Annotated in this window: 91 protein-coding genes, 1 tRNA gene and 1 riboswitch (1 of these 93 running past the window's edge); of the genes, 71 read left to right on the top strand and 21 right to left on the bottom strand. The window is 61.6% G+C overall.

Annotated elements, in window-relative coordinates:
* A protein-coding gene (pgmB, locus tag DVJ77_RS16710; protein WP_225428051.1) for a beta-phosphoglucomutase crosses the window boundary here: on the bottom strand, nt 1-1,416 show its start. 1,737 nt of this gene lie to the left of the window's left edge; the window shows 1,416 of its 3,153 coding nt (coding positions 1-1,416); its start codon is at nt 1,414-1,416; the stop codon falls past the left edge of the window.
* A 308-nt stretch (nt 1,417-1,724) separates the two neighbouring features.
* On the opposite strand from pgmB, the gene DVJ77_RS16705 reads away from it, so the two are divergent.
* The gene (locus DVJ77_RS16705; protein ID WP_114846649.1) at nt 1,725-2,684 is read left to right on the top strand and encodes a LacI family DNA-binding transcriptional regulator; all 960 of its coding nucleotides are present in this window, start codon (nt 1,725-1,727) and stop codon (nt 2,682-2,684) included.
* 166 nt (nt 2,685-2,850) lie between these two features.
* Here DVJ77_RS16705 and DVJ77_RS16700 read toward each other — a convergent pair whose 3' ends face one another.
* Entirely contained in the window at nt 2,851-4,479 is a 1,629-nt protein-coding gene (locus DVJ77_RS16700; protein ID WP_225428050.1) for a sensor histidine kinase, read from the bottom strand.
* Nucleotides 4,480-5,107: 628 nt separating this feature from the next.
* Between DVJ77_RS16700 and sucC the strand changes: the two genes are divergently transcribed.
* From sucC to DVJ77_RS16665, 7 genes are all read left to right on the top strand, one after another.
* Nucleotides 5,108-6,271, top strand: a complete 1,164-nt coding sequence (gene sucC / locus DVJ77_RS16695; protein WP_114846648.1) for an ADP-forming succinate--CoA ligase subunit beta — start codon at nt 5,108-5,110, stop codon at nt 6,269-6,271.
* An 11-nt stretch (nt 6,272-6,282) separates the two neighbouring features.
* Nucleotides 6,283-7,155 (top strand): succinate--CoA ligase subunit alpha, encoded by an 873-nt coding sequence (gene sucD / locus DVJ77_RS16690; RefSeq protein WP_114846647.1) that lies wholly within the window; start codon nt 6,283-6,285, stop codon nt 7,153-7,155.
* Nucleotides 7,156-7,670: 515 nt separating this feature from the next.
* A complete protein-coding gene (locus DVJ77_RS16685; RefSeq protein WP_114846646.1) occupies nt 7,671-8,195 on the top strand; it encodes a Csu type fimbrial protein in 525 nt (174 codons plus the stop codon).
* Between the two features lie 14 nt (nt 8,196-8,209).
* Nucleotides 8,210-8,929 carry a fimbrial biogenesis chaperone gene (locus DVJ77_RS16680; RefSeq protein WP_114846645.1) on the top strand — a complete coding sequence of 240 codons (720 nt, stop codon included), beginning with the start codon at nt 8,210-8,212 and terminating at the stop codon, nt 8,927-8,929.
* 11 nt (nt 8,930-8,940) lie between these two features.
* Entirely contained in the window at nt 8,941-11,334 is a 2,394-nt protein-coding gene (locus tag DVJ77_RS16675; RefSeq protein ID WP_114846644.1) for a fimbria/pilus outer membrane usher protein, read from the top strand.
* A 24-nt stretch (nt 11,335-11,358) separates the two neighbouring features.
* Nucleotides 11,359-12,321, top strand: a complete 963-nt coding sequence (locus DVJ77_RS16670) for a Csu type fimbrial protein (protein WP_114846643.1) — start codon at nt 11,359-11,361, stop codon at nt 12,319-12,321.
* A gap of 89 nt (nt 12,322-12,410) precedes the next feature.
* Nucleotides 12,411-14,039, top strand: a complete 1,629-nt coding sequence (locus DVJ77_RS16665) for an NAD+ synthase (protein ID WP_114846642.1) — start codon at nt 12,411-12,413, stop codon at nt 14,037-14,039.
* A gap of 74 nt (nt 14,040-14,113) precedes the next feature.
* Here the strand turns inward: DVJ77_RS16665 and DVJ77_RS16660 are convergent, their stop codons facing one another.
* On the bottom strand, nt 14,114-14,953 hold the full coding sequence (locus tag DVJ77_RS16660; RefSeq protein ID WP_114846641.1) for an outer membrane protein assembly factor BamD: 840 nt from the start codon (nt 14,951-14,953) through the stop codon (nt 14,114-14,116).
* Between the two features lie 70 nt (nt 14,954-15,023).
* Between DVJ77_RS16660 and rluD the strand changes: the two genes are divergently transcribed.
* The 3 genes from rluD (at nt 15,024) to clpB (ending at nt 19,887) form a co-directional block, all read left to right on the top strand.
* Complete coding sequence (gene rluD / locus DVJ77_RS16655) at nt 15,024-15,998, top strand: 23S rRNA pseudouridine(1911/1915/1917) synthase RluD (protein ID WP_114846640.1); 975 nt, start codon at nt 15,024-15,026, stop codon at nt 15,996-15,998.
* Nucleotides 15,999-16,241: 243 nt separating this feature from the next.
* Nucleotides 16,242-16,985, top strand: coding sequence for a peptidoglycan editing factor PgeF (gene pgeF / locus DVJ77_RS16650; protein WP_114846639.1), 744 nt, complete (start codon nt 16,242-16,244; stop codon nt 16,983-16,985).
* Between the two features lie 319 nt (nt 16,986-17,304).
* The gene (clpB, locus tag DVJ77_RS16640; RefSeq protein WP_114846637.1) at nt 17,305-19,887 is read left to right on the top strand and encodes an ATP-dependent chaperone ClpB; all 2,583 of its coding nucleotides are present in this window, start codon (nt 17,305-17,307) and stop codon (nt 19,885-19,887) included.
* Between the two features lie 615 nt (nt 19,888-20,502).
* Here clpB and DVJ77_RS16635 read toward each other — a convergent pair.
* A complete protein-coding gene (locus DVJ77_RS16635) occupies nt 20,503-22,953 on the bottom strand; it encodes a TonB-dependent receptor plug domain-containing protein (protein ID WP_114846636.1) in 2,451 nt (816 codons plus the stop codon).
* 122 nt (nt 22,954-23,075) lie between these two features.
* A riboswitch (cobalamin riboswitch) is annotated at nt 23,076-23,299 on the top strand.
* A 114-nt stretch (nt 23,300-23,413) separates the two neighbouring features.
* Here DVJ77_RS16635 and btuB point away from each other — a divergent pair.
* The 11 genes from btuB to DVJ77_RS16580 all read left to right on the top strand — a co-directional run bounded on the left by btuB (nt 23,414) and on the right by DVJ77_RS16580 (nt 34,503).
* On the top strand, nt 23,414-25,288 hold the full coding sequence (gene btuB / locus DVJ77_RS16630; RefSeq protein WP_380039688.1) for a TonB-dependent vitamin B12 receptor: 1,875 nt from the start codon (nt 23,414-23,416) through the stop codon (nt 25,286-25,288).
* 49 nt (nt 25,289-25,337) lie between these two features.
* Complete coding sequence (locus DVJ77_RS16625) at nt 25,338-25,916, top strand: hypothetical protein (RefSeq protein WP_114846634.1); 579 nt, start codon at nt 25,338-25,340, stop codon at nt 25,914-25,916.
* Nucleotides 25,917-25,933: 17 nt separating this feature from the next.
* Nucleotides 25,934-26,533, top strand: a complete 600-nt coding sequence (cobO, locus tag DVJ77_RS16620; protein ID WP_114846740.1) for a cob(I)yrinic acid a,c-diamide adenosyltransferase — start codon at nt 25,934-25,936, stop codon at nt 26,531-26,533.
* Nucleotides 26,530-27,849, top strand: a complete 1,320-nt coding sequence (locus DVJ77_RS21475; protein WP_225428049.1) for a cobyrinic acid a,c-diamide synthase CobB — start codon at nt 26,530-26,532, stop codon at nt 27,847-27,849. The genes cobO and DVJ77_RS21475 overlap by 4 nt, the downstream gene beginning before the upstream one ends.
* Before the next feature lie 14 nt (nt 27,850-27,863).
* Complete coding sequence (cbiB, locus tag DVJ77_RS16610; RefSeq protein WP_225428057.1) at nt 27,864-28,766, top strand: adenosylcobinamide-phosphate synthase CbiB; 903 nt, start codon at nt 27,864-27,866, stop codon at nt 28,764-28,766.
* Nucleotides 28,759-29,757 carry a threonine-phosphate decarboxylase CobD gene (cobD, locus tag DVJ77_RS16605; RefSeq protein ID WP_114846632.1) on the top strand — a complete coding sequence of 333 codons (999 nt, stop codon included), beginning with the start codon at nt 28,759-28,761 and terminating at the stop codon, nt 29,755-29,757. Before cbiB ends, cobD begins: the two co-directional genes overlap by 8 nt.
* On the top strand, nt 29,754-31,259 hold the full coding sequence (locus tag DVJ77_RS16600; protein WP_114846631.1) for a cobyric acid synthase: 1,506 nt from the start codon (nt 29,754-29,756) through the stop codon (nt 31,257-31,259). Before cobD ends, DVJ77_RS16600 begins: the two co-directional genes overlap by 4 nt.
* A gap of 367 nt (nt 31,260-31,626) precedes the next feature.
* The gene (gene cobU, locus DVJ77_RS16595; protein WP_114846630.1) at nt 31,627-32,145 is read left to right on the top strand and encodes a bifunctional adenosylcobinamide kinase/adenosylcobinamide-phosphate guanylyltransferase; all 519 of its coding nucleotides are present in this window, start codon (nt 31,627-31,629) and stop codon (nt 32,143-32,145) included.
* On the top strand, nt 32,145-33,191 hold the full coding sequence (gene cobT / locus DVJ77_RS16590; RefSeq protein WP_114846629.1) for a nicotinate-nucleotide--dimethylbenzimidazole phosphoribosyltransferase: 1,047 nt from the start codon (nt 32,145-32,147) through the stop codon (nt 33,189-33,191). Before cobU ends, cobT begins: the two co-directional genes overlap by 1 nt.
* Nucleotides 33,188-33,778: a histidine phosphatase family protein gene (locus DVJ77_RS16585; protein WP_114846628.1), complete on the top strand. Its 591-nt coding sequence runs from the start codon at nt 33,188-33,190 to the stop codon at nt 33,776-33,778. The genes cobT and DVJ77_RS16585 overlap by 4 nt, the downstream gene beginning before the upstream one ends.
* Nucleotides 33,775-34,503 carry an adenosylcobinamide-GDP ribazoletransferase gene (locus DVJ77_RS16580; RefSeq protein ID WP_114846739.1) on the top strand — a complete coding sequence of 243 codons (729 nt, stop codon included), beginning with the start codon at nt 33,775-33,777 and terminating at the stop codon, nt 34,501-34,503. Before DVJ77_RS16585 ends, DVJ77_RS16580 begins: the two co-directional genes overlap by 4 nt.
* A 169-nt stretch (nt 34,504-34,672) precedes the next feature.
* Here the strand turns inward: DVJ77_RS16580 and DVJ77_RS16575 are convergent, their stop codons facing one another.
* Nucleotides 34,673-37,123 (bottom strand): TonB-dependent receptor plug domain-containing protein, encoded by a 2,451-nt coding sequence (locus DVJ77_RS16575; protein ID WP_114846627.1) that lies wholly within the window; start codon nt 37,121-37,123, stop codon nt 34,673-34,675.
* Between the two features lie 277 nt (nt 37,124-37,400).
* On the opposite strand from DVJ77_RS16575, the gene DVJ77_RS16570 reads away from it, so the two are divergent.
* The 21 genes from DVJ77_RS16570 (at nt 37,401) to DVJ77_RS16470 (ending at nt 55,362) form a co-directional block, all read left to right on the top strand.
* Entirely contained in the window at nt 37,401-37,706 is a 306-nt protein-coding gene (locus DVJ77_RS16570) for an FmdB family zinc ribbon protein (RefSeq protein ID WP_114846626.1), read from the top strand.
* Between the two features lie 188 nt (nt 37,707-37,894).
* Nucleotides 37,895-38,452 carry a DUF3011 domain-containing protein gene (locus DVJ77_RS16565; RefSeq protein WP_225428056.1) on the top strand — a complete coding sequence of 186 codons (558 nt, stop codon included), beginning with the start codon at nt 37,895-37,897 and terminating at the stop codon, nt 38,450-38,452.
* A gap of 125 nt (nt 38,453-38,577) precedes the next feature.
* Nucleotides 38,578-40,350: an aspartate--tRNA ligase gene (gene aspS / locus DVJ77_RS16560; RefSeq protein WP_114846624.1), complete on the top strand. Its 1,773-nt coding sequence runs from the start codon at nt 38,578-38,580 to the stop codon at nt 40,348-40,350.
* 139 nt (nt 40,351-40,489) lie between these two features.
* Nucleotides 40,490-41,149, top strand: a complete 660-nt coding sequence (locus tag DVJ77_RS16555) for an alpha/beta fold hydrolase (protein ID WP_114846623.1) — start codon at nt 40,490-40,492, stop codon at nt 41,147-41,149.
* 233 nt (nt 41,150-41,382) lie between these two features.
* Nucleotides 41,383-42,105 (top strand): YebC/PmpR family DNA-binding transcriptional regulator, encoded by a 723-nt coding sequence (locus DVJ77_RS16550; RefSeq protein ID WP_114846622.1) that lies wholly within the window; start codon nt 41,383-41,385, stop codon nt 42,103-42,105.
* 160 nt (nt 42,106-42,265) lie between these two features.
* Nucleotides 42,266-42,796 carry a crossover junction endodeoxyribonuclease RuvC gene (ruvC, locus tag DVJ77_RS16545; protein WP_114846738.1) on the top strand — a complete coding sequence of 177 codons (531 nt, stop codon included), beginning with the start codon at nt 42,266-42,268 and terminating at the stop codon, nt 42,794-42,796.
* Complete coding sequence (ruvA, locus tag DVJ77_RS16540; protein WP_114846621.1) at nt 42,793-43,392, top strand: Holliday junction branch migration protein RuvA; 600 nt, start codon at nt 42,793-42,795, stop codon at nt 43,390-43,392. Before ruvC ends, ruvA begins: the two co-directional genes overlap by 4 nt.
* A 27-nt stretch (nt 43,393-43,419) precedes the next feature.
* Nucleotides 43,420-45,297: a potassium transporter Kup gene (locus tag DVJ77_RS16535; protein WP_114846620.1), complete on the top strand. Its 1,878-nt coding sequence runs from the start codon at nt 43,420-43,422 to the stop codon at nt 45,295-45,297.
* A 233-nt stretch (nt 45,298-45,530) separates the two neighbouring features.
* Complete coding sequence (gene ruvB / locus DVJ77_RS16530) at nt 45,531-46,580, top strand: Holliday junction branch migration DNA helicase RuvB (protein ID WP_114846619.1); 1,050 nt, start codon at nt 45,531-45,533, stop codon at nt 46,578-46,580.
* Nucleotides 46,573-47,001: a tol-pal system-associated acyl-CoA thioesterase gene (ybgC, locus tag DVJ77_RS16525; RefSeq protein ID WP_114846618.1), complete on the top strand. Its 429-nt coding sequence runs from the start codon at nt 46,573-46,575 to the stop codon at nt 46,999-47,001. Before ruvB ends, ybgC begins: the two co-directional genes overlap by 8 nt.
* Before the next feature lie 46 nt (nt 47,002-47,047).
* The gene (tolQ, locus tag DVJ77_RS16520) at nt 47,048-47,737 is read left to right on the top strand and encodes a protein TolQ (protein WP_114846617.1); all 690 of its coding nucleotides are present in this window, start codon (nt 47,048-47,050) and stop codon (nt 47,735-47,737) included.
* An 8-nt stretch (nt 47,738-47,745) separates the two neighbouring features.
* The gene (gene tolR, locus DVJ77_RS16515) at nt 47,746-48,207 is read left to right on the top strand and encodes a protein TolR (RefSeq protein ID WP_191983714.1); all 462 of its coding nucleotides are present in this window, start codon (nt 47,746-47,748) and stop codon (nt 48,205-48,207) included.
* Nucleotides 48,194-49,144: a cell envelope integrity protein TolA gene (gene tolA / locus DVJ77_RS16510; RefSeq protein WP_114846616.1), complete on the top strand. Its 951-nt coding sequence runs from the start codon at nt 48,194-48,196 to the stop codon at nt 49,142-49,144. Before tolR ends, tolA begins: the two co-directional genes overlap by 14 nt.
* The gene (gene tolB, locus DVJ77_RS16505) at nt 49,141-50,466 is read left to right on the top strand and encodes a Tol-Pal system beta propeller repeat protein TolB (RefSeq protein WP_191983713.1); all 1,326 of its coding nucleotides are present in this window, start codon (nt 49,141-49,143) and stop codon (nt 50,464-50,466) included. Before tolA ends, tolB begins: the two co-directional genes overlap by 4 nt.
* Before the next feature lie 247 nt (nt 50,467-50,713).
* Nucleotides 50,714-51,223 (top strand): peptidoglycan-associated lipoprotein Pal, encoded by a 510-nt coding sequence (gene pal, locus DVJ77_RS16500; protein ID WP_114846614.1) that lies wholly within the window; start codon nt 50,714-50,716, stop codon nt 51,221-51,223.
* Nucleotides 51,223-52,083: a tol-pal system protein YbgF gene (gene ybgF, locus DVJ77_RS16495; protein WP_191983712.1), complete on the top strand. Its 861-nt coding sequence runs from the start codon at nt 51,223-51,225 to the stop codon at nt 52,081-52,083. Before pal ends, ybgF begins: the two co-directional genes overlap by 1 nt.
* A gap of 55 nt (nt 52,084-52,138) precedes the next feature.
* Entirely contained in the window at nt 52,139-52,798 is a 660-nt protein-coding gene (gene queE, locus DVJ77_RS16490; protein WP_225428055.1) for a 7-carboxy-7-deazaguanine synthase QueE, read from the top strand.
* 105 nt (nt 52,799-52,903) lie between these two features.
* Entirely contained in the window at nt 52,904-53,599 is a 696-nt protein-coding gene (gene queC, locus DVJ77_RS16485) for a 7-cyano-7-deazaguanine synthase QueC (RefSeq protein ID WP_114846611.1), read from the top strand.
* A gap of 90 nt (nt 53,600-53,689) precedes the next feature.
* Nucleotides 53,690-53,765, top strand: a tRNA-Lys gene (locus tag DVJ77_RS16480).
* A 429-nt stretch (nt 53,766-54,194) separates the two neighbouring features.
* Nucleotides 54,195-54,890, top strand: a complete 696-nt coding sequence (locus tag DVJ77_RS16475; protein ID WP_114846610.1) for a hypothetical protein — start codon at nt 54,195-54,197, stop codon at nt 54,888-54,890.
* Between the two features lie 178 nt (nt 54,891-55,068).
* Nucleotides 55,069-55,362 (top strand): hypothetical protein, encoded by a 294-nt coding sequence (locus DVJ77_RS16470; RefSeq protein ID WP_114846609.1) that lies wholly within the window; start codon nt 55,069-55,071, stop codon nt 55,360-55,362.
* 533 nt (nt 55,363-55,895) lie between these two features.
* Here DVJ77_RS16470 and DVJ77_RS16465 read toward each other — a convergent pair.
* From DVJ77_RS16465 to DVJ77_RS16450, 4 genes are all read right to left on the bottom strand, one after another.
* Entirely contained in the window at nt 55,896-56,909 is a 1,014-nt protein-coding gene (locus DVJ77_RS16465) for a YncE family protein (RefSeq protein WP_225428048.1), read from the bottom strand.
* 150 nt (nt 56,910-57,059) lie between these two features.
* Complete coding sequence (locus DVJ77_RS16460) at nt 57,060-57,779, bottom strand: TVP38/TMEM64 family protein (protein WP_114846608.1); 720 nt, start codon at nt 57,777-57,779, stop codon at nt 57,060-57,062.
* Nucleotides 57,776-58,333, bottom strand: coding sequence for a nucleoside deaminase (locus tag DVJ77_RS16455; protein ID WP_114846735.1), 558 nt, complete (start codon nt 58,331-58,333; stop codon nt 57,776-57,778). Before DVJ77_RS16455 ends, DVJ77_RS16460 begins: the two co-directional genes overlap by 4 nt.
* A 5-nt stretch (nt 58,334-58,338) precedes the next feature.
* Nucleotides 58,339-60,129 (bottom strand): glutamine--tRNA ligase/YqeY domain fusion protein, encoded by a 1,791-nt coding sequence (locus DVJ77_RS16450; protein WP_114846734.1) that lies wholly within the window; start codon nt 60,127-60,129, stop codon nt 58,339-58,341.
* A gap of 200 nt (nt 60,130-60,329) precedes the next feature.
* Here DVJ77_RS16450 and DVJ77_RS16445 point away from each other — a divergent pair, with 200 nt between their 5' ends.
* The 3 genes from DVJ77_RS16445 (at nt 60,330) to msrA (ending at nt 61,967) form a co-directional block, all read left to right on the top strand.
* Nucleotides 60,330-60,608, top strand: a complete 279-nt coding sequence (locus tag DVJ77_RS16445; protein ID WP_114846733.1) for a putative signal transducing protein — start codon at nt 60,330-60,332, stop codon at nt 60,606-60,608.
* A 94-nt stretch (nt 60,609-60,702) separates the two neighbouring features.
* A complete protein-coding gene (locus DVJ77_RS16440) occupies nt 60,703-61,221 on the top strand; it encodes an adenine phosphoribosyltransferase (protein WP_114846607.1) in 519 nt (172 codons plus the stop codon).
* Nucleotides 61,222-61,313: 92 nt separating this feature from the next.
* A complete protein-coding gene (msrA, locus tag DVJ77_RS16435; protein ID WP_114846606.1) occupies nt 61,314-61,967 on the top strand; it encodes a peptide-methionine (S)-S-oxide reductase MsrA in 654 nt (217 codons plus the stop codon).
* A 1-nt stretch (nt 61,968) separates the two neighbouring features.
* Here msrA and DVJ77_RS16430 read toward each other — a convergent pair whose 3' ends face one another.
* Complete coding sequence (locus DVJ77_RS16430) at nt 61,969-62,568, bottom strand: hypothetical protein (RefSeq protein ID WP_114846605.1); 600 nt, start codon at nt 62,566-62,568, stop codon at nt 61,969-61,971.
* Between the two features lie 49 nt (nt 62,569-62,617).
* Nucleotides 62,618-63,571, bottom strand: coding sequence for a DNA-binding transcriptional regulator OxyR (gene oxyR, locus DVJ77_RS16425; RefSeq protein ID WP_114846604.1), 954 nt, complete (start codon nt 63,569-63,571; stop codon nt 62,618-62,620).
* 195 nt (nt 63,572-63,766) lie between these two features.
* On the opposite strand from oxyR, the gene DVJ77_RS16420 reads away from it, so the two are divergent.
* Both DVJ77_RS16420 and ahpD read left to right on the top strand, forming a co-directional pair.
* Nucleotides 63,767-64,312, top strand: coding sequence for a peroxiredoxin (locus DVJ77_RS16420; protein WP_114846603.1), 546 nt, complete (start codon nt 63,767-63,769; stop codon nt 64,310-64,312).
* Between the two features lie 145 nt (nt 64,313-64,457).
* The gene (gene ahpD / locus DVJ77_RS16415) at nt 64,458-64,997 is read left to right on the top strand and encodes an alkylhydroperoxidase, AhpD family (RefSeq protein WP_114846602.1); all 540 of its coding nucleotides are present in this window, start codon (nt 64,458-64,460) and stop codon (nt 64,995-64,997) included.
* Nucleotides 64,998-65,097: 100 nt separating this feature from the next.
* Here ahpD and DVJ77_RS16410 read toward each other — a convergent pair whose 3' ends face one another.
* Both DVJ77_RS16410 and DVJ77_RS21185 read right to left on the bottom strand, forming a co-directional pair.
* Nucleotides 65,098-66,984 (bottom strand): S8 family peptidase, encoded by a 1,887-nt coding sequence (locus tag DVJ77_RS16410; protein ID WP_114846601.1) that lies wholly within the window; start codon nt 66,982-66,984, stop codon nt 65,098-65,100.
* 102 nt (nt 66,985-67,086) lie between these two features.
* Nucleotides 67,087-70,167, bottom strand: a complete 3,081-nt coding sequence (locus DVJ77_RS21185) for an ESPR-type extended signal peptide-containing protein (protein WP_162791531.1) — start codon at nt 70,165-70,167, stop codon at nt 67,087-67,089.
* Nucleotides 70,168-70,485: 318 nt separating this feature from the next.
* Between DVJ77_RS21185 and DVJ77_RS16370 the strand changes: the two genes are divergently transcribed.
* Nucleotides 70,486-71,853 (top strand): sensor histidine kinase, encoded by a 1,368-nt coding sequence (locus DVJ77_RS16370; protein WP_114846600.1) that lies wholly within the window; start codon nt 70,486-70,488, stop codon nt 71,851-71,853.
* Here DVJ77_RS16370 and DVJ77_RS16365 read toward each other — a convergent pair.
* The gene (locus DVJ77_RS16365; protein ID WP_114846599.1) at nt 71,848-72,615 is read right to left on the bottom strand and encodes a response regulator transcription factor; all 768 of its coding nucleotides are present in this window, start codon (nt 72,613-72,615) and stop codon (nt 71,848-71,850) included. The genes DVJ77_RS16370 and DVJ77_RS16365 overlap by 6 nt on opposite strands.
* Before the next feature lie 182 nt (nt 72,616-72,797).
* Between DVJ77_RS16365 and fabV the strand changes: the two genes are divergently transcribed.
* The 5 genes from fabV (at nt 72,798) to DVJ77_RS16340 (ending at nt 84,791) form a co-directional block, all read left to right on the top strand.
* Nucleotides 72,798-74,003, top strand: coding sequence for an enoyl-ACP reductase FabV (gene fabV, locus DVJ77_RS16360; RefSeq protein WP_114846732.1), 1,206 nt, complete (start codon nt 72,798-72,800; stop codon nt 74,001-74,003).
* A 193-nt stretch (nt 74,004-74,196) separates the two neighbouring features.
* Nucleotides 74,197-76,878: a M1 family metallopeptidase gene (locus DVJ77_RS16355; protein WP_114846598.1), complete on the top strand. Its 2,682-nt coding sequence runs from the start codon at nt 74,197-74,199 to the stop codon at nt 76,876-76,878.
* A gap of 163 nt (nt 76,879-77,041) precedes the next feature.
* Nucleotides 77,042-81,226 (top strand): hypothetical protein, encoded by a 4,185-nt coding sequence (locus tag DVJ77_RS16350; RefSeq protein ID WP_114846597.1) that lies wholly within the window; start codon nt 77,042-77,044, stop codon nt 81,224-81,226.
* Nucleotides 81,219-82,040 (top strand): peptide chain release factor N(5)-glutamine methyltransferase, encoded by an 822-nt coding sequence (prmC, locus tag DVJ77_RS16345; RefSeq protein ID WP_114846596.1) that lies wholly within the window; start codon nt 81,219-81,221, stop codon nt 82,038-82,040. Before DVJ77_RS16350 ends, prmC begins: the two co-directional genes overlap by 8 nt.
* A gap of 420 nt (nt 82,041-82,460) precedes the next feature.
* A complete protein-coding gene (locus DVJ77_RS16340) occupies nt 82,461-84,791 on the top strand; it encodes a glycosyl hydrolase family 18 protein (RefSeq protein ID WP_191983711.1) in 2,331 nt (776 codons plus the stop codon).
* 50 nt (nt 84,792-84,841) lie between these two features.
* Here the strand turns inward: DVJ77_RS16340 and dxs are convergent, their stop codons facing one another.
* Both dxs and DVJ77_RS16330 read right to left on the bottom strand, forming a co-directional pair.
* Nucleotides 84,842-86,731: a 1-deoxy-D-xylulose-5-phosphate synthase gene (gene dxs / locus DVJ77_RS16335; RefSeq protein ID WP_114846595.1), complete on the bottom strand. Its 1,890-nt coding sequence runs from the start codon at nt 86,729-86,731 to the stop codon at nt 84,842-84,844.
* Nucleotides 86,732-86,795: 64 nt separating this feature from the next.
* The gene (locus DVJ77_RS16330; protein ID WP_114846594.1) at nt 86,796-87,416 is read right to left on the bottom strand and encodes an HNH endonuclease; all 621 of its coding nucleotides are present in this window, start codon (nt 87,414-87,416) and stop codon (nt 86,796-86,798) included.
* Between the two features lie 589 nt (nt 87,417-88,005).
* On the opposite strand from DVJ77_RS16330, the gene DVJ77_RS16325 reads away from it, so the two are divergent.
* The 6 genes from DVJ77_RS16325 to DVJ77_RS16300 all read left to right on the top strand — a co-directional run bounded on the left by DVJ77_RS16325 (nt 88,006) and on the right by DVJ77_RS16300 (nt 95,892).
* Nucleotides 88,006-88,722, top strand: coding sequence for a hypothetical protein (locus DVJ77_RS16325; RefSeq protein WP_162791530.1), 717 nt, complete (start codon nt 88,006-88,008; stop codon nt 88,720-88,722).
* Between the two features lie 293 nt (nt 88,723-89,015).
* The gene (locus DVJ77_RS16320; protein ID WP_114846592.1) at nt 89,016-89,783 is read left to right on the top strand and encodes a SapC family protein; all 768 of its coding nucleotides are present in this window, start codon (nt 89,016-89,018) and stop codon (nt 89,781-89,783) included.
* Nucleotides 89,784-89,897: 114 nt separating this feature from the next.
* A complete protein-coding gene (locus tag DVJ77_RS16315) occupies nt 89,898-90,305 on the top strand; it encodes a hypothetical protein (RefSeq protein WP_114846591.1) in 408 nt (135 codons plus the stop codon).
* Between the two features lie 67 nt (nt 90,306-90,372).
* On the top strand, nt 90,373-91,833 hold the full coding sequence (locus DVJ77_RS16310) for a TolC family protein (RefSeq protein WP_162791529.1): 1,461 nt from the start codon (nt 90,373-90,375) through the stop codon (nt 91,831-91,833).
* Nucleotides 91,833-92,777 carry an efflux RND transporter periplasmic adaptor subunit gene (locus tag DVJ77_RS16305; protein WP_114846589.1) on the top strand — a complete coding sequence of 315 codons (945 nt, stop codon included), beginning with the start codon at nt 91,833-91,835 and terminating at the stop codon, nt 92,775-92,777. Before DVJ77_RS16310 ends, DVJ77_RS16305 begins: the two co-directional genes overlap by 1 nt.
* 4 nt (nt 92,778-92,781) lie before the next feature.
* Complete coding sequence (locus DVJ77_RS16300) at nt 92,782-95,892, top strand: efflux RND transporter permease subunit (RefSeq protein WP_114846588.1); 3,111 nt, start codon at nt 92,782-92,784, stop codon at nt 95,890-95,892.
* Nucleotides 95,893-96,297: 405 nt separating this feature from the next.
* Here DVJ77_RS16300 and DVJ77_RS16295 read toward each other — a convergent pair whose 3' ends face one another.
* The 3 genes from DVJ77_RS16295 to DVJ77_RS16285 form a co-directional block, all read right to left on the bottom strand.
* Nucleotides 96,298-96,771, bottom strand: coding sequence for a GNAT family N-acetyltransferase (locus DVJ77_RS16295; RefSeq protein ID WP_114846587.1), 474 nt, complete (start codon nt 96,769-96,771; stop codon nt 96,298-96,300).
* 252 nt (nt 96,772-97,023) lie between these two features.
* Entirely contained in the window at nt 97,024-98,799 is a 1,776-nt protein-coding gene (locus DVJ77_RS16290; protein ID WP_114846586.1) for an acyl-CoA dehydrogenase C-terminal domain-containing protein, read from the bottom strand.
* Nucleotides 98,800-98,843: 44 nt separating this feature from the next.
* Nucleotides 98,844-99,326, bottom strand: coding sequence for a hypothetical protein (locus tag DVJ77_RS16285; RefSeq protein WP_114846585.1), 483 nt, complete (start codon nt 99,324-99,326; stop codon nt 98,844-98,846).
* 337 nt (nt 99,327-99,663) lie between these two features.
* Here DVJ77_RS16285 and DVJ77_RS16280 point away from each other — a divergent pair, with 337 nt between their 5' ends.
* The 8 genes from DVJ77_RS16280 (at nt 99,664) to DVJ77_RS16245 (ending at nt 107,405) form a co-directional block, all read left to right on the top strand.
* Nucleotides 99,664-100,134 carry an SET domain-containing protein gene (locus DVJ77_RS16280; RefSeq protein ID WP_114846584.1) on the top strand — a complete coding sequence of 157 codons (471 nt, stop codon included), beginning with the start codon at nt 99,664-99,666 and terminating at the stop codon, nt 100,132-100,134.
* A gap of 95 nt (nt 100,135-100,229) precedes the next feature.
* Nucleotides 100,230-100,730, top strand: a complete 501-nt coding sequence (locus DVJ77_RS16275; RefSeq protein WP_114846583.1) for an RDD family protein — start codon at nt 100,230-100,232, stop codon at nt 100,728-100,730.
* A 15-nt stretch (nt 100,731-100,745) separates the two neighbouring features.
* Nucleotides 100,746-101,426, top strand: a complete 681-nt coding sequence (locus tag DVJ77_RS16270; protein WP_114846582.1) for an RDD family protein — start codon at nt 100,746-100,748, stop codon at nt 101,424-101,426.
* Nucleotides 101,423-102,409: a stage II sporulation protein M gene (locus DVJ77_RS16265; RefSeq protein WP_114846581.1), complete on the top strand. Its 987-nt coding sequence runs from the start codon at nt 101,423-101,425 to the stop codon at nt 102,407-102,409. Before DVJ77_RS16270 ends, DVJ77_RS16265 begins: the two co-directional genes overlap by 4 nt.
* Entirely contained in the window at nt 102,399-103,910 is a 1,512-nt protein-coding gene (locus DVJ77_RS16260) for a DUF4129 domain-containing protein (protein ID WP_114846580.1), read from the top strand. Before DVJ77_RS16265 ends, DVJ77_RS16260 begins: the two co-directional genes overlap by 11 nt.
* A complete protein-coding gene (locus DVJ77_RS16255) occupies nt 103,907-105,088 on the top strand; it encodes a DUF4350 domain-containing protein (RefSeq protein ID WP_114846579.1) in 1,182 nt (393 codons plus the stop codon). The genes DVJ77_RS16260 and DVJ77_RS16255 overlap by 4 nt, the downstream gene beginning before the upstream one ends.
* A 26-nt stretch (nt 105,089-105,114) precedes the next feature.
* Nucleotides 105,115-106,098, top strand: a complete 984-nt coding sequence (locus DVJ77_RS16250; RefSeq protein WP_114846730.1) for an AAA family ATPase — start codon at nt 105,115-105,117, stop codon at nt 106,096-106,098.
* A complete protein-coding gene (locus tag DVJ77_RS16245; protein ID WP_114846729.1) occupies nt 106,098-107,405 on the top strand; it encodes a DUF58 domain-containing protein in 1,308 nt (435 codons plus the stop codon). Before DVJ77_RS16250 ends, DVJ77_RS16245 begins: the two co-directional genes overlap by 1 nt.
* Nucleotides 107,406-107,599: 194 nt before the next feature.
* Here DVJ77_RS16245 and DVJ77_RS16240 read toward each other — a convergent pair whose 3' ends face one another.
* Both DVJ77_RS16240 and fusA read right to left on the bottom strand, forming a co-directional pair.
* Nucleotides 107,600-108,106: a GreA/GreB family elongation factor gene (locus tag DVJ77_RS16240; RefSeq protein WP_114846578.1), complete on the bottom strand. Its 507-nt coding sequence runs from the start codon at nt 108,104-108,106 to the stop codon at nt 107,600-107,602.
* A 332-nt stretch (nt 108,107-108,438) separates the two neighbouring features.
* Nucleotides 108,439-110,478, bottom strand: coding sequence for an elongation factor G (gene fusA, locus DVJ77_RS16235; protein ID WP_114846728.1), 2,040 nt, complete (start codon nt 110,476-110,478; stop codon nt 108,439-108,441).
* A 374-nt stretch (nt 110,479-110,852) separates the two neighbouring features.
* On the opposite strand from fusA, the gene DVJ77_RS16230 reads away from it, so the two are divergent.
* The 3 genes from DVJ77_RS16230 to DVJ77_RS16220 all read left to right on the top strand — a co-directional run bounded on the left by DVJ77_RS16230 (nt 110,853) and on the right by DVJ77_RS16220 (nt 114,763).
* Nucleotides 110,853-111,746, top strand: a complete 894-nt coding sequence (locus tag DVJ77_RS16230; RefSeq protein WP_225428047.1) for a hypothetical protein — start codon at nt 110,853-110,855, stop codon at nt 111,744-111,746.
* 438 nt (nt 111,747-112,184) lie between these two features.
* The gene (locus DVJ77_RS16225) at nt 112,185-114,194 is read left to right on the top strand and encodes a hypothetical protein (protein ID WP_225428046.1); all 2,010 of its coding nucleotides are present in this window, start codon (nt 112,185-112,187) and stop codon (nt 114,192-114,194) included.
* Nucleotides 114,195-114,223: 29 nt separating this feature from the next.
* Nucleotides 114,224-114,763 carry a DUF1697 domain-containing protein gene (locus tag DVJ77_RS16220; RefSeq protein WP_162791528.1) on the top strand — a complete coding sequence of 180 codons (540 nt, stop codon included), beginning with the start codon at nt 114,224-114,226 and terminating at the stop codon, nt 114,761-114,763.
* The last annotated feature ends 580 nt before the right edge of the window (nt 114,764-115,343 follow it).

Here is a 115,343-nt window from a genome sequence, read left to right as displayed (position 1 = left end):
CCAGGCGACGGCAGCGTTGATGTGGTACTGCGCCGAGCCACCGGGGAAGTAGGCCGAGCACTCGTCGCCGCTGATCGTGCGCCAGGCGTATAGCGCGCCGCGTGGATGGTTCAACTCGCGCGCGTGCCGGCGCGAGCGATCCAGCGTGCGGTAGCGGTAGAGCAACATGCCGTGCGCCAGCTCGGGCGCTAGATTGACCAGGGCCGGCAGCATAAAAGCTTCGGCGTCCCAGAAATAATGGCCTTCGTAGCCCTCGCCGGTGAGCCCCTTGGCGGCGGCGCTGCTGTGGCCGTCGCGGCCGCTCGATTGGAAAACGTGAAAGAGATTGAAGCGCAACGCTTGCTCGATCTGCGGATCGCCGTCGATAGCCAGATCGGTGTCCTGCCATAGCTTGGCCAGGATCTCGGTCTGGCGGTCGAGCAGGGTGGCGTAACCATGTTGAGCCGCGCGCAACAGGCTGGCCTCGGCGCGCGCCAGCAAGGCGCCATCGCTATCGGTTCCGTCTGGTTGGGTCCAGGCGTAGGCAACGTATTTTTCCAGCGCAATCGTCTGGCCCGGCGCCAGGGTGCCGGCATAGGTCTGGGTGACGCCATGGGCGCTGAGATGGGCCTGGCGAAAGCTCAGCTCCGAGCCCGGCCAGGCATGGGCCTGCGCGCAGGCCAGGCGAATGCCGCTATGGGTGGTTTGTTGCTGCAGCCAGGCTTGAGCTTCATCGGCGCGGGCGTTGCCGGTGTTCAAGCCGCCGTCCAGGCGTGCGCCGATGCGTGGGTCCAGCCCTTGCTCGGCGGCGGCGCGGGTCGTGCTGATAGAGGATTCGAAGCTGATCGGCCCGTGGTAATCGATGGAGCGCACTTGATAGCGGATGGCGAGCAGGCCCGGATCGGCCAGGCTAACGATGCGCTCGGCCTCGATCTCCAGAGTCGCGCCGGTTGGCGAGCGCCAACGCAGGCGGCGGCAATAACGGCCGTTGCGTAGATCTAATGCACGCTCGAAATCCAGCCAGTGCCCTTCGCCGAGTCGCACTGGCGTATTGCCCAGGCGTAGCTGGATACGGGTGGCGTCGGCCACTGGGATGCGTGTATCGGTATGACTGGCAAAGCCGGGGAAGCGCTCGTGGTACTCGATCGGCGTGCGCTCCCAGGCGGCGGCGAGAAAGCTGGCCTGGGTGGGGCTGTCGCCCTCTTCCAGTCCGCCGCGCACGCCGAGTGCGCCGTTGGCCAGCGCGAACAGGCTCTCGTCCTGCGCAAAGCCGGCCGGGTCGATGCCATGGCGGGTCAGTAGCCAGGGGTCGATCGGCTTGCCGTCATGGGGTGCCGATGCGTTGACTGACTCTGATTCGTGATGATCCAACATGCGCTCCCGGCGATCCAAGGTGGTTTCGGCGGCGAGCTTGGCAGCAAATGATATCGGTATCAAGATATCGATATCATTTGCTGCGACGCAGTAATAGCATGGCTTGGCAGAGCGGCTTGGAGCGAAAGCGAGGTGCTATTGCCGGCTGAGTCAGGGCGGCGGCAAGCGCTGCCTCGATGGGTAAGCAGGGGGCTGGCGCGTTTCTGGTTGGACGCATCGCACTCAAATCGACACACTGCGCGCCATGGCGGCGGATCAGTTCGCCGTGTCGCAGCATCTTGAAAATAGTCCGGGGCCAGCTCTTGAGTCGCAGTCAGAAATCGCAGCCAGCCAAGCGAAGTGCGCGTGATGCGTCATCGGCGAGCCTGACCATGGCCGATCTGGCGGATCTCGCTGGGGTCTCGAAAATCACCGTGTCGCGGGCGCTCAGCGATAGCCCGCTGGTCAATCAAGCCACCCGCGAGCGGCTACAGGCGCTCGCACGCGAACACGGTTACAAGCTCAATCTCAACGCGCGCAACCTGCGCCTGCGCCATAGCTATACGGTGGCGGTCATCGTGGAGATGAAGCCGAGCAACGACCGCACCATGCTCGACCCGTACCCGTTGACCCTGCTGGGTGGCATCTCGCAGGAGCTGACCGCTGCCGGTTATAGCGTGTTATTGACTACGCGGCAGGGTGCTACCGCGGCGGCGGTGCAGGCCGCCGACGGCATGATTCTGTTGGGTCAAGGTGTGCATCAGGATGCGGTGCGTCGTTTCGACAAGCTGGGTTTGCCGATGGTGGTGTGGGGCGCTCATGGCGATCATGACCACCATGTAGTGGTCGGCAGCGATAACCGCGCCGGCGGCCAGATCGTCGCCGAGCATTTCACGGGGCAGGGGCGACGCAATCCGGTTTTTATCGGCAACCCCGGCCATCCCGAGATCTATGAGCGCTTGCATGGTTTCGTCGATGCGCTGGCACTACATGGGATCAAGCCGCTGCTGATTCGCCGCGACGAATTTACCCTGGCCTCGGGCATGGATGCGATCGATGCGTTGGCCGCACGTAAAGTCCCTTTCGACGCAGTGTTCGCCTGTAGCGATTTGCTGGCGATGGGGGCGATTCGCGCGCTGAACGCGCTGGGCCGCAAAGTGCCGGATGACGTCGCTGTGGTCGGTTACGACGACATGCCGCTGGCGGCGAGTTTCCTGCCGCCGCTGAGTTCGGTGCGACAAGATTGGCAGGCCGGCGGTACCCAGTTGGCGCGCAAGGTGTTGGCGCTGATTAAGGGCGAGGAAGTGGAGTCTGAGGTGTTGCCGGTGGAGCTGATAGTGCGGGGGACGTGAGTTAAGAGCGGGGAACGGGGAATGGGGAACATGCAGACTGATGGGTGCTTGCAGCGCCGCGTTCTTTTTTGATTTTTCTTTGTTTTTTCTCTTGCTTTTTTGCTCCTGCTTCTTAGGCCGTTCCCCGTTCCCCGTTCCCCGTTCCCCGTTCCCTAGTCCCCGCTCCCTAGTCCCCGTCATCCATCCCCTTGCTGCGATGCGCTGGCGTCAACATCAATCGAAAGCAACTGCCGCCACCGGCTACGCGGACATATTCCAGCGAGCCCTGGTTTGCCTCGCTCATCTGCCGGGCCAGATATAGGCCTAGTCCGGTGCCGTATTCATGGGTGGTGTAGAACGGTTCGAAGATTTGTGCCGCGACCTTGGGGGCGATGCCTGGGCCGCGGTCGATCACCTCGATGATTGGCACGCCGTGTTCGCCATGCCGCGCCACCACCATGACACGCGCGGGTTCGCCGGGCAGGCGGCCGTAACGCAGTGCGTTTTGCACCAGGTTCCATAGCACTTGTTGTAGTTGCTGCGGGTCGGCCACGGCGGCCACGGGTTGCTCGCCGGCAATCACTCGCAGCGAATCCACGCCGAGGTCGTTGCCTTGGCGGTACTCCTCCGCAAAGCTGTGTGCCCAGCGGCCAAGGTCCAGCGTTTCGGGGCGTGATCGTTCGCGCCGCGACAACTGCAAAATGTTTTCGATGATGTCGTTGAGGCGAATGCAGTGGTTGTTGATGATCTCGACCATGCGCTGGTCGGTCAGGCCGAGGTCGCTCGACTCGGCCAGCAGTTGCGCCGAGTAGCGGATCGCCGCCAGCGGGTTGCGGATTTCATGCGCAATCGAGGCCGATAGCCGGCCCAGCGAGCTAAGTGTCAGCTCTTCGGCGCGACGCGACAGCAGCGAGGTGTCATCGAGAAAAATCAGTACGTGCGAGTCATCGTTGGGCGCCAGGCGGGCGAAGCGCGGCACGACTTCGGGCACGCCGTCGGCAAGCTGGGTGGCGGTTTCGTTCAACTTGCCTGAGGTGATCCAGTGATACAGCCGGCGCGAGAGTTCCGGGGCGAGTTGGCCGAGGTCGCGCTGATCGGCGGAGGGGTTGCCCAGCAGCATCCAGGCCGATTCGTTGATCTGATGGATGCGATTGGCGTCGTCGACCAGCAACACCCCGGTCTTCATGCGGCGAATAATCAGTTCGTTGACTTGCGACAGATTGGCCAGGTCGATGCTGCGTTGTTCGGCCAGTGCCTCGGTGGCGCGCAATTGCCGATTCAATACATAGCAGAGCAGGGTGCTGGCGAAATAAGCCAGGCCAAACAGGCCCGACTCCAACAGCTCGCGATCCATATCCGTCTTCGGCAACTCAAGGGCCGAGTGACCGAGCATGCCCAGGGTGGCGAGTGCGGCAAAAAACAGCGACAGCCGTAGCGGCAGGATCAGCGCGCCGGCACTCAGGCTCACCACCAGCATCATCGAGATGCCGATGCGTGCGTCGTGTATGGCCGTTACCGCCAGCACTGCCGTGATGATGTCCACCACCAGGGTGGCCGACACGATCAGTTTGCTTCGCGAGGCGACGCGGCGAGTCAAGATCAGGGTAAGTGCCGCAAACACCAGGTAAGCCACGGCCAGCGCATGGGCGAGGCCGATATTGCTGAGCCTGGGCCACTCCTGCGTCGGGCTGAAGGCCAGTGCGGAGTAGATCAGCGCCTGTACCAGCCGAAAGTAGTTGAGAAAAAACAGCTCATGGCGCACCGGCTCAGTGGCGGGTTGGGCACTGGTAAAGGAGGGGGGCGCGGCTATAGGCACCTGGCTTGGGACTCGGCTGGCTGAAAGGGCGAGAGTATTAGGAACGGGGAACGGGGAATAGGGAATGGGGAATGGGGAACGTGCAGGCTGATGGGGCCTTGCGGCGCTGCGTTCTTTTTTTGATCTTTCGTTGGTTTGAAGGCGGGGAATGGGGAGCGGGGAACGGGGAGCATGAAGTTTGAGGGGATGTTGTGGCGCCGCGTTCTTTTTTGATTTTTCTTTGTTTTTGCTCTTGCTTTTTCGCTTTTGCTTTTTAGGCTTTTCCCCGTTCCCCGTTCCCCGTTCCCCGTTCCCCGTTCCCCGTTCCCCGTTCCCCGTTCCCCGTTCCCCGTTCCCCGTTCCCCGTTCCCCCCAATCCCGCTCTAAGCATCGCGCTCAAAGTGAGTCGCCCCCTGGCTGAACGCGGCGTTTTTGTTCCCCGTTCCCTGTTCCCCGTTCCCCAGCCCTTTCAATCAGCCCCCGCTTCCGCGAAAATGCCTGGCCGTACTACGCGGTTTTAGTCGTGCTGGACCATGACTGACACGGTGTACTGCCTGCCGGCAGCGCGCTAAACCGCCGTCCGTTCCCCCGCCCACGCCGCTTGCATCCGCGTGCGGCCGACACGTTTCCCCGTTCGCTGAGGTATCGAATGAATTTCCACGAGTACCAGGCCAAAGAGCTGTTCGCGCAGTACGGTATTGCCGTGCCGCCGGGCAAAGTAGCCAACTCTCCCGACGCCGCCGTCGATGTCGCCAAGCATTTGGGCGGTTCGCAATGGATGGTCAAGGCACAGATCCACGCAGGTGGCCGCGGTAAGGCCGGCGGCGTCAAGTTCTGCCGTAGCCTCGATGATGTCCGTGCTGCCGCCAAAGGCATGCTCGGCACCAATATGGAGACCTACCAGTCTGCCGGCCGTGCCTTGCCGGTGAATCTGGTGCTGGTCACCGATGCCACCAACATCGCCAAAGAGCTGTACTTGTCGATCCTGGTGGACCGCGACACCAAGGCCATCTCGTTCATCGCCTCCAAGCACGGCGGCGTGGACATCGAGCAGGTCGCCAAGGACACCCCGGAAGACATCCACACCGTGGTGATCGACTTCGTTGAAGGCCTGCAGCCGTACCAGTGCCGTCAGCTCGGTTTCGCGATGGATCTGAACACCAAGCAGGTCGGTCAACTGACCAAGATCATGCTGGGCCTGTACAAGCTCTTCAACGAGCAGGATCTGGCCCTGGTCGAGCTGAACCCGCTGGCCATTCTCGAAGACGGCAACCTCGCCGCCCTCGACGGCAAGGTCAACTCCGACGACAACGCTGAATTCCGTCACCCGAACCTGGCCGTCATGCGCGACCTGAGCCAGGAAGACGCCGCCGAAGCCGCTGCCGTCACACACAACCTCAACTACGTGACGATGGACGGCACCATCGGCTGCATGGTCAACGGCGCGGGTCTGGCCATGGCCACCATGGACGTAATCAAGCTGGCGGGCGGCGAGCCGGCCAACTTCCTCGACGTTGGCGGCGGTGCCACCAAAGAGCGCGTCACCGAGGCGTTCAAGCTGATTCTCTCCTCCGACAAGGTCAAGGCCATCCTGGTCAATATCTTCGGCGGCATCGTGCGTTGCGACCTGATCGCCGAAGGCATCATCGCGGCCGTGAAGGAAGTGGGTCTGAAAATCCCCGTAGTGGTGCGCCTGCAGGGCACCAATGTCGAGAAGGGCCGCGAACTGCTGGCCAACTCCGGCCTGGCGATTACGCCGGCTGATGATCTCAACGACGCGGCGTACAAAGCCGTGGCTGCGGCCAAGGCCTGAGGAGCAATCGAATGAGCGTTTTGGTCAATAAGAACACCAAGGTGATCGTGCAGGGCTTTACCGGCCAGCAGGGCACCTTCCACGCCGAACAGGCACTCGACTACGGCACCAAGGTCGTCGGCGGCGTGACTCCGGGCAAAGGCGGCAGCGAGCACATCGGCTTGCCGGTCTTCAACAGCGTGAGCGAAGCCGTTGACGAGACGGGCGCCGATGCGTCGGTCATCTTCGTGCCGCCGCCGTTCGCGGCCGACTCGATCCTCGAAGCGATCGATGCGGGTATTCGTGTAATCGTGGCGATCACCGAAGGCATCCCGGTGCTCGACATGCTGCGCGTGAAAAACGTGTTGCAGCAGCATCCTGAAATCGTGCTGATCGGTCCGAACTGCCCCGGCATCATCACTCCGGGCGAGTGCAAGATCGGCATCATGCCGGGTCACATTCACAAGCCGGGCAAGGTCGGCATCGTGTCGCGTTCGGGCACCCTGACTTATGAAGCTGTGTTCCAGACCACCAACGAAGGTCTGGGCCAGTCCACCTGCATCGGTATCGGTGGCGATCCGATCAACGGACTGAGCTTCATCGACTGCCTCAAGCTGTTCCAGGACGATCCGCAGACCGAAGGCATCATCATGGTCGGCGAAATCGGCGGCAGCGCCGAGGAAGACGCGGCCGAGTTCATTGCCGAATACGTCAAAAAGCCGGTGGTCTCGTTCATCGCCGGCGCTTCGGCGCCTCCGGGCAAGCGCATGGGTCATGCCGGCGCGATCATCTCCGGTGGCAAGGGCACGGCAGCCGCCAAGTTCGCCGCGCTGGAGAAGGCTGGCGTCACCACGGTGAAGTCGCCTGCCGATCTGGGCAAGACCCTCGCCAAGTTGATGAAGTAAGCCGTACCAGAGTTAGCGATCGCAATAGATCGAATTGAAGGGGTCGCGTTTTCGCGGCCCCTTTTTTTGCGGCTTTCGTTCTGGGTGCGCCTCGTGATGCGTTGAGCGCCAATTTTCAGATAGCCGAAAATTGGCGTCATCGACATGCATCTGATCTACGGGGTTTTGCGGCCTCGCGTCGAATGATCGCCGGGCGGCTTATTTTTATCTCGGTGTCGCTAACTGTCGCCGATGGCTGCTGCGTCCCTGCATGAAATGACGCGCCAATTAGTTGTCAATGAAAAATGTTATTGAGTCGTGAAGATGGTCGCTTATACATTAGTACCAAGGTCAATTAATGCGGCTTAATGAGCATATTCGATAACTCATTCGGATAACCGTTAAGGGCAGTGCTTGACATGGTTGGTACATGCGAGAAAGATCTGTAGCGCGTGACTCTTTAAATTGAGTGGGCGCATTAAAAGCAATAATCGGAACGTAAAGAGAACGTATCCGCAGGCTACGGGGGACCGCTAATGACGCGTAAGCTGATTTGCTCCGCTCTTGTCTTGACGCTGTGCACTGGATCGCTTCTTTCGCCGGCTTACGCCGCCGTTTATTCCAATGGCACCGCCACCGCGACGTTTCTTGTATCGCTGACCTTGCAGGCTAACTGCGGGATTACCGCCAATCCGCTGAATTTCGGAACGACAGGCGTGTTGACCGCCGCGGTCAACCAGTCAAGTACGTTGTCGATCACCTGCAGCAATACCACGCCCTATAACATCGGTCTCGATGCGGGCACGGTGGCCGGGTCGACCGTCGCCGCTCGTTTGATGGCGGGTACGACCGCCGGCAATACCGGTACCACGGTGGCGTTTGAGCTGTATCAGGACTCGGGACACCTGACACTGTTCGGCAATACCCAGGGCACCAATACCGAGGCCGGCACGGGCAACGGTTCGGCGCAGACGGTTACGGTTTATGGCCAGGTGCCGACGCAAACCACGCCCAAGCCGGACACTTACGATACGACGGTTACCGCAACGGTGTATTTCTGAATCGGCGGCTGCCGATGCGACGCACGCTGTTCCTGGGATGGCTCATTACGGCATGCGCAACGGCGCATGCCGCTTCGTTGCAGATTTCCCAGGTCATGATCGAGTTGCGCGCGAACGAAAATGCTTACGGCATTACCTTGCGTAATCCCGGTGAGCAGCCGCTGTATGGGCAGGTGCGGGTGTTTCGCTGGGATCAATCCGTCGACGATGATGCGCTGACACCCACGCAAGATCTGATGGCGAGTCCGCCGATTCTGCAAATTGCGGCGCAAGGCGAGCAGCAGGTGCGCTTGATTCGCCGGGATGCTCAGCCGGTCACGGCGGAGCAAAGCTACCGGATTCTGATCGACGAAATTCCACCGCCGGAGACCGCCGCCATCAACGGCGTCAATATTCGATTGCGTTATTCGGTGCCGGTTTTCGTCGAACCGCCCGGCGCGCCGGGCCAGCCGATACTGTCATGGCAGGTGTTGCGTGATGATCGTGGCTGGCTGCTGCGCGTAAGCAATACCGGTAGCCGGCGCGGTCAGATCGGCACGGTGCAATTGACTACCGCGGCTGGCAAGACCTACACCGTCGGCAAAGGCTTGCTCGGCTATGCACTGCCGGGTCGTACGCGGCAATGGAAGGTCGATGTGGACGAAGGCGCTGATATGCGCGGCACGCTGAAACTTCGCGCTTACGTCAATGCGCTCCCGCTGGAGGCGCTAGTAAGCATCGATCCGCGGCTTTAGCCGCGCATCCCATGCTGCTCATCGCGCGCCAGCGATCGCATGCTCTTGGCACGGCGATCGTCGCGTGGTGCTTTGGATTAACACGCTGGCCGTACTTGGCCGGTGTTGCGCTGCTGACCTTATTGGCGTGGCCGTGCGTACATGCCGCCACGCCGACGTCGTTTGAAGCGATGGCCCGGCAGCCGTACGAGGTCTATCTCGAAGTCTCTCTCAATGGAGTGCGCATCGCGTTGATTTCCCGTTTCCGCATCTTGAGAGGCAGTCTTTACGCGACGGGGCGCGATCTGAATGCGATCGGCCTGGCGACCGATAAACTAGGTATTGCCGATGCCGCCGAAGTTTCGCTGGATGATATGGCCGGCTTGCGTTATCACTACGACGACGCGCATCAAGTGGTTGAGATCAACGTGCCTGACGGCATGCGTAAACCCTACACGTTCGATACGCGCCAGCTATCGAAAGTACCCACGGCGGCCTCGGGGCGCGGGCTGGTTCTCAACTACGATGCGTTCGCCCAAAGCGACTCAGGCGAGCGGCTGGCGATCTGGAGCGAGCAGCGTTATTTCGACCCGGCAGGTGTTTTCAGCAACACTGGCATAGCCTACTTTTACCGTCATGACGATCGGTATCTGCGCTTTGACACGTCATGGAGCAGCTCCGATCCCGGCACGCTGCGCACGATGCAGTTCGGCGACACGATTTCGTCGTCGCTGGCGTGGTCGCGTTCGATCCGCTTGGCCGGTTTTCAGTGGCGCAGCAATTTCGCGTTGCGCCCCGACTTGATTACCTTTCCAGTGCCGATGTTATCCGGCTCCGCTGTGGTGCCCTCGTCGGTCGATCTTTACATCAACAACGTGCGGCAATTCAGTACCGACGTGCCTAGTGGACCGTTCGTGTTCAACAGTGTGCCGGGCATCAATGGTGCCGGTCAGGCCACCTTGATTACTCGCGATGCGCTCGGGCGTTCTGTCGCGACCTCATTGCCGCTGTATATCGATACGCGATTGCTGGCGAGCGGCCTTTCCAGTTATTCGTTCGAGGCGGGGTTTCTGCGCCGTAATTATGGCGCGGCATCGTTCGACTACGACTCGAGGCCCGCCGGCAGCGGATCGATGCGGTACGGCGTCAACGATGCGCTGACAGTCGAGGGGCACGCCGAAGCAACCCATGGCCTTATCAATGCCGGTGGCGGTGCGCTGCTGCGAGTAGGCGCGGTAGGGGTGCTCAATGGTTCGGTCGCGGCCAGCGGCGGCCGGCTGACGGGTACTCAGGTCAGCCTTGGCTATCAGATGATCCATGCGCGTTTCTCGGTCGATGCGCAGACCACGCGCGCCTTTGGCCATTACGGCGATCTGGCGGCGCGCGATGGTGCGCCGGTACCCACGGCGATCGATCGGCTGACCGTGACCTTGCCCTTTTTCAGCAACCAGAACCTTGCATTGAGCTATATCGGTTTCAAGCTCAGGGGGAGCCAGGCGTCGCGCATCGGCTCGATGTCCTACGCGGTGAGTTTCGGCAACCTGCTGTCGTTGAACCTCAGCGCCTTTCAGGATTTCAAAAAACATGACTCGCGCGGCATCTTTCTAGGGGTGAATATCGGGCTGGGCGACAACACCTCGATCAATACGACGGTGGGCCGGCAGAACGGTCAGTCGTACTACAACGCCAATGCCATTCGGCCGCCGGACTATGGCGGCGGCTGGGGCTGGGGTTTGCAAGCTGGGCATGCCGCCAACGTGAACTATCGTCAGGCGCAACTGCAATATCTGGGCGATGCCGGTCAGCTTATCGGCGTTGTGCAGGACCTCGACGGGCACACGACGGCATCGCTCGATGCGCAGGGTTCGCTGGTGTGGATGGATGGCAGCGTGCAGCCGGCGCGACATATCTACGATGGCTTTGCCCTGGTGTCGACGGACGGCGTGGCGGGCATTCCGGTGCTCGATGAAAACCGCGTCATCGGCAAGACCGGCAGCGGCGGTCATTTGCTGGTGCCCGATCTCAATGCCTATCAAGACAATCGAGTGGCGATCGACAGCATGAATCTGCCGGCCGACATGCATATCGGCACCACCACGCTTGAACTGGTCCCGCAGGCGCAATCGGGCGTGCTTGCTCGATTCCCGATTAGCCGTGAGGTAGCTGCCTCGGTGATTGTGCACGATGCCGCCGGCAAGCCGATGGCGCCTGGCACACGCGTGCATCACCTGGAAAGCGGTACAGATACGGTGACCGGTTACGACGGCCTGGTTTTCATCAGCGGCCTGCAAGCCGTGAATCATCTACAGATCGATGGCGAGGCAGGGCATTGCGAGCTGAGTTTCACCTATCAAGCGCCGGGCGATCACAGTATGCCGACCATCGGGCCTGTGACTTGTGGTGCATCAGCGGGGCATTCGCCATGAAGCGTCCACCGTGAAACGTCCACCATGAAACGTCTAGCGTACGGTTTGCTGCTGTGCTTCGCGCTGTTGCTTGGCGTCGGGCGCGCTCATGCGCAAAGCTGCTCGGCGGTGGCGACCAGTATTAATTTCGGCACGGTGAGCCCGATCGCGCTCAGCGCCGTTGCCGCCACCAGCACGGTCACGGTGACTTGTACCTGGCCCTTGGTAAGCCTGACGCCGTCGGCCTTGGTTTGCCTCAATCTGGGTACCACCAGTCCGCGCAGCATGGTCAACGGCGCCAATAGCATGCAATACGACCTGTATCAGGACGCCGCGCATTCGTTGCTATGGGGTTCGACCGCCAACGGCACGACGCCGATATCGCTGACCTTGGCCAAGCCGCTGGTGGGGACGACGGTGAACCAGGTCGTGACGTTTTACGGATTGATTGCCGCCAATCAGCCCACGGTGCCGTCCGTCGCCAACGGCAATACGGTTTATAGCCAGAATTTCAGCGGTGCGCTGACCGCGCTCAATGACGTGTTCTATCTACTCGGCTCGCCAACCTGCGCCTCGCTCAGCACGCCGGCCTCGACCTTTACGTTCACCGCCTCGGCCACTGTGACGAACAACTGCACCATCAGTACCACCAATGTCGCTTTCGGCAGCACCGGGATACTGAGTGGCACGCTGACCGCCACGGGATCGATTTCCGCGCGCTGTACCAACAACGATGCGTTTGAGATTTCATTGAACGGCGGCAACAGCGGCAATGTGGCGGCACGCTCCATGCCGCGGCAAGGCGGCGGTGGCGCGATCAACTATCAGCTTTATACCGACGCGCCCCGCAGTATTGTGTGGGGCGATGGCACCGCCGGCACCAGCATGGTGACCGGCACCGGCTCGGGAAATATTCAAACCATCAACGTGTACGGGGCCGTGCCGGCGCAGGCCACGCCGATGCCGGGCAACTACAGCGACACGATCACGGCCACCATCGCTTTTTAAGAGCCGGTTCAAGATCGCCGGGCCACCCTCTTGTCTGCGGCCCGATGCACTACCATTGAGCACTGATCGACCCGACACAAGAACGCACGATGGCTGTCCTACGTTTGGCGCTGGCTCAATACGATTTTCCGGTCGGCGCTGTCGCCGCTAACGCAAGCAAGGTTCGTCAATTGACCGCGCAGGCACGCGCCGGCGGTGCGGCGCTGGTGGCGTTTCCCGAGCTGACCTTGAGCGGCTATCCGCCGGAAGACTTATTGCTGCGGCCGAGCTTTCTCGCCGCCTGCGATAGCGAACTGAAGGCGCTTGCCGCCGATACCCATGGCGTCGTCGCCCTGGTCGGTCATCCGCACAGCGAGGGCGAGGTCTACAACGCCGCCAGCCTGCTGCGGGATGGCCGCATTGAGCTGACCGCGCATAAGCAGGCGCTGCCCAATTACGGCGTATTCGACGACAAGCGCTATTTCCGCCCCGGCCATGCCAGCGCGGTCACTGTGATCGACGGCATCTGCGTCGGTTTGTTGATTTGCGAAGACATCTGGCAGGCCGAGCCGGCCGCTGCGGCCGCGGCAGCGGGTGCGGAATGGCTTATGGTCATCAACGCCTCGCCCTGGGACGACGCCAAACAGGCCGGGCGCGAGGCCGCGCTGAAGCTGCGCGCGCAGGAAACCGGCTGTGCCATCGCCTATCTCAACCTGGTCGGCGGTCAAGATGAGGTGGTCTACGACGGCGGTACGCTGCTGGTCAACGGCGACGGCAGCATCGCCGCCCGCGCGCCCACTTTCACCGATACGCTGCTATGGGCCAGTTTCGATTCGGCCAACCGGACCTGGCAGGCTGAAAACTGGCCGGAGATGAGCGCCGCACCGGCCGAAGCAACGCTTTATGCCGCACTGGTGCGAGGCATTCGCGACTATATCGATAAGAACGGTTTCGGCGGCGTGCTGCTGGGTCTGTCGGGCGGCATCGATTCGGCGCTGACCCTGGCGCTGGCCGTCGATGCCCTCGGCCCCGATCGGGTCACGGCGGTGATGATGCCGTCGCGCTATACCTCGCAGTTGTCGTTGGATGGCGCGCGCGAACAGGCCGAACACCTTGGCGTGGATTACCACGTCATCTCGATCGAGCAGACCTACCAGTCGTTTATCGATGCGCTCACCCCGGCTTTTGCCGGCAAGCCGGCCGATACCAGCGAAGAAAATCTGCAGTCGCGTACCCGTGGCGTGATGCTGATGGCGCTGAGCAATAAGCATGGCCGCCTGCTGTTGGCCACGGGCAACAAGAGTGAGATGGCGGTGGGCTATGCCACGCTGTACGGCGACATGTGCGGTGCCTATGCCCCGCTGAAGGATGTCTACAAGACGGTGGTGTACAAGCTCTCGCTCTGGCGCAATGAGGCCGGGCAGGGCGATGCCGGCTGGGTGATTCCGCCTGCGGTGATCGAACGGCCGCCCTCGGCGGAGCTGCGCGATAACCAGACCGATCAGGATTCATTGCCGCCTTACGATGAGCTCGATGCGATTCTTGCCCGTTTTATCGAGGGCGAACAGTCGCAGGCCGAGATTGTCGCGCAAGGTTTTCAGGCCGATACCGTGCGGCGGGTGGTGCGACTGGTCTTGCTGAACGAATTCAAGCGTCGTCAATCCGCCCCCGGCCCGCGTGTGACCACCCGCGCCTTTGGTCGGGAAAGGCGTTACCCGATCACTTCGGGCTGGCGATAAGCCAAAGCAAAAGGCCGGCGATCACTCGCCGGCCTTTGTGTCTCAGTTAACTCGACGCTCCGTGGAGCTGGCGCTTAATGATGTCCCGAGAACGGGATCATCTTGCGCAGCGTGGACGGATGGTGCGGCCATTTGGCGTCGGTCAGGTAGGGGTGGTTCGGGTAGTTCAGCGCCAGCACCTTGATGGTCTGGTCGGCCAAGGCCTTCTGATCCAGCGCCAGGTAGCTGCGGGCCAGGATAGCCAGGGCGTCGCCGCTCTGCGGGGCCTGCTGATAATGCTCGATGACGTACTGTGCGCGGTTTGCCGAGGCCACATAGGCCTTGTTGCGCAGATAGAACTCGGCGACGTTGATTTCGAACTGGGCCAACAGGTTACGCAGGTAAATCATGCGCTGGCGGGCATCGGCGGCGTAGGCGCTGTCGGGGTAGCGGCGGGTCAGCTCGGAGAAATCGTCGAAGGCCTGCAAATTGAAGCCCTGGTCGCGGCGGGTCTGGGCCTCGTTACGCTGTACGAAACGCTCGATGACGCCGCCGGTACGATCGAAATTAATCAGACCGCGCAAGTAATAGGCATAATCAGCGTGTTTGTGGGCCGGAAAGGTCTTGATGAAGCGGTTGACCGTCGAGTAGGCGTCATCCGGCTGATTGTCTTTGTACTGCGAATAGGCCAGATCAAGCTGGGCCTGTTCGTTGTAGTCACCAGAGGGGAAACGTGCGATCAAGCGCTGGTAGGCCTTGGTCGCGGCCGCATAGTCGGCGTTTTCCAATGAGTCGTGCGCGTTGTTGTAGAGCTTGTCTACCGGCATCGTGTCGACGGTATCGCCCTTGTGGCGGAACATCGAGCAAGCGTTCAGCGACACGGCGATTGCGAGCACAATGAGCACTTTGAGAATCGACAGCTTGGTTACGCGCATGAGAAAGGGTTCAGATGTTTGATCGAAAAGGGATGATAGCCGATAGCGCCGAAACTCGGGATTCGGCCCGATGACCACCATTCGTCATGAGGCCGAAGTACCCCTCTCGGCTGCAGGTCGGCGTTTCGACCAGGCTTTGGCCGAGATGTTCCCCGATTATTCACGTTCGCGCCTTACCGCCTGGGTGAAGGCCGGGGCGGTGACCTTGGACGGCGCCCCGGCAACGCCCCGGCACTTGCTGCGCGGTGGCGAGCAGGTGCGGCTGGAGGTCGAGCTGGAGCTTGAGGTTGAGCTGGCCCCCGAGGCGATCGAGCTCGATATCGTGCATGAAGACGACTACGTGCTGGTGCTGAACAAGCCAGCCGGACTGGTCGTGCACCCAGGCGCCGGCAATGCCGCGGGTACTTTGCTGAACGCCTTGCTGCATCACGACCCCAAGCTGGCCGAGCTGCCGCGCGGCGGCATCGTGCACCGGCTGGACAAAGACACCTCCGGCCTGATGGTGGTAGCCAAGACGCTGGCGGCACATACGGCCCTGGTCGACATGCTGTCGCGTCACGATGTCGAGCGCCAATATGAGGCGGTAGTGCTGGGCACCATGGTCGCCGGTGGCACGGTGGACGCGGCGATTGGCCGGCACATGGGCGATCGCCTGCGCCAGGCCGTGCGCGACGAGGAGGACGGCAAGCACGCGGTGACCCATTACCGGCTGCGCGAGCGCTTTCGTGGGCATAGCCTGCTTCAATGCAGCCTGGAGACCGGCCGCACCCACCAGATTCGTGTCCATCTGGCGCATATCGGCCATCCCCTGGTCGGCGATCCGCTTTACGGCGGTGGCTTGAAGCTGCCCAAAGGCGCCACGCCGGAGCTGATCGCCGCTTTGCGTGGTTTTCGTCGACAGGCCCTGCATGCCGAGCGACTGGCGTTCGAGCATCCGGTCAGTCATGAGCCCTTGGTCTTCACGGCCGAGCGCCCCGCCGACCAACTGGCGCTGATCGAGGCGCTGCGGGCCGATCTGGCGATGCATGGCGTGGATCACTATTAATTAGGGGCCGCCGGCACCCCTCCCCAACCCTCCCTGCGACCGAAGGGAGTCCCTTTTCCGGGACAAGCAGGGGAGGGAGCTGACTGAGGCGAGCTTTTGCTTTACTCCCCCCCGCGCGCAGGGGGAGGTTGGGAGAGGGTGCGTTCTTGCTAAGGTAGTCAACGGAGCGTGACGGAATAGAACCGCAAGCTTGCACTGCCACGCTATGCCTGCACCCCATCCCCACTCCCTGTATCAGCTCCTATGACCGACGCCTGGCTGTTCCCCGATTGGCCCGCTCCGCGACAGGTTCGTGCGGCGGTAAGTACGCGCATGGGGCCGGGAGTGTCGGCGGCGCCGTTTGAACGCTTCAATCTTGGCCTGCGCAGCGGTGATATCGCCGATGTCGTAGCTGCCAACCGTGGCGCCTTGCAACAAGCTTTGGCGTTGCCGGCCGCACCGCGTTGGCTGCATCAGGTGCACGGCACCATGGTGGCCGAGCTGGGGCCATTGCCCAGTGCGGATGAACCGCAAGCCGATGCCGCGGTATCGCATTTGCCCGGTACGGTGCTGTCCATTCTCACCGCTGATTGCTTGCCGGTGTTTTTCTGCACCGATGACGGTCGTGAGATCGGTGTCGCCCATGCCGGCTGGCGTGGCTTGGCCGCCGGCGTGCTGGAGGCGACCATCGAGCAAATGCAAACGCCGGCGTCGCGTTTGCTGGCTTGGCTGGGGCCGTGCATAGGGGCAGCCTCCTACGAGGTGGGCGAAGAGGTGCGCAACGCCTTCGTCAATCACGATGCCGAGGCTGCCGGTTGTTTCGAGCCCACGCGCGCCAAACATTGGCGTTGCGATCTGGCGACCCTGGCCAAACGCCGCCTCAGCGCCGTAGGCGTCAAGCATATCTATGGCGGCGGTTTCGATACCTTCACTGATCCCCGCTTCTATTCCTATCGCCGCGAAGGGGCTCGCAGCGGTCGGTTTGCCAGTTTGATCTGGTTGGAGTGAGTTGAGAGCGGGGAATGGGGGATGGGGAACGGGGAACATGAAGTTTGGAGGGATATGGCAGATCCGCGTTCTTTTTGACTTTGTCTTTGTTTTTCTCTTGCTTTTTCGCTTCTGCTTTTTAGGCTTTTCCCCGTTCCCCGTTCCCCGTTCCCCGTTCCCCGTTCCCCGTTCCCCGTTCCCCGTTCCCCGTTCCCCGTTCCCCGTTCCCCGTTCCCCGTTCCCCGTTCCCCGTTCCCAAGCTTGAATCCCTGGCCCACGTCCGCATCTCTCTGCCCAGTGGCGGCAGGCTCGCCAACCCCCTTCAAGCGGAGATATGCCCATGCGGATGGACAAACTCACGTCGCGTTTTCAGCAGGCACTGAGCGACGCGCAATCGTTGGCCGTAGGCCGCGACCACAACATGCTCGAACCGGCGCACGTGATGGCTGCGCTGCTCGATCAGCAAGGCGGCTCGACCGCGCCGTTGCTGACTCAGGCGCAAGTCAATGTGCCGACCTTGCGTCAACGTATCGCCGAACAGCTTGAGCGTCTGCCCAAGGTGAGTGGGCAGGAAGGCAACATCCACGTCGGCAATGAGCTGACCCGCTTACTCAACCTTACCGACAAGCTGGCGCAGCAGCGCGGCGATCAATTCATCGCCAGCGAATTATTCGTGCTTGCCGCGCTGGAAGAAAAAGGCGAACTGGGTAGCGCGCTGAAGGCTGCCGGTGCGACCAGGCCGAATGTCGAAGCGGCTATCGACAAATTGCGCGGCGGCGAAAAAGTGCAAAGCGAGAATGCCGAAGAACAACGCCAGGCGCTGGAAAAATACTGCGTTGATCTCACCTCGCGTGCCGAGAGCGGCAAGCTCGATCCGGTGATCGGTCGCGACGAAGAAATTCGCCGCACCATCCAGGTACTGCAGCGGCGAACCAAGAACAACCCGGTGCTGATCGGCGAACCGGGCGTGGGCAAGACCGCCATCGTCGAGGGCCTGGCCCAGCGCATTATCAAAGGCGAAGTGCCCGAGGGGTTGCGTGATCGCCGCGTGCTTGCATTGGACATGGGCGCCTTGATCGCCGGCGCGAAATTCCGCGGCGAGTTTGAAGAGCGTCTGAAGGCGGTGCTCAACGATCTCTCCAAGCAGGAAGGTCGGGTGATTCTTTTTATCGACGAACTGCACACTATGGTGGGCGCCGGCAAAGCCGATGGCGCGATGGATGCCGGCAATATGCTCAAGCCGGCGCTGGCGCGCGGCGAACTGCACTGCATCGGCGCCACCACCCTGGACGAGTACCGCAAATACATCGAGAAAGATGCCGCGTTGGAGCGCCGCTTTCAGAAAGTATTTGTCGGTGAACCCAGTGTCGAAGACACCATCGCGATCCTGCGTGGCTTGAAAGAGCGCTACGCCGTGCATCACGGCGTGGAGATTACCGACCCGGCCATCGTTGCTGCCGCCACGCTTTCCAATCGCTACATCACCGATCGTCAGTTGCCCGATAAAGCCATCGACTTGATGGACGAAGCTGCCTCGCGCATCCGCATGGAAATCGACTCCAAGCCGGAGGAACTCGATCGCCTGGAGCGCCGCCTGATTCAACTGAAGATTCAGCGCGAGATGCTGAAAAAAGAAACCGACGAGGCTTCGAAGCGGCGCCTTGCCGATCTTGAGGCTGACATCGAAAAACTCGAACGCGAGTTCTCCGATCTGAATGAAATCTGGAAGTCCGAAAAGGCCGCGCTGCAAGGCACGACCAAGGTAAAAGAGCAGATCGAGCAGGCGCGCGTCGAACTCGAAGCGGCACAGCGCAAGCAGGACTACGCCAAGATGAGTGAAATCCAGTACGGCAGGCTGCCGGAGCTGGAGAAGCAATTGGCCGCCGCGCAAGCGGCCGAGCAGAAAGATTTCACCTTGCTGCAAGACAAGGTAACCGACGAAGAAATCGCCGAAGTGGTCTCGCGCTGGACCGGTATCCCGGTGAGCAAGATGCTCGAAGGCGAGCGCGAAAAACTGCTGCATATGGAAGACGTATTGCGTCATCGTGTTGTGGGGCAGGACGAAGCCGTGCGTGCCGTCTCCGATGCCATTCGCCGCGCACGTGCCGGGCTTTCTGATCCGCATCGCCCTTACGGTTCATTCCTGTTTCTCGGCCCTACCGGCGTGGGCAAGACCGAGCTGTGCAAGGCCCTGGCCGAATTTCTGTTCGACACGCAAGACTCGATGGTACGCATCGACATGAGCGAGTTTATGGAGAAGCACTCCGTGAGTCGCTTGATCGGCGCGCCGCCCGGTTACGTGGGTTATGAAGAAGGCGGTTATCTCACCGAGGCCGTGCGCCGCCGTCCCTATAGTGTGATCTTGCTTGACGAAGTAGAGAAAGCCCACCCGGATGTATTCAACATCCTGCTGCAAGTTTTGGACGATGGCCGTCTTACCGATGGTCAGGGTCGTACCGTCGATTTCCGCAATACCGTCATCGTCATGACCTCCAACCTGGGCTCGCAGTTGATCCAGGAGCAGGCAGGCGACAGCGAGGCGGACTACATGCAGATGAAGGCTTCCGTGCTTGGTGTGGTGCAGGCGCATTTCCGTCCCGAGTTCATCAATCGCCTCGATGAATTGGTGGTGTTCCGTCCGTTGGGCAAAGCGCAGATCCGCGCCATTGCGAAATTCCAGTTGGCTTACCTGGAGAAACGTTTGGGCGAGCGCCAGTTGCAGTTGGCCGTTAGTGACGCTGCGCTGGATCTACTCAGCAATGTCGGCTTCGACCCGGTCTACGGCGCGCGACCATTGAAGCGGGCCATCCAGCAGCAACTGGAAAATCCGCTCGCCAAGGAGTTGCTGGAAGGCAAATTCCTGCCCGGCGATACCGTGGCAGTGGATCTCAGTGGCGGGCATCTGGTGTTTCAGAAAGCGTAAAGTCTGCGTAGGTTGGGCTGAACAAAGTGATGCCCAACGTTGCGTAATGTTGGGGTTCGCGGTGACACCCAACGTGGCGCAACGTTGGGGTTCGCTTGCGCTCACCCCAACCTACGCACGGCAAGACCGTAACGTTCGGTTTCGGCCCTGCGTAGACATTGTACGGACGCCGGTCGTAGCGCTTTCAGAGCAACACTAGATCTCTCACGACCGTGGCTATGGATCTTGGCTCCGTAGGTTGGGCTGAACAAAGTGATGCCCAACGTTGCGTAATGGCGGGGTTCGCGGCGACACCCAACGTGGCGCAACGTTGGGGTTCGCTTGCGCTCACCCCAACCTACGCACGGCAAGACCGTAACGTTCGGTTTCGGCCCTGCGTAGACATTGTACGGACGCCGGTCGTAGCGCTTTCAGAGCAACACTAGATCTCTCACGACCGTGGCTATGGATCTTGGCTCCGTAGGTTGGGCTGAACGAAGTGATGCCCAACGTTGCGTAATGTCGGGGTTCGCGGTGACGCCCAACGTGGCGCAACGTTGGGGTTCGCTTGCGCTCACCCCAACCTACGCACCATGAAAAAAACCACCCGGCGCTAGGCCGGGTGGTTTTATTTACTCACCAGTGATAGCTCACCTTCGCGTACCAATAGCGGCCGTTGAAACCGAACGGCGACAGCGGCGAGTAGGGGATTTCGCCGTTGTAGTAGTCGTAGGCGTTGTTCGGGGTGACGCGGGTGGGGTACTGGTTGGTGATGTTGTCGCCGCCCACGGTAAACGACCAATCTTGCAGCTTGTAGCTGAGCGACATATCCAACAGCCAGCGGGCGGAGAAATGCTGGTCGCCGGCCGGCGTATCGCCGAGGCGTTCGATCGCGCCGTAGCGGGTCAGATTGGTGTGCAGGTCGAAACCGCGATAAAGCCAGTCGCCGCCGATGATGTATTTGGTGCGCGGGGTGGCCGCGGTGAGGATGCCCTGACTGGCACGGCCGAACAGTTGGATGCCCGGCACGTGGTCGGTCAACTGGTGCGGCGGTGCGATAACGTTGAGCACCTTGGTGTGGTTGTAGTTGGCGCCGAGGTTGAGGCGCAGGTTGCCGTAGTCGCCCAAGTCCATCCGGTAGTTGGTGACCAGGTCGGCACCGCGCGTGCGGGTGGTGGCGGCATTGGCGAAATACTGCGCCGCGCTGACCTGGCTGTTGGGCACGACCGAGTTGAAATAGGCAAACAGCGCCGGGTTGTCGATCAGGTCGATCTGGTCGGAGTAGAGGATCTGGTGCCAGATGCGGATCTGGTAGAGATCGAGTACGGCGTTGAAATCATTGGTCGGCTGCCACACCGCGCCGATGCTGTAGTTGCTCGATTTCTCCGGTTTAAGCTGCTTGGCGCCCAAGGCGATGGCTTCGGGTGAGGCGGTGCGGTAAGTGCCTACCTGCACTAGCTGCTGGTTCTGGATGATCGACACCACCGACTCGTAGTTCTGCTGTGCCAGCGATGGCGCGCGAAAGCCGTTGGACGCGGTGCCGCGCAAGGCAAAGGTATCGGTGAACTGGTAGCGCGCAGACAGCTTGCCGGAGCGGGTGGAGCCGGCGTCGCTATAGTTTTCGTAGCGACCGGCCAGGCCCACGGAAAGTTTGCTGCTGAGGTCGGTTTCCAGATCGAGGTAGGCCGCTTTGCTGTTGCGGCTGAAGTTGCCGCTGACCTGCGGGGTCAGGCCCGGATACACCTGTGAGCCGGTGGGGAAGGCGCCGGCCGGGTCGCCGTAATAAGAACTCGGGTCGCCGGGATAGATGTTGTAGCCGTCGCGGCGATATTCCGCGCCGAAGGCGACGTTGAGCGCATTGGGCAGCCAGCCCTCGACCTCTTTGCTGACGTCGAGATTAAACACACCCTGGGTGGTGCGGAACTTGCCGACATGAAACTGCGTGGGCGTGTAGCCGAGGGTGTTGTACAGCGCGACATTCAGGCTGTTGCGGACGTCGAAGTTGAGACGATTGACGCCGTAGTTGCCCGACACATCCCAATGCCAGCCGCCATCGCTGATGCCCTTGACGCCGAGCACGGCGGCGACATCGTTGGTGGCGTTGACGATATGCGGCAGGTAGCCGTTCGGATAGATCGCCGGCACGTTGCGGCCGGAGCCGGCGGTACGGTAATAACCATTGGAGTCGACGTTGCGCCGGCTCATATTGATATAGCCGTATAAATCCACTTTCGGCGCCAGCACGAAACTGAAATTGGTCAGCGCCTGCAAGGTTTTCACGCCTGGGTCGCCGTAGCGCTGGTACTCCACGCCGCCATTGCTGGCCGGGTCTTGCAGGCCGTATTCGGCGCGATTGGTTTTCATCGCGCTCTGGTAATTCAGCGCCACGCGCCACCAGCCAAGGTCGCCGTCCTTGCCCAGCGGCACGCCGAGCGAGGCTTCCAAGCCGTTTTGCGCGCCGTCGCCTTTGTCCATGACGCCGCCGCTGGCGGTGACCTGGCCGCCGCTGCCACCGTGCTTGAGCACGATATTGATGACGCCGGCGATGGCATCGGAGCCGTACTGTGCGGCGGCGCCGTCGCGCAGCACTTCGATATGATCGATGGCGGCGATCGGAATCGAATTGAGATCCACCGGTGCCGAGCCACGGCCGACCGAGGGGTTGTAGTTGACCAGGGAGCTGGTGTGATAGCGCTTGCCGTCCACCAGCACCAGGACATGGTCGGGGGACAGCCCGCGCAGTGTCGCCGGGCGCAGCGCGTCGTTACCGTCGTTGATCGCCGGCCGCGGAAAATCCAGCGAAGGCAGCAAACGGCCCAGCGCGCTGGCGATGTCGGTATTACCGCTGGATTGCAGGTCGGCCGGGCTCAGTACATCGATCGGTGACAGTGACTCGGCCACCGTACGGTTGCTGGCACGGGTACCGGTAACCACCACCGACTGCAGTTGCTTGGCGTTGCTGGTCGATGGCGGCTGCTCGGTGGGCGCCGTCTGGGCCAGGCCGCTTGCGGCGGCGAACAGCGCAGAACCTCCGAATAACGACAGGCACCAGACAGGCACAGTACGGCCCTGGTATCGCTTGCTCATCAAGTTTTCTCCCCAATCCCGATAGCCGAAATACGCGTGTTTCGCGTTATCACCCCGTGACTTCCCCGCTGCCAAGCTATTGAAACCCGGCGGCAGCGTCAACGAAAGATCGCGGTGCTGCTAAGATTCGCGCAGCCTGAGGTGACTGCCGGCGTTGTGTCGGCGGTTGAAACGGGAATCCGGTGCGCCATGCATGCATGGCAATTCCGGAGCTGCCCCCGCAACGGTAGGCGAGCAGACGATCAGCATGAAGCCACTGTGCACCGCGTGCATGGGAAGGCGCTGACCGGGGAGGCCACGGCCTTCGCTCGCAAGCCCGGAGACCGGCCTTGAGGCTTAACCAGACAGGCGGCGGGCCATGTCATGGGGCTGTGTGCATGGCACACCGGCGCCACGTCTCCTTCCGCTTGTCCCGATATCACGACACCGCGCGGGGCTGGCGCGGCGAAGGAGCGTTGCAGTGCATTCTCATGTTTTGTTGGTCCGCCGATCCGCGTTGGCGGTGGCTTTGTTGTCCGTGTTTGCCCCTGCGTTTGCCGCAGACGCGGCGAACGACCTCACCAGCGTCGTCGTTACGGCCACCCGTACCGAGCAGACCCAGTCGAGCACGCTGGCGGCGATCACGGTGATCGACCGTAGCGATATCGAACGCTTACAGCCGTCGTCGGTGCAGGATCTGCTGCGCGGTACGCCGGGTATGTCGATCGCCAATAACGGCGGTCCGGGCAAGCCGACGTCGCTGTTTCTGCGCGGCAGCGAAGCCGATCATGTGCTGGTGCTGGTCGACGGCATCAAGATCGGTTCGGCCACGCTTGGCCTTCCGGCGATCCAGGACATTCCGGTAGAACAGATCGAGCGCATCGAGATCGTGCGCGGACCGTTTTCCAGCCTCTACGGTTCGGAGGCCATCGGTGGCGTGATCCAGATCTTTACTCGCCGCCCGGCAGGGGCCTTCGTGCCGAATTTCAGCTTTGGCGTCGGCAGCTACGACACCTTGCGCGGTTCGGCCGGTGTGGCCGGGCGTACGGCGCAAGCCTGGTATTCGCTAGAGGCTTCGCACGACCAGACCCAGGGCATTAATGCCTGCCGTGGTAAGCCGTTTCCCAATGGTGGTGGCTGCTACACCTATGAGCCCGATCGCGATGGCTACCGCAATAACTCGTTGTCGTTGCAGGGCGGCTATCGTTTCAGCGATGCCTGGGACGCCGATGCGCGAGTGTTTCGCACCGAGGCGCACAACAAATACGACGGCACCAGCAGCAACAGCTCCGACTCGGTGTCGCAGGTGGCAGGCACGCGCGTACATTACAAGCCGTCCAAGGCGCTGACCTTCACCCTGAGCCTGGCCCAGAGCGTGGATCTGAGCGACAACTATCTCAATAACGTCTACACCAGCACCTTCAATACACGCCGCAACCTTGGTTCGTTGCAGGCCGACATCGGTGCGGGTGGCGGCTTGTACAGCCTTGGTTTCGACGTGCAGGGCGACAAGGTGCAAAGCAACACCACGTATGTGGTCGATCACCGCGTCAATCGTGGTTGGTTCGGTCAATGGCAGCAGACTTTTGGCAGCCAGTCGCTACAGGCGAGCGTACGCCGCGACGACAATAGCCAGTTCGGTGGCAAGAACACCGGCAGCCTGTTGTGGGGCTGGGATTTCACTCAAGAGCTGCGACTGACGGCCAGCTACGGCACCGCATTCAAGGCGCCGACGTTCAACGAGCTTTATTACCCTTACTACGGCAAATCGACCTTGCGGCCGGAAAGCTCGCGCAGTTTCGAACTCGGGCTGCGCGGCACGCATAGCTGGGGCGGTTGGTCGCTGAATGCGTTCCAGAACAAGATCAACGACCTCATTGCGTACGACAACACGCCCAACCCGCCGCTGTATCCGTATGGGTCGGCGAACAATATCGAGCGGGCACGCATTCGTGGCGTCGAGGCTACGGCGCATACGACAGTCGCCGAATGGAATGTGAGCGGCACGGCAACCTGGCTTGATCCGCGTAACGAAACCAACGGCAGTTATCACAGCAACTGGTTGCCGCGCCGGGCGAAGCAAAGCGGGCGTATCGATGCCGACCGGCAGATGGGCGATCTGAGTTTTGGCGGCAGCATCTATGTCGCCGGCGATCGTTATGACGATCTCGCCAATAACTACCGGCTTGGCGGCTATGCGCTTACCGATCTGCGTGTCACTTACGCCATGCACAAAGACTGGCGCCTGCAATTGAGCGCCAACAACGTGTTCAACAAGCACTACGAAACCGCGGCTTATTACAACCAGCCCGGACGCAACTACATGCTTACTTTGCGTTATCAGCCCGCACAGTAAGTATTGATGTGTACACCGTCACGAGTCATTCCATCATGAGATCAGCGCGATGAAACCATTGTCCCGTCCCAGTGCCATTGCAGTGTTTGTCGCGCTGCTTGTATGGATGCTCGCCACTCGGTTCAAGCATTTTGGCGATGTGCTGCATTTGCCGGATGCCTCGATGGCGGTGTTTTTTCTGGGTGGCCTGTATTTGCGTCGCCATCTGCTGTTCGGTGTATTCATGGCGCTTGCGGTGGTGCTGGACTGGGTGTCGATCAGCTATGCCGGAGTCAGCGATTTTTGCGTCACGGTGGCTTATAGCTTTTTGCTGCCGGCCTATGCGGTGCTGTGGTATGCCGGTCGGCAATACGCTGCGCACCTGCAGGGTAGCGCCGGCTCGCTGATCGGCGCATTCGGCGTGGCCTTGCTTGCGGCCACCTTGTCGTTCGCGATTTCCAACGGGGCGTTTTACTGGTTCGGTGGCCGCTATGCCGCACCGCATGTCAGCGAGTACGTCGCGCGGCTGTGGCAGTGGGGGCCGTTGTTCGTACGTACTACGCTGAGCTATATCGGCGCGGCGCTCGTGCTGCACAAGTTGCTTGGTTGGCTGATGCAGTCGCACACACATCAAGGAGTACAGGCATGAACGATCAGCGCGAACCCATGACAGCCGAAGAGCGCCACCGCGAGCGCATGCAGCGAAAGAAGGAGCTGGTCGATCGCAAGATCGCCCGCGCCACCATCGAGCGCGGTGTGCTGGTGGTCAATACCGGCAATGGCAAGGGCAAGAGTTCGTCCGGCTTCGGCATGTTGGCGCGCTCCTTGGGGCACGGTTTTCGCTGTGGCGTAGTGCAGTTCATCAAGGGCAGTTTCTCGACCGGCGAAGAGGCCTTTTTTCGCCGCTTCGATGACGAGCTGGCCTATCACGTGATGGGCGAGGGCTTTACTTGGGAGACGCAGGACAAGGCTCGCGATATTGCCGCGGCGCAGGCGGCATGGCAGGTCGCCGCCGGTATGCTGGCCGATCCCGAATACGACTTTGTACTGCTCGACGAGTTGAATATCGCGCTGGTGCAGCAGTATGTGCAGCTTGAGCAAGTGCTGACGGCGCTAGCGGCACGACCGCCGAACCAGCATGTAGTCATCACCGGCCGTGGCGCACCCGATGGGCTGATCGACGTGGCCGATACGGTGACCGAGATGCGCGTGGTCAAGCACGCGTTTCAGGCCGGCATCAAAGCGCAGAAAGGCATCGAATTGTGACGCTCGATGCGCTGGCGCCTGATTCTTCAGCGCGTGATTGCCCGGCCTTGCTGGTTTCCGCGCCGGCCTCGGGGCAGGGCAAGACCAGTGTGACCGCTGCCTTGGCGCGGTGGCATACGCGGCAGGGGCGGCGCGTTCGGGTGTTCAAGACCGGCCCGGATTTTCTCGATCCGATGGTGCTGGAGCGGGCCAGCGGTCATCCGGTCTATCAGCTCGATCTGTGGATGGGCGGCGAGGCCGATGTGCGTGCGCGTCTTTACCAGGCAGCGGGCGACGCCGACCTGATTCTGGTCGAAGGCGTGATGGGCTTGTTCGACGGCAGTATGTCGAGTGCCGATCTGGCGCAGCGATTGGGCTTGCCGGTATTGGCGGTCATCGACGGCTCGGCGATGGCGCAGACCTTTGGCGCGCTTGCGACCGGGCTTGCGCGCTATCGCGAGGGTTTACAGGTACACGGCGTGGCGGCCAACCGTATCGGCAGCGCGTATCACGCCCAATTGCTGGCCGAAAGCTTGCCGCCGGATCTGCATTGGCTGGGCGCGTTACCGCGCGACGCGTCGCTGGCTCTGCCGGAGCGTCATCTGGGTCTGGTCGCCGCCGCTGAGTTAAGCGATATCGATGCACGGCTCGATGCGCTGGCCGATGCCTGGGCCACCCATGCCGAGGCGACGTTGCCGCCGCCGGTGCGCTTCGCGGCTGAGGCCGTGGCGCCATCGACACCACAGCTTCAGGGCCTGCGTATTGCAGTCGCGCGCGACGCGGCGTTCTGCTTTGTGTATCCGGCCAATCTGGACGTATTGCGCGCCGCTGGTGCGCAATTGCAATTCTTCTCGCCGCTGGCCGGCGATACATTACCGGTTTGCGATGCGGTGTGGTTGCCCGGTGGCTACCCGGAGCTGCATCTGCAAAAGCTGTCGCAGCACACGGCACTGCACGCGGCGCTACATGCGCATGTCGATGCCGGCAAGCCCTTGCTCGCCGAATGCGGCGGCATGCTGTTTGCGCTGGATACATTGGCTGGTCAGGACGGCGTCGCGTTTCCAATGGCCGGTCTGTTGTCGGGCAGGGCAGAGATGCAGGCGCGGCTGAGTGCGATCGGTATGCAGTCGGTCGAGCTTCCCGAAGGTGGCTTGCGTGGGCATACCTTCCATTACGCGCGCGCCGAGATCGCATCGACGCCGCTGGTTTTGGCCGTCAACCCCGACAAAGGGCCGAGCAGCGAGGGCATCTATCGCCGGCAGCGCATGACGGCGAGCTTCATGCATCTTTATTTTCCGTCGAACCCGGCTGCGGCACAGGGGTTGTTTCTGCCGTGAGCAGCGCGCTCGCCATGCTCGCCGCCGTGCTGCTCGATAGCGCTTTAGGTGAGCCGCGGCGCGCGCATCCGCTGGTGATGTTCGGAAAGCTGGCAGGCACGATCGAGATGCGGTTGCATGCTGATCGGCGCCTGGCTGGCCTGGGTGCGTGGTGCCTTGCGGTGTTGCCGCTGGTCGCGCTGACGTGGTGGGTACTGTCCATGGCGACGTGGTGGTTGTGGTGGACTTGCAGTGTGGTTGCCTTGTATCTGGCGATCGGCCACCGAAGTCTTGGTGAGCACGCCCAGCCTGTCGCGGATGCATTGGCGGCCGGTGATCTCGATGTGGCTCGTGCGAGCGTAGGCCGCATGGTCAGTCGCGATACCGCCTTGCTTGATGCCAGTCAGGTCGCTGCGGCGGCGACCGAATCGGTGTTGGAGAACGGCAGCGATGCGGTGTTCGGTGCGCTGTTCTGGTTTGCCTTGCTCGGTGCGCCGGGCGCCGTGCTGTACCGGCTCGCTAATACGCTCGATGCCATGTGGGGCTATCGCACGCCGCGCTATGAGCGCTTTGGCTGGGCAGCGGCGCGGATCGACGACGTGCTTAATTTTGTGCCCGCGCGGTTGACCGCGTTGAGCTACGCCGTGCTCGGCCATACGGCATGCGCGCTGCGCTGCTGGCGCCGGCAGGCGCCGCAATGGGACAGCCCGAATGCCGGCCCGGTGATGGCGGCTGGTGCCGGTGCCTTGCGGGTGAAGCTGGGTGGTGCGGCGCCTTATCACGGGGTGTGGGAGGCGCGGCCCGAACTCGGCGAGGGCGCGATGCCTGATGCCGGTTCGATCACGCGCGCGCTGCGGCTGGTGCGGCACGCCGTCGTGCTGTGGCTTGTGCTGGTGATACTGCTGGCATGGATCGTTGGCGGAGGCGCACATGCTTGAACACGGCGGCAGGTTACGGCGCGCAGCGCAGCGCTTTGGCATCGCAGCCGAACAGTGGCTGGATCTATCGACCGGCATCAGCCCGTTCGCCTGGCCGGCACCCTCTATTCCGGCCAGCGCATGGCATCGATTGCCCGAAGACGACGATGAGTTGATCGACGTCGCGCGCAGCTATTACGGGGCGCCGTACTTGCTGCCGGTGGCCGGCTCGCAGGCGGCGATCCAGGCTTTGCCCGAGTTATGCGCGCCATCGTGCGTCGGCATTCTTGCCCCCGGCTATGCCGAGCATGCGCATGCATGGCAGCGGGCGGGGCACCAGGTCGAATCCCGCTCGGCGGCGGTACTGTTTGCGCAGGCAAAGCATTACGACGTGATTGTGCTGATTCATCCGAATAATCCCGCCGGCGATCGCTTCGATGTCGCCACGCTGCTGCAGTTGCATGGCGAACTGGCTGCGCGCGGCGGTTGGTTGATCGTCGACGAAGCATTTATCGATGCCACCCCCGAACACAGTCTATGCATGCATAGCGAGCGCGAGGGTTTGATCGTGCTGCGTTCGGTCGGCAAATTTTTCGGCTTGGCGGGTGCTCGCGCAGGCTTTGTCTGTGCCGTGCCATCGTTATTGCACGCATTGCGCGAGCGCCTTGGTCCGTGGACCTTGAGTGGGCCGAGCCGGCACGTGTTGAAACTCGCCTTGGCCGATCGTGCCTGGCACGAGCAGATGCGCGCCCGCCTGCAAGCATGCAGCAAGCGGCTCGCCTTATTGCTCAGCGGACACGGGCTGATACCAACCGCCGGCTGCGCATTCTTTCAGTGGTGCAGCAATGAGCGCGCCGCTGCATGGCATGAGGCACTCGCTGCTCGCGGCATTCTTACGCGCTTGTTCGCATCGCCGGCAAGCCTGCGTTTCGGTCTGCCCGGCGACGATGCGGCGTTCGACCGGCTCGACAATGCGTTGGGCGAGATCACGCTGGCGAGGGTGCGCTTATGAGTGGCCGTGTGCTGATGGTGCAAGGCTGCACGTCCGACGCCGGCAAGAGCGCCCTGGTTACCGCGTTGTGCCGTTGGCTGCATCGGTACGGTGTGACGGTGGCGCCGTTCAAACCGCAAAACATGGCATTGAATTCGGCGGTGACGATCGACGGCGGCGAGATCGGTCGCGCGCAGGCCGTACAGGCGCAAGCGGCTGGCGTGCCGGCTCACACCGATTTCAATCCGGTGTTGCTCAAGCCTAATACCGATACGGGTGCGCAAGTGATTGTGCATGGCCATCCCATCGGCGATATGAATGCGCGCGATTACCACGACTACAAACGTATCGCGTTCGATGCCGTGCTGGCTTCGCATCAGCGTCTGGTGGCGACTTATCAGGCGGTGATTGTCGAAGGTGCTGGCAGTCCCGCCGAGATCAATCTGCGTGATCGCGATATCGCCAACATGGGTTATGCCGAAGCGGTGGATTGCCCGGTGCTGTTGATCGCCGATATCGACCGTGGCGGCGTATTCGCTCATCTGGTGGGTACGTTGGCCTTGCTGTCCGCGAGCGAGCGCGAACGTGTCGCCGGTTTCGTCATCAACCGTTTTCGCGGCGATATCGCGTTGCTGCAGCCGGGCCTGGATTGGCTGGAACGCGAGACCGGCAAGCCGGTGCTCGGGGTATTGCCTTACCTGCATGGCCTGCAACTGGAAGCCGAGGATGCGCTGCCGCGCGGTATCGAGGCGAAGCCCGATGCGCAACTGCGCGTGGTAGTGCCTGCGTTGCCGCGTATCAGTAACCACACCGACTTCGATGCGCTGCGCGCGCATCCGCAGGTTGCGTTGCGTTTTATCGGCCCAGGCGAAACACCGCCGCCATGCGATCTGATCGTGCTGCCGGGCTCCAAGTCCACCCGCGCGGATCTGGCCTGGCTGCGCGACCACGGTTGGGAGGCGGCGATAGCGCGGCATTTGCGTTACGGCGGTAAGTTGATCGGCATTTGTGGCGGGCTGCAAATGCTTGGCCGCGCGGTGCATGACCCACTCGGTATCGAGGGCGAGCCGGGCTCAAGTAGCGGTTTGGGCTGGCTCGATCTGGAAACCACGCTGCAGGCGGGCAAGCAATTGCACCAGGTGCATGGCCGGTTGGCCTTTGCCGATGCGTGCGTGCGCGGTTACGAAATCCACTGTGGCGTCAGCAATGGCCCGGCGTTGGCGATGCCGTCGTGCGTGTTGGCGGATGGGCGCCAGGATGGTGCGTTATCGGCCGATGGATGCGTGCTTGGCAGTTATCTGCATGGTTTGTTCGATGAGCCGCAGGCGCTGGTCGCGTTGTTGCGCTGGGCTGGTGTGCGCGATGCGGTGTCGTTGGATATGTGTGCGTTGCGCGAGGCTAGTATTGAGCGGTTGGCGGATGCGGTTGAGGTGCATTTGGATACGGGGGCGTTGTGGAAATTATTGGGGGTGGACTTTGCTCCCTCTCCCATGAGCGTAGCTCGGGGGAGAGGGTTGGGGTGAGGGGGGCTCTTGCTCTTGTTCTTGATTTGAGTTGTCGCGACTTGGTTCGCTTGCAGCGGGCTTTCGAACCCCTGCCGGGGTCCGAGTTACTTTCTCTTGAGTGGCCAAGAGAAAGTAACCAAAGAGAAGGCCACCCCGGTGAGTCGCCCTTCGGGTACGTGAGGTTCGGCCGGGCTTTTCGACAGGGCTTCCTGCCCTGGCGAAAAGGCATCGACATCCATGTCGATGCCCCTGCGGGCCTTGTCGTCCGACCCTCACCGACGCACAGGGGCCCCAAGAGCCGAGATCAAGGGCAAGGTCAAAATCAAGAGCGGTGCGTTGAGCGTCGCTGTAGGGCGGAGAAAACTATGCGTGGAGTGACGTTTTTATGCGTAGCCTGATTCTTGGTGGTGCGCGTTCGGGTAAGAGTGCTTTGGCGGAGCGTCTTGCCGGTGAGTCGAGGCGTGAGGTGGTTTATGTCGCTACGGCACAGGCGGGTGATGCGGAGATGGCTGCGCGTATCGCGCATCATCGTGCGCGTCGTCCGTCGCAATGGCTTTGTGTGGAGGAGTCGTTGGCGTTGGCCGATACCTTGCGTGCGTATGCGGGTGCGGATCGTTGCGTGTTGGTCGATTGTCTGACGTTGTGGCTGAGTAATTTGCTTGGCGATGTCGATGCGCATCGCTTTGAGCGTGAGCGCACGGCATTGCTTGAATGTCTCGCTGAGTTACCGGGTGAGATCATCCTGGTCAGTAATGAAGTGGGTCTTGGTATTGTGCCGTTGGGTGAGCTGAGTCGTCGTTTTGTCGACGAGGCTGGCCGTTTGCATCAGGCGCTTGCGGGGGCTTGTGAGCGGGTGTTGTTTGTTGCCGCGGGTTTGCCGTTGATTCTCAAAGGAACACTGTGATGAGTCGTGAATGGTTGTATCAAACCTGCCAGCCGATCGATGCTGGTTTTGAAACGGCGGCGCGTGAGCATCAGGCGCAATTGACCAAGCCGCCTGGCTCGCTTGGCATGCTGGAATCGGTGGCGATACGACTGGCGGCTTTACAGCGGGTTGCGCAGCCGAGTGTCGAGCACGTTTGGATCAGTGTGTTCGCCGGCGATCACGGGGTCGCTGCGCAGAATGTATCGGCGTTTCCGCAGGCAGTGACGGGCGAAATGCTGCGTAACTTTGCCCATGGCGGTGCGGCGATCAGCGTATTGGCGCGCGCGCTTGGCGCGACGCTGGAGGTGGTCAACCTTGGCACGGTGAATGATCCTGGCGAGCTGCCGGAAGTACGCCGCGCCATCATCGCGGCCACGACGGCGGATTTCTGCCAGCAGGCCGCCATGAGTGTCGCCCAGCTTGATGCGGCCTTCACGGCAGGTGCCGACAGCGTTCGGGCGGCACATGCATCGGGTGCGCAGTTATTTGTCGGCGGCGAAATGGGTATTGCCAACACCACCTCGGCCACGGCGCTGGCCTGTGCCTTGCTGGGCGAAACGCCAGATCGATTGACCGGTGCCGGTACCGGGCTCGACAGCGCAGGTATCGCACATAAAAGCGCGGTGATCGCGCGTGGCCTCGCCTTGCACGCTGACGCAAATGATGCGGTGGAGCAACTGCGTTGCCTGGGTGGCTTCGAGATCGCCGCATTGACCGGTGCCTATATTGCGGCGGCGCAGCTAGGCATGCCGGTGCTGGTCGATGGTTTTATCACCACGGTAGCGGCCCTGGCGGCGGTGCGCATCAATCCCAGTGTGCGTGAAGGCTTGTTGTTCGCGCATTGTTCGCAAGAGCGCGGCCACCGCATTGTGCTGGATGCCTTGGCCGCCACGCCTTTGCTGGATCTTGGCATGCGGCTGGGTGAGGCCAGTGGCGCGGCTACAGCAGTGCCGCTGTTGCGGCTGGCCTGCGTGCTGCACAATCAAATGGCTACGTTTGCACAGGCTGGAGTATCGACGGCATGAGTACGCATGGAGAGGGCACTGTGATCGACTTGCTGCGCCACGGCGACACGGGGCAGCGCAGTTATCGCGGCCAACTCGATGATGCGTTGCTTGACATCGGCTGGATGCAATTGCGTGCAGCGGTGCAAGAGCGTGACGACTGGGAGTTGATCGTGTCCTCTTCGCTGCAGCGTTGTGCATTATTCGCTCAGGAGCTGGCTAGCGCACGTGGACTGCCGTTAACGCTGGACTCCCGGCTGGCCGAATACCATTTTGGCGAGTGGCAAGGTGTGCCGATTGAAACGCTGGCAGAAGAATCCGGTGGTGAGCTTGGCCGTTTCTGGGCCGATCCGGTAGCAAACCCGCCACCGGGTGCGGAAACCTTTAACGCATTTCGTGCGCGTCTAAGCGCGGCACTGGACGACATCGTCACCAAAGCCGGCACGCGACGGGTGCTGGTGGTTACCCATGGCGGTGCGATTCGCCTGCTTCGTTGCCTCGTCGAAGGCCGTCCCTACGGCGATATGGCCAGTATCGAGGTGCATCACGCATCGATACATCGAATAAGTTGGCCGGCCACCGTTATCGCCGACAGCATGCCGGCATAATGCGCGGCCTGTTTGCAGCGATCGGTTTCCTCACCCGTTTGCCGGTGCCGGTATCGACGTTCGACGATGCGCGTGCGCAATCGGCTTCGTTGGCGTGGTATCCGCTGGTCGGGCTGCTGCTTGGTGCGTGGCTGTGCGGCCTCGCCTGGCTGGTGCACGGCTGGCCGCCGATGTTGTCGGCGGCAGTGCTGTTGACGGCGTGGGTAGTTTCCACGGGTGGCTTGCATCTGGATGGTCTTGCCGACAGTGCCGATGCCTGGGTGGGTGGGCTTGGCGATCGCGAACGCACGCTGACGATCATGAAGGATCCCCGCTGCGGGCCTGCGGGTGTCGCCGCACTGATCCTGTTGCTGCTGACCAAATTTGCCGCGTTGGCGAGCATGGCCACACCGCATTGGAGCGCGTTGCTGTTGGCGCCGCTGTTGGCACGAGGCGCTTTGACCCTGGCTTTTTTGAGCGTGCCGTACGTGCGCAGTGGTGGACTCGGTAGTGGTTTGGTCGATGCCCCGCGTGCGGCGTGCATCATGGGATTGCTGTTTGCCGCTGCTGTTTGCGTTGCGTTTGGCTGGCGTGGTGGTTTGGCCTTGCTGTGCGCGCTGGTGGTCTTCGCCGGCTGGCGCCATGCCTGCCGCAAGCGCCTGGGTGGGATGACGGGCGATACCTGCGGCGCACTGACTGAGTTGGTCGAGGTGGTGGTGCTGATCGCGCTGACGGTGAACGTTTAGTGGCGTGACTAGCGTCGTCGCTAGGTTGTACCCCTCCCCAGCCCTCCCCCTACAAGCAGGGGAGGGTGCTTGGCTCCTCCCCCTGCTTGTCCCGAAAAGGGACTCCCTTCGATCGTAGGGGGAGGCTGGGAGGGGGGGGGGCAGCCTGGCGACAAGCTGCTACCGAGTCCTACCAGCGATAAGCCACTTTCCCGTACACGTACGCACCATTGAATCCAAATGGCGAGAACACCGAGTAGGGCAGGGTGCCGTTGTTGTCGTTGGCGGCGATGGCTTTGTCGGGGTAGGTGTTGAATACGTTGTCCGCGCCCACCGTAAAGCTCCAGCGATCCAGGTTGTAGCTCAGCGCCAGATCAAGCAGCCATTTGCTGCTGAAGGTCTGGTCGAAAGCGGCACTGGTGGAGTTGTAGCTGGTGAACTTGCCGTAGCGGGTCAGCGTGCCGTTCACGCTCCAATGATCGATGTTGTAGAGCCCATTGAGAATCAGCTTGCTGCGTGGCGTGGTGTCGGCGAGCAGGCCGTACTGATCGCGACGATCGATGCGTTTCAAATTCAGGCCCAGCGAGTTGAGTACCGCGGGGTTGGGTTTGACTTCGGTGACTTTGTTTTTGTTGTAGTTGTAACTGAGGGTGGTCTGCAGCGTGCCGGCATGGCCGAAATCGAAACGATAGCTTCCGACCAGGTCGATGCCGCGCGTGCGCGTATTCACCGCATTGGTGAAGTAGGCGATGCCGCTGTAGTTGGTATTGGTGACGCCATTGGCGGCCAGATAGTTTTGGACGGCCGTGGAGGTGGTCGCGAGATTGCTGGACAACGTAATGCGGTTGTCGATCTGGATCTGATAGAGGTCAGCACTCAAGCTCAGCGGGTCGATCGGGTTCCATACCAGGCCCACGGTGTAGTTATGCGATTTCTCCGGCTTCAACGCTTGTGCGCCGAGCAGGCGGCCGACCGTGCTGTTGGCCGAGACCAGGCCGGTGTTGTAAATGCCGGGCGGTAGGCCCAACGAGTTGCCTGCGCCGTAGTAGAGCGATGAGGTATACGAATAAAACTGCTGTGCTAGCGAGGGTGCGCGAAAGCCGGTGGATGCACTGGCGCGCACCGCGATGCGATCGGTGAAATCGAAGCGTCCGGCGAGCGAGCCCGAGGTGGTGCTGCCGAAGTCGGAATAATTTTCGTGGCGAACCGCCACTGACGTACCGAGGCGATCGGTGAGATTGGTTTCCAGGCTGAGATACTCGGCGACGTCATGTCGGGCGTGTGAGCCGGCATTGATCGGCTGGTAGCCGCCAAAACCTTGGGCGCCGCCGGAGACTCCCGAGGTGCCGGTGTAATACGAGGTCGGGTCACCGGCCTTGATGCGGTAGCTCTGGCGCAGGTATTCGGTGCCGAAGGCAAGCGTCACTGGGTTAGGCAGCCAGCCCACCGACAATTCTTTGACGATGTCGATATCGAACGATTGCTGTGCGGCAGACAGAATGCCGTCGTGGAAGCGGGTTGGGCTTGAGCCGAAATCTTTCAGCCAGGCGCGATTGACGCTGTTGAAGGTGTCGTATGACACGCGATTGCCGCCGTAGTTGGCGCTGACGTCCCAGCGCCAACCGTCGGTCTTGCCGCGCAGCCCGAGTACGAGTGACTGGTCCGTCGCATCGGAGTTCTCCAATGGCAGATAGCCATGGGGATAGATCGATGGCACGGAGTTGCTATTGGACAGGTTGCGGAAAAACGCCGGCGAGGTGCTGTCGCGATGACCGTAGTGGCCAAACGCGTAGAGCTGTACGCCAGGGGTGATGTCGTACTGCGCATTGAGAAACAGATTGCGATCGTGCACGGCCGGATCGCCAAAGCGCTGTGTTACACCGTCGGCCGGGCGGGTGCGGTTGACGCCGGCACGATTGCTGTAGTCCTGGTTGCCATTCTGCACGGTGAGGCGCAGCCAGCCTCGGTCATCATTCAGCGGAATGCCGAAGTTGGCCGAACCTTGCCATTGCCGGCCGTCGCCGGCGGAATATTGCCCGCCGGTGATTTCGACGGCGCCGCCCTGGGCACCTTTCTTCAGCACGATATTGATGACACCGGCGATGGCATCGGAGCCGTACTGTGCCGAAGCGCCGTCACGCAGTACTTCGATATGGTCGATCGCGGCGATCGGGATGGTGTTCAAATCCACCGCTTGCGAACCGCGCCCGAGTACGCCGTTGGTCAGGATGATGGCGCCCGGATGCCAGCGCTTGCCGTCCACTAGCACCAGCACCTGGTCGGGCGACAGGCCGCGCAACTGCGCCGGCCGTTGGGAGTCGGCGGTATCTGCCGCCGCAGGGCGGGGGAAGGTCAGGGAGGGGATGAGCCGCGCCAGGGCGGTGGTCAACTCATTGGTGCCGGTCTGCTGCAAGGCTTGGTTCGACACGACGTCAATCGGCGTCAACGAACTGCTTTCGGTGCGATTGTCTGCCCGTGTGCCGGTAACGATCACGGCGCTCAGGTTCTTGGCCTTGTCAGCGGCGGACGGTGTACTGCTTTGCGCGCTGGCGTGGCCGGTAGAAAGCGTCAACAGGATGGCTGTGAATAAAGCAGTATTGACGAGCCGCGTCGAGGCGGTCTTGCTGGATGACTTTTGCATGTATTCTCCCCGGTGATGCTGCAATGCAGCGATTGCAGGCTAGATCGTGCTTGCCGTCAAAGTCAACTAGACGTTTAGACGTCCGTGCGCTGGCATGTGCGCGTGCGTTACCTTGTGCCGGCCCTTGTGCCAGCGCGAGCGCCTCATAGGTATACGAAGAACGTGCGCCATGCTCATCGCCGCCGCCGATTACGGTGGTCACCATTGAAAACTGGCCGGTGGGCTCGATAATGACGGGCTGCCGGCCTGGCCGGCCCTGGTTTCACTTGGAGTGGTTATGCCTATTTACGAATTCGAATGCAGCGGCTGCGGTCATCGTTTCGACCGTCTGCAGAAGCTGTCCGACCCCGATCCCGAGACTTGCCCGCAATGCGCCGCGCCGCGCGTGCAACGCAAACTGAGCGCGCCTTCGTTCCGGCTTGCCGGCAGCGGCTGGTACGAGACGGACTTCAAGAAAGACGGCGACAAGAAGCGCAACCTTGCTGGCGAGGCCGCCAGCCCGGCGCCTGCGGCGGCCGCCCCGGCGGGCGACAGCAAACCGGCAGCCAGCAGCCCGGCGCCTGCACCGACCTCATCCGATTGAGGTCGTGCCAGGGCCGCCGGATGGTCGGGCCAAGGCAGGCTGAACGCGGATCAACCATGCGCAATATTTGTCGATCGCATCGTAAGATATTCAATCTCGGTTGGGCATGTCCGCGTTAGCGTGACGCCACCATCAACACAGGGAGCGATTCGATGATCGTGACAGGCAGGGTTTTATGGTTGGCAGTTGTGGTTGCCGCCGTTGGCTTCGGTATCGCAACACAGACCGCTCAGGCGCAGACCATCGGCGGCGACGGTTCGGTGTATTGCGCCAGCAATGACAACCGCGGTAGTCGTTGCAGGGTGCCGTGGCGATACTCTGAACTGTCCCAGCAGCTATCCAGCTCCAGTTGTACCGAAGGCGAGAGTTGGGGTACGGACCCCTACAGCGTCTGGGTCAAAAACGGTTGCCGCGGCAATTTCGTGCAGTCAGACGGGCGTCGCCGCGACGGTTGGGGCGGCGGCTGGCGTCCTGGCCGGGGCGACGATGACGATCGCGGCGGCTGGCGCCCAGGGCAGGGCGGCGGTTGGGGTGGTCAGGGCGGTCAGAATAATGTCGTGCGCTGCGAGAGTTCCGGTGGCCGCTATCAGTTCTGCCGGATGGATATCGGCAGGGGCGACGTGCGCCTGGTACGTCAGGTCTCGAGCGCGGACTGCGATGAAGGCAGTAGCTGGGGTTGGCGCCGTGACGGTATCTGGGTGGATAACGGTTGCCGCGCCGACTTCGCGGTCGATCGCCGCTGGTAAGCCGCCCACCGGTAGCAACATGTTTGACAGACAGCCCGCTGGCCGCTGTGCCGGCGGGCTGGAGTGTTAAGATTCCGGGTCTTTCCATGTCTTATGCCGCCTGAGCGGCCCGGAGTTTCAAGCGCATGCGCACGCATTTCTGCGGCCTCATTGACGAGTCGCTGGTCGACCAGACCGTTACCCTGTGCGGCTGGGTCAATACCCTTCGTTTGCAGAGCCACGTGGCTTTTGTCGATTTGCGCGACCATGAGGGGCTTGCCCAGGTGGTGGTCGATCGCGAGAACGCCGGGGCGTTCGCGGTGGCCGGCGAGATCGGTAATGAGTATTGCCTGCGCGTCACCGGCACGATCCGCAAGCGTCTTTCGGTAAACGACAAGCTCAAGACCGGTACGGTGGAGTTGGTCGCCGACAAGATCGAGATTCTCAATGCGGCGAAGGATCTGCCATTCGCACAGCATGAGAACCCCAACGAGGATATGCGGATGACTTACCGCTACCTCGATCTGCGCCGTCCCGAGATGCAGCGCATGTTGCGTACACGCATCCATCTGGTGCAGGCGCTGCGTCGTTATCTCGACGCGCGCGGTTTTCAGGACATCGAAACGCCGATTCTCACCAAGGCCACGCCCGAAGGTGCTCGCGATTACCTGGTGCCAAGCCGCGTGCATCCGGGCCAGTTCTATGCGCTGCCGCAGTCGCCGCAGTTGTTCAAGCAGATCCTGATGATGGCCGGTTTTGATCGCTACTATCAGATCGCCCGCTGTTTTCGCGATGAAGATCTGCGCGCGGATCGCCAGCCGGAATTCACCCAGCTCGATCTTGAGTTCGCCTTTGTCGAAGAGCGCGACGTGCAGGATTTCGTCGAAGAGCTGATCCGCCATGTATTCAAAGAAGTGCAGGGCGTTGAGCTGGATGCCGCGTTCCCACGCATGACCTGGGCCGAGGCGATGCGTCGCTATGGTTCGGATAAGCCCGACTTGCGCATCGCGCTGGAGCTTATCGATATCGCCGATGCGGTGAAGCATGTCGAGTTCAAGGTGTTTGCCGAGCCGGCGAATGATCCCGCCGGCCGCGTAGCGGCGTTGCGTGTACCGGGCGGCAGCACGCTGACCCGCAAAGAGATCGACCTGCTCACCGAATACGTGGCCAAGTACGGTGCCAAAGGCCTGGCCTGGCTGCGTATCGACGATCTGGCCAAAGGGCGCGAGGGCATCAATTCGCCGGTGGCTAAATTTCTCGACGATGCGGCGCTGGAGGGTGTCCTCAAAGCCACCGGGGCGCAGAGCGGCGACATGCTGTTCTTCGGCGCGGGTCGCTGGAAGACGGTTACCGACTTTATGGGCGCCTTGCGCATCAAGGTCGGCAAGGATCGCGGGCTGGTGGAAAATAGCTGGAAGCCGCTGTGGGTCACTGATTTCCCGATGTTCGAGTACGACGATGAGGCGCAGCGTTACGTTGCCCTGCATCACCCCTTTACCGCGCCCAATGTCGATGACATCGACGATCTGCGGGCGAACGCGGCGACCGCCGTCAGCCGTGGCTACGACATGGTGCTCAACGGCAACGAAATCGGTGGTGGCTCTATCCGTATCCATCGACCGGAAATGCAGAGCGCGGTGTTCGAGTTGCTCGGCATCGGTGCCGAAGAGGCCGAGGCGAAATTCGGCTTTCTGCTCAAGGCGTTGAAATTCGGCGCACCGCCGCATGGTGGCTTGGCGTTCGGTATCGATCGCATCGCTGCGTTGATGGCGGGGACCGAGTCGATTCGTGACGTGATCGCCTTCCCCAAGACGACCAGTGCGCAAGACTTGATGACCGACGCCCCTTCGCCCATCGCCGCGGCGCAGTTGAAAGAATTGCACGTGCAAGTGGCGATTGAAAAAGCCGGCACCGTGTAAGTTGCCCTTGGTTTCTCCACCTCTTTAGTTTCTAAGGGGTGGCCTGGATAGGGCGGCCTTGCTGCATGTATTCGCCCATCCTTAGCCCTCCTCTGCAAGCAGGGGAGGGGATTTTGCTTCTTTATGATTTCGGCGGCCCATGTCCGACCACGTGATTCTTCTGCACGGCCTTTGGATGCGCGGTTTTGCGCTGGTCATGCTACATCGACGCCTGATGGAAGCTGGCTTTCGGGTACATCGCTTCGATTATTTAAGCGTGGCGGCGACGCAGCAGCGCATTCTGGGTCAATTGCATGCCCGCATGCGCGAATTGGCCCAGCCCGATCAATCCGTGCACCTGGTCGGGCATAGCCTGGGCGGCTTGCTGGCGCTACGTGCCTGCGAGCAAGAGGAAGACCTGCCGGCGGGGCGCATTGTCTGTCTCGGCTCGCCGCTGCAAGGCAGTGCGGCAGCTCGTCGGCTTGCCGGTATGGGGCGCGGCGGCGGGGTATTGCTGGGATATAACCGAGCCTTGCTTGAACACGGATTCGAGCAATGGCGTGGTCCGCGCGAGGTTGGTGTTATCGCTGGCCGCTTGCCGATCGGGCTGGGCGTGGTGTTAGGGCAGTTCGAGGGTGAGCACGACGGTACCGTCGCGGTGGCCGAAACCCGCCTGCCTGGGCTGACCGATCACTGCCAGGTCGAGGCCAATCACACCGGCCTGCTGTTTTCCCCCGAGACCGCGCGGCAGATTGCGCAGTTTCTGCGGCAGGGGAGGTTTGATAAGCAGGGAACGGGGAGTGGGGAACGGGGAACGTGAAGTTTGGGGGGATGTTGTGGCTCCGCGTTCTTTTTTGATCTTTCTTTGGTTTTGCTCTTGCTTTTTCGTTTTTGCTTTTTAGGCTTTTCCCCGTTCCCCGTTCCCCGTTCCCCGTTCCCCGTTCCCCGTTCCCCGTTCCCCGTTCCCCGTTCCCCGTTCCCCGGTTGCCACCCCGTAGCGTGTAGCAGCTAAAATTCCCGGTTCGTCCGTCCGGCCAGCCGCAGGAATTACTTATGGGTAGAGGTCCTTCCATCGAAGGTCGCAAGAATGCCGAGGACGCCAAGCGCGCCAAGGTGTTCACGAAGCTGATTCGCGAGATTACGGTGGCGACGCGCGCCGGCGTGGCCGATCCGGCCACCAATCCGCGTCTTCGCGCGGCGGTCGACAAGGCTTTGTCGGCGAACATGACCAAGGACACCATCGAGCGCGCGATCAAGCGTGGCTCGGGCGCCGACGGCGGCGCCAACATGGAGGAGTTGCGTTACGAAGGCTACGGACCGGCCGGCATCGCCCTGATTATCGAGTGCTTCACCGACAACTCCGTGCGCACCGTGGCCGATGTGCGCTCGGCGCTGACCAAACACGGCGGCAACCTGGGCACCAGTGGCTCGGTGGCTTTCCAATTCAAGCGTTGCGGCGAGCTGGTGTTTGCCACCGGTGGCGATGCCGCCGCGGAAGAGAAAGTGCTGGAGGCCGCGCTGGATGCCGGCGCCGACGATGTCGTCAATGAAAACGACGAGAGCACGGTGCTGTGCGCGCCGGAGCATTTCGAAGCGGTGCAGCAGGCCCTGACCAAGGCGGGTCTGCATGCGGAGCATGCCGGCGTGGTGATGCGTCCAGATAACCGGGTTGCGGTACCCGAAGATGCACTCGAAACGCTGGAAGACCTCCTCGAAAAGCTCGATGGGCTTGACGATGTGAGCGAGGTTTATCACAACGCCGTGTTGAATGATTAAGAGACGAGGCGTTAAAGCGTCGGAGGGCGTGGTGCCGGGCCATGGCGAATCGGCTATCGATGAGGCCGGCACCGGTTCGCCACGCTCCAGCCGAAAGGCCGGGCCGGTCAAGGCGGCGTCAGCGGTTCTCGATGTCTCGATACCGCTTTCCAGCGCAAAGATTGCCGGTTCCACGCGCATCCTCGGTATTGATCCGGGCAGTCAGCGCACCGGTGTCGGCATCATCGATGTCGATGCCGGCGGTAAGCTGTCACATGTTTTTCATGTTGGGCTGGTGGTATCGGGCGAGGCCAGCTTTCCCTTGCGTCTCAAGCGGATCTTCGACGAGCTATGTGCCATCATCGCCACGCATCAGCCAGACGAGTGCGGTATTGAGCGTGTATTTATGGCGCGCAATCCCGATTCGGCTTTGAAATTAGGACAGGCGCGAGGCGCTGCGATTTGTGCGGTGGTCAGTCAGGGAATTGCCGTGCACGAATACGCGGCGACCGAAGTGAAACAAGCCGTGGTGGGTAGCGGCAGGGGCGATAAGACTCAAGTGCAGCACATGATGGGCGTATTGCTTGGCCTGAAAGGCCCACTGCAAGCGGATGCCGCCGATGCGCTCGCGGTAGCCGTGGCGCATGCGCACACCCGTGCCAGCCTGGCGCGCGTGGGTATTCCGCGTACCGCATGGAGAAGGCGACGATGATTGGCCGATTGCGCGGCATCCTGGTTTCCAAGCAGCCGCCATGGCTGTTGATCGAGGTGGGGGGCGTCGGCTACGAGCTGGAAGCGCCGATGTCGACCATCTACGACCTGCCCGGCACGGGCAAAGAAGTGATTCTGCTCACCCACTATGCGGTGAAGGAAGACAGCGTCGCCCTATACGGCTTTATGCATGAGTCCGAGCGGGCGCTGTTTCGAAATCTGCTCAAGATCAGCGGCATCGGCGCGAAGATCGCGCTGTCGGTGTTGTCGGGGGTGTCCACGGCCGACTTCGCGCGCCTGGTACATGCCGGCGATGTGGTTGCGCTGACCAAGATTCCCGGTATCGGCAAGAAGACGGCCGAGCGTATCGTGATCGAATTGCGCGATCGCATCGAGGGGCTGGGCGTAAACTTGAGCAGTTCCTTGGGCCGGCCGGCTGGCGCGCCGCTCGATCCCGCCGGCGAGGCCACCGTGGCCTTGCAGCAACTCGGTTACAAACCCGTCGAAGTTACGCGTTTGGTGCAAAAGGTCGCCGCTGAAGGTGACAGTGCCGAATCCATCATCCGCAAGGCGCTACGCGCCGCACTAGGGGCTTAAGCCGTGAATCAGGGCATTTTGAGCGGCATGAGCGACGCTGAAACCAAGCGCCGCCTCGCTGCGTTGTCGTTAGGCGCCATCGGTGTGGTTTACGGCGATATCGGCACGAGTCCGCTGTATACCTTGCAGACCACGTTGAGCCACGATGGCATGAAGCCCACGCCGGAGAGCATCTTTGGTGTGCTCTCGCTGATTTTCTGGGCACAGATCATCGTGGTGTCGTTGAAGTACGTGGTGTTCATCATGCGTGCCGACAACAAGGGCGAGGGCGGCATCATGGCGCTGCTGGCGCTTGCGCTGCGCAGTGTGCGCGGCGAGCCGCGTTCGCGCTGGATACTGGCGATCATCGGTATTTTCGGCGCCGCTTTGTTCTATGGCGATGGAGTGATTACCCCGGCGATTTCCGTGCTGTCGGCGGTAGAGGGCGTAAAAGTGGCCGCGCCCAATCTGCAGCCTTGGGTGGTGCCGATCACGGTGGTGATCCTGTTCCTGTTGTTTGCTTTGCAACGCCATGGCACCGAGCGAGTGGGGCGGCTGTTCGGCCCGGTGATGGTGATCTGGTTTATCGTGATTGCCCTGCTCGGCGTGCAGCAGATTCTGCGCAATCCGCAGGTGTTGTATGCGCTCGATCCGATGTATGGGGTCAGGTTTTTTTCCGCCCACGGCATGAAGGCGTTTATTGCCTTGGGTGGCGTGGTGCTGGCGTTGACCGGCGCCGAAGCGCTGTATGCCGACATGGGCCATTTCGGCAAAAAGCCCATACGCCTGGCGTGGTTCAGTTTTGTATTGCCGGCGTTGGTATTGAATTACTTCGGCCAGGGCGCCTTGTTGCTGGCGCATCCCGAGGCGATCGATAGCCCCTTCTTTAAACTGGTGCCGGCGCCTCTGTTGTATCCGATGATCGGCCTGGCTTGTCTGGCCACGGTGATTGCTTCGCAGGCAGTGATTTCGGGCGCTTTCTCGATGACCCGCGAGGCGATGGCGCTGGGGTACTCCATGCGCATGCCGGTGGTGCATACCTCACGAGAGATGTCCGGGCAGATTTTCGTGCCGTGGGTCAATAGCTTCTTGTTGATTATGGTGCTGGCGTCGGTGTTGCACTTCGGCAGCTCCGACGCCCTCAGCGCGGCCTACGGTATTGCGGTGACCGGCACGATGACCATTACCACCATCCTGGCCTTGCTGGTGGCGCGTCGTCAGTGGGGTTGGAGTCGCCCGGTGGTGATTGTGGCCGGTGTACTGTTGCTTACGATCGATCTGTCGTTCTTGGGTGCCAACCTCATCAAGGTCGAATATGGCGGCTGGTTCCCGCTGGTGCTTGGCGTCGCCATTTTCATCGTGATGACGACCTGGCGCCGTGGTCGCGAGTTAGTCGTGCGCGAGATCAAGCAGTCCGGCTTGGCGTTGGCGCCGTTCATCCATAACATCCGCGAACATCCGCCGCTTAGCGTGCCGGGTACGGCCGTATTCCTCACGGCCAATCAGAATGCGGTGCCGCACGCGCTGCTGCACAACCTCAAGCACAACAAAGTGCTGCACGAGCGCAATGTATTGCTGACGGTGGAGATACTGGAGACGCCGGTGGCCGAGGCCGACGAGCGCATCACGATTACCCCGATGGATGGCGGTTTCTATGGGCTCGCGCTGCGCTTTGGCTTTGCCGAAGACCCGAATATCCCGTTGGCGCTTACCCAGTGCGCGCGTACCGGACTCGGTTTCGATCTGATGGACACCACCTTTTTCCTGTCGCGCGAAACCATCATTGCCGATGCACGCCGGCCCGGTATGGCGCTATGGCGCGACAAATTGTTCGCTTTTATGGCGCGCAATGCGCTGCCGGCGACGGCGTTCTTCCAGATTCCAGGCAATCGGTTGATTGAGCTTGGGGCGCAGGTGGAAATTTAGGGCGGGGAATGGGGAACAGGGAACGGGGAACATGACGTTCGAGGGGATATTGCAGAGTCGCGCTCTTTTTTGATCTTTCTTTGTTTTTGTTCTTGCTTTTTTGCTTCTGCTTTTTAGGCTTTTCCCCGTTCCCCGTTCCCCGTTCCCCGTTCCCCGTTCCCCGTTCCCCGTTCCCCGTTCCCCGTTCCCCGTTCCCCGTTCCCCGTTCCCCTGTTCCTGCCATAATTCGCGGCATGACCGAACACCGCATTATCACCGCCGCCACGCAGCTCGACGACGAGGCTTTAGAGGCTTCGATCCGTCCCCGGCGGCTCGCCGAATATCTCGGTCAGCAGGCGGTGCGCGAGCAGATGTCGATTTATATCGAGGCGGCCAAACGGCGTGGTGGTGCGCTGGATCATGTGCTGATCTTCGGGCCGCCGGGCTTGGGCAAGACGACGTTGAGTCATGTCATTGCCAATGAATTGGGCGTCAACGTGCGCTCTACTTCAGGCCCGGTGTTGGAGCGGGCAGGGGATCTGGCCGCGCTGCTGACCAATCTCGAAGCGCGCGACGTGCTGTTCGTCGATGAAATTCATCGACTCTCGCCGGTGGTGGAGGAGGTGCTCTACCCGGCGATGGAGGACTTCCAGATCGACATCATGATCGGCGAAGGTCCCGCCGCGCGTTCGATCAAGCTCGATTTGCCGCCGTTTACCCTGATCGGTGCGACCACCCGAGCCGGCATGCTTACCGCGCCATTGCGCGACCGTTTCGGCATTGTGCAGCGGTTGGAGTTTTATACGCCCGATGAGCTGACCGAGATCGTGCGCCGGGCTGCGCGCATTCTCGGTATCTCCTGTGAGCTGGAGGGCGCGCAAGAGATCGCCCGCCGCTCGCGCGGTACGCCGCGTATCGCCAACCGGTTATTGCGCCGGGTGCGCGATTACGCCGAGGTGCGCGCCGATGGACAAATTACCCGCGCGGTCGCGCAGGCGGCGATGGATATGGTCAAGGTCGATGCCCAGGGCTTCGACGAACTGGATCGACGCCTGCTCACGGTCATCATCGAGAACTTCGACGGCGGTCCGGTAGGCGTGGAATCACTTGCCGCAGCGCTCAGCGAAGATCGTGGCACGCTCGAAGATGTCGTCGAGCCTTATCTGATCCAGCAAGGCTATCTGGTGCGTAGCGCGCGTGGCCGCATGGCCAGCGCCAAGGGCTGGCGCCACCTGGGCCTGACCCCGCCGCCGCGACAGACGCAGCCGGGCGATCTGTTTACCGATGGAAGTATCGATGGCTGACATCTCGCCGAGTCACGCCCAGGACGTGTTCCGCTGGCCGGTTCGCGTGTACTGGGAGGATACCGATGCCGGCGGCGTGGTCTATCACGCCAGCTATTTGCGCTTTATGGAGCGCGCGCGCAGTGAGTGGCTGCGTGGCCTGGGTATTGACCAATCGACGTTCAAAGAGCGCACCGGGCTGGCCTTTCTGGTGCGTGAAATGCAGATCGATTTCCTCAAGGCGGCCCTGCTGGATGATGAACTGTCGGTGACGGTAGCAGTCAAAGACCGTCGTGCAGCCAGTATCCTGTTCACCCAGACGATCAGTCGGGCCGATGGCACGCAGTTGATTCGCGCGCAAGTGCGCGTGGCCTGTGTAGACGTCAGCCGCATGCGCCCGGCACAGATTCCGGCCGGGCTCTTTCCCGGTCTCGATTCCTAAATCTACTTACTTATAACTCTCAACCCCGGCGGAGAACCCCCAAGCCATGAACGGTGGACTGAACATTTTTAAGCTGGTCGCAGAAGCGAGCGTACCTGTGCTGCTGGTGCTGATCTTGCTGCTGGTGTTCTCCTTTCTGTCGTGGGTCATCATCATCCGCAAGTATTCGCAGCTAAAGGCCGCGACGGAAAATGCCGAGGCGTTCGAAGAGCGCTTCTGGTCAGGTGCCGATCTGGCCCAGTTGTTCCGCGAAGTCAGCAATCGCGGCGCCGCCAATGGCGGTATGGAGAACGTGTTCGAATCCGGCTTCCGCGAGTTCGCCCGCCAGCGCCAGCGCAAAGTGCATGACATGCGCATCGTCATCGAAGGTTCCGAGCGTGCCATGCGCGTAGCCGGCACCCGCGAAATCGGCGCACTGGAGCGCAATCTGGAGTTTCTCGCCAACGTCGGTTCGATCAGCCCTTATGTGGGCCTGTTCGGCACCGTGTGGGGCATCATGGGGGCGTTCCAGGGCCTGGGCGAAATGAAAGACGTCACCATCGCCGTGGTCGCGCCGCACATTTCAGAAGCGCTGATCGCCACCGCAATGGGTCTGTTTGCCGCGATCCCGGCGGTGTGGGCCTATAACCGCTACGCCAACAAGGTCGAGCGCATCGCCTCGCATTACGACGTGTTCCAGGAGGAGTTCTCCTCCGTGCTGCAGCGTCAGATCCAAACCGAAGACGCGGCTAGCTGAGCATAGCCATGGCCATTCAACACTCCAGGCGTGCCAAGCGCTTCAAGCTCAAATCCGAGATCAATGTCGTTCCCTATATCGACGTGATGCTGGTGCTGCTGATTATCTTCATGGTCACCACGCCGATGATGAACTCGAACGTGGACGTGAATCTGCCGCAGGCCAATGCCAAGTCGATGCATGACAAGAAAGAGCCCGTCATCGTCTCGGTCGGTCAGAACGGGCAGTTGTTTCTGACCCTGGGCACTGCGCCGAAGGAGCCGATCGACGCCGAGGGCATGAAGACCAAGGTCGGTGCGTTTGTGAAAGCGAACCCCGACGTCAGCGTGCTGGTGGCCGGCGACCGCGACGGCAAATACGATGGTGTCTACCAGGTGCTGGCTGAGCTGCAACAGGCGGGTGTGGCCAAGGTCGGCCTGATGAGTCAGCCGGGTCAGGCGGATGCGGGCGCGAAGAATGGACGACCGTAAGGGGACTGAGGGGACACCCAAGGCCGTTGTCCTTGCCGCCGTCCTGCATTTAGGCATCGTGGGCTTTCTGGCCCTGGCGATCGTGCCGTGCTCGTCCTACGAAAAAATGTTCGAGACCCTCCATCTGCCCGCCAGTTGGAACCCGATTGCCTGCGCCAAGCCTTTGGAGCTGCCGGGCGAGATCATCGAGGCGACCTTGATCGGCCCCACCGGCAGCCCGCCGCCGAAGCCGGTGAAGACCAAGCCGGTGCCGGACAGCACACCGCCCCCGCCGGCGGTGCCGCCGCCGACCCCGCCGCAGGAAGAAACCCCCAAGATCAAAACCCTGCCACCGCCGCCCGAGCATCCCGATATCAAGGAGCAGGAGAGGGTGGCTGAGGAAGGTCTGCAGAAAGCCGCGGACGCCAAGCGCGAGCAAGAAGAGAAGCAGCGCCAGCGCCAGTCCGAGATCGACGCCCAGGCCGCCAAAAAGAAAGAGGAAGACAAGAAAAAGCTCGATGAGTTGTTTGCCAAGATGGATGCAGCCTCGGCCCAGACCAAGAAACTGGACAACAAGGCCAAGCAGGCCAAACAGCAAATCGACGATTTGAAGAACGCCGCGGATAACGGCCAGGCCGATCTGCCGCCGGCTGAGCAGCGCCAAAGCGGTACCAACGGTAAGGACAGCTTGCAGGCGCGATACCTGGCGGCGATTCAGAACGCGGTCACGCAGAATTGGCTGCGCCCGGATAACATGCCCAGCACCCCGTGCGTTGTGCACATCGTGCAATTGGTCGGTGGCGACGTCATGAGCGCTAAGGTCGACCCCGGTTGTCCTTACGACGAAGCCGGCAAGCGTTCGATCGAGAACGCCGTACTACGCGCTCAACCGCTGCCTTATAAAGGTTTCGAGAGCGTGTTCAATCGCAATATTGATTTCACCTTCAGGCCGCAGTGAGCCAGCCCATGCGCATAGTGAGTTCTACTTTCGCCCTCGTCCTGCTAGCCGTGACGGCGTTGTTCGCCGGTCCGGTCGCAGCCCAGTCGCTTAGTGTCGACATTGTCGGTGGCCTCAAGACGGCTACCCCGATCGCGGTGGTGCCCTTCGCCCAGGCCGGCGGCGCACCATTACCTACCGATATCGCCGACGTTATCCGCAACGACTTCAACCGTTCCGGCAAATTCCGTTCGCTGGCCAAGACCGAGATCGTCGAGCTTCCGTCCAAAGGGGCCGACATCAAGTTCGCTACCTGGCGTTTGCTCAAGCAGGATTTCCTTACCATCGGCCGCATCAGCGATGCCGGCGGCGGCATGGTGCGGGTGGAATACGAACTGTGGGACGTCAACAAGCAGCAGAGCATGTTGGCCCAGGCGTTCACCGCGCCCGCCGGCGATCTGCGTGGCGTAGCGCACCAGATCGCCGATCAGATCTATGAAAAGATCACCGGCGTGCGCGGAGCGTTCTGGACCCGCATTGCCTACATCACCGCGGTCGGCTTGGGTAATAACACCACCTATTCGCTGCTGGTCGCCGATTCGGATGGCTACAACCCGCAAGTCGTGGCGCGTTCGAAGGAGTCGCTGCTGTCGCCGGTATGGTCGCCGGATGGTCGCAAGATCGCCTATGTTTCTTTTGAGGGCGGCAATTCGGCCATCTATGTGCAGGACATCACCACCGGTTCGCGTCAGTTGGTCTCGGCTCGTGCCAAGGGCATCAATGGTGCGCCGTCGTGGTCGCCGGACGGCTCCAAACTGGCCCTGACGCTTTCCTATGTGGGTAACCCCGAGATCTTCGTACTCGACCTGGCCGGCCGCCAGGAGACTCGCCTGACCAACAATCTGGCGATCGATACGGAGTCGTTCTGGGCCTCCGATGGCCAGATCTATTTCACCTCCGATCGCTCCGGCCGACCGCAGATTTATCAGATGGCCGCCTCGGGTGGCGCTGCCCAGCGAATCAGCTTCGAAGGCCAGAGCAACCTCAATGCTTCGGTGAGCTACGATGCGAAGCAGATTGCCATGGTGCAGGGCAACGGGAACGTGTATCGTATCGCCATTATGGACCGCAATCTGGGTGGGCAGGTGCGCTTCATCTCGCCGGGACCAATCGACGAGTCCCCGAGCTTTGCCCCAAATGCCAGCATGCTGCTGTACGCCGCTACCGAAGGGCGTCGTGGTGTCCTATATGCCGTCTCGGCCGATGGTCAGGTTCGTCAGCGCCTCGTACTTTCCGATGGCGATGTGCGTGAGCCGTCCTGGGGGCCGTATCGGCAGCGTTGATATATACGGTGTTGCGGTGCACAGGTGCCGTGGCAGCATAAGCCAGGCGAGTGTTTGAGAGCGCGCCGGCAATCACATTTATCGGTCGTGGCAAAACGCCGCGACCGGTAACGCCGACAGTTGCGAGACAGCGCATTGCCGGCGACAAAGGTGTCAAAATAACAGCCGGTCCACCGGCGACCACTGTCCCGTAACCGCAATAGTCATTGACTGTCGGAACTCAAACCCGTTTGAAGGAACGTCCACCATGAATAAGACCGTTCGCGTCGCTCTGGTCGCCCTGCTCTGCGTTGGCGCGGCCGCTTGCCAAAAGAAGCAAGAAGTCAAGCCGCAGACAACTGCTCCTGAGCAGACCCAGGTAACCCAGCCGTCCACCGGCACGGGCAAGTACACCCCGGCCGACCTCGACACTGACGCTTGCCTGCGTCAGCGCGTCGTGTACTTCGATTTCGACAAGACCGAAATCAAGCCGGAGTTCCAGCAGATCATGGCGTGCCACGCCAAGTATCTGCAGGACCGTCCGACCTCGCAGGTTCGCCTCGAAGGCAACACCGACGAGCGCGGTAGCCGCGAGTACAACCTCGGCCTCGGCGAGCGTCGTGGTAATGCCGTGTCCAGCGCGCTGCAGTCGGCCGGTGGTTCGGCCAGCCAGCAGAACGTTATCAGCTACGGCAAAGAGAAGCCGGTGTGCCGTGAGCACAACGAGGATTGCTGGGGCAAGAATCGTCGCGTCGAGATCGTTTACACGGCGAAGTAATGAAAAAACGACTGGCTAATAGTTTTGCAGCCAGGCTAGGCATGGCGGGTGCTCTTGCATCCGCCATGCTTTTTGCCGTTCCGGCCGCAGCCCAAGATTCCCGGCTGAGTCTCGCCGACCGTGTCGCACGGCTGGAGCAGCAGGCGCAAAACCAAGACCAGGGCGGTATCGGCATGGTCAACCAGGTGCAGCAACTGCAGGCGCAGGTGCAGCAGCTACAGGGCCAGATCGAAGAACTGCAGCATCAGTTGCAGGGACTCCAGGACAAAAGCAAGTCGCAGTACGTGGATCTCGATTCGCGTATCGGTCGCCTCGAAGGAGGTGCCGGCGCTGCGGCTGGCAACAACAATCCGGCAGCCAATGCCACGCCCCCCGCGGTGAACACCCCCGCGGCAGCGACGGGCAAGGGCAAGGCGCCGGCCAATCAGGCGCAGCCCGCTACCGCCGCCAGCACGGCTGCTCCGGCCGATGCCGCAGGTGCGCAGGCCGTTTACGATGCGGCGTTCAAGTCATTGCGCGGCGGTGAATATGCGCAGGCTTCGCGCGGCTTCCGTGGTTTTATCCAGCAATATCCCGATCACGCACTCACCCCGAATGCCTTTTATTGGCTCGGCGAGTCTTACTACGCCACGATGAATTATCCGGTGGCGTTGGAGACGTTCCAGCGCTTGCTCAGCCAGTTTCCGCAGAGCGACAAAGTGCCTGACGCTTTGCTCAAGGTTGGCTATAGTCAACTTGAGTTGAAGCAGACCGACGCCGCCAAGGCCACGCTGAAATCAGTAACCACCAAGTATCCGGGTTCCAAGGCCGCCGGCCTGGCCCAGGAGCGACTGCGCCGCGTGCAGCAGCCGGGTAACTGAGGTCGTCGTAGTGAGTGACAAAGACGCAAGCGTGGCGTCCACCACGTCGGCGGCCATGACGGTAGAGGCCATGCCCGAGCGTCTGCGCATCACCGAAATCTTCCATTCGATCCAGGGCGAGGCCGACGCCATCGGCTGGCGCACGGTATTCATACGTCTCACCGGTTGTCCGCTGCGCTGCGTCTGGTGCGACACCGAGTATTCCTTCTACGGCGGCAACTGGCGTGCAATTGACGACATCCTCGCCGAGGTGGCCTCCCATGGCGTCAAATATGTCTGCGTCACCGGCGGCGAGCCGCTGGCGCAGAAGCGTTGTTTGATCCTGTTGCAGCGTTTGTGCGATGCCGGGTACGACGTGTCGCTGGAAACCTCCGGTGCGCTCGATGTGTCGCCGGTGGATCCTCGCGTGCGCAAAGTGATGGATCTGAAAGCACCTGATTCGGGCGAGGCCAAGCGCAATCTCTGGTCCAATCTGGATCATTTGCTGCCGCACGATCAAATCAAGATCGTGATCGCCAGTCGCGCCGATTACGAATGGGCGCGCAATGCAGTCGCCGAGCATGCGCTTGAGCAACGCTGCATGGTGCTGTTCTCGCCGGTGCACGGTGCAGTGCAGCCGCGCGAGCTGGCCGAGTGGATCATCGAGGACAAATTGCCGGTGCGCTTCCAGTTGCAGCTTCATAAGCTGCTATGGAACGACGCGGCCGGCCACTGAATAGCCCTCTTCGGCACGGAGAGTGGAGTTCATATGGCGCGCCGGCCTGTGTTGCCGGTGGCGTTTTTCGGCCGGTGACCGGCCTGACTCACCATGGATTCAACCATGTCCAAAAACTCTCTACGCAAAGCTGTCGTACTCGTCTCCGGCGGCATGGATTCAGCCGTCACAATCGCCATCGCGCGCGAGCAGGGTTACGAGGTTTATGCCTTGAGCGTGGCCTACGGCCAGCGCCACAGTGCCGAGCTGGAAGCGTCGGAACGCGTTTCGCATTTGCTTGGCGCGGCAAGGCATAAGACGGTAAGCGTCGATCTGCGCTCAATCGGCGGCTCGGCGCTCACCGCCGATATGGATGTGCCGCTCGATACCGATCAAAACGCCAGTGCCGATGCTATTCCGGTGACCTATGTGCCGGCGCGCAACACCATCATGCTGTCGATTGCGCTCGGTTGGGCGGAGGTACTCGGTTCCAGTGATATCTGGTGCGGCGTCAATGCCGTCGACTATTCGGGCTACCCCGATTGCCGGCCGGCCTTTATCGATGCATTCGAGCAGTTGGCCAATGTGGCCACCAAGGCCGGTGTGGAAGGCGCCGGTATCCGCATCCACGCGCCGCTGATGCGCATGAGCAAGGCCGATATCGCACGCGAGGGCCAGCGTCTTGGCATCGATTTCTCAGTGACGGTGAGCTGCTACCAGGCCGATGCCGAAGGCCGCGCCTGCGGGCACTGCGACGCCTGCCGCCTGCGGGCGCAGGGTTTTCGCGATGCAGGCCTGCCCGATCCAACCCGCTACGTCTGAGCGTTTGCCATGGCTGCCGCGCATATGAACGAGTACAACTTGTGCCGAAGGCTCATAGGCCGTAAAATTGCCGGCTTCGCTTAACGCGATGGGCCGTTAGCTCAGTTGGTAGAGCAGTAGACTTTTAATCTATTGGTCGATGGTTCGAATCCATCACGGCCCACCAATAAATTCAGGGACTTGCAGCGATGCAAGTCCCTTTTTTGTGGCTGGCCGTAAAATTCAGCTCTTCGAGGCTGGTTGCACAATCAAAAACACCAGCCGCGATGACATTCTCGCGGCGCATCGTGTGCCGCCGCAGTTGTCTGGTTGATGGGCCTGTGGACTGAGCCCCTGACGCTGGACGGTTGGTTGGCCATAGATGTCCGTATCTGGATTCCTCCCCCGCTGCAAAGCCCTGTGCTTTGACGTCCCTTTCGACCCGAAGAGATATTCGGCAGGCAGTGCGCTGAGGCAGATGTTCTTGTTGACGGATATGGGAATGCTTAGCCGCAGCGCTTGCTGGGTGCTATGACTACCTACGGCACTGCGATAGCAATACACGATCGGTTACGCTCCGGCCCCACATCTTCGTCGATCTCACAGGATTCGCTTCATGCATCTCGAACTGCCGAAGGTGCGCCTTCAGTCGCTAAAGGAATTCTCTACTCATTACCTGATGATCGTGCTCAGTATCCTTACCGCTCTGGGATTGGAAGCGTGGATAGAGCGCGTGCACCACGAGCACGCCGCTGTCGATGCAATGGTGAAGATCGAGGCAGAGATTCACGAGAATCTTATCCAGATCAAGCATCAGCGGGATCACGATTTCGCCCGTATGCATGCGCTGGAAAAGATTCGCGACGGGCTGGTGGTCGATCTCAAAGCGCATGCATCCACTGCCGTTATCAACAGACACATCCATGAGGCGGACCCCTATGGGCTCTACCTTGACTGGCGTTGGCCGGTGATGCGCCGTGAGGCTTGGGACGTCTCCGTGGCCAATCAGTCGGCTAGCTGGATCGATGCTGATCGGCTGAGGCGTTATTCCAGTATCTACGCCGCGCAAAACGCGAGTGCAGCGATCACCATCCAGGAGGCATCAAACGTACTTAGTGGTCAACGCATGGCCGACATCCTGGTCGATATGAAGATGGATGACTACCAGCCCCGAGAGTTGCTGCACGTCGTCAATCAAATGGCAGGAGCGGCTAGCGAAGTCGCGCACGGCCTCGACAGTCTCGTAACAAGGATGGACAGCGCTCTGTCTAACGTACCTGAGTCCTCCACGCGGATGCCGGCTTCTAGCTGATTTTCGGCTCAAAGAAAAACGCCATGCAAGCGTAAGGTATTTTGCGTGTAAGAGACCTTTCTTCTCTCTAGCCAAAGCGATCTAAAAAGTGAGATACCTGGTTAAGGCTATCCCGCAGCTAATGGCTTAGGGTGCCCCCATTTACTTGGCCATGGTGGCCGTCTAAAGGGGGAGTGAAATGAGGTTTATCGAAGCACTGAACGGCGCCGTCAGTAATAACGGATGGGAGTCAAGACAGATACAAGAGTTTGAGATAGAAGCTATCGGTTCGGGGAAGATGAGGCACGTTAAGGTCAAGATCTCCGTCAATGGCAATGATGTCCGGGATTCGTGGGACCGTTTGACGGATGCAAAGCAGTTGCTCGGCTTTCAGAAACTGACCGGCGTGCTAGGCAATCATCTAAAAAGGGTGCCTCCAGACGGTGGAATGTCAATCCGTCTGAACAAGCCTGATTGGTTGCCTGCCGATTGATCGAGAGTGGTTCGTCGTTCTATTTGGAGTTTCACGCCAATCGAGTTGCTGGTGGTGGCTGCACTCCAGCGACTCGTTGGCGAACAAGATCCCGCTTTTTATGGCATCCGCACGTGCGTTCTCCGTAGACGATTCCAATGGCTGCCGTAAGCCTCACCGCGTAGCGGTTGGTGTTTCGGGGCGCACGTTGAAGATCCTGCTTTGGTCGACGACATGGATGACCTGGCCGCCTAGATCGAGGGCGATCACACCTATGACCAATGCCTGCAACGTATGCGGAGTGAATCCGTCATGCTCGTGGCACGGGCGCTGGATGCCATGGGCGATTGGTGGTCGTTGCTGATCTTGCTTTTGATCTTGTTTTGATCTTGCTCTTTTTGACTTCAGGCCCCGGCAGGGGTCCGAAAGCCCGCCGCAGACGACCCGGTAGCGAGAACACTCATTCGATCTCGCGCTCAGACTTGCAGAGGAAACAAATCCAATAAACCCCGCGTGATTCCACCCACGCGGGGTTTATGCGTTGCTAAAGAACCTCAGTGGCGGCCAGCAACAAGCAAAGTAAAGCCTGATACCGGAGTTCCGCGCGGCGCAGGATCGGAGGCGACGAGGAACAACTGGTGCGTGGTCGGATCCAGGCTCAGGGTCCGTGCGCTTTTCTGGGTCGCGACGTCCGCCAGTGCGGTGTAATGATCGGCGTCGTCTTCACGCACGACGCTGAGGCTGCCTTCACCATTGGAGCTGAAGATCAGCTTGGTCTGCGGGTCGAATGCGACCGCGTCGGGACCTTTGCCGATGGCGATCTGGGCTACTTGCCGGCCATTGCTGGCATCAGTGACGGCCATCTTCTGGTTATCGCAGACCGAGAACAACCGTTGCGATGCTGCATCGAAAGCAAGTCCGCTCGGCGAGTCGCAGGCGGTCAGTGGCCATGCGTGGAGCAGTTTGTTCGCATGGGTATCTATATGCACGATCTGGTTCTTGTCTTCGATATTGATGAAGACATTGCCTTTGCCGTCGCTCACCGCAAATTCGGGCTTGCCGGGCAGGGCGATCGTTGCTATTTCCTTGCCGGCGGTGGGATCGATCACGCTGATATTGTTGCTGCGGCCGTTCATCGCCAGCACATGATCGCTGGCGCTGTCGTAGATGATCGCATCCGGGTTTTGGCCGCTGATCGCGATGTTGCTGAGGCTTTTGAGCGTATCGAGGTCGATCACGCTGACGTTATTGCCGTGGCCATTGCTGACATAGCCGCGATGCTTGCCGGGTGCCAGGGCGACACCGTGGGCATGCTGCATGCCGGAAATTTCGGTGAGCAGTTTGCCGCTCTGCGTATCGACAACCATGACGCGATCGTCACGGGCGATAAACAAGTGATGCGAGGCGGGATCGAGACTGAGGTAGTCCCAGCCGCCGGTACCGCCGAGCGGGTAGTGTTGCTGCACGGCATAGTTGCTGTTTTCGGCAGCGCCGGAGTGAGTTGAGGCGGGGCTGGCGGATGCCGCCAACGAGATCAGCATGCAGGTGAGCAGGGTCAGGGATTTCATCGCTAATTCCAGCAGGTGGTTGGGAGGGCCGGATCTTGTGCAGCGATCGGCGCCATGTCAGTACCTAGCTTGCCACTGGGAAGATTAGGGATTGCTGTGGTTTGTGACAAATCCCCACAAAGCAGGGGGACAGTGCTTGCTCGGGGCAGTTCACTCCGTCGGCGGGGGCGCGTGGTGATGAAAACGGCGGGTAAAGCGGCTTAGCAACAATGGCAGCAGCGCAAGCAGGGCGAGTGCGCCCAGTGGCAGCAACACTTCGTACTGCAGCAGCAGGCCGGGGCCGAGTTGTTTGTTGTGGCTGAGCACAGTGCCAAGGCCGGCACCGACCGAGGTTTCGAAGATCAGCATGACGGTGCCGCCTAGCCAGGTGGCGCCGATGAATAGCCATAAAGGGCAGCGTAGCCAGGCCAGGCTCAAGGTAACCATGCCGAATGGCACCACCGGCACAAAACGCAGAAACAAGGTGTAGCTGACCGGATGCTTGGCAAAGCCGTGGCGCAGTCGTTCAACGTAGACCGGCGGATGTTTGCCGCCGCCGCCCATGGCGTAGCGGCTGGCCAGATACAGGATCAGCGAACCCAGGGTGACCCCGATCGATGAGCACAGCGTGCCCTCGACCACGCCGAAAGCAAAGCCGCCGGCGAAGATGATGACCACCGTGCCTGGAATGCCGGTCGACATCGCCAGGGTAAGCAGGCCGACAAAGGCCAGTCGACTGAGCCAGGGATTGGAATGGATCTGCGCATGCAGTTGATCTTGATGGGCGATCAACTGCTCAGGGTGCAACTGATCCAGTGCGCCAGAAGCAAACAGCGCGATGCCCGCCAGCAGCAGCAGGATCAGTGGCAGCGCGGCGCGGAATCGGCTCAATAGGTTGACCCGCTCGCGCCATAGGCGGCCAGCACCGTGCGTGCCCGGTCACGCAGAATGTCGCGGCGCACGGCAATGCCGCGGCGCTCCAATTCGCCGATCCAGTCAGCCGGCAGGGGGCCTTCGTCGAACTCGGTAAGCTCTTCTACGTCTTCGGCGCGTGCGCCGATAAGCAGCTCGTCAATACCAGCCCATACGGTGGCGCCATAGCATTGGCAGCACGGCTGCGAACTGGTGGCGAGAATATGGCGGTCGCCCAATTCGTTGAGACGGTAGCGCGACAGTCGTTGCTGCGCTGCCATATAGGCCAGCATCTCAGCGTGCGCCACGGAGCATGTCTGCGGCACCACGCGGTTGGCTGCGGCGGCGATCAAGCGGCCATGTTCGTCGAACACGGCCGCGCCAAACGGGCCGCCGGTGCCATGGGCAATATTGTGCTGCGACAGCTCAATCGCCAGGCCTACGCGCTCTTCGTCCGTGAGATAGCGTTTGTTGGTGTCGGCGACATCACCGATCCACGGCGGCAAGGTGAGATGAATTTGCAGCGGCAACATGCCCATCAGCCTGCCTGTTTAGTCCAGGTGTCGCGTAGCGTAACCGCACGGTTGAAGACAGGGGCTTCGGCACGATGATCGGTGCGGTCGGCGACAAAATAGCCGAGCCGTTCGAACTGGAAGCGCTGTTCGGGCTCGACCCGAGCCGCCGCGGGCTCAAGCCAGCCGTGTACGGTGCGCTTGGCGTCAGGGTTGATGTGCTCGATCCAGCTTTTGCCGTCGCTTTCGTCGTCGGGTGCGGCCACGTTGAACAAGCGGTCGTACAAACGTATTTCGGTGGCCACGCCATGCTTGGCGCTAACCCAGTGAATAGTGCCCTTCACCTTGCGGTCTGCGCCGGGCATGCCATGGCGCGATTGGAGATCGAGGCTGCAGCGCAGTTCGGTCACGTTGCCATCGGCATCCTTGATGACCTCGTCGCACTTCACGATGCCGACGCCGCGCAGGCGTACTTCGCCCTCAGGCTTGAGTCGATGGAACCCCTTCGGCGGCACTTCGGCGAAGTCCTCGCGTTCGATCCAGATCTCGGGCGCGAAGGGTACTTCGCGGGTGCCGAAACTCTCGTCTTTGGGATGGTTGGGAAACACCAGGGCTTCGTCGTGCGATGCCGGCAAATTGGTGATGACCAATTTCAATGGATCGAGTACGGCCATGCGACGTGCAGCGGTGGCGTCGAGATCTTCGCGGATACAGCCTTCGAGAATCGCATAGTCGATCACGCTGTTTTGCTTGCTCACGCCCAGGCGCTCGATCAGCAGGCGCAGGCCGGCCGGGGTGAAGCCGCGACGGCGCAGGCCGCGCAGCGTATTCATGCGCGGATCGTCCCAGCCATCGACGAGGTTTTCGTTGACCAACTGCGCCAGCTTGCGCTTGCTGGTAATGCAGTAGCTGAGGTTGAGGCGAGAGAATTCGATTTGTCGCGGCTTGTCCGGCTCGCTTTCGAAGCCGGCATCGTGCAGGGACTGCCATAGCTCAGGATGATTGGGCAGGTCGACCTTGTCGACGAACCAGTCATATAGAGGGCGGTGATCTTCGAATTCCAGCGTGCATAGCGAATGAGTGATGCCTTCCAGCGCATCGGACAAGCAATGCGCGTAGTCGTACATCGGGTAGATCGGCCAGGCATCGCCGGTGTTCTGGTGGGTCACCTTGCGAATGCGATAGATCGCCGGATCGCGCATATTCATATTGCCGGAGGTTACGTCGATCTTCGCGCGCAGGGTTTTGCTGCCGTCGTCGAATTCGCCCGCCCGCATGCGGCGGAACAAGTCGAGGTTTTCCTCCACGCTGCGTTCGCGATATGGCGAATGGCGGCCCGGTGTAGTCAGCGTGCCGCGATATTCGCGCATTTCATCGGCGCTGAGGTCGTCGACATAGGCGTGACCGTCTTCGATCAGCTTGATCGCTGCGCGGTAGAACACGTCGAAATAATCCGAGGCATGCCGCAGGTCGTGCCATTCGTAGCCAAGCCAGCGCACGTCGTCCTTGATGCCTTCGACGAACTCAGGGTCTTCTTTGCCCGGATTGGTGTCGTCCAGGCGCAGGTTGCACCAGCCCTTGAACTCGGCGGCGATGCCGAAGCTCAGGCAGATCGCCTTGGCGTGACCGATGTGCAGATAGCCGTTGGGCTCCGGCGGAAAGCGCGTGCGGATGGCGTGATGGCGGCCCGCAGCAAGGTCGTCGCGGATGATCTGGCGGACGAAGTCCCTTTGTACATCGGCCCTCTGTACATCGGTCTTCGGCGCATCGGGCGAAGTGGCAGTGACAGGCGCGGCTACGGTTTTTTCGGTCGACATCGCGTAAAGCTCGTTGCACATGGGCAGAACGCATAAGTTTACCCTGTCCGGGTGATGCTGCGGTTACCCCGAATATCCGTAGTTTGTGGGGCGTATTCCCTGGGTGAAAGAGACCGGGCCGATGCGTTGCGGGGATTTATTACCGAAGTGAGCTGCTGCGGCGCTTGCCCACCGTCAGCATCGGCGTTAGCGTGCATGACATGCGCATCGCCTACCGAGCCGAAACCCTGATCGACGCCCATCTGGTAAAGGATGCGCTGGAACGCGAGGGCATTCCGGCTTTTATCTCCGGCGAGTACCTCACCGGAGCGGTTGGGCAATTGCCGGCGCTGGATTATGTGGCGGTGTTGGTGCCTGAATCGAGTCAGGCGGCCGCGGACGCGGTGGTGCGTGGGGTCGAGCTGCAACTGGTCGAAGCGCGCGCTGTATTGAACGAACACGAGGGTGGTTTGCCCCCATCAATACTCGACTGCGGTTAGGTTGCCCCTTTCGCTGGCCGAGCCTGTGCAAAGTCTCTCCGTGGCCTCCACCGATCCGCTTAGTCAGTCATCCCAAGAATGAACGAGTGATGCCATGAAACAGATCGAGGCGCTTATCCGTGCCGTGCCGGATTTCCCCAAGCTTGGCGTCGTATTTCGCGACATCACGCCGTTGCTTGCCGATGCCGGCGGGTTTGCCCGTTGTATCGACGCGATGGCTGAGCCTTGGCAGGGCAGTAGCGTACAGGCGGTATGCGGTATCGAGTCGCGCGGTTTTATTTTTGGCGCGGCGCTGGCGCAGAAACTGCACGCCGGCTTTGTGCCGCTACGCAAGCCGAACAAGTTGCCGCCGCCGGTGATCGCGGTGGATTACGCGCTGGAATACGGCACCGATCGACTGGAAGCCCGCAGCGATGCTTTAAAGCCGGGTGAGCGGGTGCTGCTGGTCGACGATGTGCTGGCCACGGGTGGCACGCTGGCGGCGGGGCGCACGTTGATCGGCAAACTGGGCGGCGTCCTGGTCGGTGCCAGCGTGCTGATTGAGCTGGCTGCTCTGCAAGGGCGTAGCCGTTGGCATAGCGACCTACCCTTGCAGGCCTTGCTGCAGTATTGACATGCCGGGCGATAGTGAACCGGGCGATCTTGTGCCGGCCGGTTCGAGTCCCCATTTCTCAGGCGTTATGAATTGCAGGCGGGAGACGGCACATGCTTGGTATTGGCGCTTGGAAACAACGTATGACGCGTCCTGAAGATGCCTTGCCAGGGCGCGATACGCCGATTAAGGCGGCACACCCTCATCACGTGCATGGACGGTCATTGCTGGCCGATGCCTTTCCCGGCAGCGAGACGCTGTTGCTGGGCATGGGCTGTTTCTGGGGTGCCGAGCGTAAATTCTGGAGTTTGCCGGGTGTGCTGACGACCGCCGTCGGTTATGCCGGCGGCTACACGCCCAACCCAAGCTATCGCGAAGTTTGCTCGGGTCAGACCGGTCATGCCGAGGTGGTTCGGGTGGTCTACGATCCGCAACAGGTCAGTCTCGATACCTTGCTGCGCATTTTCTGGGAAAGTCACGACCCCACTCAGGGCATGCGGCAGGGCAACGACACGGGTACTCAGTATCGTTCAGCCATCTATACGTCCAGTGCAGATCAGCTTGCCGTGGTCGAGGCTTCGGCCGGGTGCTACCAGGCGGAGCTTGATCGTGCCGGCTACGGCGCCATCACGACGGAGATGACGATGGCCGGACCGTTTTACTTTGCCGAAGACGAGCACCAGCAATATTTGTCCAAGCATGTCGATGGCTATTGCGGCCTGGGCGGCACCGGGGTGAGCTGCCCGATCGGTTTGTCGCCGGGCTAGCTTAGCGAGCGCTCGACTCGGCGGCCTCCACATAGAACAGTTCGCAGGCGCCGTTGCCGGTGTCGTCGCGGGTCATCGAGGTGTGCCACTGCCAGCCGTCAGGGCGGCTGGCATCGACTAGAAAACCTTGCAGGTGCACTAGTTGTCCGGGTCGCATGTGTTCCAGTGATCGGCGCACATTCTCATCGGCGGGAATCAGGTGCATGTTGGCGCTGGAGGTTTCGATTTCACGGCGCGGTATCGGAAAGTCGTCGACATGCCAGTAGTAGAAGCGGTTGGATTGGCTGATGCTGATTTTCGCCAACACTTCGCTGTCGGACATGCGGCCCCAGCCCAGGGCGAAATCCATCGGGGCCAGCGTCGCGCCGGCATCGAAGGAATAATCCTCGCGCGAGAGCAGGCGGGCGGTCAGTTCCATATGCGCGCGCGTGAGCAAGGTGACGTCGCCGCGCTGCAATTTCGTGCCGTCGTCCAGATTCACTTGTTCGGGAATGTTCGGCGCGAGTACGCCTGGCGTCTGCGTCAGCGAGCGGTGCTGCCACCAGTGCAGCGCACCCAGGGCAAGCAGAAGTACGAGTGCGGCAGTGAGCAGTCGTTGCATAGCGCTCAGTAAGTCTTGTTGCGATGGATGGGGTAGCCGGCGAGTAGGTTCACTTGCTCGCCGCCTTCTGTCGCGCCGGGATCTTGGTCACGGTCGTGCCTGGGGTCAATAGATCCGGTGGCAGGCCGCGAAAGACCTCGGCCATGCCTTTGAGGAAGCTATTCATGGATGAGCTTTTGCGCCATACCAGCGCGATGCGACGGCTCGGCGCATGCCCGGAGAATTCGATCAGATGGACGTTGTCGGTGCGTGACATCGGCGGCTTGATTGCCAGGGTCGGCAGCAGAGTGATGCCCACGTTCGCGGCTACCATCTGGCGCAGCGTTTCCAGGCTGGTGGCACGAAAGCCCGATTTCTCCCCGGCGCCTGCGAGCTGGCAGACCTCCAGCGCCTGATCGCGCATGCAGTGACCATCCTCAAGCAGCAGCAGGCTTTCGTCTTCCAGGTCGCTGAGCTTCAGGCGATGTTTCAGGTGCACCAGCGGGTGGCTATCAGGAACGGCCAGTACGAAGGGCTCCTCGAATAGAAATTCGGTAATCAGGCTGTCTTCGTGCAGGGGCAGCGCAAGGATGCCGACGTCCAGCGAGCCTTCGCGCAGCATTCTGATGACCTGCTCGGTTTTATCCTCCACCAGGAGCAGTTCCAGGCGCGGATAGCGGTTGCGTACCAAAGGAACCAGATGCGGTAGTAGATAAGGGCCGAGCGTGGGGAAAATACCCAGCCGCAACGTGCCGGACTCCGGGTCGCGAGTGCGTTGAGCGATGGCCTTGATCTCGTCGATCTCGGCCAACACGCCGCGTGCGCGCCGGGCGATTTCACGACCGGTCTCGGTCAACAGCACTTTGCGCGGGGTGCGCTCGACCAGGGCCACGCCCAACTCGTCTTCCAGTTTCTTGATCTGGGTCGAGAGGGTGGGCTGGCTGACAAAGCTGGCTTCGGCGGCACGACCGAAATGGCGATGCTCGGCCAAAGCCACGAGGTAATGCAGGTCGCGTAGGTTCATAGTCGCAGATCCATGAGATTCGGCTTGGTCATATCATTCGATAGGCGGCGTCAATGATTGTGATGGTAACAATCAATTTGAACAATGCGTCCCGGCTGCGTAATCTCTGCGGTTCAACACGTGCCGTACGCGGCGCGAACCCTATTCAGCAAACCTTTGCCGTTTGTTATTCCCAAGCCACCAGGAGAGATCAGCATGTTGACCATTGGCGACAAGTTTCCGCACTTCAACCTCACCGCGACCGTTTCGATCGAGAGCCTTGAGAAAGCGTTCTTTCCGATCACCAACGATACCTACAAGAACAAGTGGCTGTTGGTGTTCTTCTACCCGAAGGATTTCACCTTCGTCTGCCCGACCGAGATCAAGGGTTTTGCCGATCTGAACTCGCAGTTCGCCGATCGCGATTGCCAGATTCTCGCCGCCAGCACCGATTCCGAGTTCGTGCACTTGGCATGGCGCAAAGACCACAAGGATCTGCGCGACCTGCCGTTCCCCATGCTTGCCGACATCAACAAGGATCTCATCACGGCGCTGGGCATCAAGACCAATGACCGCGAAGGCGTTGCACAGCGTGCTTCGTTCCTGGTCGATCCCGAAGGCATCATCCGCTTCGTCTACGTCACCGATGGTTCGGTCGGCCGTAACCCGCAGGAAGTGCTGCGCGTACTTGACGCCCTGCAGACCGACGAGCTGTGCCCGTGCAACTGGCACAAGGGTGAAGAGACCCTGCACGTTGCCTGATTAATAGCTTTGCCTTGCCCGACCGCGCGTTGCCTCCCCCTCCCTCTAGAGACTTTTAACCAGCTCTAGGCGCGCGGTACTTCCACCGGCGGCGAAGCCCGCTTCGCCGTCGGTTTTTTTTGCCCAGAATTTAATGAGGTGCCCCATGAGCCTTGCTGACCTGAAGAGCCAACTACCTGAGTACGCCAAAGATCTGCGTCTCAATCTTGAGTCCGTCTTGAGCGAAGGTGGCGCGCCCGGTCTCAACCAGAAACAGATCGCCGTGATCGCGCTCGCTTCGGCTATTGCGTCGCGTTACAAACCGCTGACCGCGGCGATCGCCGAAGAAGCCGCCAAGCATGCCAATGCGGAAGAATTGAATGGTGCCCGCGTCGCCGCCGCCATCATGGGCATGAACAATATTTACTATCGTTTTTTGCATCTGGTCGGCGATGCCGAATACGGTACCTTGCGCGCCGGCTTGCGTATGAATGCGATGTCCAACCCTGGTGGCGACAAGGTCGATTTCGAATTGGCCTCGCTGGCGGTATCGGCGATCAACGGCTGCGGCATGTGCCTGGAGTCGCATGAAAAGACCTTGCGCAAGCATGGCCTGTCGGCGCAGCCGATTCAAAGTGCGGCACGTATCGCCGCGGTGATCCACGCTGTTGCGGTAGCGCTGGAACAGGTTGACGTCGCCGGCTGATGGCCATCGGTGCGAGTCGGCGCGGCTGAGCAAGACGTCAGCCAACGAAAAGAAGAGAGCCCCGGCACGATGGCCGGGGCTACACCGACGGACGCTGCGCTTACGGCGCCTTGTAGCTGCCGATGATTGAGACCTTGCTGAAATCCTTCACGCCGGTCACACGCAAATACCAGATGCCAGCGGCGGGTTTGCCGATAACTACCGATTCGCTATTGCCTGGCTTGACCGAGCGGAAATCAGCGTTGGCGCCATCCGCCACCGGCTCTTCGCCGTGTTTGATAAACAGCGAGACATCGCCGGTGCCGCCAAGGGTGCGCAGATTGAGCCGGGTCGCGTCGGCGGGTACGTCGATCGAGTAGAGCAGGGTATCGCCGGCCGCGCCGGACAGATTGGCGATCAACACACCGTTGCTCAGTGGAGTGGGCAGCAGGGTAGTGTTGCCATCAATAGCCTTCTGTACTGCTGCATGAGCATCGACGATACCTGCACCGATCACCTGGTCTGGCCTGCTTGGGAATGCTCTTGCGCTGCTGGTCAGTGCGGTACGCACCTCGGCTGGGGTCAGCGCGGTTAGTTCTGCGTCCTTGCGCGCACTGACCATCAACGCTACGACGCCGGCCACATGCGGTGCGGCCATGGAGGTGCCGGCGAAAGGGGCGCCTCCGTAAGCTGGGTCAGCGGGTACGGTCGTGCCGGTATTGGTAGTGGACCAAACCCAGCCGGCATCGACCCTGGCACCGCCACTGCCGTCGTTGGCATAGACGCCACCGCCCGGCGCCGACAGGGTGATGCTGCTGCCGTAGTTGGAGTAGAACGCACGCTTGCCGGTAATGCCATTGGCGGCCACGTTGATTACGCCGGGGCAACTGGCTGGGCTGAAGTTTCTGGCGTCGGCATTGCTGTTGCCTGCGGCTACCACCACGCTGGTGCCGCGACTGTTTGCGCCGGCAATGGCTTTGCCGTAGACACTGTCGGCGGCGCAAGCGCCGCCTCCGCCAAGGCTCATGTTCATGACTTGGGCCGGGTGCTGGTTGGCAGGTACGCCCTCAACATCACCACCGGAAGCCCATACGATGGCATCAGCGATGTCGGAGCGGTAGCCGCCGCAATGGCCGAGTACTCGTACCGGCAGTACCTTCGCCTTTGGCGCTACACCGGCCATGCCGACCTCGTTGTTGGTCAGCTCGGCGATAGTGCCGGCGACGTGGGTGCCGTGCCAACTGCTAGGGTCGTCTTCCTCCTTGCAGTCATCGCCAGTGTCCCAGCCGCCAGGCACACGGCCATCGGTATCGCGGCCGGAGATATCCTTGTCGATGATGAAGTCGTAGCCGGCATCGGTTAGCGAGGTGTCCAGATCGGGATGCAGGGTGATGCCGGTGTCGAGCACGGCAACGACCGTGCCTTTGCCTTCGCTCAGGTTCCAGGCCATCGACGCATTGCTGCCGCCCCGATTGGCATAGGCGGCAGTGTCCTTGCCAATAGTTTCCATGGCACCGTTACCTGGACGCATATGCCACTGATACTTGGTGAAGAGCGGATCGTTCGGCACGATCGGCGTCGCCGTGTCGCTGATCGCCTTCATCAAGGTATCCGGCTCGACATACAGCACGGCGGGATTGGTCGCGAGTTGCTGCATCAGCGCATTCGCTTCAGTTGAGTTGAGCTTGCGTCCGGTACGAACCAGCTCGGCACCGGTGGCCAGCTTGCGCATATAGCGCACAGCGACGGTGGGCGTACCCGCCTGGCTGGCTGCGATGCCGCTGCGATTCAATGCGACAGTGATGTCCTGCACGACCGTAGCAGGGGTCTTGGCTGCGACAACGTCGTCGCGATAGGTGACGATGAAACGGTCATAGCCAGCGGACTTGGCATGGGTCGAGACGTGGTCGTACTTCATGGCTGATGGGCCGCCTGCGGCAAACGCGACGGGTAGGGCCATCGCCATGGCGACAGCCAAGGTGCAACGCTGGATGGTTCGAAGCTTCATGCTTTATTCCCCAGAGGTCTTGATGTGAAGGTGCGGTCACGGCGTTCCTACCGTGACATCGCTTGGAAAGGCCGCGCTGCGGATGCACCACGGCCAGGCGGATTACAGGTCGAGGCCGAAGCCGATGCCTGCGGAGTTCTCCGAGCCGGAGAACGCGCCACCGAGGCTGAAGCGGGCGCGTTCGCCGAGCGGTGCCGCGTAGCCCACGGCCAACGCGCTACGGCCGCCTTGAATGCCGGCGCCTACCGCGACGCGGCCACGCGGGTGGGTTGCTCCCGCTGCGTTGATTGCCATCTGTGTATTGGCGGCAGCTATCGCACCCATGCGATCCATGCGCCGATCGAGCTGGTGGAAGCGACGGTCCACGGTGCTGCGGAACGCATTGAAGTCAGTGCTGCTAACGGCATTGCTCAGCCTGGTGTCGGTATAAGCCTTGGATTGATTCAAGGTCTTTGCATCGCCCGCATCGGCATAGGTTTTCGCGGTGGCAAGCGCATCGTTCACTTGGCCGAGGTTGGCCGCATCCGTTGCGGCGGTGCCGGCGGCAACGTTGGCGATCTGGCGTTCGCTGCCTACCGTACCCATCGACACACTATTGGCACGGTCGGCTATTGAGCCGGCACCCACCGCCACACTGTTGTTTGCGGTGACTTGTGTGCCCTGGCCGATGGCCGTGCCGGAGGCCGCCATGACCGAGCTGTCCGCGCCCACCGCAACCGAATGGGTCGCTGTGGTACTCACCGAGGCGGCGTTGCCCAGCACGGTGCTGGCATCCGCGCTGGCGACGGCGCCGTGACCAAACACCGTGTCGCGGCTGTCATGGGCATGGCTGCCTTTACCGATAGCCAGCCCGTCGCCGCTGCCGATCGGTGCGTTGCCGTTGCCGCCGCCGCCCACAATGAGCCCGCCGATGAGGGTGAACGCATTATTCATGGCGCCATCGAGGGCGCTGAGTGCACCACCGACGTTGTTGTAGCTACCGCCTTGAATGGAGAACGTCGGTGCAGTGAAACCTGCTGCGCCGAAGGCGGTGCCGCCACCAAGCATCTGCGCGACGCTATGGCCGAAGTCGTTGAGCTGGCCACCATGGATGGCTTGACGACTGCCTGTGCCGATGTCGCCCGCTGCGATGTTGTCGATCGTGGTGCCGGCAGCGCCTCCACCCAAGGTAACCCGGTCACGGCTGCTGTCGTCGTAACGCACCGAGCTGGGGGCGCCGATGCCGGCGACGGCGTCATCCAACTGTGCCTTGTTTACCGCATCGGTGCCTTCCGTGCCGGCAGCGACATTGACGATCTGCCGTTCATGGCGGATGTCGCCGACCGAGACGGTATTGATGCGGCGGGCTTGTGAGTCGGCGCCAATGGCGACGCTGCTTGCCGCACTGGCAGAGGCGTTCCGGCCCAGTGCGACCGTGTTGATCTCGGAGGCCCGGCTGTTGTGGCCGATAGCAGTGGTGTAGTCGGCGGTAGCCCAGGCACTTCCGCCGACGGCCACGCTCTGGTCGCCGCTGGCCACGCTATAGCCGCCCATCGCGACCGCGGCCATGGCGCTGGCGTTGCTGCGGAAGCCGTTTGCGGTGGCGCCGATCGCGCTGGCGCTGGCGTTGGCGCCTAGAGCCAGGGTGTTGTCCTGGGTGGCCTGGCTATTTTCGCCATAGGCCGAGCTATGACTGCCTTGGGCGAGTGCGCCATAGCCAGTGGCCGTCGCGAACTCGCCCATGGCGATGGCGCCGGTACCGATCGCGGTGCCGCCGAGCGCATAGGCTGTGGCGCCCGAGCCGGCAGCCATCGACAGCTCGCTTTCGGCCGTTGCTTCGTCGCCACTATTCTCGGCACCGTTGACCTTGAGGTATCTGTTGGCAGTGCCGGCGACCTCGTTGAGTTGCGCAAGATTCACTGCATCGGTGTCTTGGGTGCCGGTCGCAACGTTGGCGATTTGTCGCTCCAGGCCACGGTCGCCGACGGATACGGTACGACTGCGATCGGCCACTGAGTTGTTGCCTAGCGCGACGCTGTTCTCCTCTTTAGCGTAGGCATCCCGGCCGATCGCGACGGCATCAGTCGCCGAGGCCCAGCTATTGTGACCAATGGCGGTGGTGTAATCGGCCGTAGCCCAGGCACCCGCGCCAAGAGCAGTGCCGGCTACCTTGGTTGCTCGCGCGTTGACGATTCCGTCCGTTGAGCCGCCGACTGCCACGCTCTCGTCGCCGCTGGCCTCAGCACCTTTGCCGAGTGCGATGGCAAGGTGGCCTGTGGCTTTCGCGTCATAGCCGAAGGCGGCAGCGAAGTCGCCGCTGGCGACGCTATAGCCGCCCATGGCGACGGATGCGATGCCATGGGCCTCGCTGCGGAAACCGTAGGTGGTGGATAGCCGGCCGGCGGCGACCGCTTCCATGCCCGTGGCGGTGCTGTAGACGCCGGAGGCCTGGGCACCGAAGCCACTGGCAGTGGCGCCGACGTCGCTGGCCTGTGCGTTGGCGCCCAGGGCCAGGGTGTTGTCTTGCGTGGCCTGACTGTTTTCGCCGTAGGCCGAGCTATGGTTGCCTTGGGCCAATGCGCCATAACCGGTGGCGGTAGCAAACTCGCCAAACGCGATGCTGCCCGAGCCGAACGCGCTGGCGCCTATGGCACGTGCATAGCTGCTACTGCCGATGGCGGTGGTGTAGCTGCCTTCGGCATAGCTTTGTGCGCCCAATGCGCTGGATTGCTCGCTTTCGGCGATGGCGGCAGCGCCGATCGCCGTCGCGTTGTCCTTTGCCGCGTGGCTGCCGTTGCCAACAGCGGTGCTGTCATTGCCCAGCGCTTTGCTGTGGGCGCCGGCGGCCAATGAACGGGCGCCGTCGACTTTGGATTCGTCTTTAGTGTCGCCGGACTCGCCGCTGGCTTTGAAGTAGCGATTGCCGCGTGCGATGACGGCATGGGGTGCTACGGCATGGAGTTGTTGCAGCGATTGAATGCCGGCCGTTTGGGTGACTTCGGCCAAGCTGCGTTCCGCAGCGGCTTGTGCATCGCTGTCTTCGGCGGCAAGCGCCATGTCCGGTACGCATGCCATGGCGGCAGCCATCGTCACGATGCGCAAGCGACGCGTTGCGCCGGTCTTGCCGCTGGCTTTGGCCCATTCGGATGCAACGACGAGTGCTTGAAGGGATTTACTCCAAATCTTGCTGTGGATCTTGTTCACGTAATACTCCCTATTCGTGAAAGACCAACGGGCTATGGACGTCTGAATGACGAGCCCGTGGAGACGAAGTCTTGATGACCTCGTGGTTTCGGAGGATTCGTTAGCGCGGCGGTGGAGTCACGCACGCTTTTCCACGGCTGTTTTCGCTACATCACATATCCAAGCCGATGCTTGGCTTTTCTCACTAATTAATTGAAAAATTCACGCTTACTCACTAAACCAAAGGGCTTGTTACCCAGCACAAGTGGTGTCACAAAGAACCTCGCCATGGGGGCTCATCGTTCGAGGTAGTCCTTAGTGAGAGAAAGGGTGTGGAGCATGGGGCGAGCTGTCGCCGCATGGCGGTCGATAACGTTATTGCACAATGCTTGTGATCGACGTTGTACGGCGGTGCTAGGTTCGCTGTTTGTGGTGATAGGTTTGCTATTGCCGGTATGGGTGCTTCATCGCGTCTATACGGAGGGGCTGCCGGTATCGGTCGGTGAGATGATCGATCTGGCCACCGATATCCAGGTGGCTTTGATTGCCTGGTGGGGTGTGGTGTTGATACGCCGTGGCGAACTCCAACTCTCGGTGGGTTTGTTTCTCGGTGCCTCGTTGATGTCGCTAGCGTCGACCCATGCCGTCTTTGGCTTGCGCGGACAGAAACTCGATGCCGCGTTGTGTGTGTTGTCGTTATTGCTCAGCGGATGGATGCAGCGGCGTCGTGCGCTATGGCTGGTGTTCGTCTGTCTGCAACTGATTTTCGTGATCGGTGCGCTGGTGGAGTTACAGCAACATCGGCTGTACGGGAGGTTGTACGCGCCGACATGGGTCGCACTGTCGGTGCTGTCGACGAGCTATTTGTTGATCGCGCTAATCGTTGACCGATCCGCTGAAACTTTGCGTGAGACGCTCGCCGAATCGCAGGCGAAGAGCCGGGATCTAGAGCGGGCGAGCCAGCGCTTGCATGAGGAGATGGAGCGTCGGTCAAGCGTGCAGCAGCGCTTGGTTCACGTACAGAAACTGGAGGCAGTAGGGCGCGTCGCGGGAGGCGTTGCGCATGATTTCGACAATGTGCTGAGCATCGTGCTCGGCTATGCGCAGCGACGCGATCGCCTTGCCGAAGCCGGTGCCGCGGCATTGGTCGGCGCACTTGAAGGTGTCGAGGGGGCGGCCAGGCGCGGCATTATGGTCAGCCGTCGTCTGCTCAGCTTTAGTCGTTACGAAGACACTTATGCCGAGCACTTCGATGCTGCCGTGGCTGTGCGCGAACTATTGGCGATGCTGCGTCAACTATTCGATGCCGATGTGCGAGTGGACTTCGCCGCCGAAGATATACCGATGCCGGTTTGTTTTGACCGAAGCCAGTTCGAACTGGTGCTGTTCAATATCGCCGCCAATGCGCGAGACGCCATGCCCCACGGTGGCCGCTTCGACATCAGGCTGGTCTATCTGCGCGACTGCAGAAAGATCGAATTGTCTCTTGGCGATACTGGGTGCGGCATGTCCGATGACGTGCGCAAGCGCGTGTTCGAGCCGTTTTACACGACCAAGCCGGCTGGCCAGGGTAGCGGCCTGGGCCTGGCTATGGTGCGCGATCTATTGCTTGCCGGGCAGGCTTCGATCGATGTCCACAGCACGCTCGGGCAGGGCGCACGGTTTCGCATTCTGCTGCCGGTGAGTGAGTGTGCCAACGATTTATAGGTTGGTTTTCCCGGAGTGCCGCCTTCCCGTGACGAACAAATATCCGGTGCCGCGCACGGTGAGCAAGGGTGGGGCTTCGTCGGTGTTTTTGCAGATTTTGCGGCGTAGACGGTGGATCATCATCTCGAGCCGGTGCGGATCGAAATGGTAGATGTCCTCCTGGGTCAGGCTCGCAATCAATGCCTCGCGGCTTACCGGCGAGCCCTGCGCGGCGATGAGTTGAGTCAGCAAAATCCGTTCGGGCATGGTCAAGGCCACCACGTTGCCCTTGGGCGAGACCAGGCACCAGCCGTCGGTATCCAGTTGCCAGTGGTGCGTCGTAACCACGGTTTTCGGCGGGCCATGGTCAGCGTTGACGATACGACGGGCGACACTATGCAAGGTGGCTGCCAGCACTTCCAGGTCGGTGGGCTTGGATAGATAAGCGTCCGCGCCATGACTGAGCGCGAAGATGCAATTCATGCGGCTGCGATTGCCGGTGAGCATCACGATGCCGAGATTGGACAGTTCGCGCAGATGCTTCATCACGCTGAGGCCGTCTTCGCCGGGCAGCCCGATATCGAGCACGACCAGATCGAACGACTGCCGCAACATGTGTCGATATAGCTCGGCCGCCGTGGCGGCGCCGGTGCTATCGAAACCGAAATCGCGCAGCCCCGGCACCAGGATGGCATCGCGTAATTGCGAGTCATCCTCCAGCACGGCCACGCGAGGGGCGATGGATGGCTCAGCGGCTATGGAGTGGGGAATCCTTTCCTGCATATCGTTTTTTCCTGTTGAACCCAACAAGAGCCTCAATCATAGCAGGGCCGCATAGCAGGGCCGGAGGGGCCGAATCGGGCGGCCCGCGCTGGCTGCTTTGGGCTTTACCGCATCTATGCGGCAGCGCATGGTCCCCGCGTCGATCTAGAATGTCGGGTCTTGTCGCATCGGAGAAGTTTTTCGTGATTATCAATCCCAAGGTTCGTGGCTTTATCTGCATCACGGCGCATCCGGTCGGTTGCGAGAAAAACGTGCTCGATCAAATCGACATCACCAAGGCCGGCGGCGTGTCGGCCGCAGGTCCCAAGCGTGTACTGGTGATCGGCGCCTCCACCGGCTATGGGCTGGCATCGCGGATTACCGCGGCTTTTGGCTACGGCGCGGCCACATTGGGGGTGTTTTTCGAGAAGCCCTCCAGCGAGACCAAGACCGGCACGGCCGGCTGGTACAACTCTGCCGCATTCGACAAGCTGGCCAAGCAGGCCGGGCTGTACAGCAAATCGATCAATGGCGACGCGTTCTCGCATGAGACCCGTGCCCGCGCGATCGAGCTGATCCAGCAAGAGATGGGCGGCCCGATCGATCTGGTGGTCTATTCGCTGGCATCGCCCGTGCGCAAATTGCCCGATACCGGCGAAGTCGTCCGCTCGGCGCTGAAGACGATCGGCGAGACATTCACCGCGTCCTCGGTCGATACCAATCGCGACACGGTCGTGCAGGTATCGGTGGAGCCGGCGACCGAGCAGGAAATCAAGGACACCGTCACCGTCATGGGCGGCGAGGACTGGGCCTTGTGGATCGACGCGCTGAGCAAGGCAGGTGTCTTGGCCGAACACGCCAAGACCGTGGCCTATAGCTATGTGGGTACCGAGATCACCTGGCCTATTTACTGGCACGGCACGCTGGGCCAGGCCAAGCAGCACCTGGACAATACCGCGCAGGAGCTACGTACTCGCTACGCCGCGCAGGGGCTGCAGGCCTATGTAGGCGTGATGAAGTCGGTGGTGACCCAGGCCAGTGCGGCGATTCCGGTGATTCCGCTGTATGTGTCCATGGTGTTCCACATCATGAAAGAGAAGGGCATTCACGAGGGCACTATCGAGCAGATCAACCGCTTGTTTCATGATGCCCTGTACCGCCAGGACGGCCAGGCGCCGCAGACCGACAGCGAAGGCCGCCTGCGCCTGGACGACTGGGAGCTGCGCGACGATGTGCAGCAGGCCTGCAAGGCGCTATGGCCCATCGTGAATACCGAAAACCTGTCGCAACTGACCGATTACGCCGGTTACCGGCACGACTTCCTGCGCTTGTTCGGGTTCGCCCGCCAGGATGTGAACTACGACGCGGACGTCAATCCCGACGTGCATTTCGACGTCGTCGAACCCTGAGCGGCGGCGAACGAGACACCGTCCGATCCATCGATCTCGATCCAAGCCCGGCGCCGTGAGGCGCCGGGCTTTTTTATGTCGGTTTGATCGTCTTGAGCGTGCATCCGTGCCCTGGGTCATGCCTTCTGGCACTGTGCCGAAGGTCATTGCCAGCCCTAGTTTGGGTGTTTGTCCGTACCGTTGGGGAACTTCCATGCATCGCTTCGTTCGTCCTCTTGTGCTCACCGCACTCGCCGCCTGCTGTGGCGCGGCCTTCGCCGCCGCTCCGTCCGACCAGCCGCAAGGCAAGTTGCCGCGCTGGGCGATGCCCGAGTCCTACCAGTTGGATTTCAAGGTCGATCCGAAGCAAAAGGATTTCACCGGTACCACCACGATCAAGCTGAAACTGGCTCAGGCTTCCGACCATATCTGGCTGCATGGCCGTGAGCTGAAAGTCTCCAAAGTGACCATTACCGATGCCGCCGGCAAGGCGCATGCAGGCAAATATGTCGAGGTGGCGCCGAAGGAAGGCGTAGTGCGCATCGACCTCGGCGGCAAGCTGGTGCCGCAGCAGCTAACGGTCGCGATCGATTACAGCGCGCCGCTCAACCAGCAACTGCAGGGCCTCTATGGCGTCAGCCACGAAGGGCAGCCGTATGCGATGACGCAGATGGAGCCGATCAGCGCGCGTTTTGCCTTCCCCGGTTTCGATGAGCCTTCGTTCAAGACGCCGTTCGACCTGCGCCTGACCATTCCCAGCGACGATGTCGGCATCGCCAATACCAAGCAGGTGAAAGAAGATCCGGCCGACCAAGGCTGGAAGACCCTGACCTTCGCGCGCACCCAGCCATTGCCGACCTATCTGGTCGCCTTCGGCGTCGGCCCGTGGGACGTGGTGAAGGGGCCGAGCATTTCGCCGACCGAATTCCGCACCCAGGCCACCGATTTGCGTGGTATCGCGGCCAAGGGCGAAGGCCATCGGATGGAGCATGTGTTGAGCGAAACGCCGACCATCATCCATACGCTGGAGAACTACTACGGCTTCGGCTATCCATTCGACAAACTCGATCTGCTCGCGGCCCCGGATTTCTCCGCCGGTGCGATGGAAAACGCCGGTCTGGTGACTTTCCGCGACTGGTTGCTGCTGTTGGATAAAGATTCCGCTGCGAACTACGTGCGCGGCTCGTTCAACGTCAACGCGCACGAGCTGGCGCACCAGTGGACCGGCGACACGGTGACTATGGGCTGGTGGGACGACCTGTGGCTCAACGAAGCATTCGCCACCTGGATGCAGCAGAAGGTTACCGAGAAAGTGCATCCCGAATACCGCGCCGATCTCGACCGCGTACGCGGTGCCCAGGGGGCGATGAATAACGACAGCCTGGTCAGCGCGCGCAAAATCCGCCAGGAGATCACCGGTAACGGCGATATCGAGACCGCGTTCGACGGCATCACCTATCAAAAGGGTGCCAGCGTATTGGGGATGTTCGAGGGTTATGTGGGTGAGGCCACCTTCCAGAAAGGTATGCGCGCTTATATCCACGACCACCAGTTCGGCAACGCCACCGCCAACGACCTGGTCGCCTCGATCGCCAAGGCGGCCGGTAAGGGCGAGGATTTCCAGCGCGCGTTCAAGAGCTTCCTCAATCAGTCCGGTGTGCCTTATGTGCAGACCAAGCTGAGCCAGGAAGGCGGCAAGACCGTGCTGCATCTGAGTCAGAGCCGTTATTTGCCGACCGGCAGCAGCGGTGACGACAAACGGGTGTGGGGCGTGCCGGTCTGCGTTCGCTACGGCACCGCCGACGGCAACAAGATCAGTTGTGAACTGCTCGACAAGGCGCAGGGCTCGATGGTGCTCGAAGGCGCCAGCAAGCCGACCTGGGTCATGCCCAATGCGAATGCCAGCGGCTATTACCGTTTCAGTGTGAATCGCGCCGACCTCGACGGTCTCGGCAAACAAGCCGGCAAGCTCAGCGATGCCGAGCAGTTGGCTTATGCCGATGGGGTAAGCGCGGGGTTCAATCACGGTGAGTTGAATGCGGCCGAAGCACTCGCCGCGTTGAAGCCGTTAGCCGCGTCCAAGACCCGTGAAGTGGCGACCGCGCCGTTCCATCAGGTGGATTGGATCTATCACAACCTGGCCACGACCGATGCCCAGCGCGCCCGTATCGAGCAGTGGGTGAAAGACGCCTATCTGCCGCAGCTTCAGCAGCTTGGCTACCACCGCAAAGCGGGCGAGGCCGATGGTGATTCGCTGATGCGCAATGCCTTGGCTGAAAGCCTGGCGTTGGACTACAAACTGCCTGAAGCGCGCGCTGAACTGCTCAAGCAGGGCGATGCCGCGCTCAAGCCGAAGGCGGATGGCCGGCTGGATCTGGCGGCGGCCGATTCCGATCTGCTCGGTGCCGCGCTCGGCGTGGCTGTGCAAGAGCACGGTAAACCGGCGGTGGATGCGTTGATTGCCGAATTGCCCAAGACCAGCGATCCGGCGCAGCGCAATGCCATGCTTGCCGGTCTTTCCGCGGTGAAAGAAGGCGCCGATGCGGGTCGTGTGCGCGACTACGCCTTGAGCAAAGAGGTGAAGGTCGGCGAAATGGCTGCGCTGTTGCGTGGCGGTCGCGATACTCAGGCCGGGCGCGATGCGATGTGGCAGTGGTCGGTAGCCAACTACGACAAGATCGTCGCGCGTACCGGCAGCTTCGCCGGCGGTCGCCTGCCCAGCATGATGGGTGGTGGTGGTTGTTCCACGGCCGATGCCGATCGTCTGCAGGCCTTCTTCAAGCCACGTTTGAAAGACGTTACGGGTGCTGAGCGCGGTCTTGCGCAGACCAGCGAAGCAACCTTGCTATGCGCCGCACTCAAGGCCAAGCAGGATCCGGCGGCGATTCTTCGCTAAAGGCACCGATTAATTGGGGCGAGAAGCCACGCCGGACGGTGCAAGCCGTCCGGCGTTTTTTATGGGTGTTTGGGCGGATTGCTGCGCCGCGTCATGGGTGGCGCTTTGTCGGTCCACTTCCATCTACACTGCGGTGTCCCCTTCGGGGCATAGGGAGAAACGCATGCATCACCGTTGGGCTTGGTTACTGGGTCTGCTGTTGGTCGCCGCGCCGTTGTCGGCACAGGATATTCCGCCGAATTTGCGCGACTGGCAGGGTTGGGTGCTGCACGACGAACCGCAACACGCATGCCCTTTTCTCGCTAACCAATCCCCAGGTGCCGGCAGTTATCAGTGTGCATGGCCGGGCCGTTTAACGCTGGATGCGGGCAAGGACGGTGGTCGTTTCAGCCTCGACGTGCATGTGGATGCCGCCAGTTGGGTGGCCTTGCCCGGCGATGAGTACAGTTGGCCGCAACAGGTCAGCGTCAATAACAAACCCCTGCCGGTACTGAACCGTAACGACGAGCCGATGCTGTGGCTTGAGCCGGGGGACTACACCCTGCATGGCAGTCTGCCGTGGGACGAGCGGCCAGCGCAGTTGCGTGTACCGACGACTATTGGCCTGGTCGCGTTGAATTTGGATGGCGCTGTCGTCAGCCGCATCGAGCGTAATGACGATCAACTCGCCCTGGGCGAGGCGGCGGCTGCGCAACGCGTTGCCGATGCGTTATCGCTGCGGGTGTATCGCAACTTGAAGGATGGATTGCCGGCGCTGCTGGAAACCCAGCTACAGCTCAATGTCACTGGCAGTGCGCGCGAACAGTTATTGGGGCCGGCATTGCCGAAAGGTTTTATCGCCACTTCGCTACAAGGTGATTTGCCGGCGCGGCTGGAAAGCGACGGTCGCTTGCGCGTGCAGTTGCGGCCGGGACAGTGGACCGTGCACTTGAGCGCCCGCAGTACCGAGCTGCTAAGCAAGATATCGCTGTCGTTGCCCGCCGAGCCATGGCCACGCCAGGAGATCTGGAGCTACGTCGATAATGCCGCCCTGCGCAGTACGCATGTGCAAGGCCAGGCGACCGATGCTGCCCAGGCGGGAGTGCCGGAGGATTGGCGCGAGTCGCCGGCTTTTGCGCTGGACGATAGCTCGGGCCTCAGCATCGAGCAGGGCGCGCGTGGCGGCGAAGGCGGTCAAAGCGATCAGGTGAGGTTGCAGCGACAACTCTGGTTGGATTTCGATGGCCGTGGCTTCAGTGTCGCCGACCATCTCAGCGGCACGCTGCGCCATCGCCAGCGGCTGGATGTCGCTGCGCCATGGCAATTGCAGCGCGCCGCACAAGCGGATACGCCACTACTGGTTACCGTGGGTAGTGCAGGCCAAAGCGGCGTCGAGTTACGCGAGCCGCAACTGGATCTCAATGCGGGCATGCGTCTGCCCGAGCGCGGCGGGGCGATTCCCAGCGCTGGCTGGCAGCTACCGTTGGAAAGCATCAATGCGACCTTGCATCTGCCTTTTGGTTATCGGTTGATCGGCGCCAGCGGTGCCGATCGCTCGCCGGATTCGTGGATCGCGCAATGGAGTCTGCTCGATCTTTTCATCGTCGCCCTGATCGCGTTGCTGGCCGGACGCCTGCTTGGCTGGCCATGGGCATTGCTGGCAGTGGGTTTTCTGGCGCTATCCCAGCATGAGTCCGGCGCGCCGCGCTGGACACTCGGGGTAGCCCTGGCCTTGGCTCTGCTGCTGCGTGCCTTGCCAGAAGGCCGCTTGCGCTTGACCGCGCGCATCGGTGCGGCGGCCATGTTGGCGCTGACCGTGCTGTGGACGCTGCCGTTTGCCGCGGCGCAAATGAACTATGCGCTGCATCCGCAGTTGGAAGGTGCGGTCACGCATGGCTCACTGGAGGTCGGGTTGATCGGTGGGCTGAAAGCCAAGCAAGAGGTTGTTCCCGTTGCGGATGCGGTGGAGGAGGCCAATGCGCCAGAGCCGCGAGCCATGCCGACACCACCACCGCCGCCGCCGGCACCATCAGCGCCACCGGCACAAGCGATGGCAGCGGCACCTGCGGGTGGTTATTACGCCAACAGTTCGAAAATGCAGTCATTTGCGTTAGTTGGCGAGCGCCGTCAGGCAAGTGCGCTGTCATCCGTGGTGGTCACCGGTTCGCGAATCTCTTCGGCGCAATCGGTCTCCCAGCAAACGGACATCCATAGCGTGATCCAGGCCGGCGGCGGTATGCCTACCTGGAATACCGGCAACAACTATCGGCTCGGCTGGTCCGGCCCGGTGACGGCCGAGCAAAGCTCGCGCTTGGTGATTGCCCCGGCGTGGCTGGTGCGTCTGTTGCGTGTATTGATGCTGGGGTTGTTGATCGTGCTGCTTGGCAAGATCGTGTTGGGCTTGCTGCGGCCATCCCATCCCCGTTCGCCTGGTTGGCGTATCGGCAGTGCCAGTGCGGTACTCCTGGCGCTGGCCTTGCTGCCACACGGCGCACAAGCGCAGAGCATGCCCAGCGATAGCCTGCTCAATCAGTTGCGTACGCGACTGACCGAAGCTCCCAAGTGCGCGCCCACCTGCGCCGCCGTGGCACAGGCCAATGTGCAGGCCAGTGGCGATACGGTCGGTTTGGAGCTGGAGGCACATATCGGCGCACCGGTGGCCTTGGCGCTGCCGCAGGTCGATGAAGGGCTGCGCTTGCTCAGCGTCAGCGTGGATGGTCGTGCCGATGCGCCGCTGACACGCCTGGACGAGCAAGTGCTGGTGCGGCTGGATCGGGGCGTGCATCGCGTCGCCTTGCGCTACCAGGCCGGGGCGGTGGATACCGCCAGCCTGCATTTTGCGCAGCGGCCGCAGCGCATCACGTTCAGCGGCCAGGGCTGGTCACTCGACGGCGTCGATGCCGGGCGCCCGTTGGGCGACAGCATTGCGCTCAATCGCGTGCGCGTGGCGGTGGGCAATAAAGCCGCCGATTCGCTGGTGCAAACCTTTCCGCCGTATATACGGCTGACTCGAAGCCTGGTGCTGGGTGTGGACTGGACAGTAGAGAACACCGTCGAGCGCATCGCCCCGCTCGACGGCGGTTTCAGCCTGGAGCTGCCCTTGCTGCCCGGCGAGCATCCGTTGGGCGACAACGTCCGCGTACAAGACGGCCATATCGGCGTCACCTTCAATGCGGGGCAGTCGGAAGTGAGCTGGAGCAGTCGGCTCGATCACACCGACCAAGGGCAGGCCAGCGCGCTGGTATTGAAAGCGCCTGCGCTCAGCGAGCATGCCGAAGTGTGGGAGCTGCACGTCGCGCCGATCTGGCATGTCGATGCACAAGGCGTACCCGCCAGCGACAGCGACGATGGCCTGCGCTTCCAGCCGCTGCCAGGCGAAAGTCTGAAGCTTGCGATCAGTCGGCCCAAGGCGGCGGCGGGCGCCAGCCTTGCCTTCGATAGCGTGCTGGTCGATAGCACGGTGGGTGATCGTGCCACCGAAACCCGTTTGCGATTGAATGTTCGCAGCACCCGTGGCGGCGAGCATCCGATCACGTTGCCGGCCGGAGCCGAATTGCTGCAAGCCAGCCGTGACGGCGACACGATCAGCCTCGCCGTGCGCGACGGCAAACTCAGCCTGCCTCTGTTGCCTGGCCTGCATCGCTACGAGTTACGCGTGCGCGAACCACAGGGCGTCGCTATACGCACCTATACCTCGCAGTTCGCATTGAACGCCACGGCGGCGAATATCGACTTGAGCCTGAAGCTGCCGACCGATCGCTGGGTCTTGTGGACCTGGGGACCGACCGCTGGACCGGCCGTGTTGTATTGGTCGCAACTGATCGTGTTGCTGCTGGCCGCCTGGTTGCTTGCGCGTTATGCGCCGACCCCGCTACGTTTTCATCATTGGCTGCTGTTGGGGCTGGGCTTTTCCGCTTTTGCCTGGACGGCTTACGCGCTGGTCGTGGTGTGGTTGATTTTGCTCGGCTTGCGTGCGCGGGGTACACCACCGGCGCGGTTGGGCCGGGTCGGTTTCAACCTGCTGCAAATCGGCCTGGCGGCGATGACCTTGCTGGCTTTGGCGGTGCTGATTTCCGCGGTGCCCGAGGGCTTGCTCGGCTTGCCCAATATGCATGTGGCCGGCAATCGTTCCAGTGCCTGGGATCTGAACTGGTTTGCCGACCAGATCGCTACGGCGCTGCCGCGCGGAGGTGTCTTCAGTGTGTCGCTGTGGGCTTACAAGATCGCCATGCTGGCTTGGGCGTTGTGGCTGGCGAATGCGCTGATCGGTTGGCTGCGTTGGGGTTTTGAAGCCTGGACACGCGATGGTTATTGGCGTCGCCGTGAGCCAAAAGTAGTGCTGCCTGCTGAGGAGACATCGCATGACTGAGCTGCACCAGGCCCTTGCTGCGGCCAGTAAGCGGCTCGATGAGCGGGTCGATGCCGAAGTGCTGCTGGCCCATGTCGTAGGCAAGCCGCGTAGCTGGTTGATCGCACACGCCAACGATGTACTCGAACCACGGATGGATGAAGCCTATGCGGCGTTGGTCGAGCGCCGCGCCGCCGGCGAGCCGGTGGCCTACATCACCGGCCGCCGCGGTTTCTGGACGCTGGAGCTGGAGGTCACGCCAGCCACGTTGATTCCACGCCCGGAAACCGAATTGCTGGTGGAGTTGGCGTTGAAGCGACTGCCTGAGGATCAACCCCTGCGTGTGGTCGACCTGGGTACTGGCAGCGGTGCGATTGCCTTGGCCATTGCGCATGAGCGTCCCCGTATGCAGGTGACCGCTACCGATGCCAGCGGCGAGGCGTTGGCGGTGGCGCAACGCAATGCCGAGCGATTCGATATCGCCAATATCAGGTTCAAGCAAGGCGACTGGCTGACACCGTTGTCGGGCCAGCGTTTTGCGCTGATCGTTTCCAATCCGCCTTATATCGAAGCCGGCGATCCGCATCTGGGCCAGGGCGATTTACGCTTCGAGCCGGTGACCGCGCTCGCATCCGGCCACGACGGCCTGGATGCCATCCGGCATATCGTCGAGGCAGCTCGCGAGCATCTCAATCCCGATGGCTGGCTCTTGCTGGAGCATGGCTGGAATCAAGGCCCCGCGGTGCGCGAGCTGTTGAACGCACAAGGCTACCGCGATGTTTTCACCGCGCTGGACCTTGAAGGTCGCGATCGCGTCAGCGGCGGTCGTTTATAAGCACGCAGCCTTCCTCCTCGGAGGAGGGTTTGGCATGCCTTTAACCATGCGCCAAAGTGAAGGGCGCGTGATAGCGCATCGCTTCCATCGATCCAAATGTGCGGCAAAACGCAAACTGCCGAGTCTCGGATTGACAACGTTGTCATGAGGCGAGCATGGTGCCGCTACTGACGCGTCTGAAGCCTGCGGATTAAACGGCTATCGGGGTGCCAGTACTGGCGGGAGCTGGTGAGGGCGTCATCGTTGGGCTGGCGATCGATGGGTGTACCCGGTTGGGGCCGGGGGTCGAAAACCAGTGGGGATGTTTCCATAAGACAGACCTATGTCCGCACTCAGTCATCTGAGGCGGGTGAGGCTGCCGCATCTCCAGTGAAGCGCTATCCGGCTATTCGAACTTCACTCGATCACTGGAGTTAAGTCATGCGCATCCTGTTGAGACTGTTATTGATGTTGGCACTCGTGCCGATGACCTTATGGAGTAATCCGGCCCAGGCGCAAAGCGCGAACTGTGCCGGTGTGGCCGCCTGGAGCGCTACCGCGATTTACAGCGCGGGCGATCACATGGTCTACAAAAACCATTTGTACCAAGCGCTCACCTCGATCTGGAATACACCACCCGATTACTGTCCTAGCTGTGGCTGGTATCAGGACCAGGGCGGTTGCAGCACCGGCCCCAATCAGCCGCCGACAGCCAGCATTACCGCACCGGCTAACGGCGCCACCTTCACCGCCGGGGCCAATATTGTTATCAGCGCGGCAGCGCAAGACAGCGACGGCACGGTTACCAAGGTTGAGTTTTTCAACGGTACAGCCTCGCTCGGTGTCGCTACAGCCTCGCCCTATACGGTGACCTGGAGCAATGTGCAGGCTGGCAACTACACGCTGAAAGCCGTGGCGACCGACAATGGCGGCCTCACCGGAGCTTCGGCAAATGTGAATATCACGGTGTCCACTTCCGGCGACACCACGCCGCCCAGCGTGCCGCAGGGTTTGGCTTCCACCGCGCAGACATCGAGCAGTATTTCGTTGTCGTGGACGGCTTCGACCGACAACCCCGGTGGCAGCGGTGTGGCCGGCTACGACATCTATCGTGGCGGCAACCTGGTCGGTTCGAGTACCGCCACCAGCTACACCGATAGCGGCCTCAGCTCCAACACCAGCTATAGCTATACCGTGCGTGCACGCGACGTGGCGGGCAATGCTTCGGCGCAGAGCACGGCGATCACCGCCAAGACCAGCGCGGACACCACGCCGCCCAGTGTGCCGCAAGGCCTGGTTTCCACCGCGCAGACATCGAGCACGATCTCGCTATCGTGGGCGGCCTCGACGGATAACGCGGGTGGCAGCGGCGTGGCCGGTTACGACATCTATCGCGGCGGCAGCCTGGTCGGTTCGAGCACCACCACCAGCTACACCGATACCGGCTTGAGTGCCAACACCAGCTATAGCTACACGGTGCGTGCGCGCGACAATGCCGGCAATGCATCCGCACAGAGTTCGGCGATTACGGCCAAGACCTCCACCGGCGGTACTTCATCGGCGCGGGTGCTGGGTTACTTCACGCAGTGGGGCATCTATGCCCGCAACTATCAGGTGAAGAACATCGAGACCAGTGGTTCGGCCGCGGTGCTTACGCATATCAACTATGCCTTCGGCAACGTGCGCAACAACGTTTGCGAAGTAGGCGTGACTCAGCCTGCCGATCCCAACACCGGTGCAGGTGGCGACGCTTACGCCGACTACACCAAGTCCTACGGCTCGGCCGACAGCGTGGACGGTACGGCCGATGTATGGAATCAGCCGTTGCGCGGCAACTGGAACCAGCTCAAGCAACTTAAAGCCAAGCATCCGGGGCTGAAGGTATTGATCTCGCTCGGCGGTTGGACCTGGTCGCGCGGTTTCGCCAGCGCGGCGCAGCCGGCGAATCGCCAGGCCTTTGTGGCCTCTTGTATCGATGCCTATATCAAGGGCAATCTGCCGGCGACCGACAGTGCAGGCGGCGCGGGTGCCGCGGCAGGCGTGTTCGACGGTATCGACATCGATTGGGAATATCCGGCCGCTTGCGGCCTGAGCTGCGGCACCAGTGCCGATACGGCGAATTTCACCGCCTTGCTGGCCGAGTTCCGTCGTCAGCTCGACGCGGTGCGTCCGGGCCTGCTGCTTACCATCGCCGCCGGTGCGGGTGTCGACAAGATCCGCGTGACGCAACCCTCGCAGTACCAGTCGTCGGTCGATTTCATCAATGTGATGACTTATGACTTCCATGGTGCCTGGGAAACGACAACCAACTTCCATTCCGCGCTGTACAAGCCACTGGGCGACCCGTCGACCGGCGATGCCGCCCAATACGACACTAACGATGCGATTCAGGCTTTCCTGGCGGCTGGCATGCCTGCCTCCAAGATCAATCTTGGTATCGGCTTTTACGGTCGCGGCTGGGCCAGTGTGCCCAACGCCAACAACGGCCTGTTCCAGCAAAGCAGCACGGCTGCACCCGGTACTTACGAGGCCGGCATCGAAGACTACAAAGTGCTGATGAATCTGGGTTATCCGGCCTTTGACGACACCACTACCGGCGCGCACTGGATCTTCAACGGCAGCACCTTCTGGAGCTTCGACGACCCGGCCAATATCCAGCGCAAGATGACTTATCTCAAGTCACAGTCGCTGGGTGGTGCATTCTCGTGGGAGTTCAGCGGCGACGATGCGAATGGCACGCTGATTAAGGCGATGGCCAACGGTTTGAAGTAGTAAGTCAGTGATGGACAAGGCACCCCCGCAACGGGGGTGCCTTTCAGGCTTTAGCCGGCGTGAGCAATCGCTGTGGTCAATTGCGGGAAACGTGCCTGAATCGCCGTGCGGATGCTCGGCAGATCGAGGCCGGCCATGGTGAGGACCTCCTCGCGGCTGCCATGTTCCAGATAGACGTCTGGAAGGCCAAGGTGAAGTATCGGCTTGACCACGCCGTGGGCCGCCAGGCATTCGGCTACGCCGCTGCCGGCGCCGCCGGCGATGGCATTGTCTTCCAGGGTGACGAAGGCGTCGTGGGTTTTCGCCAGCTCCAATAGCATGGCCTCGTCCAGTGGTTTGACGAAGCGCATATTGACCAGGGTCGCATCGATTTCGGCGGCGATCACCGTGGCTGGCGCCAGCATCGAGCCAAACGAAAGTATCGCCAGGCCACGGCCGCGACGGCGCAGTTCGGCCTTGCCGATCGGCAACGTGCCGAGGTCCTTGCTGATCGGTGTGCCTGGGCCGGTGCCGCGCGGGTAACGCACGGCTGCGGGGCCGTGATACTGAAAGCCAGTGCTAAGCATCATGCGGCATTCGTTTTCATCGGCCGGCGCCATAATCAGCATGTTCGGCAGGCAGCGCATGAACGAGAGATCGAAACTGCCCGAGTGGGTGGCGCCGTCCGGGCCGACCACGCCGGCGCGATCGATCGCGAAAGTAACGTCCAGATTCTGCAGCGCCACGTCGTGAATCGCCTGGTCGTAGGCGCGTTGCAAAAAGGTGGAATAGATCGCCACCACCGGTTTGGCGCCCTCGCAGGCCATGCCGGCGGCCAGGGTCACCGCGTGTTGCTCGGCAATCGCCACATCGAAATAGCGTTGCGGATATTCCTTGGAAAAACGTACCAGGCCGGAGCCTTCGCGCATCGCCGGGGTGATGCCCAGCAGGCGCGGGTCGGCGGCGGCCATGTCGCACAGCCAGTCGCCGAAGATGTCGGTATAGCTGGGTTTGGCCGGCGCGGCCTTTTTTGTCAGCCCCGCTTGCGGATCGAACGGGCCGACCGCGTGGTACTCGATCTGCGCCTGTTCGGCCAAGGCATAGCCCTTGCCCTTGGTGGTAATGACATGCAGCAACTGCGGGCCGGGCAGTTCTTTGACCATGCGCAACGCCGCCAGCAACTGCGGCAGGTTGTGTCCGTCGATCGGGCCGGTGTAGTGAAAGCCGAGTTCTTCAAATAGCGTGCTGGGTACGAACATGCCCTTGGCGTGTTCTTCCCAACGCTTGAAGAAACGACCGAAGAACGACTTCTTGGGAATCGCCCGCTTGGCTCGCTCGCGCCACACATTCAGTGTGCGGCTGGCCATGGCGCGGGCCATCATCTTGGTCAATGCGCCGACGTTCTCACTGATCGACATACCGTTGTCGTTGAACACCACCAGCATGTTCGGCTCGACATCGCCGCCGTGGTTGAGCGCCTCGAACGCCATGCCGGCGGTCATCGCGCCATCGCCGATTACCGCCACGACCTTGCGTGGATCGTTCTTGCGCTGCGCCGCAATGGCCATGCCCAACGCCGCCGAGATCGAGGTCGAGGAGTGGCCGACACCGAAGGTGTCGTACTCGCTTTCCTCGCGTCGCGGGAAGGGGGCCAGGCCGTCCTTCTTCTTGATCGTGGTGATGCGCTCGCGACGACCGGTAAGAATCTTGTGCGGATAGCACTGGTGGCCGACATCCCATACCAGCCGATCAGTCGGCGTATCGAAGACGTGATGCAGCGCCACCGTCAGCTCCACCACGCCCAGGCCAGCCCCAAAATGGCCGCCGGAGCTGGCTACGGCCTCGATCAGGTACTGGCGCAGCTCATTGGCAACCGCGGGTAGCTGATCGTCGGGCATGCGGCGCAGGTCGGCCGGCGTGTCGATCTGCGCCAGGTGAGGGTAGTGTGAAAGGTCGTTCATCCGCATATTGTTGGCCCAGCGGCAGGGCGGAGCAAGGGCTAGTCTGAGCCAACCCTTGGGCAATTCACGTCAAAGACGGTACCAGGCGCATATGCGGTCGCCGATCGCGTGGCAAATGGTTGACCAGAAACTCCATCTGATCGGCCAGGATATTGCGGTTGGACAGAATCAAATGCTCCACCCAGCTCGGCCGGTAGGGCACCGCAAGCAAGGGCATGTTGGCCTGTTGAGGAGTGCGGTTGCTCTTGCGCAGATTGCAGGCGAGGCAGGCGCTGACCACGTTCTCCCACTCGTCCTGGCCGCGCTTGGAGATCGGCAAGACATGATCGCGAGTCAGCTCGCCCCGGCTGAAGCGTTCGCCGCAGTACAGGCATAGATAACGGTCGCGGGCGAACAGGGCGACATTGGTGAGGGCCGGAGCGGGGTCGATCGCGTGATCGCGGCAATGGCCGGTGCTGGCGACGATCGGATGCAGGTGCAGCAGGCTTTGCTCGCCGCTATGGCGGTTATGGCCGCCATGCACGGTGAGGCAGGGGTCACCCAGAGTCCAGGAGACCGCCTCGCGAACGTATAGACAAACGGCGTCTTGCCAGCTGATCCAGTCGAGGATGCGGCCGGTAGCGTCCAGCGATAGCACCCGGGTCGAGTGCAGATTGACGACCCGGCTAGGCACTTCCATCAGCATGTGTCGTCCTTCATTGAAAGCGAAAGAGCGTCTTGCGATGCAGCAGCGCAGCGATTTTGCCGAGCATAGCCCCATTTCATTGCAAAACGCATGCAATTCAGTACCTAGGCGACATGTTTTGCTCACCTTTGGGCCAGAACGGCCCTGTTCGATAGTGTTTTGCATCAGTTACTTAGGGGTTTCGCTGTGGCTGCAAGCTTCCGACAAGCAACTGTTGCCGTCCCCCACGGGTGACTTTGTTCAACTTAGGTGCCGCGAAGCTGGGTCAACGCAGCCGCCGCATTCAGTATGCGGTGAGTGGGTAATCGAATCCTATTTGGTGGATTAAGTTTTTTGTTGGCAAGGCCGCGCGGTATGACCACACAATGCTGAAGTAGGTATTAAGGAGGTTGGTTGGCGGCCGCCTACATTATTATTGGAAATCGTTCCTCACACCATTTTCACAAAATAGCTTGTCTTATTCGTGCACGAATGGGAGTGGGTGGCTGCTCTTTCGTGAAAATGTCTGCGGAAAAGGGGGCGGATTATGATGCGGAGTCAATGGAGCAGTTCACCGAACTTTGTAGCGTTGCTATGCACAGGGTTCCTCTTGTGTTCTGCCAGCTCATTGGCGCAGAGCAACAGTGGCACAACGTTGGAGGTCACTAACGCGACATCGCGCTCGTATCCGGTGATGATTACGCTTGGCATTAATCCGTCTCACCCCTTTGGCATCAACAGCATTAGTCAATTGCCATCGTCCTGGAAAATCAAGCCGCAACCGGCGCAGTCGACGACGCAAGGCGTCTTTATGCTGCCCGCCAATAGTTCTGTGTCGTTCAATTCCGGCTCGAAAAGCTTCAGTGGCAATATTGCCTTCGGAAAGACTTTTACCGCTCGCGGCTGCGGCGGCGCCAGTAATCCCTATCCCAATAGCACCAATCTGGCCGAATTTACGCTCAATATGCCTGGCGAGACCGTGGACATCAGCGGGGTCAACGGCACCAATGCGCTGATCGCTATCAAATTCAAAGGCCAGACGCAGCAGAATCAGTGGAACGATGGGGCGGGAGGAAATGCGAACGTTACCTATATAGCCAATGAATCAATCATGGGTTGGGCGCCAGTGCCGGGTGTGTATGGCTGGCAAGCCACGGGGTGCACTACGTCTTCTAACCCGCCGAACCCTATGCGCAATTGCCCCGCCCCCGTGAACGCCCCAAGCAAGCCGCAAGTGCAATCGATAGCCCAATGCAACATTCAGCGGTCGGGTAACGTTCCGACCGGCGGCACGGTGCAGATTATCTTCAGTGGCGCGGCTTCTTGAGGGGGCTCTACTGCTACCTGGATCGAATCAACGAGAACACTTAACACTGGAATAGGGCTGGTGACGGCCATTGCGGGCCAACCGGCTGTATTGGGTTGCCCCGGCTTGAGTTACCCCGGCGCTGCCAGGCGCATGCAAATGCTTGTTCACGTTGGCAGATAGCGGTTTTGAGGGGGTGGTCGCGGGTGTAAACAAGCGCTGATATAGTGCGGGTTCATCTGTAGACCCGACGCCGGGTTTGGGAGGGGAAGCTTAGGTGGCGACCCCGGCACGGCGGGGCAGAGGTAAGCAACGTGGCTGAAGTCCTTTTCTACGAGCGTCCAGTGCCGCTCAACCGTACCCAACACAAAGATCTGCGCCTGAAAGGCGTGCCGAGCCTGAAATTCGCCACCAACGTGCACTCGGTGCCGTTGACTGGGGTGGAGTTTCCGGCCGCCGCACGTGACTTGCCGATCTTGTTCGCCGGCCAGGGCGTCGAAGATGCCGGCCCGATGGCCTTGCTTGGCCTACGTCAGAACGAGAACCTGTTCGTCGACGCCAATGGCCAGTGGGAAGCCAACATCTATATCCCGGCCTTCGTTCGCCGCTATCCGTTCGTGTTGGCCGAGAAGCCGGCCGATCAGGTCGAAGGCGACGATTTCACCGTGTTTCTCGACGAGGCCTATGAGGGTTTCGGCAGCGAGGAGGGTGACCGCCTGTTCAAGGAAGACGGCACCGACACCGAGTTGCTGAGCAATGCCGTGAACTTCCTTGGCGAGTTCCAGCAGCATGTCGGCCGTACGCAGTGGTTCATGGAGCAGTTGCGCAAGCACGACCTGCTTGAGCCGCGCAACATCCAACTGCAGAAAGACGGCAAGTCGATCAACCTCAATGGCCTGTTTGTGGTCAACGAGGAAAAGCTGCGCCAGCTCGACGAGAAGACCACCCACGAATTCCTCAAGGAAGGCGTGTTCGGTTGGATCTACGCTCACTTGCTGTCGCTGGCCAATATCGATCGCATCGCTCAGCGCCTCGATGTGCGCGAGCAGGCTGAGGTCGCCGCCAAGGCAACCAAGAACTAAAAGCGTCAGGCATGGCGGTATCCCTCGGAGAGGGGGCCGCCATGTCGTTATACCTTTGGCTGCGTGCGGCCAACACATGGACGAAGGTACTTACTCAACAGCAAGGATGCTTACATGGCACATTTTGCGTACCTCTCTGACCGAGACATCCTCCTCGCGCTTGCCGAGGGCAAGAATCCGCTCACCGGCGAGTTGCTCCCGGAAGCCCCTCTTTTAAACGACACTCGGGTTATCCGCGCGCTGTTTCATGCCGCCGATGCGCTCGCACATTCGGTCAACGTCGGAAAAGGCGCCGATGTGCTCGCTTCGTCACATGGGCCTTGGGTCGAGCTGGCTGTAGAGCAGCATCATTGCGCACAGTTCGAGGTAACCAAGCCGGCCAGTGAGGTCTGGGATCGTGCCCAGGACCTTTTGCTGATGGAGGCTTTTGAAGCCGGCATCGCGCTCGACGAAGTAGCCAAATGGCTGGGGCGTACCAAAGAGGCTCTGACTTTGCGTTTGGACCAGCTCGGCAAGAGCTGAGCGCATGACATTTGGCTGAAGCATAGTTATAAGGCAGCACTAAGCGATATCGCGCAAGATGCGGCCTATGCATCCATCTGATTCCGCTTTGCTCATTGCCACCCCGCGGCCCCGGCGTCGTCGGCTTGGACTACTGCCGCTAGCCATGGCGGTGTTGTTGGGCGGTTGCGCCTCGTACCAACCCAAGCCCATCGACACCGCGACAACACAAGCGCAATGGCAGGCGCGTCGATTGGATGACCCGGCGCTTGCCGCACGTTTGCAAGCGGCGTTGCCTTCGGGCGAACACTGGCCGCCGGTCACTTATGGCCGTGCCGAGTTGTTGCTTGCCGCGCTGGCGCTGAATCCGGATCTGGCCGAAGCGCGCGCCCACCTGACCGAAGCCGGTGCGGCGGTACGGACGGCTAAAGCCATACCTAATCCCACGGTGGGTCTCGCCTTGGAGCGCTATACCCAGTCGCAGGCGGGCAGCTCGTCCTGGCTGTGGGGCATCAGCACCAATATGTTGATCGACACCATGTTGCGGCGACGCCTGCGTGCCGAGTTGGCCGATGCCGGTGTGCGCGGTGCGCGGCTGGATTACGCCGAAAAGGTGTGGGCGGTGCGCCATAGCTTGCGTACGGCGTTGGCCGATACATTGCTGGCCCGGCGTCAACAACAGCTAGCCGAACAATCGGTATCGAAGGCGACGGCATTGCAGGCAGCCTTGCAACAACGCCATGCCTTGGGCGAATCCGCTTCAAGCGAAACCTTGCTGGCTGCGCAGACCTTGGCGCAATCGCATAACGAGGCCGCAGCGGCGGCACAACGCCTGGCCGATGCGAATGCGCGACTGGCGCGTGCGGTCGGTGTGCCGGCGAACGCGTTGGACGGCATCGCACTGCGTTGGGACGATTTCGATACACCGGTGGTTGCGGCGGCCGATCAACGAGCTGCGCTTGAGGATCGTGCACGACTGTCGCGAGTCGATCTGGAGCGTGCCCTGGTCGACTACGACAGCCGCGAGACCGAACTGCATCAGCAGGTACGCGCGCAATATCCGCAGATCTCGCTCGGGCCGGGCTACACCTATGACCATGGCGTGCGCAAACTGCAATTCAATCTCAGTGCCACGCTGCCGATTTTCGATCAAAACCAGGGCCCGATTGCCGAGGCCGAGGCGCGTCGAGAAGCCGCCGGCCGGCATGTAGAGGCGGTACAGGCAAGTATCGACAGCGAGATCGATAGCGCCAACGCAAAGTTCGCCGCGACCCGGCAGGCACTCGCTGCGGCACGTAGCGGCCAACAGGCTGCGCAGCGACTTGCCCGGCAGGCCGAACTAGGCCACGCCCACGGCGAGGACGACCGTGTCGCCGTATTGAATGCGCAACTGGCTGCACTGACGGCAGCACAAGCGCAACTCACCGCATGGGATCAATCCCAGCAGGCACTTGGCGCATTGGAAGATGCCGTGCGCACGCCGCTGGATAACGATGAAACCCGCTTACTGCAGCCCGCTGCAGATGCGCTCCCCGGAGACTCTCCCTGATGGCTCGTCAATCTCTCCGCCGCTGGGCGCCGTTATTCGCCGCATTGTCGCTGCCGTGCATCGTCGCGTCGGCCGCCGCCACCGAACTCACCGCGGAGGCACAAGAGAAACTAGGTCTTGCCACCGCGGCCCTGCAGAGCGCGCAAGCACCAGCGGCGATAGCTGCGACCGCCGAGGTGTTGGACCCTTCATCGCTGGCCAAGCTGGCCGACGACATTGTCGCGGCGCAGGCCGCGGCGGATGCATCGGCTGCCGAGTACACCCGCACGCAGGCACTGGTGGCCGCCGACGGCAACATGTCGCGTAAGGCGCTGGAGGCGGCACGTACACAATCGATTGCCGATCAATCCAAGCTGCGCCAGGCGCGCACTCAGTTGCGCGTGGAGTGGGGCGGCAGTTTCGCCGCACTCGATGCAGGCGCTTTACGCACGCGTGTCGACGCCTTGCTCGAAGGGCGCGAGACGTTGTTGAAAAGCGAACCGCTAAGTGCGCCAACAGCGGCCTTTGTCGCGGATACGGCGACCTTGCAATTGGCCGAAAAGAAGTTGCTCGATGCCCGCGTGCTGGGAGCGTTGCCGCGCAGCAGCTCCGGCGTGAGCGCTGCGTGGTTGTTGCAAGCTTCGTCGACGTCGTTGGTGCCGGGCATGATCCTGACTGCCCAGCTTCATGGGCGGGCGCAAAACGAAAGCAAGCAGCAGGGCGTTTTGCTGCCGCGTGCTGCTGTGGTGCGCTGGAATGGCGTGGCCTGGGCCTACGTCGTTACCGATGCTACTCATTTCGAGCGCCGTGCCGTACAAGCCTTGGCGATGACGCCGGCTGGCTGGCTGGTCGGCACGCCATTCAAGGCCGGCGAGAAAGTGGTGACGCAGGGTGTCGAGACCTTGATCGCCGTAGATGCCGCGCCGGTGCCCGCCGCCGCCGACAGCACCCCGGCGGGGGACTAGGCTGATGTTGCTCGTCATTATTCGCAGCGCGCTGCGACATCCGGTCTGGGTCACCCTGCTTGCTGTCTTGTTACTGGTTTTTGGTGTGCAGCATTTGCGCACCGCCAGCTACGACGTCTTTCCCGAATTCGTGCCGGCACAGGTCACCGTGCAGGTCGAGGCGCCGGGCTTCACCGCCTTGCAGGTCGAGCAGCGGGTTACCCAGTCGATCGAAAATGCCGTGAACGGCGGCACCGGTGTCGCGGTGGTGCGCTCGCAGTCGATTCAGGGCTTGGCCGTTATCACGGTCGTGTTCAACGAGGGCAGCGATCCGTTTCGCGCCCGCCAATTATTGGCCGAACGTGTGACCGAGGCGGCTTCGCGCTTGCCGCAAGGCGTGCAGACACCGACCTTGAGTCCGATGGTCTCCTCGACCATGGATCTGCTGAAGTTCGGTCTGCTTAGCGACAAGCTCGACCCGCTGGCCTTGCGCGCCCTGGCTGACTGGACGATCAAGCCACGCCTGCTCGCCGTATCGGGTGTTGCCGATGCCACCGTGTTTGGCGGCGGTGTACGCGAATGGCAAGTGATCGTGCACCCCGACAAGCTCGCGGCCTTTGGCCTCACCCTGGAAGATGTACGCCTTGCTGCGGCGGCGGCGAATGGCGTGCGCGGCGCCGGTTATGTCGACACCCCCGCGCAGCGCGTCATATTGGAAGCTGACGGCACCCTGCGCGATCCGGCCCAACTGGGCCGCGCCATCATCACCCAGCATGCCGGTCGCAACGTGACCCTGGCCGATGTCGCCGAGGTTGCCGAGCGTGCCGCGCCGGCCTTCGGCGACTCGCGCATCATGGGCAAGCCCGGCGTGCTGGTCGCGCTCAATAGCCAGTACGGTGCGAACACGTTAGAGGTCACCCGCGCGGTCGAAGCCGCCTTGGCCGATCTCAAGCCCATGCTGAAAGAGCAGGGTGTGACCCTGGTAGCGAACTTGCATCGCCCGGCGACCTTTGTGGAAGTGGCCCTGAAAAACATGCGCGATGCGCTGTTGCTCGGTGCCGTGTTGGTGCTGGTCGTGCTGATCCTGTTTTTGCGCAACTGGCGTACCGCGCTGATCTCGTTCATGAGCATTCCGTTGTCACTTGCCGTCGCGGTGCTGGTGATGCAGCGGCTCGGTTGGACCATCAACACGATGACCCTGGGCGGCCTCGCCGTGGCACTGGGTGTGGTGGTGGATGACGCGATCATTGACGTCGAAAACATCATGCGTCGCTTGCGCCAGGCGGGCCCCGATGCACCGCGTTTGCCGGTGATTCTGGACGCCTCGATCGAAGTGCGCCGGCCGGTGGTATTGGCGACCCTGGTGGTTGGCCTGGTGTTTCTGCCGATCTTGCTGCTGCCGGGTTTGCAGGGCAGTTTCTTTGCGCCGCTGGCGGGTGCGTTTCTACTCGCCACCTTCGCTTCGCTATTGGTCGCGTTGACCGTGACACCCGCGCTGTGTCTGTTGCTATTGCGTGCAAATCAGCATCATCGCGAGCCACGCTGGTTGAAGCGCATGAAGTTGGCGCAGCATCGTTTGCTGGCGCGCTTGTTGCCGCATGCGAACGTGTTGCTGATCGCTGCGCTCTTGCTCGGCGCGCTGGCGGTGGCCGCGTTGCCGTTCTTCGGCGCTTCGTTGTTGCCGGAATTTCGCGAAGGCCATTTCGTACTGCAAGTGACCGGCCCATCGGGCACCTCGATTGCCGAGATGAATCGCCTCGGCGAACGCATCAGCAGCGATGTGCTGGCCGTTCCTGGTGTAGCCAGCGTGTCGCAACAGGTGGGCCGCGCGGAGATGGTGCAGGACACCTGGCCGCCCAATCGCAGCGAGTTTCACGTCGAGCTGAAACCGGGCTTGCCGGCGCGGGAAGAAATACGCATCGAAAAAGCCCTCAAAGACACCTTGGAGGCTTATCCGGGCCTCAGCGCCGAGGTGGTTACCTTTCTTGGCGATCGCATCGGCGAATCTTTGTCGGGTGAAACCGCGCCGGTGTCGGTGAGCATTTACGGCAGCAATCTGGATACGCTCGATCAGCTTGCCGACGAAATCAAACCGGTACTGCAGCAAGTGCCGGGTTCGGGCAGTGTGCGACTTTCTACCGAGCCCTCCGTGCCGACCATGCGCATTACGCCAAACGCGGATCACCTCGCCGCTTATGGCCTGCGTATGAGCGATGTGCTCGACACCATCGCAGCGGCGCATCAGGGTGTGATTGCCGGCCAGGTGTTCGACGGTGTGCAGCCGATATCCGTGCGCGTGTCTGTGGATGCCGCTACCCAGCAAGATCCAGAAACCGTCGGCAGGCTGCTATTGCGCAATACCGCCGGGCGCAGCGTGCCGTTGTCCGAAGTAGCCGACAGCGATCTGGTCGATGGCCGCGCCAGTGTCCTGCACGAAGGCGGCCGGCGCCGGCTCGTACTCGGTGTGACGCCGACGTCGAGCGATGTCGTTGGCTTTGTCGCGCAGGCCCAGGCGGCCCTGGCCAAGAACGTCAAATTGCCGGCCGGCTACTACGTCGAATTCACCGGCGCCGCCGAAGGTGCCGTGCAGGCGCAGCACGATCTGCTCTTGCATGGCGGGCTGGCGGCGATCGGCATTATTGCGCTGCTGTTGATGGCCTTCCCCGATCGGCGCAGCGTGGCGTTGATTCTCGCTAACGTACCGTTCGCGATGGTCGGCGGCGTGATTGCCGCTGCGATCAGTGGCGGCGTGTTATCGATCGGTGCCCTGGTCGGGTTTGTCACGTTGTTTGGTATCTCTGCGCGCAACACCATCATGCTGATCTCGCATTACGAGCATCTGGTGGAAGAAGAAGGGGTGCACTGGAGTCGCTTCACCGTCTTGCGCGGTGCGCGCGAACGTCTTACGCCGATTTTGATGACGGCCTTGGTCACGGCGTTGGGGTTGTTGCCGTTGGCGTTGGGTAACGGTGAGGCGGGGCGTGAGGTGGAGGGGCCGATGGCGGTGGTGATTCTGGGTGGGTTGGCTAGTTCGACGTTGCTTAATTTGTTGGTGATGCCGGTGTTGGCGGGGAGTTATTTGCGGTTTGTGGCGCGGGTGCGGCCGGTTGGGGATCGGCAGGTTGCTGCTGTGTAGTGATCTTTTGTTTGGGTGTGTGGGGCTAGGTTGATCGCCTGCGGCGGGCTTTCGGCCACCTGCCGGTGGTCGAGTCACTTTCTCTTGAGTGGCCAAGAGAAAGTAACCAAAGAGAAGGCCACCCCGGTGAGTCGCCCTTCGGGTACGTGAGGGTCGGCCGGGCTTTTCGACAGGGCTTCCTGCCCTGGCGAAAAGGCATCGACATCCATGTCGATGCCCCTGCGGGCCTTGTCGTCCGACCCTCACCGACGCACAGGGGCCCCAGGGTCAAGAGCAAAAGCAAGATCAAGATCAACGTCAAAAGCAGCGAGCGCTGCGCTTTCGCCCCTCCCCCTGCTAGCAGGGGAGGCTGGGAGGGGGTGCGGTCTTGCCGCGAGCTTGGAGGCTCGCGATTTTTTGTTGGGCTTACGAAACCGGTTTGGCCAGGCGCAGTAGGTCGGGTTCGTAGCCGGTGGCTTCGTAGAGGGCGCGGGCGCGTTCGTTGCCGGGAAAGACGGCCAGGGTGACAAGTTGGCAGTGGTGTTCGCGCGCCCAGTCTTCGGCGTGGGCGAGGAGGGCTTTGCCGACGCCGCGGCCTTCGTGTTCTTTGGCTACGGCCAGGTCGGAGATGTGGCAGTTGCTGCGGCCGGTGAAGAAGTCTTGGGTTTTCTGCAGGTGCATAAAGCCCACGCGCTTGCCGTCGCTGTCTTTGGCGATGAATAAATAACTGTTGGCGGGCTGGTCTTCCAAGTGACGCAGCAGATCTTTGCGGATGCCTTCGATGCATTCGTGGCGCCGCCGCCATGGCGGTAGCTGGAAATCGACGAAGCGGGGGGTGAGGTCGAGGATGAAGCGATCGTCGTCTTCAGCCAGGTGAATCAGGAAAGTAGTGTCGCGCATGCGGTTGACCGGACTGCGGGGAAACTGTTGCCGGTTCTACACCCTGTATGTAAGGCGGGCAAGCTGGTGATTCCTTCCCAGCCGTCCTCGCACGCGGAGGATGGCGAGCTTCATTGCTCCTCCCCTGCGACCGAAGGGAGTCCCCTTTTCGGGACTTGCAGGTGGAGGTTGGGAGGGGGTGGAACCTTGCCGCAAGATTGAACCCCTCCCCAACCCTCCCCTACACGTAGGGGAGGGAGTCAGTGCGGTGTTTCAGATGATTGTCGGCAGGCTGCCTACGCCCGCTTCGATAGCTGCCTGATGTGTCAGGCAGCGCGGCAGAATGCGGCTGAAATAAAAGCCTGCGGTGTCGAGCTTGGCCTGTTTGAACGCCGCCGTCTGGTTGCCGGCGCTAACGGCCGCGGCGCTGCGTGCCCACATATAAGCGAGCGCGATGTAGCCGGAGTAGTAGAGGTAGTCGGTGGCGGCGGCGCCGAGTTCTTCCGGGTTGGCCTGCACGCGCTGTGCCAGTTGCAGGGTCATGTCGCCCCACTGTTTGGTCGCGGTGGCGAGTGGGCCAATCAGGCTACGCAGCGATTCGTCCTTGGCGTGCTGCTGGCAGAAGGCGGCGATCTCTTGCATGAAATATTTCAGGCCGACGCCTTGCAACTGGAGAATTTTACGGCCCAGCAGGTCGGCTGCTTGGATGCCGGTGGTGCCTTCGTACAAGGTGATGATGCGGGCGTCGCGGACGAATTGCTCCATGCCGTTTTCGGCGATATAGCCGTGACCGCCGTAAATCTGCAGGGCTTCCTTGGTGCTTTCCTGTGCCAGCTCGGTCACGACGCCTTTGGCGATGGGGATCAGGAACGCAACCAGCTCACTTGCCTGTTTGCGTGCGGCTTCATCGGTAGCGCGCGCTTCGATATCGGTTTGCAGCGCGGTATACAGCAGCAGTGCGCGTGAACCTTCCACGATGGCGCGCTGGGTCAGCAGCATTCGCCGTACGTCCGGCTGTACCAGCAAGTTGTCGGCGGGCTTGTCGGGGAAGGCTGCGCCCGACAGTGCACGGGACTGCAAACGCTCGCGCGCGTAGTTGAGACTGTTTTGCAACGCGCGTTCGGACAGTGCCAGACCTTGCACGCCGACCGCGAGGCGGGCGGCATTCATCATGGTGAACATCGCCGCCAGACCCTTGTGCGGCTGGCCGATCAAGTAACCCTCGGCGGCGTCGAAATTCATCACGCAGGTAGCCGAGCCGCGGATACCCATCTTGTGCTCGATGGCGCCGGCGGCAACCGCGTTGCGTGCAGCCAACGAGCCATCGTCGTTCAACTTGAACTTGGATACGATGAACAGCGAGATGCCACGGCTGCCTGCAGGGGCATCAGGCAGTCGCGCCAGCACCAGATGAATGATGTTCTCGGTGAGGTCGTGTTCGCCGGCGCTGATGAAGATCTTGGTGCCGGTGATTTTGTAGGTGTTGTTCGCGGTGGGTTCGGCGCGGGTTTTCAGCAAGCCGAGATCGGAGCCGGCCTGCGGCTCGGTGAGGCACATGGTGCCGGTCCAGCGGCCTTCGACGATGGGTTTCAAAAAGCGCTCGCGCTGCCAATCGTTACCATGCAGTTCCAGCGCGTGGCAGGCGCCTTCGGAGAGCAGCGGATACAGGCTCCACGACAAATTGCCGGACTGGAACAGCTCGGTGGTCGCGGTACCCAGCACACTCGGCAGCGCCTGGCCGCCGAAGTGTTCGGCCATCGTCAGACCGGCCCAGCCACCTTCGGCAAACTGGCGAAAGGCTTCTTTGAAGCCCTTGGGCGTGGTTACTGTTTGGGTGGCCTTGTCGAAATGGCAGCCTTCTTCGTCGCCACTGGCGTTAGTGGGCGCCAGCACTTGTTCGCTGAGCTTGCCGGCTTCTTCGAGCACGGCATCGAGCAGGTCGCGCGTGTGCCCATCGCCGCCTTGCAGTGCGGTCAGTGTTGCCTCCGCGCCGAGCACGTCGTAAAGAGCGAAGCGCAGATCGTCGAGCGGTGCCTTGTACTGCGTCATGACATAACTCCTTGGGAATGGGGGTGCGGCCAGATGGTCGGAGATCAGCGGTAAGTGTTGGAAATACCCGGCACCGGCGAGAGCCAGCCGCTGCCGTGAAAGTCGAAGTCGCGGTTTTCTTTTTCTTGCTCGGGCTTGGCGTTGCTGTGGCCGATCACGCTATAGGGCAGCGAGCCGGCGCTGCCTTTGGCGGCGACGGCCTTCAGCGCCTGATTCATTTCCGTCGTGGGCAGCACGTCGATCTGGGTGACGTCGCCGGCAAAGGCGGGGATGTCCAGATCGAAGCTGTGATGCAGACGTACGGGTACTCCGTCGGCCACTTTCAGCTCGCCCTCGATACTGTGAAAACCCATGCCGGAATAGCTGTTGTTCTGGATGCGCAGGGTCAGCCGCCATTGCCCATCGGGCCGCACATTCATTTCCTGAATGCTCACGGCCGGCGGAAATACGCTTTTGCGCGGCGGGCCGCAGGCGACCAGGCCGGCGACCAGTGCGCCCATTGCGATACAGCGGAGTACTCGTTTCATGGATCACCTCAAACGATTGTTTGAATATAGCAGGGAGGAAGAGCGGGGAACAGGATGGGGGGTAGAGCAGGGAACGGGGAACGGAGGTAAAGCTAGGTAACGGGGAACGGGGAACAGGGAACGGGGAACATGAGGTTCGAGGGGATATTGCAGATCCGCGTTCTTTTTGATTTTTCTTTGTTTTTGCTCTTGCTTTTTTGCTTCTGCTTTTTAGGCTTTTCCCCGTTCCCCGTTCCCCGTTCCCCGTTCCCCGTTCCCCGTTCCCCGTTCCCCGTGGTTCCCATCGTCATGCATAGCGTGCATCATCATCGGCTCTCTCAGCCGACCTATGTAGCTCATGACCCGACGTATCGTTGCTCGCCGTTCGCCGATCCACGGCAATGGTGTTTTTGCCGTTAGCGCCATCGCCAAGGGCGAGCAGGTGATTCAGTACAAAGGCACCTTAGTGACCAACGACGAGGCCGACGAGCTGTACGGCGACGGCGGCGAGACGGGGCATACCTTTTTGTTCACGCTCAACGACGAATACATCGTGGACGCCAATCAGCATGGCAATAGCGCGCGCTGGATCAACCACAGTTGCGAGCCTAATTGCCGTGCGGTCATCGAAGAAAGCGCCAGCGGCGATCCGCGCAAGGACCGGGTACTGATCGAGGCGATCCGCAAGATCAAGCCCGGCGAGGAGCTGACCTACGATTACGGCATTACGCTTGACGTGCCGCATACCGCACGCCTTAAAAAGCTGTGGCTGTGCCTGTGCGGCTCGCCCAAGTGCTGCGGCACCTTGCTCAAGCCGAAGGGCCGTTAGGCTCACGCACGCATGCAGGCGCGATAGAACACTCATATACTCGCGGCTGCATTCGCCATGGGGGGCGGGTGCCAGGATCTAAGGGATAGGAACCGATGGATGTAAATCCGTATGCCGCTCCGCAAGCGGTGGTCGAGGACGTCGAGGGATTTTCGGCACGGGATATCGAGGCGCGCAAGGCCAGTCGTGGCCGGCGCCTGGGTGCCGCGCTGCTGGATGGATTGCTGCTGGGTATAGGCGTCACGATTCTTCTTTTCGCGGTGGTCCCCTACGCGGCAACGTCCAACATATCCGCGGGCGGGCTAGTCACAGGGCTGCTGCTATTGGCGGGTATCGCGGTGGCCAATTGCGTTCTCTTGCATCGAAACGGCCAGACCATCGGCAAGCTGATCCTGGGCATCAAGGTGGTTCGTACCGACGGCAGCCGTATCGGGCTGGGCCGCATCATCGGCTTACGCATCGTGCCGATCAGCCTGCTGGGGGGTGTCCCCTATCTAGGCGGACTGATCCATCTTGTCGATTCATTGATGATTTTTGGCGCGGAACGCCGCTGCCTGCATGACGTGTTCGCCGACACCGTCGTCATCAACGCCTGACGCCGATAACGACCGATGCTCGATACCGTAAGGCAGTTCGAGACCCCCGAAGGCATCTTTTTGCGCTTGCGTTCGGCCGGCGCGTTGCCGCGTGCGCAAGCCTGGAGCATCGACTTCGTGATCCGCGTGCTGGTGTGCTGGATGGGGATGATTCCGCTGGCGTTCCTCGGCCAGGCCGGCGTGGGTATCGGCATGCTGGTGATGTTTGTGCTGATGTGGTTTTACCCGGTGGTTTGCGAGGTCTTTTTTCACGGGCAGACGCTGGGCAAGCGGGCGATCGGCCTGCGCGTCGTCAATGCCGACGGTACGCCGGTGACCTGGGTGCCCTCGATGGCGCGTAATCTGCTGCGCGTCGTCGATATGCTGCCCGGCGTTTACGGGGTGGGCCTGGTCAGTACGCTGATCGATCCGTATGGCCGTCGATTGGGCGACATCATTGCCGGCACCATGGTGATCCACACCTCTGAGCTGCCCTCCGGCAACCATGTGCCGGTGCTTGCTGCGGAGCGCCCGCCGCTCGATCTGGCGGCTGACGAGCAGGCGGTCATCGTCGATTTCGCCGAACGCTGCGCGCAACTGACGCCGCAACGGCAGCAAGAGCTGGCCAATCTGCTTGACCCGCTGACCGGCCAGACCGGCGAGGCGGGGGCACGGCAATTGGTGGCTTATGCGAACTGGCTGATAGGACGACCATGAAACAGGAGCGTTTCGTTGCCCTGCATAGACAGGAGTGGGACAGCTTGCAGGCATGGTTGGGCAGCGCCGAGCTGCGCTCGCGCGAAGCCATGCGCAGCACGCAGGCGCTGGCCTTTCCGGCTTTGTATCGCCGTCTATGCCATCACCTGGCGTTGGCGCGCGCGCGCGGTTACAGCCGCGAAGTCACCGACCGTTTGCAAAACCTGGTGCAACAAGGGCATCGTGTTTTATATCGCCCGCCGGCACCACGCTGGCATCGGGTAGCGATGTTTCTGGTGGCCGATTTTCCACGCATGGTTCGTGCCGAATGGCGTTGTATTGCGCTGGCGGCAGTCTTGCTCTATGTGCCGATGCTGTTTTGCCTGGTGCTGATGCAACTGAAGCCGGAGCTGGCGCATTCGGTGTTCGGCAGCGCGCAACTGGCCGAGTTCGAAAAGATGTACGACCCCGCCAACGCCTCGATCGGCCGCAGCAGCGGCAGCGATCTGGGGATGTTCGGCCACTATGTGATGAACAACATCAGCATTGCGTTTCGCACGTTTGCCTCCGGCTTGCTGCTTGGTGTCGGCGCGGTCTACGTGATGACGACGAATGGGGTGATTATCGGCACGGTGGCCGGCCATCTCACCGGCATGGGGTTCGGCCATCCGTTCTGGCGTTTCGTCGTGGGGCATTCGTCGTTTGAACTGACGGCGCTGGTGATCTCCGGTGGCGCCGGCTTGCGCCTGGGCTTGACCTTGCTGGCGCCCGGCCGGCAACGGCGCGGGCCGGCCATGGTGATGGCCGGCTGGGTCGGTGCACAGCTCGCGCTGGGCGCCTTTGCGATGTTGTTGATGGCGGCTTTTATCGAGGCGTTCTGGTCGTCCATCGCCAGCCTGCCCGATCTCGTGAAATTCGGTAGTGGTGCCTTGCTATGGCTGCTGGTGCTTGGCTGGTTGTGGCGAGGCGGCGCCGAGCGGGTGAGGCATAGCGATGGAGCTTGAGCGGATCAGTGTCGCGCTGCGTCCGCGCACTCCGCGCGAGGCGGTGGATCTGGGCGTAGTGATGCTGCGCGCTAACGCATGGCCGGTATGGTCGGCCTGGTTGGTATTCACGTTGCCGCTGGTTGCGGCATGCGTATCGCTGGGCTTGTTGCTGAACTTACCCTGGTTGGGCATCGCTTTGATCTGGTGGCTCAAGCCATTGTTCGACCGGGTGCCTCTGTATGTGTTGTCGCACGCGGTGTTCGATCACGTACCGCGTTGGCGCGAGACACTGCGTGGACAGCGCCAGTGGCGTTGGCGCGGCACCTTGGCCGCGTTGACCTGGCGACGCCTGGATAGTCATCGCGGATTGCGCTTGCCATTGGAATTGCTGGAGGGATTGCCGCGAGCGCAGCGCTCGGCGCGCTGGCGTGTGCTGTGCAAGACCATCGGCGGGCAAACCAACATGCTGATCTTTGGTTGCCTGCAACTGGAAATCGTGCTGTTTTTAACCATGTTTCTGTTCGGCGTACTGTTTGTGCCGGGCGAATTTTGGCCTGACTCCTGGCGCGCTTATGCCCGCGAGGCCATCCACAACGTGCCGACGACGGTGACCCTGCTGGTTTCCGCCGCCGTATATCTGGCGATGAGCGTGATCGAGCCGCTCTACGTGGCCGCCAGTTTTGCGCTGTATCTGACCCGGCGTACCCAGCTCGAAGCCTGGGATATCGACCTGGCTTTTCGGCGTATTCGCCAACGGCTGCAAAGTGCCGGCCGCGCGCTGGTACTGCTGTTTGCCTGCGCGGCTGGCTTGCTCTATCAAACCCATGCGCACGCCGCGGCCACCGAGGCGGAACGTGTTCACGTTGAGCAGGTGTTCGATCCATCGCCGTCTCAAGACGACGCGAAGTTTGCGGCTGCTGCTGCGCAGGTCTATCGCGACCCGCGCTTTGGCAGCACGCACAAACACATGGGATGGGCGTTGCGCAAGCCCGCCGAGCCGGTACAAGCGCAACGCCCAATCGGCGATTCGCTGCTCGGCAATCTGTTCGCCGGCGGTCTGTATCTATTGATGTGGCTGCTGCTGGCGGTAGTGCTGGGTGCGTTATTGGTGTTCGTGATACGGCATGCCATGCGACACCCTGTTTCGTGGAAAAAGCCCAGGCAGGCTGCGCTTGTGCGAGTGCATGAAATGGTTGCAGCCGCGGCGATGCCTGATGATTTGGCCGGCGCTACGCGTGCGATGTGGCAGGCTGGACAGCGGCGTGAAGCGTTGGCCTTGCTTTATCGCGGCAGCATGGATCAAGTGGCCGCTGCGCAGAACAAGCCATTGCCGGTCGATGCCACCGAGGCCGACTGTTTGCGGCGCGCCCGCGCGCTCGACGATACCCAGCATAGTCAGCGTGTCGTCGCCATCGTGCGTACCTGGCAGCATGCCGCCTACGCCGACCGCTTTCCCAGCGACAGCGACATCGACGCCTTGCTGACGGGCTGGCCTGCGCAACATGCGAGGCAGGTATGAGCCGGACGGCGCTTTCGGTGACCTTGATTGTGCTCACGGCGGTTGGGTTGGCCGTGGGTGGCTTCTTTATGATGTTCGAGCGCAAAGAAACCGAGGTCACCACACCCGCGCGTGGCGAGGCGCTTTATAACCGTTTCTTTGCCTTGGAACGTACGCTGGCGAAGCTCGATGTCCCGGTGACCTCGCTGACGACGTTGGCTCCGGCACGTTTGCCATTGCAGCCTGACGATACCCTGGTGCTCGGTGCCGATGTCAGCCGCATCGATACGGGCACTGCTGCGCGTATCGTCGATTGGGTACGCGAAGGCGGTCATCTGGTGCTGCCCGTCAAATCATTGGATGAGGTAAGCCATACCCCATTGTTTGAAGCGCTCGATGTGCTCGATGCGAAAACGGCCGGCAAGGGGTGCATCACATTGGATGCCGCAGCCGACCCGGCCAAGCCGACGGGCCAGGCACCATCGAAGCAGGCCCCATCGAAGCAAGTTTCATCGACGCAGGGCGAAAATGATTTTGAATGGTGCGGCCCCCGCTTTCATCTGCACAGTGCGCTGATGAAGCAAGCCGATGCCACGATCGGTAACGAAAAAGACGGCTATTTCTTTGTGCGCACCGACCTGGAGTCGGGCAAGCTCAGTGTGCTCAGCAGCTTGGTGCCGCTGGAGGGCGAACAACTACGGCAGGCCGCACAGCAACGCTTCGCTTGGCGCTTGTTGGCGCCGCATATCGACGACGGTCATGTGTATCTGGTTTACGCGCTGGACCAGCCCTTGTTCTGGACCTTGCTGCTGACCAGGGGCTGGCCTGCGCTGCTTGCGTTGAGCTTGCTGCTGGCCGGCTGGATGGCGATGCGCAGCGAGCGATTAGGGCCGTTGCTGCCCGTGCCGCTGCTGCAGCGCCGAGCTTTGCTTGAGCATGTACAGGCGGTCGGTGAGTTTTTGTTCCGTCGCGATAACGGGCGTTCTTTGCATGAGCTGGTTTGCAGCGCCTTGCTGGCGCGTGTGCGCCGTCGCGATCCTGTCTGCGCGATGCTGCACGGCGATGCGCTTTATCAACGTCTGGCCGAACGTTACCGACTCGACTGCGCGCAATTGGCGCGGGCGTTCCATCCACCCGCGAACGCGATGGCGTTTCGCGAAAGTGTTGTCACCCTGGCGCGACTCAGGAAAATGTTATGACCCTCGAATCCACTAACCCGGCGAGCATGCCGGAGCTACCCGCTGTCACCTTGCCGCTAAGCGAATTGGCCGCGCGCACGGTGACCTTGCGTGAGCAGGTGTCGCGTGCCTTCATCGGTCAGGGTGAGGTGCTCGATCAAGTATTGCTGGCCCTGCTCGCTGGCGGTCATGTATTGATCGAAGGTGTGCCTGGCCTGGGCAAGACGCTGCTGGTACGCGCGCTGGCGGCCTCGATCAGTTGCAGCTTCGGCCGCGTGCAGTTCACCCCGGATCTGATGCCTAGCGACATCACCGGCCACGCTATTTACGATCCGAAGACCGAGCGCTTCCAGATCCGCCGTGGCCCGGTATTCGCCAATATGCTGCTGGCCGATGAAATCAATCGCGCGCCGGCCAAGACCCAGGCGGCCTTGCTGGAATCGATGCAGGAGGGCCAGGTCACCATCGAAGGGCGGCGTTTTGCCTTGCCCGAGCCCTTTATGGTGGTCGCTACGCAAAACTCGATCGAGCAGGAAGGCACCTATCCGTTGCCCGAGGCGCAGTTGGATCGATTCCTCATCAAGGTGGATATCGGCTATCCCAGTCATGAGGACGAGCAGCGCATGGTCGAGCAGGTGCTTAGCGGGCGCGTTGCCGCCGACCTCGATGTTTCACGCGTAGAGCCGGTGCTGGAACAGCAGGAGTTATTGGCGTTGCAGCAGGCGGTAGCGACGCTGCGGGTGGATCCGGCGGTGATCGATTACGCCGTACGCATCGCGCGCGCCACCCGCGAATGGCCGGGCGTCATCGGCGGCGCCGGTCCACGCGGCGGGCTTGCCCTGGTGCGCTTGGCGCGCGCAAACGCAGTGCTGGATGAGCGCGATTTCGTCACCCCCGACGACGTGCGTGCGGTGGCGTTGCCGGCCTTGCGTCATCGCTTGCTGCTGGCGCCTGAGGCCTTGATCGAGCGTCAGCGTGCCGACGATGTACTTGATGCGTTGTTGCACAAGGTGGCTGCACCACGCCAATGATGCGCCCGGCTCCTGCTTTGTTGTGGCTGCTGCTGGGCTGGACCGGCGTCGGTGTGCTGGTCAGCCTGCAATGGCTGCCGCTATCGATCTGGTTAGCGCTCGCCAGCGTGATCGCCACGCTCGCCGCGCTGGATGGGTGGCATCTGCGGCGCGAGTCCAGCCCGATCTGCCGACGCGACATCCCGCTGGTGGTGCCGCTGGGGCCGGAGCTTGCGGTCGGCCTGCATCTGCGTGCCACCACCCAGCGCACGCAGCACGTGCTGGTTCACGATCTGCATCCGGCGCCATGGGCCGTGCGCGATATGCCGCGCGAGCTTTCGCTTGCGCCCGGTCGCGAACTGACGCTTGATTACACGGTGACCCCCAGCGCGCGTGGGCAATTCATTTTTGACGGTTGTCAGTTGCGCTTGCGCTCGCCATGGCGCTTATGGAATCAGCAGCGGACGATCGGCGAGACCAGCACGATTCGCGTGTATCCCAATTTCGCGCCGCTGGCCGAGCTGGCCGGGCTTAGCGTCGAGGTTGCCTCGCGCAGCCTGGGCGCGCGATTGCAGCGCCGGCGTGGCGAAGGCACCGAATTCAACGAACTGCGCGATTATCGGCTTGGCGATAGCCTGCGCAAGATCGACTGGAAAGCCACCGCTCGCCTCGGCCGGCTGATCTCACGCGAATACCGCGATGAGCGCAATCAGCAAGTCATCTTGCTGCTCGATTGCGGCCGTCGCATGCTGGCGCAAGACGACCGCCTGGCGCATTTCGATCACGTACTCAATGCGTCGTTGGCTCTGGCCTATATCGCACTGCGCCAAGGCGATGCGGTGGGCATGCTCGCTTGCGCCGGCGAAGACCTGCGCTGGCTGCCGCCGCAGCATGGCAGCGGCGGCATGGACATGCTGTTGGGCGCCGGTTACGACTTGCAGGCGCTGCCGGTGGCGACGGATTACCTCAGTGCGGCCAGCGCGTTGCAGTCACGCCAGCAGCGCCGTGCTTTTGTGGTGCTGATTACCAACGTGCGCGACGAAGACGATGAAGAGCTGCGCATGGCCGTCGCCATGCTGTCGCGGCGTCATCTGGTGCTGGTGGTCAGCCTGCGCGAGCTGGCGCTCGATCAGGCGGTGACCGAAATGGACGATAGCGTGGAGTCGGCCATTCGCAGCGCTGCCGCAATGCACTACCTGGCCGAGCGCGAGGCCATGCACGATGCTTTGCGGCGCGAAGGCGTGGCCACGCTCGACGTGAGCTGCCATGAATTATCGGGTGTATTGGTGGAGCGATATTTGAGCGTCAAGCGTTCCGGGCGGCTTTGAGTGTGAGCATCGGCTGATGCCGAATATGGCTCCTCCCCCTGCATGCAGGGGGAGGCTGGGAGGGAGTAATCCCTTTGCGTTAGCGCGAGGCAAGAGCCTCACCCCTCCCCAACCCTCCCCTGCGAGCAGGGGAGGGAGCAAATTACCCATGAGCTGAGTTCGACGCTAATCAGGTGTTAGTAGGGGAGGCGGCTCTAGGCATCATGATCGTCATAGTCGATAGCCGTCACCGTAATCAACAAATCGCCCGCCGGCCGTTTCCAGATCACTTCTTCGCCGACCCGCGCGCCGATCAACGCGCGCGCCAGCGGTGAGACATAGCTGACTTCGCCGTGCTCGGCATCGGTCTCGTCTTCACCGACGATACGGTAATGCTGCTCACCCTCATCGCTATCCACGGTGACGCGGGCACCGAAGGCTACGCGGTCGTTCGGTTGCCGCTCCAGATCCACTTCGATCGCACTGGCGACGCGCGCCCCCAGCCAGCGCAGCTCACGTTCCAGCATGGCCAACTCGTTCTGTTGCGACAGCGCGTCGTCGGATGCTTTCAATGCATCGTGCCGCGCCTGCGTGGCGGCCAGGCGTTCACGCAAATGCGCCAGCCCGTGGGAGGTGGTGTAGTTGGGGTGCTCACTCAGCGCAATCTCAGGTAACGCCTCGCGATTGGCGTCATCCTGATCTTTAACAAAAGCTCGACTCATAGCGTCCTCCCACAGGTGTACTGCTACCTCTCCACATAGTTCTGGCATGGGTCTTTCTCAAGCGGGGCCGAGGGGGGGCAAAGAGCAGGGAACGGAGGTAAGGCAGGGAACGGGGAATGGGGAACGGGGAACATGCGGCTTGAGTGATGGCTGTGATGTCGCGTTCTTTTTTGATTTTTCTTTGTTTTTTCGCTTGCTTTTTTGCTTCTGCTTTTTAGGCTTTTCCCCGTTCCCCGTTCCCCGTTCCCCGTTCCCCGTTCCCCGTTCCCCGTTCCCCGTTCCCCGTTCCCCGTTCCCCGTTCCCCGTTCCCCGTTCCCCGTTCCCCTCTACCTCAGTCCTCCTCGGCGTGCGGTTTCCACGCCTCGCTGAGTTGCTTCTGTACTGGCAGTGGCACTGGCTCGTAGTGGCTGAGATCGAGGCTGTAGCGGCCGCGGCCACCGGTCATGGCCTTGAGTTCGGTGGGGTAGTCGGTGAGTTCGGCCAGGGGGGCTTGGGCCTTGATGACCAGTTCGCCGCCGCGTAGCGCATCGGTACCCATAATGCGGGCGCGCTTGCCGGCAAGGCCGCCGGTGACGTCGCCGACATTTGCCTCGGGGATCGATACCTCGACATCGACGATCGGCTCCAGCACGATCGGGCGCGCCTTGCCGATAGCGTCGAGAAACGCCTTTTTGCCGGCACTGATAAAGGCGACTTCCTTTGAGTCGACGGGGTGGTATTTACCGTCGTAGACCACGACGCGCAGGTCTTGCAGCGGGTAGCCGGCGATAGCGCCGCCTTCCATCGCCTGACGCACGCCTTTTTCGATAGCCGGTAGATACTGGCCTGGAATCACCCCGCCTTTGACCGCATCGACAAACTCGAAGCCGGCGCCGCGCTCCAGCGGCTCCACTCGCAGAAACACTTCGCCGAACTGGCCCGCGCCGCCGGTTTGCTTCTTGTGCCGATGGTGGCCTTCGGCTTTGCCGGCGATGGTCTCGCGATAAGCAATGCGCGGCGGATGGGTGATGACCTCGACCGCGTAGCGATCCTTCATTCGCTCCAGCATGATTTTCAGATGCAGGTCGGAAAGGCCGCGTATGACGGTCTCGTTGAGTTCCTTGTGATGCTCCATCCGAAAGCACGGGTCCTCTTCGGCGAGCCGGCTGAGCGCTTGCGACAGTTTCTGCTCCTGGCCTTTGTGCTTGGGCACCAGCGCCAGGCCGAACATCGGCTGCGGGAAGGGCAGGGGGCGGACGTGAATGCGGTCTTCGTCGTGCGAGTCGTGCAGCACGGCGTCGAAATGAATTTCTTCTATCTTGGCGACGGCGGCGATGTCGCCGGGAATCGCACTGTCGATTTCCTCGTGCGTTTTACCGCGCAGGCGAAATAGATGGCCGACCTTGAAGGGTTTGCGGCCGTCGTCGATAAGCAACTGCGTGTCGCGGCGTATCGTGCCTTGCCATACACGGAATACGCCGAGCTTGCCGACAAAGGGATCGTTGACGATCTTGAACACGTCGGCGATCACGTGCTTGGTCGGGTCGGTACTGACCGCAATGGGTTGATCGCCATCGTTGAGGAAGGGCGGCGGATTGCCTTCGGCCGGATTGGGCAGCAGGCGTTCGGTGATATTAAGTAACTCGGCCACGCCAGCGCCGGTGCGCGCACTGACAAAACAAATCGGCACCAGATGCCCTTCACGCAGGCATTGCTCAAAGGCGTCGTGCAGTTGCTGCGGCGTCAGCGCCTCTTCACCGGCATCGAGATACGCACCCATCACGTTCTCGTTGATCTCCACCACTTGATCGAGAATGCGCTGATGGGCTTGGGCCAATGAAGAGAAATCGGTGTTGCCATCGCGATGGAAAAAGCAGTCCAGCACTTGCCGGCCGCCTTGCGCGGGCAGGTTGATCGGCAGGCACTCGCTGCCGAACTCCTCGCGTAACGCATCCACCAGCGCGCTCAATTTGGCACCGTCGAAATCGATCTTGTTGATGACCAGCAAACGCGCCAGGCCGCGTTGTTTCGCATGCTCCATCATGCGGCGGGTGCCATGCTCGATGCCATTGACGGCATTGACCACGATCGCCACGGTTTCCACTGCGGCGAACGCGGCCAGGCTGGCACCGCGAAAATCCGCATAGCCAGCACTGTCGATCAGATTGATATGACAGCCGCCATGGTCGATCGCGGCGATGCAGCTATCGATGGAATGGCCGCGGGCCTTTTCCTGGGCGTCGGTATCGGATTGGGTCGTGCCGCGTTCTACTGAACCTTGCGTTTGAATGGTGCCGCCGGCATGCAGCAAGGCTTCAAACAGAGTGGTTTTGCCGGTGCTGGCATGACCAGCAAGAATGACGTTGCGGATGCTTTCCGTGGTGTACGACACGATGCGACCCTCCCGTGCTGAAGGCGGCACATGCGGTAGGGCCGGCATGAGCGGCACCGCACACGCCGCATTGGCGGCTGACGTTGGCGGGCCGTCATGGTCGTCCGGGCGTAAGGGACGCGGGGGCGGTCATGGCGGGTACGGCGCAAGCGCCGTGTGCATAGACTTGAGCGATTGCCAGGCGGGGTCAAGCTGCAGTGCGGGGCGGGGGGAACCATGGCCGCCGGCGCGGGTCTTTAACGGGCAACGATTCGCGCACCACCGGGTAGGTCTGGGCGTGTCGCCACCCACCTGCCAGCGCTAAGAGAATCGCCATCGAACGCACGCAACAAGTCGAGCATCATCGCTGGCAATCGCCGCCCGACGATGTGCGCATGCGCGGTCTGGCGCCGTTGGATGGCCCGACCCGAGCGATGCTGCATCAACTGCGCTGGCGCAAGCCGCCGCCTGATCGTCGGCGTCTATGGCTGGGGCTGGGTATCGCGTTCTTGCTGCATGGGTTGTTCGTCTGGGTGACCTGGTATGAGATGAAGCTGCTGCCCTCGTCGCCCGAGGGGCATAGGCGTATGGACGATGCCTTGCAGGTGCGGCTGATTCCGCGCCGGTTGCAGACGGCGCCGCCACCGATCGCACCGCCGCCAGCGGTGGCGATTCAGCAACATGTCGTCGTACGCCCGGCGGCTGTGCGTGAGGCGCCGGCCAAGAACGCCATGACAGTGAGCATGCCTGGCGGCCCGGTCACGCCACCGACGCCGGCCCCGGCCTTGTTCGACAAGAGCGGCCAGGTCTTGTTGCCGGCCGCTGCGGCGAGTACGGCGCCGGCTTACGTGACGCGTAGCCCGGAGGCGGATGGCGATATGCAGGTCATGCACCATAGCGATCCGGTGAAATATAAATCCACGCGTTTCGAGCAGTATTTTCCGCCGCCCGGCGAGTCGCTAGGCAACGCCGCGATGCGGCATGTAGTGGAGACGGTGACCAAGCCGCATGACGTCGCATTGCCGCATGGCGTGCACCTGAAGTGCACTTTCCTCACGGGTTGTCAGGATCCGCCGCCACCGCCTTCGCCCAAGAGTCGCGATGCGCGGCTCAGCATGGCGCCGGCGAAGCCGTTGACGGCGGACACGAATCCGCTCAAGCCGCTTAGCGATGAGGAGTGCATCGCGATTTATCGTGATGGTAAGCCGTTGCCGCAGGGGTGTCCGGTGGATACGCCGACGCGATCGGTGGATGCGGATTTGCGGGGGAGGGCGGCGAAGGGGTTGTGAGTGGGGCTTTGATTTGAGTGTTATGGCGACCGGGTTCGCCTGCGGCGGGCTTTCGGCCACCTGCCGGTGGTCGAGTCACTTTCTCTTGAGTGGCCAAGAGAAAGTAACCAAAGAGAAGGCCACCCCGGTGCGTCGCCCTTCGGGCTTGTGAGGGTCGGCCGGGCTTTTCGACAGTGCATCCATGCACTGGCGAAAAGGACTCGGCATCCATGCCGAGTCCCCTGCGGGCCTTGTCGTCCGCCCCTCACCGACGCACAGGGGCCCCAAGGTCAAGAGCCAACGTCAAAAGCGCGAGCGTCGTGCCCCTCCCCCTGCTTGCAGGGGGAGGCTGGGAGGGGGGGCATTCTCGCGGCAAACCATCACTCTTCCGCAAACAGCAGCTAACCCTGCCGCACCGTGTCTAAGACCAATCCAGCTAGCGCAAAACACACGCGCTACATGGCAGCATCGCCCGCTACACTTGCGCGTATGCCCTTGCCGCCCACGGACAAAACCCCTCGCCTCGCCACGGTATCGCTGCCCTCGCCACGGGAAGCGGCGACGGGTGCGGCTGTGTATCGGCGGCGTCGACAAGAGCGCCCGCGCGACCGCTGGCTGCGCACACTCGCACTGGCAGGTGCGTTGCTGGTGCATTTGCTGTTTCTGTTTGGCGCGGTGCTGGGGCCGGCTTATGACATGGTCGAGCCGCCTGAAGCCAATAGCGTCAGTGCGCTTAAAGTGCGCTTGATCGACAAGACGGAACCCGAGCCACCTCCGCCACCGCCGGTGCGTGGCACACCACCGAAAGAGGTCGGCCCTTTGCATCGCGGCAGTACGACGGCGCAGACACTGGTGACCCGGCAGAGCCAGGCCGCCACCCGTGCCGACGCACCGCTGACACCGGTGCCGGTGCCGGCCTTGGAAACGCCGGTCATCGCCGCGACACCGCCACCGAGCGCACCCAAGCCCGAAGTGGTCGCTGCGCCATTGCCGCCGGTGACGCTACCCAAGCCGGCGCCCACGCCAGAGTTGCAGCCGGTGCCGGTGGCTACCGAGCCGCCGCAGGTGGCGTTGGATAAGCCGCAGACCACGACGCCGGTACCGCCCAAGTTCCAACCTGAGCCCGTGCGCAAACTGCAAGCGGAGGGTCATCAGCCGGTACCGCCGCCCGCTTCGTTGGCGATGCCCGATCTGCCCTCGCAATCAGCGCCTACGGTCAGCGCGCCGACCATTGCGATGGAACGCGCCGTACCCACGCTTGCTCCGCCCAGCGTGGCCCAGGCGGTTCGTCCCGAGACCCCCGCCGCGCCGCCGGCACCGGATCTGCAAGCGATACCGCTACCTGCGCAACCCGCACCCACCGTCAATCTGCAAGCGTCGGCGAACACCGTCACGCCGGTGGTGCCGCGCGAACAGCCGCAGGTGCAGACACCTGCAATCCGTGTCGCCGAGACGCAACTCGAAGCTGTGCCGTTAACCGAAGCCGCCCAGCCGCGGCTGGAACGGCCGCAAGCACCCTCATTGCAGACGCCGGCGCCCAAGGCTATCGCGCTGGATAACAAACCGACGCTGGCGCGACCACAGCTCAACGCGGCCTCGGCGACTGCCGAACCTGCAAGCGAATCCACTGCGTCGAAGGTAGCTGAGCAAGCGGCCCAGAGCGCTACGACGAATAATTCATCTGCCGCAAAAGATGCTGTCGCAGCAAACACAGCAAGCAGCGGTGCAGATGTCAGCACAGCGCCCAATGCCACCCCGCAAGGCAGCAATACCGCTACGCCGGGCGCGCCCAATGGTGCGCCCGAATCGTCACGGACCAGCGGCAAGAGCGGTTTGAATCTCGCGTTGCCGGGGCAGGGTGAAAATCAGGGGCACGGCAGCACCGCTGGCCAGAATCCGGGTGGCCAGGAGTCAGCCGGGAACGGGCAGGTTGGCGATTACGTGCAACTGAAGCCGCATGGCAACACCGAGATCATGTCGCACGGCCGGCCCAATATCGGCTACAAATCGACACGCTTCGAAGACGCCTGGACGCCCGCAGGCGAAAGCTCGATCGATACGGCGTTGCGTCGCGCAGTAGAAAAAACCACGGTGAAGCACACCTTCCATTTGCCGCGCGGCGTGCGTATCGAATGCGCGGTGATGCCGCTGTTGCCGATGTCCTTGTTCGGCTGTGGTAATCCCGATCCGCCGGCCAAGGCGTTGAACCCGGAGATCTATCAACGCCTGAACCTGCCGACCACCAACCCGTTGGTGCCGCCGGGGCCGGCCACCGCCGCCACCGCCGCCAGCGCGGCGTCGCCGCCGATCAAATTGGATAACAGCGTGCAATGCGCCATGGCGCGTGTCAGCGGTGGTCCGTTGCCGCCGGGATGCCTGGACGATCGATTGACACCGGGCCGCCCCAAGCCCTCGATGCCGGCAGCGGCTGCCAGTTCGTGGGTGCCGGCCAGCGATCAATTTCATTAGAGTCCACTGAAGTCCAGGGGTATCTGTTCGTGCGATTTGCCGCATTTTTTCGTAACGTCAATTTCGGTCACGTAGGCAGCCCCATCAAGGCACAATTCATCGCCGCCTTTGAGGCTGTTGGCGCGCAAGACATGAGTTCGTTTCTTACCCATGGCAATGCCAGTTTTTCGGCATCAAACGCTGCTGAGGCGATATCGCTGGCAGACGCTGCGCGTGAGCAGCTTCGACGGGTTTGCGGATGGGATGGTGTTGCCTATACGCGAAGCATTACTTACCTCGCTAAACGGGTGGCGTCAGATCCGTTTGTCGGCGCGCCGCAGGATGACATCAACGACTGCTGTGTGACGTTTCTGCCGGATCGTCTTAGCGAGATGCCGGTAACGCCGATTGTTGTTCCGCGGCGGGATATGGAGGTGTTTGATGTTCGGGCGGGTGAGGCTTTTAGTGTGACTCGGTTAGTGGGTGGGCGGGTAGGTAACGTCAATGGGTTGTTGGAGCGGTTGTTGAAGGCTCCGTTGACTACTCGGAATTGGAATACGGTGGTGAGGTTGGTTGAGCGTGAGAGCTGAGGGGGTGGGGCTGGGTTGTTCGCCTGCGGCGGGGTTTCGCCTATTGGTGATGCTGCGCGAGCTTGTCGCCTGCGGCGGTTTTCGAACCCCTGCCGGGGCCCGAGTCACTTTCTCTTGAATGGCCAAGAGAAAGTAACCAAAGAGAAGGCCACCCCGATGCAGCGCTCTCCGGGCATCCTGCCCTACGAGTACGTGAGGCTTGGCCGGGCTTTTCGACAGGGCTTCCTGCCCTGGCGAAAAGGCATCGACATCCGTGTCGATGCCCCTGCGGGCCTGTCGTCCAAGCCTCACCGCTGCATAGGGGCCCCGAAGAGCAGCGCGCGTCCTGCGCGCACTCGGATGCGACTGCCCGCAGTCGCCGATATATGAAACGCACGCCGCACGGCCCCCTCCCCTGCTAGCAGGGGAGGGTTGGGGAGGGGTTCAATCTTGCGGCAAGGTTGGTGGACCCCCTCCCAGCCTCCCCCTGCACGCAGGGGGAGGGGCACAACGCTCGCTGCTTTTGACGTTGGCTCTTGACCTTGGGGCCCCTGTGCGTCGGTGAGGGTCGGACGACAAGGCCCGCAGGGGACTCGGCATG

It is taken from the genome of Dyella tabacisoli (genome assembly GCF_003350925.1).
Classification (GTDB): domain Bacteria; phylum Pseudomonadota; class Gammaproteobacteria; order Xanthomonadales; family Rhodanobacteraceae; genus Dyella_C; species Dyella_C tabacisoli.
This window is presented reverse-complemented; position numbering and strand designations above follow the sequence as displayed.

Bases quoted from the DNA above. Each gene is read 5' to 3' on its own strand.
- DVJ77_RS16475 (WP_114846610.1), top strand. From the start codon at position 54,195: ATGCATCTCGAACTGCCGAAGGTGCGCCTTCAGTCGCTAAAGGAATTC.
- DVJ77_RS16355 (WP_114846598.1), top strand. From the start codon at position 74,197: ATGCATCGCTTCGTTCGTCCTCTTGTGCTCACCGCACTCGCCGCCTGC.
- DVJ77_RS16265 (WP_114846581.1), top strand. From the start codon at position 101,423: ATGAAACAGGAGCGTTTCGTTGCCCTGCATAGACAGGAGTGGGACAGC.
- cobU (WP_114846630.1), top strand. From the start codon at position 31,627: ATGCGTAGCCTGATTCTTGGTGGTGCGCGTTCGGGTAAGAGTGCTTTG.
- DVJ77_RS16550 (WP_114846622.1), top strand. From the start codon at position 41,383: ATGGGTAGAGGTCCTTCCATCGAAGGTCGCAAGAATGCCGAGGACGCC.
- DVJ77_RS16670 (WP_114846643.1), top strand. From the start codon at position 11,359: ATGAAACGTCTAGCGTACGGTTTGCTGCTGTGCTTCGCGCTGTTGCTT.
- cobO (WP_114846740.1), top strand. From the start codon at position 25,934: ATGACAGCCGAAGAGCGCCACCGCGAGCGCATGCAGCGAAAGAAGGAG.
- DVJ77_RS16260 (WP_114846580.1), top strand. From the start codon at position 102,399: ATGGAGCTTGAGCGGATCAGTGTCGCGCTGCGTCCGCGCACTCCGCGC.
- clpB (WP_114846637.1), top strand. From the start codon at position 17,305: ATGCGGATGGACAAACTCACGTCGCGTTTTCAGCAGGCACTGAGCGAC.
- DVJ77_RS16285 (WP_114846585.1), bottom strand. From the start codon at position 99,326: ATGAAACGAGTACTCCGCTGTATCGCAATGGGCGCACTGGTCGCCGGC.
- rluD (WP_114846640.1), top strand. From the start codon at position 15,024: ATGACCACCATTCGTCATGAGGCCGAAGTACCCCTCTCGGCTGCAGGT.
- DVJ77_RS16350 (WP_114846597.1), top strand. From the start codon at position 77,042: ATGCATCACCGTTGGGCTTGGTTACTGGGTCTGCTGTTGGTCGCCGCG.
- DVJ77_RS16570 (WP_114846626.1), top strand. From the start codon at position 37,401: ATGCCTATTTACGAATTCGAATGCAGCGGCTGCGGTCATCGTTTCGAC.
- DVJ77_RS16305 (WP_114846589.1), top strand. From the start codon at position 91,833: ATGGCTCGTCAATCTCTCCGCCGCTGGGCGCCGTTATTCGCCGCATTG.
- pgeF (WP_114846639.1), top strand. From the start codon at position 16,242: ATGACCGACGCCTGGCTGTTCCCCGATTGGCCCGCTCCGCGACAGGTT.
- DVJ77_RS16255 (WP_114846579.1), top strand. From the start codon at position 103,907: ATGAGCCGGACGGCGCTTTCGGTGACCTTGATTGTGCTCACGGCGGTT.
- DVJ77_RS16455 (WP_114846735.1), bottom strand. From the start codon at position 58,333: ATGTTGCCGCTGCAAATTCATCTCACCTTGCCGCCGTGGATCGGTGAT.
- DVJ77_RS16245 (WP_114846729.1), top strand. From the start codon at position 106,098: ATGCGCCCGGCTCCTGCTTTGTTGTGGCTGCTGCTGGGCTGGACCGGC.
- DVJ77_RS16665 (WP_114846642.1), top strand. From the start codon at position 12,411: ATGGCTGTCCTACGTTTGGCGCTGGCTCAATACGATTTTCCGGTCGGC.
- tolR (WP_191983714.1), top strand. From the start codon at position 47,746: ATGGCCATTCAACACTCCAGGCGTGCCAAGCGCTTCAAGCTCAAATCC.
- DVJ77_RS16600 (WP_114846631.1), top strand. From the start codon at position 29,754: ATGAGTGGCCGTGTGCTGATGGTGCAAGGCTGCACGTCCGACGCCGGC.
- DVJ77_RS16575 (WP_114846627.1), bottom strand. From the start codon at position 37,123: ATGCAAAAGTCATCCAGCAAGACCGCCTCGACGCGGCTCGTCAATACT.
- DVJ77_RS16250 (WP_114846730.1), top strand. From the start codon at position 105,115: ATGCCGGAGCTACCCGCTGTCACCTTGCCGCTAAGCGAATTGGCCGCG.
- DVJ77_RS16625 (WP_114846634.1), top strand. From the start codon at position 25,338: ATGAAACCATTGTCCCGTCCCAGTGCCATTGCAGTGTTTGTCGCGCTG.
- DVJ77_RS16225 (WP_225428046.1), top strand. From the start codon at position 112,185: ATGGCAGCATCGCCCGCTACACTTGCGCGTATGCCCTTGCCGCCCACG.
- DVJ77_RS16280 (WP_114846584.1), top strand. From the start codon at position 99,664: ATGACCCGACGTATCGTTGCTCGCCGTTCGCCGATCCACGGCAATGGT.
- cbiB (WP_225428057.1), top strand. From the start codon at position 27,864: ATGCTCGCCGCCGTGCTGCTCGATAGCGCTTTAGGTGAGCCGCGGCGC.
- prmC (WP_114846596.1), top strand. From the start codon at position 81,219: ATGACTGAGCTGCACCAGGCCCTTGCTGCGGCCAGTAAGCGGCTCGAT.
- DVJ77_RS16340 (WP_191983711.1), top strand. From the start codon at position 82,461: ATGCGCATCCTGTTGAGACTGTTATTGATGTTGGCACTCGTGCCGATG.
- ruvA (WP_114846621.1), top strand. From the start codon at position 42,793: ATGATTGGCCGATTGCGCGGCATCCTGGTTTCCAAGCAGCCGCCATGG.
- DVJ77_RS16230 (WP_225428047.1), top strand. From the start codon at position 110,853: ATGCGCGGTCTGGCGCCGTTGGATGGCCCGACCCGAGCGATGCTGCAT.
- DVJ77_RS16290 (WP_114846586.1), bottom strand. From the start codon at position 98,799: ATGACGCAGTACAAGGCACCGCTCGACGATCTGCGCTTCGCTCTTTAC.
- DVJ77_RS16430 (WP_114846605.1), bottom strand. From the start codon at position 62,568: ATGCAACGACTGCTCACTGCCGCACTCGTACTTCTGCTTGCCCTGGGT.
- sucC (WP_114846648.1), top strand. From the start codon at position 5,108: ATGAATTTCCACGAGTACCAGGCCAAAGAGCTGTTCGCGCAGTACGGT.
- DVJ77_RS16370 (WP_114846600.1), top strand. From the start codon at position 70,486: ATGGGGCGAGCTGTCGCCGCATGGCGGTCGATAACGTTATTGCACAAT.
- tolA (WP_114846616.1), top strand. From the start codon at position 48,194: ATGGACGACCGTAAGGGGACTGAGGGGACACCCAAGGCCGTTGTCCTT.
- msrA (WP_114846606.1), top strand. From the start codon at position 61,314: ATGCTTGGTATTGGCGCTTGGAAACAACGTATGACGCGTCCTGAAGAT.
- DVJ77_RS16705 (WP_114846649.1), top strand. From the start codon at position 1,725: ATGGCCGATCTGGCGGATCTCGCTGGGGTCTCGAAAATCACCGTGTCG.
- DVJ77_RS16450 (WP_114846734.1), bottom strand. From the start codon at position 60,129: ATGTCGACCGAAAAAACCGTAGCCGCGCCTGTCACTGCCACTTCGCCC.
- DVJ77_RS16440 (WP_114846607.1), top strand. From the start codon at position 60,703: ATGAAACAGATCGAGGCGCTTATCCGTGCCGTGCCGGATTTCCCCAAG.
- cobD (WP_114846632.1), top strand. From the start codon at position 28,759: ATGCTTGAACACGGCGGCAGGTTACGGCGCGCAGCGCAGCGCTTTGGC.
- DVJ77_RS16300 (WP_114846588.1), top strand. From the start codon at position 92,782: ATGTTGCTCGTCATTATTCGCAGCGCGCTGCGACATCCGGTCTGGGTC.
- DVJ77_RS16420 (WP_114846603.1), top strand. From the start codon at position 63,767: ATGTTGACCATTGGCGACAAGTTTCCGCACTTCAACCTCACCGCGACC.
- pal (WP_114846614.1), top strand. From the start codon at position 50,714: ATGAATAAGACCGTTCGCGTCGCTCTGGTCGCCCTGCTCTGCGTTGGC.
- DVJ77_RS16275 (WP_114846583.1), top strand. From the start codon at position 100,230: ATGGATGTAAATCCGTATGCCGCTCCGCAAGCGGTGGTCGAGGACGTC.
- DVJ77_RS16675 (WP_114846644.1), top strand. From the start codon at position 8,941: ATGCTGCTCATCGCGCGCCAGCGATCGCATGCTCTTGGCACGGCGATC.
- DVJ77_RS16310 (WP_162791529.1), top strand. From the start codon at position 90,373: ATGCATCCATCTGATTCCGCTTTGCTCATTGCCACCCCGCGGCCCCGG.
- DVJ77_RS16315 (WP_114846591.1), top strand. From the start codon at position 89,898: ATGGCACATTTTGCGTACCTCTCTGACCGAGACATCCTCCTCGCGCTT.
- tolQ (WP_114846617.1), top strand. From the start codon at position 47,048: ATGAACGGTGGACTGAACATTTTTAAGCTGGTCGCAGAAGCGAGCGTA.
- DVJ77_RS16660 (WP_114846641.1), bottom strand. From the start codon at position 14,953: ATGCGCGTAACCAAGCTGTCGATTCTCAAAGTGCTCATTGTGCTCGCA.
- DVJ77_RS16445 (WP_114846733.1), top strand. From the start codon at position 60,330: ATGCGCATCGCCTACCGAGCCGAAACCCTGATCGACGCCCATCTGGTA.
- DVJ77_RS16470 (WP_114846609.1), top strand. From the start codon at position 55,069: ATGAGGTTTATCGAAGCACTGAACGGCGCCGTCAGTAATAACGGATGG.
- DVJ77_RS16635 (WP_114846636.1), bottom strand. From the start codon at position 22,953: ATGAGCAAGCGATACCAGGGCCGTACTGTGCCTGTCTGGTGCCTGTCG.
- DVJ77_RS16585 (WP_114846628.1), top strand. From the start codon at position 33,188: ATGAGTACGCATGGAGAGGGCACTGTGATCGACTTGCTGCGCCACGGC.
- ybgF (WP_191983712.1), top strand. From the start codon at position 51,223: ATGAAAAAACGACTGGCTAATAGTTTTGCAGCCAGGCTAGGCATGGCG.
- DVJ77_RS16680 (WP_114846645.1), top strand. From the start codon at position 8,210: ATGCGACGCACGCTGTTCCTGGGATGGCTCATTACGGCATGCGCAACG.
- dxs (WP_114846595.1), bottom strand. From the start codon at position 86,731: ATGAACGACCTTTCACACTACCCTCACCTGGCGCAGATCGACACGCCG.
- DVJ77_RS16465 (WP_225428048.1), bottom strand. From the start codon at position 56,909: ATGAAATCCCTGACCCTGCTCACCTGCATGCTGATCTCGTTGGCGGCA.
- DVJ77_RS16270 (WP_114846582.1), top strand. From the start codon at position 100,746: ATGCTCGATACCGTAAGGCAGTTCGAGACCCCCGAAGGCATCTTTTTG.
- oxyR (WP_114846604.1), bottom strand. From the start codon at position 63,571: ATGAACCTACGCGACCTGCATTACCTCGTGGCTTTGGCCGAGCATCGC.
- cobT (WP_114846629.1), top strand. From the start codon at position 32,145: ATGAGTCGTGAATGGTTGTATCAAACCTGCCAGCCGATCGATGCTGGT.
- DVJ77_RS16365 (WP_114846599.1), bottom strand. From the start codon at position 72,615: ATGCAGGAAAGGATTCCCCACTCCATAGCCGCTGAGCCATCCATCGCC.
- queE (WP_225428055.1), top strand. From the start codon at position 52,139: ATGACGGTAGAGGCCATGCCCGAGCGTCTGCGCATCACCGAAATCTTC.
- ybgC (WP_114846618.1), top strand. From the start codon at position 46,573: ATGGCTGACATCTCGCCGAGTCACGCCCAGGACGTGTTCCGCTGGCCG.
- sucD (WP_114846647.1), top strand. From the start codon at position 6,283: ATGAGCGTTTTGGTCAATAAGAACACCAAGGTGATCGTGCAGGGCTTT.
- DVJ77_RS16685 (WP_114846646.1), top strand. From the start codon at position 7,671: ATGACGCGTAAGCTGATTTGCTCCGCTCTTGTCTTGACGCTGTGCACT.
- aspS (WP_114846624.1), top strand. From the start codon at position 38,578: ATGCGCACGCATTTCTGCGGCCTCATTGACGAGTCGCTGGTCGACCAG.
- queC (WP_114846611.1), top strand. From the start codon at position 52,904: ATGTCCAAAAACTCTCTACGCAAAGCTGTCGTACTCGTCTCCGGCGGC.
- DVJ77_RS16535 (WP_114846620.1), top strand. From the start codon at position 43,420: ATGAGCGACGCTGAAACCAAGCGCCGCCTCGCTGCGTTGTCGTTAGGC.
- DVJ77_RS16410 (WP_114846601.1), bottom strand. From the start codon at position 66,984: ATGAAGCTTCGAACCATCCAGCGTTGCACCTTGGCTGTCGCCATGGCG.
- ahpD (WP_114846602.1), top strand. From the start codon at position 64,458: ATGAGCCTTGCTGACCTGAAGAGCCAACTACCTGAGTACGCCAAAGAT.
- DVJ77_RS16330 (WP_114846594.1), bottom strand. From the start codon at position 87,416: ATGCTGATGGAAGTGCCTAGCCGGGTCGTCAATCTGCACTCGACCCGG.
- ruvB (WP_114846619.1), top strand. From the start codon at position 45,531: ATGACCGAACACCGCATTATCACCGCCGCCACGCAGCTCGACGACGAG.
- DVJ77_RS16295 (WP_114846587.1), bottom strand. From the start codon at position 96,771: ATGCGCGACACTACTTTCCTGATTCACCTGGCTGAAGACGACGATCGC.
- DVJ77_RS16240 (WP_114846578.1), bottom strand. From the start codon at position 108,106: ATGAGTCGAGCTTTTGTTAAAGATCAGGATGACGCCAATCGCGAGGCG.
- DVJ77_RS16555 (WP_114846623.1), top strand. From the start codon at position 40,490: ATGTCCGACCACGTGATTCTTCTGCACGGCCTTTGGATGCGCGGTTTT.